The sequence below is a fragment of the Photorhabdus noenieputensis genome, assembly GCF_018448935.1.
Classification (GTDB): Bacteria; Pseudomonadota; Gammaproteobacteria; order Enterobacterales; family Enterobacteriaceae; genus Photorhabdus; species Photorhabdus noenieputensis.
Map to the genome: position 1 here is coordinate 1 of NZ_RCWC01000009.1, position 115,343 is coordinate 115,343.

The following is a 115,343-nucleotide window of genomic DNA, read 5'->3' on the forward strand; positions in this document are numbered from 1 at the left end:
TAAAGAATCAAATACCAGAAAAGGAAAAATGAGAAAACATTATATTTACAACAACTACTCAATGAAAGTCATTCATTTCAATGAGTTTTTAACTTGCATTCGTATAATAACAATCCCTTTATCAAAACATTGATTATTTATATTCCCGCTAATCTTGGATATTCAGATCGAAAAAATTGGACTGAATTCCTTCCAGATGATCTATTATTTTTAAATGTTATTTATAAAGCCTTGTCAGGAAAAGGAAATCCAATTTCTACAACTATTTTGAAAATAGTAAAAGCACTTGGATTAAGATTTAAGTTACAATCGGCTAATGTTAATATTTAAATCTAAGCTTTGGTATACTGGTTACAGTTAAATTTTCAATGATAATCATGGCGTGGTTTTTTCTGATTGTCATGACGACTTTATACAAATCGTCGCAGCAAATATTAGCAACGTTTTAGACAGAAAACTGCGCCTTATAACCTTCCCTTGAAAGAGAAGGTTTTAAGGCGCATCTGATAATATTAAAGTAATAAACTTTTCCCCAGTAGCCAAAACAAAATCGAAAAAACACAGCGTTATTACGACTGATTAATCCGCAGTAACCAGTTCCAGTATTTGCTGCCTAACATGCTCGAAAATAAGTTCGCCTATCTCCGCACTCGAACCGGATGTTTTAGAAAGAACGCCTCTTGTTGAAAATTCTTTTTTAATCGGTACTTGATAGATCCCGGCACGTGGAGGTTTATCGTGATCAGGTCGCTCCGCTCTCACTAAATCCGGGCGCAAATGCAACATTAAACTCGTTTCTGTTAACCCTGCATGCTCAGCATGCCAACCGGGAAAATCAACTAAATGTTCACGAGTCCAATCATCAGATACCAAACTCCACCAGCTAAATACGATAACGGAACGATCGTTAAAATGCCCTTCCGCCCGTAATGCGTCTATTGCTTCGAAAATAAAACCTTCATTTTCAAAATGACCATTAATGATCACCAGTTGCTTAAAGGGTAATGAACACAAGCTTTTAATGGTTCGGCTGATATAAGCGGTAAATGTTGATCCATCCAGGTAAACCGTGCCAGGAAATTCAAGCCCTCCGCCACTCTGTGGCAATGATCTGGCAGACACCGGCTGTACCGGCAAGGTGAAGCCATTAATATCCTCCGCCAGCACGCGAGCAAAGGCTTCTGGGATCACGGAATCCACATTCAATGGCAGATGAGGCCCATGCTGCTCAATCCCGCCAATCGGCCATATCAACGTTTTATCTTCAACCGCGGTTAAAACCTGCTCACTAGTCAGTTCCGCAAATGCTCTAATTTTATTATTATTCATGATGTTATCCCTTTTTTCATACTTTTTCTGACGTCATGGCTTGCGTATATTCATGAACAATGCGCTGCAATGTTTTATACATATGCCGATGAAGCGCAGTATAAACCTGCACCGTATTCGCCCCTGCCAGTAGGTATTCATGAATATCATTACCATCCTGTACGCCTCCCGAACCAAGTATTGGAATCGTCACCCCTCGCTTACGCAGGTTATAAATAGCGGCAAGCACCATTGGTTTGATCCCCGGCCCAGAGTATCCGCAAACCCCATTAAGCAGCGCTTCTCCATTCGCTGTGTCGAATGCAATTCCTGAAATGGTATCGCTCAAAGTTATCGCATCAGCTCCTCCTTCTACCGCAGCTTGAACTCGCCCATACAAATTATCGCCAAGCGAGAGTTTGACCGCAAAAGGGGTATCCGTTCGTTCTTTCACCGCTTTGGTGTAGTTGAATACACGTTCTGGTGTATCTTCCGTGAAGTCGTCCGCATGCAAGCATGAAATGCCCAACTCCAAAGGGGCATCGGTCACTTCCGAGATACGAACAGCCAATGAAGCTAACGCCGCAGGTGATTCAGCATGGATAGAAACTATTACCGGAAGTTGTTCTTCCTTAAATTCACGCAGAAGCGTTAACCAATATTCAACGGTTTTTTTCGAATATGTCGTATTGTTCAACATCCCTGTACTGAACAAGTAGGTCTTTTCTGTATGCAATTTTTCTGAGCGCGGGTAAATCGTTTTTGTCACGACCGCCCCTGCGCCGTGAGCGATGAACTGGCGAATATTTTTAGCTTGATCAGAAAGCAAACCCGACCCAACAATAATTGGGTTTTTTATCTTCATTCCTAAAACATCATAGGTTGGTTCAATAACTTGATTTTCCATCGTAACTCCACAAATTACCCATTCAAGCAAACTTGCTATTAACCCGCCTCTTAATTCAGTAGAGAGGCGGTATATCCTTAAAAGGCGCTCAATAGCTACCTACTCAACTGCAAAATTCCTGAAAATCTCACCAATTTGCCGCGGATTATGACGAAAATCGTGAATGTCCAATTTCGACAAATTGCAAATATGTTCCAACCCCTTCAACAAATGACTACCACCACGCACAATCGGTAGTTGAGTGATCAATAAGACAGGCCGTTTCAGGGCGGAAGCCCAACCAAGTTCAATATGTGTACCATCAGTACGCAATAATTCCTCGCCTTGATGAACCGGAAGAATGGGCATGAAATAATCACACTGCTGCATCCATTGAAAATCCCGTTTCGATACCATCTCCGGCGTATAATGGGGGGTATCAATGCCGAATTTCTCAGTTAAATGTGCCGAAAATACCTTGCCATTCAGTGTCTCTACCGTCTTAACCGCCAATTGGATGGTCATTCTCAACTCTTCATGAAAACCACCATCGTAAATTGCGGATTGAATCGGCCCACCAATGAAAACGCTTTTGTTTGCCAACGGCATAACGCTCTCCTTAATTTTCTTTACCCAACAGACTATGAGCCGTCGTTTCAAAGCACCGAACTCAGCACAGCCAGAGGATAGGATGCTTAATAATTCAATAAGTTATCACTCACAATGGGCCAGTTTTATCTAGCTATATCGAGGAAGCAGGTTGTTTTCCTCAAGTTCATCCAAGCTATCCTCAAATGCCAAATAAACTTTTTCCAGATGAGCGTCATCATGTGCATCAGAGATAAACCAGCAACGCCATTCCCAGATATAAACCCCTCTCATCAACAGGTTGTAGTAAAGCAAATCCATGTTGTCACGATGAATTAATCTAAAAAATGAGGAAAATGCTCTTGCTTCGATGGGAACCCGACGATTTAAGAACAGTTGGTTCAAACGCGAAACAAACCATTCAGTACGTTGAGTCAATGCTTTGGTAAAAGATTCCCCTCTCCTTTTGATCTCCAGTAAAGTGGCTTTCGCCGCGGCCATGCAAAGCGGATGTTGAAAATAGGTTCCACCAAAGAATGTCGGCTCCGCTGCGGGGAAGCTATCATCGTTGAAATTCCAGTTTCCACCGTCAATCGAATCAAGCATATTTTTCCTGCCGGTAATGACGCCCAATGGCATTCCACCACCTATCGTTTTGCCATAGGTGACAATATCCGCCTCAATGCCGAATAACCCCTGAATACCCGCAGGATGGGTTCTGAAACCTGTCACAATTTCGTCAAATATCAGCAGAATATCTAATTCTCTGGTCACTTGACGCAAACGTCGCAAGTAATCTGGATTGCTCAGTCCTGGGTCACGAGTTGGTACCGGTTCTACCAGCACCGCGGCGATATCAGCGCTATTCGTTTTGAGAAACTCAATGGCTTCATCGGAAGCAAACTCAAACACTGAAACATCCGCAACCATATTTTCAGGTATGCCCACCGAAACGGGTTTTGTCGTATTAACTTCATCATATTCACTGGCTCTCGCCAGTACCGCATCCCAATGTCCGTGGTAACTGCTAGAAAAAAGAACAATATGGTTACGACGAGTAAGCGCCCGAGCCGCCCGCACCGTATTCATCACCGCTTCGGTTCCACTGTTGACAAAAGCAACGCGATCCATGCCAGTAATCTCTTTGATCAGTTCCGCCACTTCTAAGCCTATCTCATGCCGAGTTCCCAAACCAAAACCGTTGTCTATTTGCTGAGTAAGCGCTTTAACTACAAAGGGTGGGCTATGACCAAACAGATGCGCGCCAAACCCCATCGTCATATCAATGTAATCATTGCCATCAATATCCTGGACGATAGGCCCGGCAAACTTGGTGCAAACAATCGGGTAAAGTAGCTCTTTTATGGAGGGTTTAAAGCCAATCCCAGAACGGCTATCAGCAATATTTTTACGCACCGCTACCGAATGCGTTTTGGATTTAATCGTTCGCTGGTTATATTTAGATATGAATGAAGCCAGATATTTTTTTCTATCCTCAGATTCAATCGGTAGCGCACTTCTCGACATCCATTGAAAAAAGCGTTCTTTGTTAGCCGGTGGAATATCTGGCATATCCGATTGATCAGCCAAGACAGGTTGCGGCCGAATTACCGCATGGTTATCTTCTACAACCCTATTTTTATCCTCCATAATATTACTTTTATCCGCCAGCAAAATATATTCACTGAGTTGACGAACCGTTTGTAATTCTGCGAAAAATTGCCGTACTGAAAGTTTTATACCAAATCGTTTATGGATGGGTTCCAATGCTTCAAATAACAGCAGTGATTCCGCTCCCAATTCAACTAACGGTATTTCCAGTTTTATCTCTTCTTTCGGTAAACCAAATGTTTCTGCAAAAATAGCGATTATTTCTCTCTGAATAATTTCAATATTACTCATATCAACCTCACTTTCCTCAAAATGAAGACGATCTCTACCGGTTTTACAGCTCAGATTGCCGTTCTTTCAAATGGATAAGTTGGAAGCGGGAGCCGTTTACGATATTCGCTCTGGTAAAAAATATCCCAATTGATACTTCCCCCGGCCTGCCAAACAGAGGCAGGCGAAATATACATCTCTTGCAGTTCACTCAACGCAGGGGCTATCAGCAGAGCTTTATCTAGCAGGCCCGATATCAGTTCATGGATATCACGTGCGATAATCGCCTTGCGTATGGGTAGATGTCGTCGGCCACGCTGCAAGGTAAATGCCACATCAGCAATATTCACGGCTGAATGCTGTTCAAGGTATTTCACTAAATCCAAAATTTTTTGCGCTAACGCTGTCTCGGTACGTGCGCTCAGCGGGATCAGATGTGCTGTCGCCGAGGAAGGTGCGTCAGGCTTTGCCGCCGGTGGTTCGGCAACGATAACATGAACATTGGTGCCACCGATCCCAAACGAGCTAACACCGGCAATTCTCGCCGCCTTATCGTTATCCCAATCTCTGGATTCAGTAGGCACATAAAACGGGGACTCAGGGTCCCGCAGTTCAGCACAAGGAGATTCACAATTCATTGATGGCGGAATAATGCCTAAGTTGACAGCATAGATGGCTTTTATCAGCCCGGCGATACCTGATGCACAATCAGCATGACCAAGATTGGATTTAATCGAACCTAAAGCACACGATCTGGCCGCTACATCAGCAAATACACGCCCTAGCGCCCGTAATTCAATCCCATCACCAACAGGTGTGCCAGTCCCATGCGCTTCAATCAAACCGATCTGCTCAGCTCGGACATCAGCCGCAGCAAGCGCACGACGGATCACCTGCTCCTGACCTGAAACTCCCGGAGCGCTATAACCCGCTTTGACCGCCCCATCGTTGTTGATTGCCGATCCCTTGATAACCGCCAAAATCGGCTCGCCATTAAGTAGAGCATCCTCCAGACGGCGTAATACCACGAATGCGGTAGCATCAGAGAAAATCGTACCGTCAGCTTTCTCGTCGAACGCGCAAACTCGCCCTGTCGGGGACAATATTCCCCCTGCATGGTAAACATAGCCAACATGAGCGGGATACCTGACGCAAACACCACCCGCCAACGCCATGTCACTTTCACCTAGCAACAAGCTGTTGCAAGCCATGTGCACAGCAACCAGCGAACCTGAACAAAAAGTGCCTACACTGACAGCAGGCCCTGAGCAATTGAGCTTATACGCCACACGCGTTGCCAAAGCATCGACGGAACTTCCGCCAAATAGCAGCATGGCGTCAGCCGGAGAAGGGTTCAGCGTCGATATATCGGCCTGCCAGGTACTCCGGCGAGAACCGACAAACACTGAACAGATCCCTGCGTCTGCCCCGCTGGAATAACCACTCAGTTCAAGTGCCTCATGGCAAACCTCCAGACAAATCCGTTGCTGAGGGTCCATTTTAGAAACTTCTCTCGGCATCATTTGAAAATAGCTATAATCAAATGCCTCTGGCGCTTGAAGGTACGCACCACGCGGAACGTAATGCAATCCGGTTTCATCAGTATTAACGTCCCGATCATGAAGTTCTTGATTGGTATAACTCGAAATCAGTTCTCGTTTCCCTAAGATCGCATCCCAAAGCTCTTGACTCGAATCCGCATTAGGAAAACGTCCAGCTATGCTGGTAATCGCAATATCTGTTGAATAATGCATTTGTGTTTTTGATTCCATGCTAATTCCTTTTCCCGAACATGTTGGTCTTGCTGATCTGCGCTAGAACGCACTGCCTTGATTGCGCTTTTTTTCTATTTACATCGTTTTTTCTACTCGCATCGTTTTTTCTCGACTTGCATCGAAAGAGACGCCACGGTGCTCGATTCGAAAAGATCAACCATAGATACCGCAACATTAAAATGAGCATTAACCTGTCTCACCAACTCAGCCCCAACCAGTGAATCTCCCCCTAAATCGAAAAAGTTCGATTCATGATCAACAGGACAGCGCAGTACACCATGCCAAATGGCTGTCATATCATCGATAATGGATTTATTTGATGCCGGGGGAGACGCCGTTGCAGACTGCGTCGTATCCACTGGCAGTGAATTTTCCACCACATCATGCAATCGCTCATTCAACGGTACGGTGGAGACAGCAAACCGCGGCTCCGCATGGCTGGCTGAGAAAATAATATCCAATGCATTAACAACATCGGCATGACGTAACGGGCGAGCGCGATTGACGCTGTATTTGAAGCTATTTGATTCATCCCAACCTTCCCATCCATCCCAATCAATGGAGAAATAGGGTTTATCCACATGGTGGATTGAAGCAAATGCAGCACAAGCTTCGTTTGCCGCAGCATAAGGCGCAAGCCCCAATCCCCCCGCGAACACTGACAGAGATGAGATAAAACAACCAAACCTTAACGGGCGATCGGCAAATATTTCATGCAAAACAGCCGCCCCTTTTAACTTTGGCCGCATCAATTTTTCCCAAGCATGATGGTCAGAATTTTGCAGCCACTGGATCGCTGCCTGACCAGAAAGCCCGGCGGCATGGACAAAGCAATTAGCTGCCCCCAGTCTGGATTCCACTCGGGCAAGTTCCGCCAGCACACAAGCTTTGTCTGTCACATCAGCGGTAATCACAGCAAAGTCCGCCCCCATATTGCGCAATTGCGCGATCCGTTGGCTCTGCAACGTATCAGATAGGGTGAGATCTCTAGGTGTTTGACCAAGCAGGATAAGTTTCGCGTTACACTTGGTGACCAGATATTGTGCAATGCCAAAACCAACCGTTCCTAATCCTCCGGTCACTAAACAGATCATGTCAGATGAAAGATTTTCGCTAACTGTCGGGCTCACAACGTCAAAATAGCGTTCCCAACGCCAACCCTGACGCATGGCAACTGCGTTGTGATCGTGAGCAGTGAAAAGTTCAGCGACAATATGTTGAGCATCATTAAGAGAGCTAAGTTCTTTGGCAGGTATGTCGATCACTTTCATTATCATGCCGGGCAATTCCTGGCTAATCGCCGAAATCGATGCTAGCGCCGTAGCCCGTTCAATACTCCGTGGTTCACTGCCCATCACGTCAACAAAACCGGGGCCAATCAATGTTAACGACATGGCTTTATTTCCCATTTGGGAAAACGCTTTTACCCAATTAAATAGCGTAAAGGGGAATCGATCTTTTTCTACCGACACGTTATCCGCTGACGGGATATCACCCAAAATGAAGAGGATATGATCGGGCGTATGCACTTGTTGCTCCTGCAACCTTAGCATCAAACGCTGAATATTGATGGGATCATCAACGTTGATGCTAAACGCTGTTTTATGGAAAGCTGTTTCATCGCAAGGAGTGGCACGATCTTCATGCACTTCAAACACATTTTGCCCCAGTTCACGCAGTACATCCGCAATCGGACAAATTTCTTTATCGCTGTTATCGTAGAAAATCAGCCAGTTATGCTTAGTCGCCGATGATGATACCGGCGACAGGCGCTGTGTTCGTTTCCAGCGTTCAACATAAACGCCGACTGACGCGTCGGAAGTTTCAGCGCTTGCTATAGGCTGACCAGAGTAAGACTCTGGGTTGTACTCGGTTAATGTTGAATCTGTGTACCAGCAGCGCCGACGTTGCAAAGGTTGAACCGGTAGTGGAATACGTTGAACAACCTCTCCGCCTCGCAATATCGACCAATCTATCACCACACCACGTTGCCAAAGCTTGCCGACCAGTTTGACTAAAGCCAGATCGTGCTCTGCATGGGCAGTATCCAAACGAATGATATTTTCAGACTTTGCCACGATTTCAGCGAAACTATCCGGCGAATGGTCCAACGCGAATATCACCTCATTTGCTGATATCACTTCATTCTGTTGTAGTAAGCTCGGAGAGACTCCATTAATTAAGAGGGTCCGCACATTATTGCCATCAATCATGCCGTGATGTTTGGACCAAAAACTTCCAGGTGAAGCTATACCACGCTCAGCGAAATTGCCGCGCTCAGCAAAATGCGGTGTCGTATTTCCTGACAACTTATCAACGATTTCAGGCAGTGTCAGTATGCCCAACGAGCAAGCAACAGCAAGGTCGTAACGACTATCGGATATGATGAATATTGGCGTCGAAATCAGCTTCCGCCAGCCATTGATCGCCGCAATCATCGCCACAAGATTGGCAATTTTTCCCTTCTCGCCATCATTTGCTGTCATTTCAGTGATATCGGTTTTACCGATGTGACGGGAAACCTCTGTCGGCAATTCAGCAAGCAACTTATCCACTTCTTGCCAATAGTCGGGTATTTGCATTGATAAAGCAGATCGAATAGCAGGACCGAGTGCCATCACCAGACGTTGTGGTTCAGAGATTTGTGCTGCGACGGTGAAATCTGCATTTCTGATACCATCAATCAACATTTTTACATCTTTAGCATACAAACAGGCTCGATATGGCTGAGCTGCTCGGCCTTCCGCATAAGTAAAAGCTACTTCATCAATGTGTGTATCGGGTTCAGCCTTCAACATTTTTGCCAAATCGGTGCTCAATGTGTTCAAAGCATCGGTATTGCGTCCCCCTAACGGAATAGCTCGCCAGCCAACGCTATTTTTACCTGCCCTTCGTACAGGCGCTTGCTCCAAAATCATGTGAACATTGCTGCCACCGGCACCAAAAGAGCTCACCCCTGCCCGTCGTGGTCCTTTCACCGGCCAGTTAATGAGAGTGGTGTTGATAATGAAAGGACTTTGCTCAAGATTGATAGCAGAGCTGGCCCTGTTGAAAGTCGGATGTGGGGCAATGGTCCCGGTCTTGAGCGCCATTATCGTTTTGGCTAATCCAGCAACCCCCGCCGCCGCCGCTAAATGGCCCACGTTAGCCTTGATCGATCCCAACGCACAAAATCTCTCACGCTCCGTATTCTGACGGAAAGCCTGACAAAGCGCGGCATATTCCACCGAATCCCCAAGTGGTGTTGCAGTACCATGCGCCTCGATCATCCCTAATTCATCCGGCCCCACACCAGAGAGCGCCTGAGCATCCAAAATCAGTTTTCGTTGCCCATCCACCCCCGGTGCCGCAAAGCCAGCCCGCGCTGAGCCATCATTATTTGCCGCTGAACCGAGGATCACCGCGTGGATGGTATCCCCATTGCTAATGGCTTCATCCAATGGCCGTAACGCCACCAGCCCCGCACCATCACCAAAGAAAGTCCCTGATGCCTTCTCATCAAACGGTCTACAATAGCCATCCTCTGAGAAGATCATATCGTTTTGGTAAAAATAACCCGGTCGAGAATAGGTACACACAGAAACACCACCGGCAAAAGCAATCTCGCACTCACCAAGCAAGAGGCTCTGTATCGCCATATGAACCGCTGTCAGTGATGTCGAACAGCCGGTCAAGACAGCTACGCTCGGACCGTTAAAACCAAGTTTGTATGAAATCCGGGCCGGGAGATAATCCTTATCATTAGTCAGCATGAGCTCTGTTCCCATTATTGAAACCAGATCACACTCAGATTTAATGACATTCGGCAAATAGGTATTCATCGAACTGCCGGTAAAAACCCCGATACGCGGGCGTCGGAAAGAATTACCATAACCCGTCACTTCGGCCAGTTCCCATGCGCATTCCAGCAGCATTCGATGTTGAGGATCGAGCAATTCAGCTTCTCGCTGGCTGATCGAAAAGAAATCCGGGTCGAACAGATCAATATCCGGTAAACACGAATCGACAGGAACATAATTTTTTGCAGTGAATATATGTCGTGCTACCCCACGGCGAATCAGCTCTTCCTGACTATATCTTTTGGCAAGTATTCGGCCTGCAACAAGATTCTCCCATAGCGCATCTAAACTATTTGCCACAGGTAACCGACAAGTTACGCCAATGATGGCAATCGCATTATCAGACATCAGGTTCCCCTTTCAGCGAATGAGTTTGTTTCTCCTTCAATGCTTTTCTTGCATTCAACGTTTTCTGACGCCGCGTTTGGGTTGGTTTATCCGCAACTTCTACCGGTATCATCGATTGCAGAGGGCTTAAAAGATAATTAGCTAACTTTCGAATAGTTGGAAAACGGAATAAATCTGCAAGTACCAAAGCGCCACATCCCGGTAATTGCACGAGCTGTGCATGGACTTGCGTCAGTGCCAATGAAGTACCGCCAATATTAAAAAATGCGTCATCCAGCCCAACGGTTGATCTTCCCAACACTTCACGCCAAATTCTCGAAATTTCAGCAAAAATCGAATCAGCAGGTAACACCGGTGCCGGTCTCAATGAACTGATATCGGTCAATTGCCCCGCTTTAATCAAGCCATTTAACGCTCTTCTGTCGATTTTATTGTGAGCATTACGCGGCAATTCATCAGCCAACATAATCCTGCTAGGTAACATGTAAATGGGGAGATAAACCTTGAGATGATCACGAATCGCGGATTCTTCGGGAAGCTTATCCTTACTGACAGGGACGAATATCGCGACTAAACGATCGAGCCCTTCGTGAGATTCAATAATAACGGCAGCGTCCGCAATAGCCTGATGGCGATTGAGACAATCCTCAATCTCAGCAATCTCAATTCGATAACCCGAAACTTTTACCTGGTCATCCACGCGGCCGCAAAAATGGATTCGTTCCCCATCCCAGTAGGCTAAATCACCGGTTTTATAGATACGTCCATGATGAATATAGGGATCGGCAATGAAACAGCGATCAGTTAACAGTTCAAGACCAACATAACCACGAGCAACGCCACGACCACCAATGTAAATTTCGCCAACCTCACCTATCGGGGGTGTTTGCCCCGCAGGATTTAAAAGATAGACCGTTGCGAAGTTTAACGGTTTGCCAATGGGGATCACATTGTAGTCAGTCAGTTCTTTCGTTACTTTTTCCACGGTGGTGTAAATTGTTGCTTCCGCCGGGCCATACATATTCCACAATGTCCACCGCTCATCCAAATAAGGCCGAATCGTGGCACTGAGTAGCGCTTCCCCACAAATTACCCAATGCTTTATCGCATAAGCTCTTGGCCGAGCCTGAAACTCAGATAACAGGCTTTTCAAACTGGATGGCGTCTGGGTGATAATCGTTACCTGCTCTGCTTCAAGAAGATCCAGCAACTTGTCAGGTTGGTTGCGTATATCATCAGGCACAATGACTAAAACCCCACCAGAACACAAAGCCCCCCAAATCTCCCACACAGATAAGTCAAAACTGGCCGCATGGAACCAAGTCCACACCTCGCCTGGCGCGGGGGCCAAATATTCGTCCATTGCGTTAAAACAGGAAACAACATTGTTGTGTTCAACATCAATGCCTTTGGGAATCCCGGTGGAACCGGAAGTGAAGACACTGTATGCGATTGAAGAAGGCGTACAATGATCAAATGTCGAATGATCAACTGGCCCTGACGTCAAGGCGGATTCAGTCGCCGCAATGGTCAACAGCTTAGTTGTACACCAGTTATCTGGATCAACATCAGCGTTAACCACAACAAGCCTCATCTCTGATTGCTCGACAATCTGCGCCAGACGGTTCTGGGGCAACCTGGGATCTAACGGTACGTATCCCGCGCCCGCACGCATAATACCAAGCATGGCCACCACTGCTTCCAGTGACGGTAACAATGCAATCCCGACACGATCACCGGGTACCACCCCATGTTGTATAAGCTGAACCGCGACCTCCAGCGACCAACGCTGCAAATCCAAATAAGTTAATGTATCGGCACCATAACGAATCGCTACTGACGCCGCTTGTTGCGTTACTCGTTGATCAAAAAGCGAAACGAGAGTTTGGTTTGACACTTCCGGGAGAGCATTAGAATTAATCGGACCAAATGGCAGATTGTAATCCTCTGATTTTGGTGCCAACAAAGTATTAATCTCTTCATCAGGATCTGCTATCAGCATCTCAAGCACTTGCTCGAAGCGCTCGGCAAATATCCGAAGACCTAAATGTGAAAAAAAATGTTTATCCGCTTTAAACTCACATCTTAAGTGGGAACCGGCATCTAAAAACAGCAGTTCAATATCAAGCAAGCCTTCCTGCTGACAAACCCTGAATGGGGAAATAGTCCGTCCCGCCCATGATGCCTGAACAGAATCGTCAGCCATCTCCAGCATCATCCAACGCGATTGCCCCACCTGCCCTAACATATTCACCGCAACCTGAAACAGTGGGTTACGATCATCATATCGTTCCACAGCCAAGTGTTCGACTATTTGGCTGAGACAAAAATTTCGATTATCAAGGGCGGATAACAATCGCTCCTTCGCCGCCAATAGGAAGTGACGAAATGTCTGCTCGACGGATAAACGTATGGGCAATGTATTAAACAAACAGCCGACAATGTGCTGATGAACCGAGTGACGCATCGACACCGGCACCCCCATAACGATATCGGCAGCTTTTGTCTCTCTGGCAATGTAAGCACTCCATGCGGCTAACATGACCGTAAAAACCGATCCACCTATTCCTGAGGCAAGCCGCTTGATTCTTTGGGTTGTCTCTTCATCAATGTTAAACAGAATGGATGACTTGTCACTAGGGCCTTTGCGCCAAAAACTATCCCATTGCAATACGGCTGGCGGCTGCTTTAAACATTCACTCCAATAAACTTTCGATTCCGCCGCCGCTTCACTTTGGTAATACTCTTGTTCTTTGACGGCATAATCCTTGAAATCCTCAGCAGGCGGCAACCAGGAATCCTCATCTTCACCAAGTTCAGCCAGATAATAATGTTCAAGCTGATCCCACATCAGCCCCATAGAAGTAAAATCCGACACAATATGGTGAACACACATATGTAAAACATATTCTTCCGCACTGACGACGTAGATACCAAAACGCAAACACGACGCTTTTTCTAATTGAAAAGGGATGGAATGAAAGTTCTGAACTGCATCTTCAAGCGCCTCCCGGTTCAAGTTCGTTGCGTCGAAAACCTCCAATACCGGCGGCAAGTGTTCGTTAATGACCAACCTTGGCTCGCCATTCACATTAACGAAGGTGCTTCTCAGGGTAGCATTCTTGGAAACGAGCCGGTTGACCGCATAGCGAAAAACATCGATTTGAAATGATCCGTGAACACGGAATGCCATAGAAATATTATATTGGGAATTGCCAGGGGTATAATTGTCAATGAACCATAAAGCTTTTTGCTGCATGGACAGCAATTCTTCATCATCAGTCTGTGGATAATCTTTATACATAACGTGTCAAGCTCCATAAATACTTAAACAGTATCCCTACCCTCTGGCTAAACCAGCCTCGTTACGGAGAGGGCAAAGTTTGTGCTTGGTGTTACTCCATCAATCAACGGCCCGTCAGAAATAGCGTTTCAACTTTTCAACCAGCTCAGAAATGCTACAGTCGTCAAAAAAGACCGACATAGGGACTAATTTCCCAATGATCCCACGCAGCCGCTGAGCAATCGTAACGGCTGACATGGAGTCCATATCAATTTCACTCAACTTCGTGTCGGCAGTCACGTTTCCTCCTGCAACCAATTTTTTCAGCTCTTCTATCACGATTTCAGTCATTGCCTGACGTTGCTCTTCATGGGAAGGTTTTTCTGACGTGACCATAACATCATCACTTTGCTTAGAACCGAAAGCAGACTCTATATCATTCATCGGCTCTTGCTGGTAAATCAGCCGCTCCAGCGCAACCTGACTAAAGTTGCCGGCAATCAGCCCGGCATAATGAGCAATATCCGCTCTGATGATAGTATCCATGACATTGTTAATATCACCCTCAAGCTCCCATGCGATCGCCGTGCCTGGTACCCCAATCGCCCTCCGATATCTCATCAATGCATCCACGAATGCGTTCGCGGCAGCCTCTGCCCCCTGACCTGCAACGCCAATAATCTCTGACAGTGGGGAAAATGTAATGAATCCATCCAAGCTTAGCTCTTGAGCTGCCAGATGTAGGTTCCAGATTCCCGCTATTTTCTGGCGGAAAATTTTTTCAACCGAATGGCTGTTTAACGTGGTAAGCAGAGCGCCTTCAACAACGCTTGCCAAATGGTAGATCCCCCGTAAAGGGTGCCCTGTTCTATCGATACGTCGCAATACCGCTTTGACGTCCTCAATATCAGCTACATCACCTTGGAACAAACGAAGATTGTAACCCTGTGCTTTTCGCTGTTCAGACTCAGTAATTAAATTAACCGACGGAGCGGAGTGCCCCATCAACGTGACGTGCCTCGCCCCGGCTGCAAACAGATTCTCGGCCAAAATACGCCCGGTATCGCCAAATCCGCCGGTGATAAGATAGTGCGCATTCTGTTTTATCTCCGTCTTTTCTTGGCTAACCGCTAACGGTCCAACCTGACGCTGCCAAGTACATTGATCACGAACGAGAAACTCTCTCTGTTGATGCTGATTTGCCATGATGGCAAGCACCGATGTTATCTCTTCGTCCCCAATCGGTTTAATCGGCAAATCAATCAAGCCAACTTCAATAGAGGGGTACTCTTTAGCAATGACCCGGCCTAATCCCCATAAACCACTACCAGACAAACCTACCGTATTAAATTGCTCGCCGGGCACCTGCACACCTTGAGTAAGAACCCACAGTTGCGTTTTTGCTTCGTGATAGCGCTCGGCAATTCTGTTAGCAATAAGACGTAAACTTTCTAACTCACGTAATTCATTAGTCACAATATCCGCAGCGTTCAAGAACTCCTTGTGGCTAGCTAAATAGATCAGGGTGTCCGTGTTCCCTATTGAGCCAATTTGAGGGGCAGGATCTGCAACAAGATCAATACCAACAACATTAATTCCCTTCGCCTCAAGTAATTCCTTCACACGGTGAGTAAAATCGGCATTTCCACTAATGACAGTACATTGAGTTAATAACGGAGCATTGGGCAATACGATATTACGTTTCACCCAATCCAGATTGAATAGTTGCATGCCACTCTTCTCCAAATCACGAAACAAAACATCACACATGACGCATCAGGCTTTCGTTCCCATGCGTCAAATCTTATGCCCATAAAAGGCGAAAAAACGGTGAGATATGCTATTAATAACCAGAGAAAAATGGCTGTTCAATTCCAAGTTCCCCAATCATTTCTAACCAAAGATCCATTAAACGAGGTGGTAAAATCTGTAGATGGCAATCTGGTCTGGAAGAAATAGTGACCTCCATCGTATCAGCATAGATCTCTATATCCATGCTCAATGGTATCTCTTGCGCATCTTGCTCAGGTTTCCCAATACGTATTTTTTCAGGCGACAGTTCATAACCAATAACATTGGGAGACCGTCGTTGATCACCAACGAAATTGAAAGAAATTGCAGGAAGTTCAGGCCATCCAAAGACGGAATTAGGCACAAAGTAAGTCGCAGCATAATCCGCCGCTTTTTCCATCGCGTTATTAGATTCTTGTACCGCGTGCTGGAGAGTGCTGTCCAACGATGGCTCTGGATCAATATTAAACTTAACTGTGATTGGAAATGATACTGACCCGACCAGATGAGCCACCGAGGTTTCCCAATATCCCACAAAATGAGGACTGACCCATAACAGCATATTCAGGCTGCCCTTCCCAAAAACAGCCGCCAGCGCCTTTAACCAACCACCTAACAACAGATCCGCAACACTGACACGATGTCGCTTAGCTAAAAGTCGTATCCTATTTAAGGCTTCACCATCAAGCTGCCTGACTTCTGTGATGGCCTCAGACAATCTGCTAATAGGTAGTGATTCAACACTCCGCCCACCGAGAATATTCAAGGTAGGCTGTTCAACTTGCTGTTCATCATCAGGGATAACAGCTTTTACGATTTGCCGATGTCGATCGTACAACTCAGCACAAAATTGCTCATAATTTGTGGCATTCTCAAATGCAAGGGGCTGACCACTCACTGACATTCGGTATGCCTTGGAAAGATCTCGCCATAAGATCCTGCTGGAAATACCGTCACAAACCAGATGATTGAATATCAATACTAATCTTTGATCACGGGCGCAATTGCCATCAAACAGGCAGTAACGCAATAACGGCGAATTTGCCAAATTCATAGCAGCCCTAACCTCAGCAATGTAGTTTGATATTAAGCGTCGGCGATCACATGGATTATCGGTTTGCTCTCTGACTTCAAAAGCTTGATGCAATAATTCACGGCTAGGCGGCACGAAATCCATCTTCATATCCATCCCGCTACCGACAAACCGTGCTCTCAGAACAGAATACTTATTCAATAGATATTCAATCGCTACCTTAAGGTGTGCCGATTCCAGTCGCTCCAAAGGCATTAATACTTCACCGACACATAACTGATCAACGTTCAGCGAATATCGCAAATCATATAATTGCCCTAATTGAACACGCATAATATTCACCTTTCCATTGCAAGCCCTGCGGGCAGAAACGAAATTAAAACGTTGTGCAGACTCCATACTCTTCTGCATACCAACTAGTCGAATAACACAGCGTTTACTTTTGACTACCAGAGAAAGCGAACATGCAGAGTAAAAAAACGGGAATTGATAGCCCGGCTACCCCGCATGGAATGATAATTAGCATCAATTACTAAGGTACTAAAAACAAAGTGACAATTTTAAAAGTAGCAATAAAAAAAGAAACCTCCACGAATCAATCCAGATATTTGAGCTGGACCAAAATAATTAATCCATTATTACTATTAAATAAGTAATCTGGTTAACGTTTTGCTTTAACCATATCTTCACTTTCCGGTTTTTATGAATGCCATAGTTATTTCAAATCAACGTTATTTAAAATCAACGTGATACTTTCTACATGGCGATATTGAAAATTCATTTCCTTTAACAGGGTGATAAGTTAAAAAAATAACTTTTAATCACAGTTTAAAACCTGTTCTGGTTTTGTGGGTATTTCAATTAAGGGCTTTGGAATTTGATATTTATGGCCGTACCTTTAATCGACAAGCGCCGGTCGGGCAACCACAATTAACAAGGTGTCCCTCCAGCGCGGCAGGTACTCCTTGTATATTGAATAAGTTAGAACCTTCCGCAATCGCGCCGGTTTGTTTACAGGCAGGACAAAACACCGAGTCGCCTTTACAGGCAACCGATAGTTGTTGGTTTACCAAATCGGAACCCTTTAAAACCTCGCCTCCGGTTGTTGTGGTATCACCTTATTTTCCGGTGAATATTTTCTTAACCCTTTAAATTCATGATGGTGAAAACGCAGGTGAGTGCCGAACTCCTTCCGAAAGCGCCGGTAACAGGCCAGAATGCGCTGTTTTTCCTCCTGGGTGTGCCCCGTTTAAAAAACAGAGTGATAGAAATCCCAAGACGAGAAACAGTCAGTCCATCGCCATTGAGGAAGGCAAACACGGTCAGTTGTGATTTCAACTGGGCAAAGTAATCTACAGTTTCCATCATATTCTCCATGAACTATGAGGCAGTGGATAATCTGTTATTCCCACATACTTGCCGCTTCCCGTACCAGATGCCAGAGGGTTGTGCCCGTCTCTGCACCTTCAACATCAAAAGACATCGCACCCTGAGCAAAGAAGTACTGCTGGCCAGGCAGGCTGTCGGTTTGCCAGATCCCGCTGACCAGTGCCGGATGGTCACCTCTCAAAGGGGTCACTTGTAGCGGTCCCCGGTCATAACGGGCATACCAGGCCAGGGTGGAAATATCATCAAAATGACCTTCACCATAAAAGTGCAGGGAATGGCCTTCACGGGGAATGACCCGTATCGGACGTATCAGTTGGTTAATAGCAAAATAACTCTCCGGGACACTGCCCGGCAGTGGCGTTAAGTTCGGGTATTGACCGGCCCGGATTATCAGACCATTGGAATAAGAACTAATCACCACATCCCGGTAGGGGCGCAGCACCTGACGTATCCAGAATTCTCCACCCAGTCGGTTTACAAATCGTTTGGACAGCAGGGTGATCCAGTTAATGCCACGGATGGAGTGTTCATACTGTAATTTAGCTGTGAACACTGCGGAGTTCACTTGCAGGGAAGGGTAACGTTGCGCCAGTTGATACTCTAAAGGAAAGTAGTCATAGAAGTCGTTGGGTAAGACCAAACTGTAGCCACAGTCCCCACTGTCCGGTTCGAGTTGGTCACACAGAAAGTCCAGCCAGTCTATAAACCGGGTCATACCATCCTGTCCTTTCAAATAATCCCAAGGCAGTGTCAGGCTTAGGTAAGAGCTATCATCGTCACCATCTATTTCTCTGGAATCCAGATAACGCATCAGATAACGAGGTGCCTCATCTTCATTTTTGGCATCACTGACCACCCAACCAGAAAACTGATTTTTTTTCTGATTAAGAATGCTTTCTTCCACTTTGGCAACATTTTCCGGTGAATATTTTCTTAACCCTTTAAATTCATGACGGTGAAAACGCAGGTGAGTGCCGAACTCCTCCCGAAAGCGCCGGTAACAGGCCAGAATGCGCTGTTTTTTCTCCTGGGTGTAGCCCTGTTTAAAAAACAGGGTAATCGAGAGACCCAGACGAGAAACAGTCAGCCCATCGCCATTGAGGAAAGTAAACGCGGTCAGTTGTGATTTCAACTGGGCAAAGTAATCTACAATTTCCATCATTTTCTCCATGAACTATGAGGCAGTGGATAATCTGTTATTCCCACATACTTGCCGCTTCCCGTACCAGATGCCAGAGGGTTGTGCCCGTCTCTGCACCTTCAACATCAAAAGACATCGCCCCCTGAGCAAAGAAGTACTGCTGGCCAGGCAGGCTATCGGTTTGCCAGATCCCGCTGACCAGTGCCGGATGATCACCTCTCAAAGGGGTCACTTGTAGCGGTCCCCGGTCATAACGGGCATACCAGGCCAGGGTGGAAATATCATCAAAATGCCCTTCACCATAAAAGTGCAGGGAATGGCCTTCACGGGGAATGACCCGTATCGGACGTATCAGTTGGTTAATAGCAAAATAACTCTCCGGGACACTGCCCGGCAGTGGCGTTAAGTTCGGGTATTGACCGGCCCGGATTATCAGACCATTGGAATAAGAACTAATCACCACATCCCGGTAGGGGCGCAGCACCTGACGTATCCAGAATTCTCCACCCAGTCGGTTTACAAATCGTTTGGACAGCAGGGTGATCCAATTAATGCCACGGATGGAATGCCCATACTGTAATTTAGCTGTGAACACTGCGGAGTTAACTTGCAAGGAAGGGTAACGTTGCGCCAGTTGATACTCTAAAGGAAAGTAGTCATAGAAGTCATTGGGTAAGACCAGACAGTAGCCACAGTCACCACTGTCCGGTTCGAGTTGTTCACACAGAAACTCCAGCCAGGCCATAAAGCGAGCCATGCCCTCTTGTTCTTTTAGATAATCCCAGGGCAACACCAGACTAAGGTATGAACTACTGTTATCGCCATTAGCTTCATCGGAATCCAGATAACGCATCAGGTAATGAGGTGCCTCATCTTCATTTTTGGCATCACTGACCACCCAACCACAAGGCTGGTTTTTTTTCTGATTCAGAATACCCTCTTCCACTTTGGCAATATTTTCTGGGGAATATTTTTTTAACCCTTTAAATTCATGACGGTGAAAACGCAGGTGAGTGCCGAACTCCTCCCGAAAGCGCCGGTAACAAGCCAGAATGCGCTGTTTTTTCTCTAGGGTGTAACCCTGTTTAAAAAACAGGGTAATCGAGAGGCCCAGACGAGAAACAGTCAGTCCATCGCCATTGAGGAAGGTAAACGCGGTCAGTTGTGATTTCAACTGGGCAAAGTAATCTGAAGTATCCATATTTTCTCCGTTAATTATGAAGCGGTGGCGAATGTCACACTCGCCAATATTGCCAGGACGGCGGCTAACGCGGCGGCGCTAACTGCGGCAGCGGCAGCTAAAATTTCCACCAGTGCAATCAGCGCGGCAGCGACGGCAAGAGTGACTAGGATAACAACGGCAACACCGGCAATAATCACCACCACTTCCAGCATGCCTTCCCCCACCTCTTTTAATATCTGCATCCAGCTAATGTTTTTTAGCTCTTCCAGGGTGATATCTGAGCCTTGTTGTACAGTCTGCCACCGGGCTTTTATCTCACTCTCCGTCCAGGTCACGATTTTCCCCGTTTGTTCATTAACCCAGGAAAACGCGTAACTGATCTGATGGCTTATCGGGTCAATAATCTCTTCACACACCCACTTGCCGGTTTGATTGAGCCAGGTACCAAACTGGGCAAGAAGCTCCCGGGTACTGTCGCGGACATAATTCAGCCCATTTTCGGCCAGACCCGCCACCTCCTGCCCAAGAACAACCCAGTCTTCATAGCTGGATAAAAACGACCAGCGGGAAGTGCTGAGAAGCGGTGGATTTTTTGTCAGGGGTTGCGGAATGGTCCCCGGCACACCCTCTGCGGGAGGGGTGGGTAAAGCTTCATCATCAGGAGGCGAACCGGGCGGCAGTGGGGCCAGTGGGATCGGATTTTTATAATGTTGGGAACCGGGCTGATAATGTTTTCGCCATGCTTCATCATACTGTTTTTGTTCCTCAGTACGGTTATCAATGATACGCATCACCCCAAAACGTTTTTCTGTCGCAATCTGGATGTAATCAGCTTGTTGTGCCTGAGTTAGGTCATCCCCCGGAAATTTCACCTCAATCAGCATTTTCAGATTATCGGGATGCACAGAACCATCAAAGTAGGTGGCATTTCTGCCCGGCCAACGGATAGCTTCATCTTCAACCAGAATAATATCGGGGCGGCGAATGCGTAAAACACCAAATTTCTCCGCGTCTTCGGCAGAAGGCCGGGCAAACGGATTACTGGATTGCGGTAAATTATCACCATAACGCCGCTTAGAGTCTTGACTGGTTGCCAGCATGGGTAAGGGGACATCTTGCTCTCCTCGGATAGCAAACACCACTTCTGCTTTATAGGGCCACAGGAAGTCATGTTTAAATTCCTCAACCTTAATCAACCCACTCATAATGACTTGATTAAGAAAGCGAATAGCGCCCATTTTGGTGACGATCATTGCCGGCAAACGCAGAGCGTATTCGGCTTTTCTCGCCAGATAACAGGGATCTTCATCGGCGGGAAAGACCCCTATTTCCATCGTACAGGTGATTGATGTGACAGCCGGGCACATCTTGCCGTTGTTGGATATTGCCATACTTATTCCTCCGTAAATTCCATAATATGCTCTACCGGTGTGTTATCACTGGCCTGATATAAGGTTTGCTTCGGTTTCGGTGGGTTTTCTGGTGAACGCAGTTGCAGATTTTCTTCTGCCGCACTCTGCACAGTCACTGTTCTGCCCAGCGAATCAGTTTTACCCGGGATAACCTGACCATCGCCGGTGGTGATGGTGTAGGGGACATTCACCAGCGGCTTATCGCTGTGCTCACTGAGCAGGGTATAGCGGGCGGAGTAGTCAAACAGCGCACCGGCGGGTTTCTTGCCGGTGATATGGTCAGTCATGGTGATGCTGACCCCTTCGATGCGGATATTGCCCATCGGATCAATAACTATCTGACCGCCTGCGTTCCCAATGATGATTTGCCCGCTTTCAGAGTGCACCGTGATAGGTTTACCTACGGTAATTTGCTGGTTATCGGCGATGTTTAATTGATGGCTTTTACCAATGGAAAGGGCTTGCTGACCTTTAATAGTCACCGTTTGATTCTGACCAACTTCAAGCGTCTGGCCGCCCTGCACGGCTTCATCATCATCATTTTTAATTATCGCGGTGCGGTTATGCGCCACTTCTGTTTGCTGGTCATAGCCTATCTGCGTGGTTTTATCCCGGAGAATCTGCGTATTCATATCCCGCTGAGCATGAATAAACACTTCCTCGCTTCCTCTGGCATCCTCAAAGCGCAGTTCATTAAATCCCTGTCCTCCATGAGTCCGGGTTTTAAAAGTGGTTTGGGGCAGTGCGCCAATTCGGCAGGTGAAAACTAATCCATCCATATTTGAACCCCTACATAATTGAACCATTATCCTGAAACGGGGATAACGCAGGAGGCTATTAAGCGAGCCATTACATGCGGCTCTTTTAAATAGCGCCGGTCTGTTCCGCGGTAAAAAAATGACAGCGTAAAATAGCCATCATTTAATACGTGGCGTTAGAGAGAACAATAGACCGCTTCCAACTGAGTAGGATGGAGTGGAGACAAATAACAGAGAATTTCACTCTCTAAATATTATGACCACAAGAGCACGATATTTATCAGATGAATATGAAAAGAATGTGATTAATATCACATAAAATGGTTAATTAATCGCCATCAATGAATGGAATGAATAAAAAAAGGGTCACTGGGTTGAATACCAAGGCGAAACCCAAGCGTACCCATGAAACTAAATGAGGAAGGGAACCCGCAAAAATGCGGTTCCCTTATTCAACTATTAACTTCCGATTACGAAACGACGGGTGCAATCAATCCAGCTCACCTATTTCACTGACGATGAATCACAGCATGAGATGCATCACTCTGTGAGGCGCGGCGGAAATTGAACCACACCAACGCCGCCATCATCAGGAGAAATAGCGACGCAGCGCCCATCACAGAAAAAACAGCATCGTCGAACGCTGACTTAGCAAGGCTAACCAAAGCCTGCCCCGCATCCGGCACCATATCTTTTGCCGCAATCAACGCGCCATCAATACCATCTTTAGCCACATCGTAGATTGGGGAATCCTCTGGAATGTCAATAAAGTAGCTATAGATGAATGACATAATGCTACCCATGATCGCAATGCCCAATCCACCGCCCAATTCATAGGAAACTTCTTCAACGGACGCCGCCATACCCGCCCGATTTGGCGGTGCAGCCTGCATGATAGTACTGGATGCAGCGGTCATTGTTGCTCCAAGACACATACCGAGCACAAAAAAGCAAACTACCTGCACAGGCAGAGGCGCTGAAAAACTCGCCATGAGCGCCAGTATGGCAATGGCGTACATCAACAACGAGGTTATGAGGAATCGAGCACTGCCCAAACGAGGAAGAACCCAGCCACTCACCGGACTTGCGACAATCGCGCCCAATGAGAATGGCAGAAAATAGAGCCCGGATTGCAAAGGCGTTAATGACAATACCAGTTGCAAACGTTGGCTTAACACCAGATTAAGTCCCATCAAACAAGCGGAAGCCACCAGCCCGGCGATAACCGCGGATGAGAAAGCCGGGCTTTTGAACAGGTCAAAATCAATCAACGGATGCACACTGCGTTTTTGCCGTCGAATGAACAACGTCAGAAAACCTATCGTCAGGGTGGCAGTTATCAATATCCCGATATAGGAGGGCTGCCGTTTGGCAAATTCCTTGATGGCATAGGCGAAGCTTATCAAGACAACCATGATCTGCAATGAGCCAATCAGATCCCACGGATGAGACGAATCTGTCTTCGCCGTTGGGACAAACAACCACGACAGAATGAGTGTCAAAATCACCAAAGGAACGTTGATCAGAAACACCGATCCCCACCAAAAATATTCAAGCAATAAACCGCCAATCAGGGGACCTATTGCCGCGCCGCCAGAGGCAACCGCCGTCCAGATCCCAATGGCAAATGATTTCTCGTCTTCATCTTCGAATGTCAAAGCGATAATCGACAGTGTGGCAGGCATCATGATTGCCGCCCCAACGCCTAATAACGCCCGAGCAACAACCAACATCTCCGGCGAATAAGCGTAGGCCGCCGCCAAGGATGAGAAGCCAAAAACGATGAGACCGTAAACAAACAACCGTTTATGCCCGATGCGATCTCCCAAGGTACCCGCACCTAGCAACAACCCAGAGACGATAAGAGGATAGATATTCACTATCCATAACTTTTCCGTTGTATTCGCCCCCAAGCTGTGGGTCAGACTCGGTAACGCGGTATATAACACTGTCATATCGATAGCAACCAGCGATAACGCGACTGAAACAGCAGTGAGCACCCACCATTTCTTTATGATATTCATTTCATCCATTCTATATGTCATCTCCAGGAAATCCGGTGTCATTTATACGCAATGATTATCATACTCTTGCAATAAATCGTTAACGTTAACGCTAAGAGTGATATCACGTTTCAACTTTTTGTTTAATTCCGTTTCTGTTACCCCCTGAATAGTGCCTTGATCAACAAGCTTAGCCACTCGACTACGTGACAATGCAAGCTTTTTGGTCAAGATTGAGATCAATCTGATAGGAATGGGATATTCAAGCTGTATTGTGATCTCTGCCGCTGGAATTTGAGCGATGTCCTGAAGCTCTTTACCTTCGATGATAAAGTCAGGCGCAGCGCCGAGTTCAGCTCTATTTTTTGCCAATACGCGATAATCAAACGCATATCGCCGTATTTCATCTTGATCATTATGCAAAAACCGTTCATACAAATTGCTTTCCAATTTGTTGACATGAATCCTGGAAAAAATATCAATATTCCAAGTGTAATCACACTTTTCACATTTATAGATACTCCAAACATCTAAAACTTTTTTTTGCGCATTAACCCTAAAAGTGCCGGCTGGATAAAACTCCTTTTTTACTTCACAGCCAGGGCAACGTTTCAAAATGGCCTGATAGCCTACAGGCCTTACTAACCAGATAACATTTCTATTTGTCATGATAGATCCACGTTTAAATTGGTTAAGTTAGTTACTAGTTACGGCTAAATTGGTCAATTTCACATCTGAATTTGATGATATTCTATAACATCAGATCTTGAAACCCTTTATCAATTCGTTGCTTAGCTGGCAGAGAACAGAGAACAGAGAACAGAGAACAGAGAACAGAGAACAGAGAACAGAGAACAGAGAACAGAGAAGCTTGACGTGAATTGCTATAAGCCTGCAAGCAATATTTTTTCTGGGCGGTTTTCTGCATCAAATGCCGTTCATTTCGGGATATCAGCACCATAATAGACATAATTCGATCCGGTTAATGTTATGTGTTGATTTAACGATTGCTCAAATCGTTCAAACCGGATTGAATTCCCTCAACGGGGTAGGCTATTTTGCCGAGCTATTTAATATCGTTAGTTATTTCAATTAATACGTTCCGCTATTTTTTTCATAAAAAAACATCACGAAAGGGGAAAAAAGTGAAACCGAAAAAACTAGAAATTAAAAAATTAATATCGCACCCTCTAGAAAGAGTAAGGATTACATACAAATTCAAAACAATCCCCTAAGAGGGAAATTGTTCGTTATCTTACGGTGAACACGCCATCTTTCCAGTAACTGATTTATCCAGCACGAAGTTTTTTAGCTTGTTTATCAAGCAAGGATAAGAAAGAAAATATCCCCCAAAAGGGATATATCGACTATTAAAGAGAGGGTAAACCTGACCTACGCTACTGTAGGTCAGGCATATCACTGTGATTTTCCTTTATAGAAAAGAAAACAATCATTACTCACGCTTTGGACAATCAATCACGTCGAAATTTTTGCTGTAGCAAATGTACAATTCATCACGATTGATCTGAATGGTTTTGCCCTTCAACGATGGGTTATTTTTCTGGAGGAATTTAATTAACTGCTCATTAGATGGACGATTACTCGGCAATACCAACTCATCGAACAGTTCCTGCTGTTTACTGAAAAACTGATCTGGCGTTGCAAACGCGCAAACACCATGTTTTTCCCACTCGGCTTGCAACAGATCTGCCCCGGGAGAAGCGCACAGATAAGGTTCAATCACCTGATAATCCAGTTGTGGCAAATCCCCTTTGCAAAGACGTGGATGTTTACGAACATCAGACCAATCACGGCATTGCGCCATTGATTTACCGTTGCAGGTTTGCGCCCATAAGCCGTGAATTACCCAATTAAATTTGTTTTCGGAGAAGCATTGCAATTCAAATTTTTCATATTCACGCTGTGCCTCATCAAGTTTATTATTACTTTTCAGGCGCTCAATATTTTTTGCTTTGCTCTTACAAAATGCTGGAGAATAACTAATAGCCAATTTAAAGTAATCTGTCGATGCAGTTGCATTCTGACCATAACGGTCATTTTTGGCAACGAAATCATAATCTTTCGGCGGAGTAGCCGGTAAGATACAAGATGCCCCCTCTTCCAATGTTGTTCGAAACTCTAACGAGTCAGTCACTGCTGTTACTTCTGGTTGTTTCGCACAGCCAACAACCAGCAAAACGAATATTGCTGATAATAAATTAAAAAAACGCATCTTAATTCCTTATGGGAAATCATTTCCCTGTTGATGGTAAACAAACAAAAACCTGCCCAAAATCAGGGCAGGCGACTATTAAAATTATTTTTTTTCAGTCAGATCAATTTGATATACCGCAAAACCGATATCATCGTTTTCCAAATATTTCATCGGGTATTGAGAAAATGCGTTGATAAACTTCGCCGCTTTCTCACTTGGAGACGTTTCAAAACGGATATCCAGTTTCTTGTCAGTTTTGATTGGCATAATCGACCAGTTATTCTCGGCTTTGGTCACGACCATCCCTTTCTGTTTAGACATTTTGACAATGTAAGCAGCTAAAATAGCGCGGTTCTCATCCGGTGAAGCGAATGCGATATGTTCTTCGCCTGTGCCGGCAAATTTACCGCCATAGGCACGGTAGTTATTGGTGGCAATGAGAAATTTAGCTTGAGGATCGATCGGTTTCCCCTGATAAGTCAGTTCCTTGATACGGTTCGCCCCTTGATTGATGATCTGGCAATCAACGTCATATTTAGCCGGTTGAGTCAGATCAATCTTATAATTCACACCGCTGATCATATCGAAGTTATAAGTACGGAAGCCGTTCCAGTTCAACAGATACTGCGGTTGAGTTGAATTTGGATTAATCTGGTTATACATACCGGCCGAACACTCCAGCCATTCAATCACATCAGCGCCAGTGACCTTCACAACAGCCAGTGTATTGGAATAGAGATACAAATCTGCTGCATTACGGAAGGTTAAATCGCCTTTTTCAACTTCAACAAATTCTGCGGGTGCATTTTTACGCCCACCAACTTTGAATGGCGCGGCGGCGGCCAGAACCGGAATATCCGCTAAATCAGGATCACCTTGAATAAAACGCCGCGCGTAATCTGCTTGTGCATCATTCACGATTTGCACTGTCGGGTCACTTTGAATCAAAGCCAAATAGCTATACATATTGGCGGAAGCTTTACCAATCAATTTACCCACAAAACTCTGTGTTCCTTGATGAGCTTGATCGACAATGTGTGCCAACTCACTATCGCGCTCAACTAGTGCCTTTTTATTCACTTTGTCATAAATCGGGCGCGCTTCCGCTGTTGCCTGCGTCACTTTCCATGTGCCACCCTTGTTGTCGATAACCATATCAACAACACCTAAATGATCACCCCATTGGCCGGGCATAACGGCGGGAATGCCGTTAACCGTACCTTTGGCAACATCAACGCCTTTAATGTCTGCAAATTCTTGACTGGGGAACACCCCGTGTGAGTGACCAAACATAATCGCATCAATGCCTTGAACTTCACTCAGGTAATAAACTGAATTCTCAGCCATTGCCTTATAAGGCTCCTTGGAAAAGCCGGAGTGAGGAATAGCAATAATCAAATCCGCTCCCGCTTGTTTCATTTGAGGAACAAATTTTTTCGCGGTTTCAGTAATGTCGTTAACGGCCACTTTCCCAGCCAGATTGACCTTATCCCAGATAACAATCTGTGGCGGTACAAAGCCGATATAGCCGATCTTAATGGTATGATTTTTACCCTCCCGGTCTTTCACCGGCGTATCAACAATAATATAGGGGGTGAAATAGTTCTTACCGGTTTTCGCATCCATGATGTTGGCATTGATATAAGGGAACTTCGCACCAGCAATGGCTTTTTTTAGATAATCCAAACCAAAGTTAAACTCGTGGTTACCAAAGTTACCCACGGTATAACCCATTGTATTCATTAACTGATGTGCTGGATGAGACTCCCCTTTTTTAAGGCCCTTTGCCGCCACGTAATCCGCCAGTGGACTACCTTGAATCAAGTCACCGTTATCGACCAGAATGGTGTTGGTAGCTTCTGCTTTGGCTGCTTTAATTAAGCTCGCTGTGCGTACCAAACCAAATTGTTCTGTAGGCTTGTCCTTAAAGTAATCAAAATCAATCAAGTTACTATGAACATCAGATGTTTCCATTACCCGCAAATCAACGGTTGCAGCATGGACATTACATGCGATCAATAAGGTTAATGTGGAGACTTTCAACACATTGTTAACCATTTCACACCTCTTTTTTAGGCTAGTTTGGAGAAACTAAAATCAGCTCTCTTATCACTGTCAACTTATAAGTACAGACAAGCCCTAGTTTTCAGAACCGCCTGTTTTTTATTTTCATAAGCTGGATTGTCGCTGTGAACATCATCATATGTCGTTTCAACGAACAAACGCAGGCTATTGTACTGAGAAATTGTTAAACATTAATCTCAACCAACAAGATAAATCTGTTTTTTTATAGTTAGGGCCTCTTCATTTTTAACACGCAAAGGGTTACCCGCGTATACCACTTTGCCGGGATCTCACTCCTTCTTTTTTGTTGCTAACACGATAAAATCCACCTTAAAACAGACTTATAGATCATAAATTTAAATTAAGTAATAATAAAATATCAATAATGCCTTGTATTTAATTATTAGCTTTATTTCTGAACAAAAATCTCTCTATTCTGTCTAGTCAGGTAAAATATTCAAACTAATAAATACCTTTCATAATATTACTGTATAAAATAAAATTACTAACAAATCGCAAATATTTTTAAGCAATTAATTATTATCCATATTAGGCTTCCTTATATAAATTTTTATGGTGTTTAATTATAAAATAATCATTAATTTAGGTTAACATGATTGAATGTTTTTAGTTAAAAAAGCGTGACTTTATTAACATTTCAATGTCACGATGTAATTTTTAACCATGCAATCAATTATAAGTACATAATAATTAAAACAAAAATTATTTTCGTGAGAAAATGCACAATTACACCGTTAAACACACAAATAATTACAATTATTTGTGATAATAATCACATTGGCCAGGTAACTTTATCTTTTTAGTTGAATTCCATTAATTACCTTATTTATTAAAATAATTATTTAACAAATTAAAACTTTAACAATTAGTTTTAATACAAATTTATTTTAACAAAAAAATAACAAAATATTAAAATCATAAAAACAATGTTATTTATTTTATATTGAATTAATTTATAAATTTAATTAAGATTATTATTTATAAAACATAACCATATATTAAAGACATTATGAAAAGTAAAAATTTTTATTTTATTAATTAAAATAAAAATTTAACAAAATACAATTAAAAATAAACAACAAAATTAATAAATCAATTTAACAACAAAAAGTGAAAATTATTTATATTATTGATATAAAAGAAAAATATTATAAAATACATAATCAAGATTATAATTTTTTTAATCAACTTGACGCCACTATAATTTCTATAAATGATTTTTCCAATCAACATGACACATTTATCAATGTCCCAACTATCTCACTCAATCCAGCAATGAAGAGAAAATAAAAAAATTTATGTTAGCCACTTGACCAGAAACAACAATTACATTAATTTTATTTAATATTATAAACAGCATCATTAAACTTCATCATTTCAGCACTCTAGTAGAGCCGAAAATTTAACATAAGTTAATAGCAATAATTGATTATAGTAATTAGTAATAGTTAATTAGCTAGAGCTAGCGTTAACTATTCATTCATTTTAAATAAATTTTAAGGTTAATCGCTGACACAAAACAAAAAACATAAAACAATCTAATGCTTTAGAGCATTTTTTCTCATCAGGGCTACTGAGGATTTCCTGATAAGTTAATAACACCTCTACTGTCTTTATTCATCACCATTAACCCTAAAATAATCAAAACATTATGATGGAGGTAACTGCAAATGAAATGGTATGTCAAAGAAGCCCTCGAAATTAATCAGGCTATACCATACGAGGAATCAATCAATATCGAAGCGGGTTTTGGACCAACAGGGCTGCCACACATAGGAACCCTTTGCGAAATTCTCCGTGCCAATCTCATCAAAACCGAATTGGAGAAAGCAGGTAGAACAGTTAATTTTTATCTCATCTCAGATGATTTGGACCCTTTCAGAAAAGTACCTTTGAATATTCCAAATGCTGAAAAATTAACGCCTTATCTAGGTCAACCAATAAGCAAGGTGCCGGACCCTTTCGGAAATTTCCCATCATTCTCTGAAATGGCGGAACATCAGCTCATGAAGCTCGCCGCAGAATATGAAATAGAGTGTCAGTTAGTCCGAAACTCTTTAGCCTATCAAAACGGCGATTACAATGACGAAATCAAACTATTCCTGCAAAATTTCTCAGTGTTAAACCAAATATGCAAGGAATCGACGGGATCTTTAAGACAAAGAACCTACAGCATGATCATGCCCATTTCTGAAAAAACTGGTGCCGTACTTGAACATATTATAGTCACCGGCGTAAACCCAACATTAGGAGAAATAACCTATTACATACCTGGTGATGAAGTCATTAATAAACCCGGTTATGAATATGGAGTAGAAATTCGAGAATTCTATAAAAATGAGATATTAGATCAAGAGCAAACTATTTCGGTACTAAACGGTAAATCTAAACTTCAGTGGAAAGCAGACTGGGGTATGCGCCTCCTTGCTAAAAACATTCATTTTGAAATGCATGGTGAAGATTTGCTAGCTTCTGCCGCTGTTGTTCGCCAGATCGCGAGAGCATTAAACAAGTCAATTCCACGTTTTTACAAGTATGGGCTTTTCCTTGATGATGCAGGTAAAAAAATATCGAAGTCGAAAGGAAATAGTTTCTCTTTGGATGATATTCGCCATCTGCTGACACGAGATGCAATCCGCACTTACCTCTCAAAAGAGCCACAGAGATCGTCTAAATTTTATATAGCGCTGGCACCCCATCTCAATGATCAAGTTAATATTTCGCAAAAGGATAGAAAACGATTATCTTTTTCGAAGATCGCAAGAATATTACACGCTTCAAAACCGGCGAGTAAACTTGCTGCTGAAAATTTTCTAAATCGCTATAAAAAACCGGGGGAATCCATTTCAGATCAGGAATTGGAAATAAGTTATAATTATTATATCAGGACATGCAAAAACGAAAATCAAGGATTACAAAACATTAAAGAAGAAAAATATTTCTCAGCCATTGCCAACTTAATAAGCTCAGGAGAAATATCCACTAAAGATCAGCTTTTCCAGCGTATAATCAGTATATATGAAGACCATTTTTCAGATGATAAATCATCCCAAATATGGTCTCTGATCTATCGAGGACTATTTGGTGATACCAAAGGTCCACGAATTAAAACATGGTTAGATTTAAATTGCATGCAGCATATTTTAACCCACTTTAACAATCCACATAAAAACCAATATAAAAACTCATCCAAAAAAAATGAGGAGAATATCGCTAACAATGAAATTAACAGTTCTCAAAAAGAGAGATTAATAAACAATAACATTGAGAAGGACCAAATATATATGACTAAGTTATACAGTAAAATTAACTTCACCGAAATCAAGAAAAAATGTGACGAACTTTGCTCAGCTTTACAGAAGCATCGAGCGGCGTTAGTTGAAGCACTCTCTGGCTATCAATGTAAGAACGTCACCGAAGATGAAATTCTCCGTTCAATAGATGTCTTGAATAATATTGAGAACAACAGAGAATATTTCAAAAAGAAAATTTATGGTGTCACCTCATTCCTCCCGCTTAACCAACCTATTTACGCTTCTGTATGTTTTGGTTTTATCCCTTCACTGATGGCGGAAAACGTGTGCATACGCCCCCCGACAGCAATGCATACACATTACAAAAAACTTGAGGAGGTGATTAATTTATCCGAATTTTCTCCGACATTATCTATTTCCTATGAAGATAAAGAGTTATTTTTAAGTCAACGAGTAAAAATAACTGATGCGGTAATCTTTACCGGAACACCGGAGAATGCGCTCAAGGTACGTAAGCATTTCAGAAAAAACACCCTATTTATTCTTAATGGTGCCGGTCATAATCCACTTATTATCTCAAAAGACGCAGATATTAATCTGGCCGTTGAAAGTGCAAAACGAGTTGTTCTTTACAATCAAGGGCAGGATTGTGCTGGCCCAAACGCCATATTAGTACACAATGATATATACGATTTATTCAAGCAACGATTGATCTCTGATTTGAAGAAGATTGAAGATAGAGTTGGACCTTATAGTGACTATAAGAATATCGTCGGCCCCAATAGCGATATTGATCACAGTATAAAAATTGCCTCTGTATTTAAAGCAAATAGACCCTATTGCACCTATGGAGGAGACGTTAATCCTATTAATGGCATGATAAAACCAACGGTTTTCGAGAAAGAATTATCGTTGGGCGGCAATTATAAAGAATTTTTTGCACCTGTTTTCTTCTTACAAAGATATTATCAGGATCAAGACCTCATCCATTATTTTTCTGACCCTTTGTATTCAGCCAATGCCATGTATATATCTTTGTTTGGCACCAGTGACTATATCCATCATCAACTCAGCGAACGCCTTCACCTGCCAGATAGTATTCTTAATAATACTGACTTACATCTGGAAGAACACGGTTATCTTCCTTATGGTGGCCAAGGACCAGCGGCTTCATGCCTTTGGTATGAAGGTAATAGGATTAACGGCAGTACGTTGCCACAGCGTGATATATACCACTATTTAATTGAACCCTTTAATCTCCTTCCCACACCAAAAGGTGAAAAACGCCACTGCGTTCAAGCGGGAATTTAAACTACTCCGGTGAATCCTCACTTCAACGGATGACTCGACCGCGCCGTACTTTCCACAAATAAGCACGGCGTGTCTTAGCGCTTAATACAATCACGAAACCGTCAATCAAGATAATTGACACAATATACTAGGGCCTATCCCTGTGATTCGCTATCATGCTACCTTATGTTGGTCATGCTCACCGATTCATTGAGCAAAAATATGGGGTAATTTTATGTTGTGGTTCAAAAATTTAATGATTTACCGTTTAAACCGGGAAATTTCACTTTCTGCGGATGAACTGGAAAAACAATTAAGTCCGTTAGCATTCACCCCATGTGGTAGCCAAGATATGGCGAAAACAGGTTGGGTGCCACCAATGGGTTCACACAGTGACGCCTTCACCCATGTCGCGAATAACCAAATTCTGATTTGTGCCCGCAAAGAAGAAAAGATGTTGCCTTCACCCGTTATCAAACAAGCATTACAGGCAAAAATTGAAAAACTGGAAGGAGAACAACATCGCAAACTTAAAAAAACAGAGAAAGACTCTCTGAAAGATGAAATATTGCACACCCTGCTACCTCGGGCATTTAGCCGATTCAGCCAAACTTATATTTGGATCGATATCACCAATAATCTGATCGTTGTTGACGCGGCCAGTGCTAAACGGGCCGAAGATAATTTAGCATTATTGAGAAAAAGTCTGGGTTCTTTACCTGTTGTTCCCCTGACATTTAAAGATCCAATAGAATTAACCCTGACAGAATGGGTGCGTTCCGGTGATTTACCGACAGGTTTTGCTTTAATGGATGAAGCTGAACTAAAAGCCATTCTGGAAGAAGGCGGCGTGATACGCTGTAAAAAACAAGATTTGGTTTCTGACGAAATCGCCACACATATAGAAGCTGGCAAATGTGTCACTAAACTAGCGCTCGATTGGGAAGAGCGTATTCAATTTATGTTGTCCGATGATGGTGCTTTCAAACGTATAAAATTCAGTGATACTCTGCGTGAACAAAATGATGACATTGATCGGGAAGATTTTGCCCAACGGTTTGATGCTGACTTTATTCTAATGACCGGCGAATTAAGTGCATTGATTAAAAGCACCATTGAAGCGCTGGGTGGCGAAGCGGAAAAATAACCTCAATTTTTAATACTATTTGCCGCTTTGAACTATTTTTCAAAGCGGTATTTTATGCCTTCCTCAATTCAAGGCCAGATATTTTTTAAAAAGATCCCCTTTTCATACTACCAGCAATATCTTCTTTAATTTACTCTGAAAAAATCATTTGGAGAACAATCAATTCAAAATTGGAGAGTAAGCCATCGCACTAATCAACGAAATAAAGGAAGCACGTAACGTTATTTCAGCAAAAACCGCCATCCATCCTAGTACAATACGAAGCTACCGCAAAAGTTAACCTTTATCAGCTAAGGTCTATGTTCCCATACCAAGCGTATATCCTCCATAACTCCATATTGATTTATCCGTTTAACCACGCTTATCTCTATAAAAAATTATAGTAAACAATATTATTAAATGTAACATGTAACTAAAGTTATATTGTTCACCTATAATTTACCAAAAGTAGTTTTTTTAATTGCTATTAAAATATATACAACAATTTTAATTTTTTTATGGCAATATTGTTTTGACAATAAACAAACTTTAATATAAAAATAAATAATTACATGAAGTTACATTACTATTATATATCGAAATACAACTCTCATTTTAGTCAAAAACGTCTTAATTCTCCCTCATCTAACACAGGCAGGATATCTTGACGAAAAACTTGAGTTTATCCTCAATCTGACACAGGTAAAAACAGATGAATAAAAAATTTCATGAGGCAAACCGTTTATCGTGGAATGCCGCTACTGTTGCCCATAATAGTCATAAAGGTGATCAAGCCGCTTTTTTCAGGCAAGGCGGCAACACACTCTATCCAGAGGAACTATCACTACTAGGTGATATAAAAGATCTAAATATCTTACACCTGCAATGTAATTCTGGTCAGGATACTTTAAGTCTGGTGAAATATGGTGCCAATGTAACTGGGGTTGATATTTCTGATGAAGCAATTAATTTCGCCCGTCAGCTATCCAGCGATAGTGGCATTCCGGCCCTATTCCACCGAGCTGATATTTTTGATTGGATGGAACAAGCCATTACAGAAAATTTGAAATTTGATCGGATTTTCTGTTCTTATGGTGTATTAGTTTGGATTTCTGACCTAAAAAACTGGGCCCGACTTATTTCACAATTATTAACACCAGAGGGAAAATTTGTATTGATTGAATTTCATCCGTTCTCCCTCTATTTTAATGCGCAATGGAAGCCTCATTATGACTATTTCAGGGAAGGCGCAGTCATTGATGAAGGCGGAGTTCACGATTATGTCGCTAAATCCGTCGAAACCCTCTATCCAGATGAAGTGATAGAAGAAGGTGTTAAAGATTTCCAGAACCCTCACTATACTTATGAATTTTACTGGGGAATCAATGAAGTACTCAATGCTCTGATACAAGCAGGATTACGAATTGAACAGTTCAATGAATACCCTTACTCAAATGGATGGAGTGGATTTGAAGGCATGCGTAATATTGGTGGCGGAAAAATGGTACAGCCGGAAGGAATGCCTCGTATGCCATTAATGTATGGTGTGCTTGCAGGGAAATAATCAGACAACCCTCGTAACAATCGCCAGTCTGTTGCTCAGTATCACCTTACTGGCGATAATACCGACGCATTCCAAAACTAAATAACAGAATTAAAGCTATTTACCGTAATCCTACAAATCCAATTAGGTATTCAATGAATTCAGCGAAAAAAGGCTATCAACCTCCTTTCTCAATTACAGCTAAAATGATCCAATTAGTTGCCGAAATCAGTGAGAATATCGGGCGATTAAGCACAGAGCAGGAACAAATAAAAGCTTTGCGATTGAGACGAATCAATCGGATACGTACAATTCACGGTTCACTGGCAATTGAAGGTAACTTACTTGATGCAAGCCAAATCACAGCCATTATTGAAGGCAAGCGAGTTATTGCACCGATCAGTGAAATACAAGAAGCACGTAACGCTATCTTGGCTTACGAAAAACTCAACTATTGGCATTTCACATCAGAGCAAAACTTACTGGAAGCCCATTATGTTCTAATGAAGGGATTGCTAGATAATGCCGGCAGTTATCGACACAGCGGCGTCGGGGTGATGGATGGAGAAAAAGTCATTCATATGGCTCCACAGGCAAACCGGATTCCAAAGCTGATGGGTAATCTTTTTCACTGGTTAGGCTCTACTGATATTCACCCACTTATTGCCAGTTGCATTTTCCATTATGAATTTGAATTCATTCATCCATTTGCCGATGGAAACGGCAGAATGGGCCGGTTATGGCAAACATTAATCTTAAACCACTGGAACCCTTTATTTGAATTTATCCCCGTTGAAAGCCTGGTTTATGAACACCAAGCTCATTACTATCAGGCAATTAATCTCAGTAGCCAACTCGTTGATTGTGCCCCATTTATTGAGTTTATGCTGCACATGATCCGTGATGCAATTCTGACATCTACCCATCAGGCTACCCATCAGGCTACCCATCAGGCTACCCAACAAGTTAAACAACTGATTATGGTATTGAAAGGGGAAATGAACCGTGGGCAACTGCAATCAGCCCTTGGATTAAAAGATCGTAATTCATTCCGTCAGCGCTATTTGCAACCCGCACTGGCAGCAGGATTAATTGAAATGAGCCATCCAGAAAAACCGAGCAGCCCATTACAGCGCTATCGCTTGACGGAGAGAGGGGTAGATTTAAAAGCTCACCACAAATAATGAGAACTCATTAAGTGGATATGAATATCATAACTATAGTGCTTTAATGTCCACTTAAAATAACTATAATCAGGTGAACATCAAAACCACAAATACCTAGAGTTGTTGTCTACTCATGGATAGATCTACCGCACTTAAACGTTTTATCGACTGGGACAAAAAGGGCGATATGTCTTCACCCTTACCGATCTCAGAAAAATCTTTCCTGAAGATAACCCCAAGACACTCTAGGCGGGCTTAAATCGTCTGGTTAAAGAATCGATGCTTTCACGACCTGTACGCGGGATTTATCTGTTTAACTTTGCTCATAGCCACGATAGTTACGCCATTGAACATATTGCCAAAGCTCTACGACGTGGTGAATACAATTACATTAGCCTTGAATCAGCACTAAGTGAATATGGCGTTATTTCACAGATCCTGATCGATAGGCTCACCGTAATGACAACAGGCCGGAAAGGTCTTTATCACACGCCACTGGGTACCATCGAATTCACTCATACCAAACGCCAACAGGAAGAGAAAATAATCTATCCTAATATCTTCATTGCATATATACCCTATAGATTTCAAGATGGATCGCGGCGGCAAGGGAGCGAATCCCCGGGAACATAGATAACTATGTGACCGGGGTGAGTGAGTGCAGCCAACAAAGAGGCAACTTGAAAGATGACGGGTATAAATTAATGATGAATTAGCTCTAACAAATATAGTGTTACCGTTGAAGGTTTCGCGCCTTTATCTACCAACGTTAATTTATTATTAGCTATAGACACATTAATCTGATCAGTCACCTCTGGTGGCGTTATTTTTTCCAGCGATCCACCTTGTTGAATACGATATGCTTTAATTTTAAATTTCTTGCAGCCTATATGATCAATCACCACTGTAACGCCTTGGTCACTATGAGTATAATCACGAGTTTTAGGTCTTAAAAGAGAATCTAATGGAAGTTGTTGCACCGGCTCCTTTTGCACTACCGCATTATTAGATTGAATGGTTGTCGGATCAATACCGCCAAACCATCTATTCTTACTACAGGTATCCGTTAATTGATCTAATGTTCGGCTAGTATCCAAATAGTATTGTTGATATAAATCCGCAGGAACCGGGGCTACACTACCATCAGAAAAGCCTTTATCCACTTTATAATTTGCTGCGAGGATATTAATTTTATTACCCGATTTATTTTCGGCGGCCAAAACCGTTAAGCCGGTTGAAAAATCCTTTTGACCACTTAATATATAAGGGGTTTTTAACATCTTGGCAAAAAGACCAAAAGATTGAGCTGAATAGGTACAGAAATTTCTAACACTTGGATTTTTAGGATTAGGTTGATCGTTAAATAAACCAAAAGATAAACCATCCCCACGATAATAATGAGCCAGGTCAACTTTGGTATATTGCATATAAATCAATGAGGAGGCGATATATGCTGCATTTTTAGGGCTCTGCACTTTGGTAAATGTATTTCTCGATCCAAAAGGAGTAGAGTTCCATTCAGTACAAATACTCTCAGTCTTAGTAAAACCATAAATATGCAAACTATTTTGAATCGTATTCCCCATATCAATAATATTTTGCGGGTCTCCAGTATCAACGTATCCATGCCAAGAAAAGAAATCTAACGGTACATGATTATCCCGACAATATCGGAAAAATCCATCGATATAATGTCCTCCTGCATGATTACTAAATGAAATACCTGCACCACCGACTTTAGCACCAGGATCAACCGCCTTAATTACTCGCACTACTTTTTCATATAATTGATAATACTTTTGTGGATCATCCGTATTCCAGAAAAACAACAAATCAGGCTCATTCCAAATCTCCCAATAGCTTATTTTTCTCGGCAACCCAACACAGGCATAGTCTACACCATAACGATTCACCAGAGCTTTAACTAATGCTGCATAAACATCAAAATCCTCTGGTATTTCATAACCACCATCAAGTGAACGCCCAATACGAAAAAAGAGCTGTCGCTCAATATTATCTGGGTTCAGATCTGCTTGATTATTCAGAACATCACGCAGATAAGCATCCGTCATTTCATAATTGGCATCTTTTAATGCAAGACTCACATCATGATTTCTCATTCCGATAGCCGCATTAGGAAAAATACTTCTGACATTTGCAATATCAGCAACAAGCTTTTTAGCTGCGGGTTTCTTTTCCTCCGGCACATTGATAATCATTTGATCTTGATTATTTTTCCTATCCACCTGGAAATAATTATCGATATCCCCAATACCAAAGCCGTCATGCAGCCGGACATGTGTCACTCCCATCTGATTAAATTCATTATCTAAATCAGGGAAACCTGGCGCTATCGATTTAGGAAGACCATTGACGCCATTAACCGCTTTAAGACGCGAGTTATACCCCGCTGATAAATCTCGATGATTTTTATTAAATGAAAAAACTTTAGTCATAATACCCTCTATCTTAATTAAGAAATTGTATCCCTATAAACCAAAAACAATATCAAAGAATAAATACATTTATCTGGCAACTCAATAACAATAAATGAATGGAAGACCCAGATAATGGTTAAATATCACTTTCAACTACAACTTAAAATTATCCGCTATTACTTTGAATTTATTGAATTAAACAAACAATTAAATTAACACAATTATTACCGATAATAAAATTGACCTTATGATTTATTTAACCACAGAATCATTAAAAGAGAAAAAATACATCAATCAAGAGTGATATTAATAACAATGATAAAATAGCACATAATAAAACCATGCAGAGAGTAGATTATATTTAAAAATATCGTACAAAAGATCATTAACACATATTAAAAACATATTTTTAATCAAAAAAACAACCTTAATGAACCATCGCCAAATATAAAAAAACATATAATTCAATTAATTGATATAAAAAAGGCTCTTAATAAGAGCCTGTCAGATTAAAATAATTTACTATAATATTTTCATTGCATATAAAATTAATTATTCTCTAGCTCTAATGAATATAATGTTACTGTCGCAGGCTTTGCTCCCTTATCCACTAGCGTTAATTTATTATTAGCTATAGACACATTGATCTGGTTAGTCACCTCCGGTGGTGTCATTTGTGCCAGTGATCCACCTTCTTGAATACGGAATGCTTTGACTCTAAATTTTTTATAACCTATATGGTTAATTACCACGGTAACACCTTGGTCGCTATCAGTATAATCACGATTTTTAGCTCTCAACATATTATTACCCGGAAATGGCTTAACAGGTTCATGTTGTAATACCGCGTTATCAACGTGAATGGTTGTCGGATCAACGCCGCCAAACCATTTATTCTTACTCCAGGCATCCGTTAATTGATTCAGTGATCGGCTAGCATCAAGATAATATTGTTGATATAAATAATCAGGAGCCGCATTACCATCGGCAAGACTCTTATCAACTTTGTAATTTGCGGCAAGGATATTTATTTTATTACCTTCGGTATTCTCCGCAGCCAAAACGGTCAAACCTGTGGAAAAATCCTTATTACCACTTAAAATATAAGGTGTTTCGAACATTCTGGCAAACAGGTAAAAGGATTGAGCTGAATAGGTACAGAAGTTTTTAACACTTGGGTTTTTAGGATTTGGCTGGTTGTTAAACAAACCAAAAGATAAGCCATCTCCCCGATAATAATAAGCTTTGTCGGCTTTTATATATTGCATATAAATAAATGTGGAAGCAATATATGCCGCATTTTTAATACCTTGTACTTTTGTATATGTATTTTTTGTCCCAATAGGACAAGAAGTCCATTCAGTACAAAAACTTTCTATACCGGTAAAACCATAAGTATGCAAACTTTTTTGAACCTTATTTCCTAAATCAATAATGTTTTGCGGGTCTCCGGTTTCAACGTATCCATGCCAGGAAAAGAAATCTAATGGTACATTATTATCTCTACAATACCGTAAAAACCCATCAAGATAATCTTCTTGTGATCTATCAGCAAACGCAATACCCGCGCCACCGACTTTAACCGAAGGATCAACCGCTTTAATTATCCTTGCGATTTTTGCATATAATTCATAATATTTTTTAGGATCATCACTATTCCAGAAAAAAAACAAATCAGGCTCATTCCAAACCTGCCAATAAGTTATTTTCCTTGGCAAACCGATTCTGGCATAATTTAAAGTATAGCGATTCACTAACGTGCTGACTAATATGGCATAAATATCAAAATCATCGGGTATTTCATAACCGCCATCACCGGTACGTCCAATACGAAACATGATTTGCCGCTGAATATTATTTTGGTTAAGTTCGGATTTATTATTCATAATGTCGCGCAAATAAGCGTCAGTCATTTTATAATTAGCCTCTTTTAATGCAAGACTAATATCATTATTTCTCATCCCGGCAGCCGCATTGGGAAAAATACTTCTAATATTTGCAATGTCAGCGAGCAATTTCTTAGCGGCGGGTTTATTTTCTTCTGGTACATTAATAATTATTTGATGTTGATCACTGATTCTATCCGCCTGGAAATAATTATCCATATCGCCAATACCAAAACCATCATGAAGCCGAATATGGGTAATTCCCATTTGATTAAATTGATCATCTAAATCAGGAAAACCCGGCAACAAAGATTTAGGCACACCGTTAACACCATTAACCTCTTTAAGCCGTGAATAGTGACCTGCCAATAAATCTCGATGATTTTTATTAAATGAAAAAATTTTAGTCACAATAAACCTCTATATTCATTAAAAAATGACATTGTTATAAATCAAAAATAATATAGAAGAATAAATATATTTCTTTGACAACTCAACAACAATAAATGAACCGAATACTTAGAGAATAGTTAAATATCACTTTTAACTATATTTTAAAATTACCACCTATTAATTTTAATTTATTACATCAATCAACAATTACATAGATATAATTATTTTTGCCAATAATCCAACCTATGATTTATTTAAGAAATAAGCATAAAAGAACATATACTTCAATAAGAAATTTATATTAATAACGATAGTAAAAAAACACCCAATAAAATCATATAGTGAGTGAATTATATTAAATAATATCGCATAAAATCATTAATATATATCAGGCGGATTCAACTAAATAATTTTAGCAAACCTCTTTTGCAATAACGACATAAATACGGTTAATTTTGCTGGCGGGTGAGCAAGCGCCCGCAATAAATAAATATCTTCTTTACGTCCATCGGGATCATTAAATAAAGGCACAAGTTTTCCAGAATGAATATCTGATGATACCACCCAATTAGGCAGAAGCGCTATTCCAAATCCACTCACTGCGGCCATTCTCAATGTTTCAAAGTCATCACTGCGAAAGATCCTATTATTATCGCTGAAATTAATAATACTGCGATAGCGTGACCAGCAAATGCCCGCGGGGTCATGATGTTTATCAAGCAAATAGTGCCCACCCAGTTCAGTAAGTGTTGTCGGTATTCCATGCTTTTGAATATAGTCTGGACTGGCGCAAATAATCCAAGTTTGTGTGGCGATACGTTTGGAATAAAGTGTGCTGTCCTTTAATTCACCAATACGAATAACTACATCAAGGCGATCCCTGACCGGATCAGTCAGCCGTTCTGTTTGATCAAGTTCAACCCGAATTTTAGGATACCGCGTGAATAGTTCTGCTAGCATCGGAATAATATGTTGACGCCCAAACGTTGGCAGGCAAGCTATACGTAATACCCCTTGCGGCTCGCCATTCAACGCCGCTAATTCAGCCTGGACATCGACAAGATCATTGATAATACCTTGCGCCCTGGCAAATAAAATCTCCCCTGCATCAGTCAGCGATAAACCGCGGGTAGAACGAAAGAATAGTTTTGTCTCTAACACCTGTTCAAGGTTGTCTATCTGACGTGTGATAGAAGATGCAGCCATACCTTGCAAGCGAGCAACGGCGGAAAAACTCTGTGAACGGGCAACATGAATGAATGTTGTTAGCATATCGGTACGTAATAAATCTTTCATCACAATTTTTACCTATAAATATTCAAACACTTCATATAACACAACATCTGGTAGCGCTATCATTTTTGCGTTCTATGCAAAACAATTTCGTTCGCTCTCTTTATTCCCACGATCTCAAGATAGTGCCAGAATTATTTCATCATAAGTCCGGCCAAATGCTGAGAGTTCCCGTGTCAAATACAGTAATAAAACCAAATCCTATTTCTTCCATTTCTCTTATCTTATTATCCGCTGCTTGTGGTTTTGCTGTAGCGAATATTTATTATAATCAACCATTATTGCCAATAATTGGGACAAGTTTTAGCGTTAATGGTTCAATATCCGGCTGGATCGCGACACTAACGCAGATTGGCTATGCGGCGGGGCTTCTCTTTTTTGGGCCGCTTGGAGATACGCTAAGCCGTCGCAAACTGATTTTCTGCCTGTTAATCGGCAATATAATCAGCCTTATCTTATGTGCCACAGCACCCAATTTTACATGTCTTCTGGCAAGTAGCCTGATTGTGGGACTAACTTCTATTTCAGCACAAATCATCATTCCGGCCGTATCTGGTTGGGTAATACCAGAAAAGCGTGGCCGAGCGGTAGGAAGTCTGATGAGTGGCCTTTTCGCCGGAGCACTGCTTGCCAGGGCATTGGGTGGTGCAGTCGGAGAGTATTTCGGTTGGCGTGAAATGTTTATATTGGCCGCTTTAATCGATATATGCCTATTTTTTCTGGTCTGGTTTGTGTTGCCAGAAATAGAAACACCACACACGATGACTTACGGCCAACTTCTTATTTCACTCGGTAAGTTGATAAAGCAACAACCCCTTTTGCGTGAGGCCGCATTATCCGGTTTTTTACTGTTCGCCGCTTTTAATACGCTGTGGGGGTCGCTGGCCTTATTACTTTCCCAACCACCTTACGGATGGGGGAGTGATATCGCAGGTCTTTTTGGTTTGACGGGCATTGTGGGAATGCTAGCTTCACCCATAATAGGTTCGTTGACGGATCGCTTCGGTGGAAGGGCAATTGTTGCCACAGGCGCTTTATTAGTGGCTCTAGCCTTGGGCCTAATTAGCGGTACAGGCCACAGTATTCTATTTTTATTCGCGGGTATTATTCTGTTAGATCTTGGCAGCCGAGCGGGTTTAGTGGCAAATCAAACACAGTTATATACATTATTACCTGATGCCCGCAGCCGACTAAATACCGTATTTATGACCTGCTATTTCTCCGGTGGCGCGATAGGTTCCTCTTTAGGAGCTATCGCCGCCTGGCATTTTTCTTGGTATGGTGTCGCTTTCAGCGGCGGAGGATGCGCATTATTAGCCGCGCTATGGGCTCTGTTTAATCCAAATAGCCGCAAGCAAACTGGAAAGAAATGCCGGGAAGGACAGTATCTTAACACTTGAGCGCTATGCTGCTTGTGGAGCCAGTTTAAGTATTAGCTTTCAGTCCAATTAAAGAACAAGTAGTAGGTGACAAGTGTTCAATGGTTCTAATTTGCGGTTAGCTCGTCTGTATCACGAGCTATCTCTTGAGCAAGTGGCTGAGCGGGTTAATAAAACCCGCCAATACATTCAGCGGCTGGAATCCGGCTTTGCTGTGCCAACTAATGAACTTTCTAATGAATTAGCGACTGTATTGCAGGTTATTCCTGCGTTCTTTGAAACCCAAATACAATCTCCTGTGAACGAAGAGATTGTTCATTTCCGTAAACGCAGCGCAATTAGAGTAGCAACAAAATTAGCAGCACTTGCAAAGGCTGAATTATACAGACGATTAATCGTCGTTTTTGAAGAAAATCTAAATTTACCGTCAGTGTTATTTCCTGAATTAAAAGCAAACTCCCCGGAAGAAGTTGAACGAGCAGCAGAGAAATGTCGGATTGATTGGGGATTAGGGTTTGGGCCAATTGAAAATGTGACTCGCCTGGCTGAAAAACTAGGTGCATTTGTTACCTCGTTTGACTCAGTATCCGATGATGTTGACGCTTTATCCGTTCCATTAGATCGACCTTTCATTGTCAGAAATACAGCCAAGAAGTCACCATGCCGACAACGGTTTGATATTGCACATGAAATTGGACACCTTGTGTTACACGGCGGAATATCTACCGGTGACAGAATAACCGAATCTCAAGCCAACCAATTTGCCTCTGCCCTACTTTTACCACGAAGTGCGATGGCTAAATATTTCCCGGCCCCGATAAGCGGAAGAATCAACTGGCGAGGTCTAAGTGAGTTCAAATTAACTTGGAAAGTAAGTAAAGCAGCAATTATTTATCGGGCGCATCAGCTTTCCCTTTTAACCGATACGCAATACAAAACGGCTTTTTGGGGGCTTAAACGTAAGGGAGAAGCTATTGAGGAAAAAGAGGATTATCTTATTCCCCATGAAAAACCTGAATTATTTCATCGAGCAATAAAAGTGCTTATTAATGATGTTTGTATTGATATTGAAACATTAGCTAAGCGTCTGAAAATTACAGTGCCAATGCTGCTTGAACTCGCTAACGATCGTTCACTTTATGAGCTTCATGATCAGGCAGATTCTGTAAATGTCATTTCGATGTTTTCTTATCGCTCCAGAATAGCGTGATTATCCCCCATCCTGTTTAAATTAAGCTCTTATTAATACAAACCAATTATCATTTTATCTCAACCGCGCTTTCCAGCGCGGTTATTCAATGGAAGAATCAGTGACAATTAACCCGATGAAACCGCTTCCATCCCTACCAAGCCCACTTTCAGATAGCCCGATTTACGCAAAGAATCCATCACACTCATCAGTGTTTCATAATCCACGGTTTTATCAGCCTGAAAGAAAATGGTTGTCTCTTTATTAGATTGGGTGGTCTGATCCAATACCGCCGCCAAAGTATCATGATCGACCTGTTGATCACCAACATAAAGCTGGCGATCAGCTTTAACCGTCAAGAATACCGGTTTTTCTGGACGCTGCTGCGGTTTTGCCGACGAAGCAGGTAGATCCACTTTAATATCAACAGTTGCCAGTGGCGCTGCTACCATGAAGATAATCAACAGCACCAACATCACATCAATAAATGGTGTGACGTTGATTTCGTGTAATTCGCCACTATCGTCCAAATCTTCATTAAGACGTATTGCCATAAATCACCTTGTCCTGCTATTTGCTAAATCCAAATCACGGCCAAGCAGTAATAGTGACTGTGCCGCCATATCACCAACTTGACCACGGTAAGCAGCGATCATGCGGGCGAAGATGTTATAAATTACAACAGCCGGGATCGCCGCCACCAGCCCAAGCGCTGTTGCTAACAAGGCTTCCGCAATACCCGGTGCCACAACTGCAAGGTTAGTTGTCTGTGAGTGAGCAATACCGATAAAGCTGTTCATGATGCCCCATACCGTACCAAACAGGCCAACGAAAGGAGAAATCGCACCAATGGTTGCCAGATAACCATTGCCACGCCCCATATGACGGCTGATCGCCGCAACAGAACGTTCCAGACGGAAAGAAGCTCGTTCTTTCGTGCTATTCAGGTCAGCGCTCTCAGAAGATAACTGACGTTCTGCCTGTACTTCACTCAGCAGCAAGCGGCTAATGCTGAGTTTACTGAAACCTTCGGCAATTTCCGCCGCCTGATCAAGACTCTTAACATCCGCCAAAGCCAATTGTTCTTTACGTAAACGGCGACCAGCCGCCAACAGTTCAGTACCTTTTGAGAAGAATAGCGCCCAAGTAATCACAGAAGCAATCACCAGACCAACCATAACGGTCTTAACAACAATATCAGCGTTCTGATACATGCCCCAAATAGACAGATCAGTCGCAAAGCCACTGGAAATGCTGGTTTCATCAGCAGGAACGCTAGGTGCAACCTCATCCGTTGCAACCGGCGTCACTTGCGCAGACTCCGTCGCAGATGCCTGCGGTGCAATCTGATTTGCAGGCGGTGCAGTCGTGCCCGTCGTTGCCGGGGAGGTAGCCGGAGTAATCTGTGCGGTTTTTGCCGTGTTATTGTTATCTGTTGCCGCCGCTGGCGCTGTATCAGCCAATGCTGAACCTGTCAGCCCGAACGCTAATATTATTGAAGCAGTCAAATTTCGCATCAGTTGGCCTTTACTCCTTTTACTATAAACCTTGTTATTTAGCAGTGAATTACTTTTCGTCATCTCACTAACCTTATTTATACTGAGTCTTTACTCATCTTCACTATACCCGTCATCTTTCAAGTTGCCTCTTTGTTGGCTGCACTCACTCACCCCGGTCACATAGTTATCTATGCTCCCGGGGATTCGCTCCCTTGCCGCCGCGATGCATCTTGAAATCCATAGAGTATAAATTGAATGAAAATGCAGGCTGATAATATCAAACCTTAAGTGATTTGATAGTAATTATCATTATTGTTTAATAAAAAAGTATTACCCCTTCACAAAATAAAGTTGAAGAGCTCCCACTCACAGGTAATCAGAATGAATTTTCGTCAAGTTGTTCTAATCCCTTTGTACAAAAAGGTCTAAATCTTTTAACGTGTTAACTCTATTTTTTACACCATTTCAAAAATTGAAGTGTTCTAAGGTAGCAACGGATCATGGCAGAAAAAAAACTGGAAACTTCACTGGTCAATGCAGGTAGAAGTCAAAAATTTACTCAAGGCGCAGTCAATCCCATCATTCAGCGAACATCATCGGTGATCTTCGATTCTGTCGCCGCTAAAAGACATGCAACGCAAAACCGGGACAAAAGCGAACTGTTTTATGGCCGCCGTGGTACACAGACTCATTTCTCTTTTCAAGCAGCAATGGCTGAACTGGAAGATGGCGCAGGCTGTGTGCTTTACCCTTCTGGTGCTGCCGCGGTTAGTCACTCTATTCTCGCTTTTGCCGCCGCCGGTGATCATATTCTATTAACAGGTTCGGCTTATGATCCGACGCAAGGCTTCTGTGACAAGATATTGTCACGGATGAATATTACCCGCGATTATTTCGATCCTATGATCGGCGAGGAGATTGCTGATCTGATTAAGCCCAATACCAAAGTGGTGTTTCTTGAATCCCCTGGCTCTATCACAATGGAAGTACAGGATGTTCCCGCGATTGTCCGTGCGGTACGGAGCGTTAATCCAGATATTGTCATCATGATCGATAATACCTGGGCGGCAGGCGTGTTGTTTAAAGCTCTAGAATTCGGCATCGATATTTCGATTCAATCCGGCACCAAATATATTATTGGTCACTCAGACGCCATGTTAGGTATTGCTGTGGCAAATGAACGCTGTTGTGTACAACTGCGAGAGAGTTCCTATTTGATGGGACAAATGGCAGATGCCGATACGGTTTATATGGCCAGTCGTGGATTACGTACTTTAGCCATTCGTCTGAAACAGCATGAAAAAAGCAGTATTGAAATAGCGCGCTGGCTGCAACAACGAACCGAAGTTGCCGCAGTCTATCATCCGGCTCTGCCCTCCTGCCCCGGCCACAAAAATTTCATCCGTGATTTCAGTGGCAGTAATGGTCTGTTCTCTTTTCAATTGAAAGAGAAATTAACCCCGCAACAATTTACCGATTATCTGGATAATTTTCACCATTTTAAAATGGCATTCTCATGGGGTGGTTTTGAATCTTTGATCTTGGGTTATCAACCAGAAGAGATAAAAATAATACGCCAGTACGATATTTCACAAAGGACGGGCACTCTGTTCCGCCTGCATGTCGGGCTGGAAAATGTTCAAGATTTGATTGATGACCTCGCAGAGGGATTTGGTCGAATTTCGACTTGAGTAATCTTATTGTTATTCAATGTAATAAACTGAAAAACTTAGCACTTGGAAGTCATAATGAAGCGATAATATATACCCGTCATCTTTCAAGTTGCCTCTTTGTTGGCTGCACTCGCTCACCCCGGTCACATAGTTTGCTATGCTCCCGGGGATTCACTCCCTTGCCGCCGCGATGCATCTTGAAATCCATAGGGTATAGATATATTGCCGGTACGATGTATTTGCATTACATTTCGTTAAACAGATTCTCAAATCAGCATAACGAGGTAGAAATATGCATGTCTTACCAAGTGTTGAGTTCGAAGTTGGTGCAGAATCCAAGCTTACCAATCGCAGCCAAACAACCATCCCAACATCTGTCCGTAAAGCGCTTAGGCAAAAACCAGACCATGATAGCATCACATATAAGATTTTATCTTCGGATGATGGATTTATTAGTCATAAAAACAGCGAAGAAGAAAAAGATCCTGTCATGGAATCATTTTTGAACTTTTTAGTAAAAGACATTCAGAAACATCCTGAACAAGTACGACAACTAGATGAACAACTCATTAACCGGGCGAAGTCACTTACCGCTGGAATAGACATAGATCTGAACAATCTATTATTCGATGACGATGAGTAAAGAACTATGTATGATCGAATATGTGTAATAAACGGATAGGCTATTTTTGCTTATCCATGCTTTATCGAACAATTAAAATAAGCAATAGATAAGGTAGAACAACTTCAACAAAAATATCCAAATGACTACCTGAAAAAAAATGATACAAAACGCTTAGCTGCAATCATAAAACTCGTTACTGAAATTATTCCCAGTGACCCAACTAATATAACCTTTCGTTTAAGTGATACATTGGGTAGCAAAAGAAAACACTGGTTCAGAGCAAAATTTTTCCAACAATATTGCTTTTTTTCCGTTTTCACACTGAAAGTAAAATTATTATCTTTGGCTGGGTAAATGATGAGAGAACAAAAGGGGCGGTTATGTGTCTCAATTGATTCATCAGTATCAGCCATTAATTTTCCCTTATCAGGGATAAAGTCAAGCCATGCCAAAGCTTTTACTGTAAACTGACTTTATATATACAGATGCAATAAATTTATTTTATATACCCTATGGATTTCAAGATGCATCGCGACGGCAAGGGAGCGAATCCCTGGGAGCATAGATAACTATGTGACCAGGGTGAGTGAGTGCAGCCAACAAAGAGGCAACTTGAAAGATAACGGGTATAACAGTTACAGGATAAGCAATGGAAGTACTAAACGGGATCATGCAGGCATTATGGCAGCATGACTTTTCTAAACTTGCCAACCCCGATGTTGTCTGGATTATCTATGGCATTCTATTTGTAACACTGGTTCTGGAAAATGGTTTATTACCCGCCGCTTTTCTACCCGGTGATACTCTGTTAATCCTTGCCGGTGCATTAATTGCCAAGGGAGTCATGAGCTTTATCCCAACCGTTTTTATATTAACAGCGGCGGCAAGTATCGGTTGCTGGTTTGGCTATCTTCAAGGGCTATGGCTTGGCGATACCAAACGAGTTAAAAATTGGCTGGCACAACTTCCTATTCAGTATCGCCAACGAGCTAACGAGCTGTTTTTCAAACATGGTTTGGCCGCGTTACTGATTGGCCGTTTTTTGGCTTTTGTCCGCACTCTGTTACCAACATTGGCGGGTATATCCGGCCTTAACAGTAAACGCTTTCAAGTTTTTAACTGGTTGAGTGGCCTGCTATGGGTTGTCATCGTGGTCGGTTTTGGTTATCTCCTTAATCAGATCCCGTTTATTAAAAATCACCAAGATTTGGTGATGAACATTTTGATAATTTTACCCATAGTGCTGTTGCTAAGTGGTTTAAGCGCCTCTTTGTTGATGTACTGGCACCACAAGAAAATCTCGGCGACAAAACGTAAATAAAAGTCATCATGGTTTACAAGCGGCAGCAGGATTTTTATCCTTAACTTAATGTACCAATATTATATGGACTAAGGCTCAGCCACTAAGTGATATTCTTGGTATCGATGCATCACCAAACCGGTCAATCTATGTACTTGGCCATGTGTTGATCACAATCATGGCTTGGATCACGCCAATTGTATTACTTTCTTCAATTACTCTTAATATCAACTTAATATCAATTGCCATGATTTTAGCTGATATTTTAAGTCTGTCTTTTTATAGGAGTTAGTAATGGATAATCAACCTATTATCAAACTTGCTGATGGGAATCACATGCCACAATTGGGACTTGGATCATGGGCAGCAGATGACCAACAGATAGCAGAAACAATCCATGCTGCATTGGATATCGGTTATCGGGCAATTGATACCGCCGCTATCTACAACAATGAGAAAGGCGTAGGCAACGCGTTACAAGAAACAGATATCCCCCGTGAAGATATCTTTGTTACAACTAAATTGTGGAATGACAGACACCTTGATGCTCGTGCTGCGTTAGCAGAAAGTCTGGAAAAGTTGCAACTGGATTATGTTGATCTTTACCTCATTCACTGGCCTGCACCACCACAAGATCAATATGTTAGCGCCTGGCAACAATTGATTGAATTGCAGAAAGAGGGGCTTATTCGTAGTATCGGTGTTTCTAATTTCCAACCTGAACATATCCAGCGACTGATCAATGAAACCGGCGTTCATCCCGTTATTAATCAGATTGAGTTGCACCCGCTGTTACAGCAACGTCAGCTTCATGCCTGGAATGCTACACATAATATCGTTACCGAATCTTGGAGTCCGTTGGCACAAGGTGGTGAAAATATATTTGATAATCAACTGGTTCAACATCTGGCACAGAAGTATGGCAAAACACCCGCGCAGGTTGTTATCCGCTGGCACATTGATAACGGCATGATTGTGATCCCAAAATCAACTACGTTATCAAGAATTAAAGAGAACTTTGATGTGTTCGACTTCAAACTAGAAAAAGAAGATTTGACCGCGATGACTACGCTAGATATCGGCAAACGTCTGGGGCCAACCCCTGAAACATTCGTTGATTTCAGTGAATTCCTTGAGCTTCTTGAGCAAAGGAATACTAATGATCAGTGCTGAAAAACAGCGGATAACATTGATAAGGTGATAGTGGGCAAAACAGAATTAAAACGTGCGCGGCACCAATGCCGCGCCCCGATTTTGCTGAGCTATTTTCATTATTGATTGATCGGTATAGTCACTAATTGCCCAACAGAGCCGCGATCAGCCATTTCCAGAATCTGGCTGTAATAGAGGAATGGGAAGTGTTCATAAGAGGGCTGGTTCATATAAACCAGTAATTCCATCCGCCCATCAACCCAAACGGTATCCTTCCAACCATAATCTTGCGGTTGAGGTGTCCCTCCGTTGTGGTTAATCACCTTAAACTGCACACCTTCAATATGGAACGGTTGTGGGACAGAGGCATTTACGATCCAACGCTCCCACGTTCCTTGCTGGCTAGTAATATCTACCCGATTCATATCCCATAATGCACCGTTAATTCCCGGCATATTACCATCAAGATAAATTTCCCGGTTACGGATTGCATTGGAAACCGGCGTAACATCATCAACCAGACGAGATGGCAGATCATCTGTCACCAAAGATAATAAGCCGGTTGCTTTAATGGTCAGAACAGTACTGGAAATCAACACGGTGGAGGGTTCAAACAATCCACGTAACTTATCAAGTATCCCGGCTGATTCACCGGCAGTAATAACAACTTCATCCTCTTTGGACATATCAATCAATATTTCCCGCCGTTCTCCTGGCGCAAGGGAGAGTTGCTGAACGGCTATCGGCGCAGGTAACAGCCCCAAATCAGTGCCTATCATATAGAAAGGACGACCATCACTGATCTGTAGCTGATATCGGCGGGCATTGGATGCATTTAGTAGACGTAAACGAATCCAGCCACGAGATACTTCAATAAAAGGATTTTGTACGCCATTAACTAACAGAGTATTACCCATAAACCCACTATCAGAAGTCGGTTGATACTCAGGAACCCCAAAGTTATCCAACCGTTTATCCTGAAGAATAACCGGGAAATCATTAACACCATAATGTTTTGGCAACGGCAAATGGCGGCTGGTTTCATCTTCCACCAACCACATGCCAGCCAAACCTTTATAAACATGTGGTGCCATCCGATTAGGTGTATTGGCATGATACCAGCAAGTTGCCGCCTGCTGGCGAATAGGCAACACTGGCGACCAGTCAGACCCCGGAGATATTTGACGGGCAACTCCACCAGTCAATGTACCCGGTAATTGTAATCCGCTGACGGTCATTGAAACCGGCTCCGCTAGCCGATTGCTGTATATCAGTTTGACATCATCGTTTTTATGAACCCGGACAGTCGGACCAAGATATTGACCATTAATTCCCCATACACTGGTTTTATATTGTCCATCAAAAGTCCAATGCGCTTTTTGTAAAGTCAGAAATAACGGCTGCCCACCACGGGACTCCAGTAAAGGGGGAACCGGCAAAGCAGTCTGCTGATTTTTGCTGGCCCGAACCAATAAAGGAGCGGCTCCGATACACATTGCCAAGCCTGATACCTGAATAAACTGGCGCCGACTAAATGACATATTTTCTCCGCAACAAACCTAATTAAATTCCGGGTTTATATGGCTCAAAAATAGTTGAGACACTGCAATCATTCACCCCGGAAGCGAATAACTCAATATTGAAGTTATTAAAGCTTATTATCCTTTTGATTGCGCTTAACAAAAACATTATTTATCAAGCGCTCATCATAACGCGAATATGGAGGGAATTAAACTATCTGAATGCATTACACGAATCTCTCCCGATCGGCGATCAGTACACATCATTTCCGACAAATAATAAATTGTGGTTATGGACAACAAACAAAAATCCTCACATATACTAAATATGTGAGGATTAAAGTACACTTAAAAGCTACCGCCTTTGTCAGTCCCACACTTTATTATAAAAGCGTGGTCAAAAATAACCGATTATGAATACTTATCCTGTTTCTCCATTGCAGCCAATTCCTCATCCAGCTCCTCTATTTTAACTTTCATTATCTGGTGACAATATTCCGCCAGTTCACGCACCTGATCTTTGGTATATCCAGAAGTATCAATAGGTGGCAACATTTCAACAATGACGGAGCCATTATTCCAGCGATTCAACTTAATATTGCCGTTAGTAATGGAAGAAACACAGACCGGAACAATCGGTACTCCCGCCGAGATAGCAGCATGAAAAGCACCGGTTTTAAATGGCAGCAAACCACGGCCACGACTACGTGTCCCTTCCGGAAACATCCAAATAGAAAGACGACGAGTTTTAATCTGCTCCACAACCTGAGCAATCGTGCCATGTGCTTTAGCACGGTTAGCACGATCAATTAGGATATTACCTGCTAGCCAATAAAGCTGACCAAAAAATGGGATCAGCACCAGACTTTTTTTACCTACCGTCACAGTACCAGGCTGAACCGCATTGGACATGGTTATCATGTCATAGTTGTTTTGGTGGTTGCCAATATAGATACTCGGACCATAACGCCTGGCTTCCGCTGGAATACGTTCGATAATTCTGACGCCAAATACTTTCGACAACCGACCAAACATATTCCCAAACACCATAACATGGTCAGGGTGACGTGGCCTGAATAAACAGTAAATAGCACCAGAGACACACACTACAATTGAAAACAGAATAACAATAATGCCGCGAATAATTGCTAACATAGTCCCCTCTTATTTAACGGGCCTCTTTAGCCCGTTAATCTTATACCCGTAGGGTAGATTTAATCCCACTATTTAGTTACGTTAGTAGCAGAAGGTGGAGTCTCAACCTGTACCCGTTCAATACGCTGCAACCCACGAGGTAGAGGCGTTCCCTTACGACCACGTTCTGCCCGGAATTTCTGAAGATCTTCAGGACGCAGCGTCAATTTACGCTTTCCAAAGTAAAGTGTAATAGACGATTGTGGCGATAGTATCAATAACCAACTCAGCAGGTCATTTTCTACGGCTGACTGAACAGAAATTATCTTATTCCCTTTCCCTTTAGAGAGCTGAGGCAAATCTGCAACCGGGAACATTAACATCCGGCCTGAGCTGGTAATTGCCAGCAGCATATCATCCTGCGGGTTAGTTATTTCCAGAGGCGTCATGACACGAGCATTTTCCGGTAATGTAATCAGTGCCTTACCCGCCCGGTTTTTAGCAACCAAATCACTAAAATTACAGATAAAGCCATAACCGGCATCAGAAGCCATCAGAAACTTCTGTTCATCAAGTGCCATCAGTACATGCTCTACCGTTGCCCCGGCAGGCAAAGTCAGTTTCCCCGTCAGGGGTTCCCCCTGCCCTCTGGCAGAAGGCAAATCCCGCGTATCAAGCGAGTAACTGCGACCTGTTGTATCAATAAAAACAACCGGCTGATTACTCTTACCTCGGGCTGCACCACGGAAGCTATCGCCCGCTTTGTAATTCAACCCGGCCGGATCGATATCATGACCTTTCGCGCTACGAACCCAACCCATCTCAGACAATACGATGGTCACCGGCTCAGAAGGTGTGATGTCATGCTCACTCATCGCTTTGGCTTCATCTCGTTCTCTCATTGGAGAACAGCGCTCATCACCATAAGTGGCGGCATCAGCCATAATCTCTTTCTTCAACAGCGTGTTCAGTTTGCGCTCGGAGCCCAGAATCGCCTGTAACTTGTCTCGCTCTTTCGCCAGCTCATTCTGTTCGCCGCGGATTTTCACCTCTTCCAGTTTAGCTAAGTGGCGTAATTTCAGCTCAAGAATGGCTTCTGTTTGCATCTCACTTAAACCAAAACGCGACATTAATACCGGTTTTGGCTCATCTTCACTACGGATAATGTGAATGACTTCATCAATATTAAGAAATGCGATCAGTAAGCCTTCCAGCACATGCAAGCGCTTAAGGACTTTCTCCAGACGATGGTTCAGACGTTTACGAACGGTTTCCCGGCGGAATATCAGCCATTCGGAGAGGATCTCAACCAGCCCTTTTACGGTCGGACGGTTATCCAACCCGATCATATTCAGGTTGACGCGATAACTCTTTTCCAAATCTGTAGTGGCAAATAGATGATTCATCACCTGTTCCAAATCAACCCGGTTTGTGCGAGGGACAATAACCAGACGAGTTGGGTTTTCATGATCAGATTCATCACGCAAGTCATCAACCATAGGCAGCTTTTTAGCCCGCATTTGGTTAGCGATCTGTTCCAACACTTTGGCACCAGAAACTTGATGCGGCAGCGCAGTGATCACGACATTGCCATCTTCTTTCAACCAAACAGCTCGCATCCGTACCGAACCACGGCCATTTTTATAAATCTTACGGATATCTTCGTGAGGAGTGATGATCTCCGCTTCAGTCGGATAATCAGGGCCTTTAACGTGTTCCATCAAATCATCAAGGGAACTCTGAGGCTTATCCAACAGTGTGACCAGCGCATTCGCCACTTCGCGAGCGTTATGGGGTGGAATATCTGTCGCCATCCCCACCGCAATACCGGTGGTGCCATTCAGCAAAATATTTGGCAGACGCGCCGGCAACATTTTCGGTTCCTGCAACGTGCCGTCAAAGTTTGGCACCCAGTCAACGGTACCGTGGCCTAACTCAGTTAACAGCAACTCGGCATATTTGGACAGGCGAGACTCGGTATAACGCATCGCGGCAAAAGATTTGGGATCATCCGGCGCTCCCCAGTTTCCTTGTCCATCCACTAAAGGATAACGGTAAGAAAATGGCTGCGCCATTAGCACCATCGCTTCATAGCAAGCACCATCGCCATGTGGATGGTATTTACCCAGTACATCACCTACGGTACGGGCGGATTTCTTAAATTTGGCGGTATTGTTCAACCCCAATTCCGACATGGCATAAACAATACGGCGCTGAACCGGTTTCAAACCGTCACCGATAAAAGGCAGCGCCCTATCCATGATGACGTACATGGAGTAGTTCAGGTAGGCGGTTTCCGTAAATGAGTGGAGCGGCAATCGCTCCACACCATCGTGAGTTATCTCACTCATTCGTTAATTTCCTCAGAATCTTCTTTGACTATCCCTGTGGGTGTTACACTTCAATTTCTACACTATCACCCTTCTCTTGCAGCCAGTTACGGCGATCTTCTGAACGCTTCTTCGCCAGAAGCATATCCATCACAGAGAAGGTTTCCTGATAGTTTTCATCATCGATAGTCAATTGCACCAGACGGCGGGTATTCGGGTCTAACGTTGTTTCACGCAATTGCATTGGATTCATTTCACCCAATCCTTTAAAACGCTGTACGTTAGGCTTACCCCGTTTGCGGCTTAGGCGATCCAGCACCGCACTTTTTTCCTCTTCATCCAGTGCGTAATACACTTCTTTACCTAGATCAATACGATATAAAGGCGGCATAGCCATATAAACATGGCCATTTTTAACCAATGTTGGAAAATGGCGGACAAACAGTGCACACAACAACGTTGCAATATGCAAACCGTCTGAGTCCGCATCCGCCAGAATACAAATTTTGCCATAGCGTAACTGGCTGAGATCGTGGCTATCCGGGTCAATCCCAATCGCAACGGAGATATCATGAACTTCCTGTGATGCCAACACTTCATCCGAAGAGACTTCCCAGGTGTTCAGAATTTTTCCTTTCAGCGGCATGATCGCTTGATATTCACGGTCACGAGCCTGTTTTGCCGAGCCGCCCGCAGAATCGCCTTCCACGAGAAACAGCTCCGTGAAATTGAGATCCTGTGATGTACAATCAGCCAGTTTTCCTGGTAATGCCGGGCCACTGGTCAATTTTTTACGCACAACCTTTTTCGCGGCACGCATTCTACGTTGTGCACTGGCAATCGCCAATTCAGCCAGTTGCTCTGCCTCTTGAACGTTCTGGTTTAGCCACAAACTGAAGGCATCTTTAACAACACCAGAGACAAAAGCAGCAGATTGGCGCGAAGAGAGGCGTTCTTTAGTCTGACCAGCAAATTGCGGGTCCTGCATTTTTACCGACAGAACATAAGTACAGCGATCCCAGATATCATCGGCGGCAAGTTTCACACCACGTGGCAAGATATTGCGAAATTCGCAAAATTCACGCATTGCATCCAGTAACCCCTGACGCAGCCCGTTTACATGTGTTCCGCCCTGCATCGTCGGGATAAGGTTCACGTAACTTTCAGCCAGTAATTCTCCCCCTTCCGGCAGCCAGAGCAACGCCCAGTCAACTGCTTCGGTCGCACCACTGAACGTACCGACAAAAGGCGCTTCCGGCAATGTTATCAGGCCATTAACCGCCGCCATTAGATAGTCGGTCAGACCATCGGCATAACACCATTTCTGTTCGGTATCGTTGATCTTGTCTTTAAAAACAATTTCCACCCCCGGACATAATACCGCTTTCGCTTTCAACAAATGGGTCAAGCGAGAAACCGAGAAACGTGGGCTGTCAAAGAAACTTTCATCAGGCCAGAAGTGAACACTGGTACCGGTGTTGCGCTTACCACAGCTCCCTATCACTGCCAGTTCCTGCACTTTATCGCCATTTTCAAAAGCAATCTGATAAATCTGACTGTCACGACGAACGGTGACTTCAATCCGTCTGGACAAAGCATTCACCACCGAGATCCCCACACCGTGGAGACCACCAGAAAATTGATAGTTTTTATTCGAAAATTTACCACCGGCATGTAAGCGACTCAGGATCAATTCAACCGCTGAAACACCCTCTTCTGAATGAAGATCAACCGGCATGCCACGGCCATCATCAATGACCTCCAGTGACTGATCGCTATGAAGGATCACTTCAATATGTTTAGCGTGCCCCGCTAAAGCTTCATCCACGCTGTTATCGATCACTTCCTGTGCCAAATGGTTCGGACGAGTTGTATCAGTGTACATTCCCGGACGACGGCGAACCGGCTCCAGACCACTGAGAACTTCAATGGCATCTGCGTTGTAACTAGATTGAGTCATGTTGTAGTTCTGTTGGTTGCTTCTTGATTAAAGGGCTAATCAGTTTTGTATACTGTTGATAATACCAGTCGTTCAAACATTTTTGGCAAGTTTTTTCTCGCCATCATTAGAAAGCCCAAGAAAGTTGATGATTTGTGGGAAATAGTGTTCAAACCCGATAAAGGCATGATTACCGCCAGATTCAATAGTTTGCTTACATAATACCAGATAAGCAACCGCCTGGCGGTAATCCAGTACCTCATCTCCGGTTTGCTGCAATAACCAGATAAGATCCGGTGACTCCAGCGGTTCAATCCGCATGATTTTCAGATCATGAATATGGCGCGGTTCCAACGTATATCGTTGGTTGGTATAGGGGTTAATATTTTCCCCAAGATAATCCCGCAGTAACTCAAACGGACGCACGGCTGGATTGACAACGACAGCGGGCAAGCTGAAACATTGTGAGAGCCATATCGCCAGATAACCACCGAGAGAAGAGCCAACAATACCAAAATTATCCCCGGCCCGCTCCATCACCAAATTTTCCAGCAACTCAGCCACTTCTTCAGGATAAGGGGGTAACTGAGGTACCAGCATTTCAATGTCAGGGTGATGCTGATGCAGCCACGCTTTTAAGGCATTTGCTTTTGCAGACTGTGGAGAACTGTTAAAACCATGCAAATAGAGTAACGTTGACATCAGGCCGTGCCCCTTAATTGTGCGTAAATACCACCGGCCACTATGCTTCTGTACAACAAGCCACAAATGGTGAGGCTTGACAAATCCAATAAACAGAGAGTAACACAGCAACACCAAGAGACAAACACAACCTAATATCCATCCGAATCTAAATCAGGGCAAAACTCATTGCTTTCCAGTCGATGGACCTGAGTTGCCAAACCAAATTCGCCATTATCGGCAACAGACAATTCGAGATAACGCCACCCCGGCGCGACCGTATCAAGCATAAAATTGGTACAATGTGGTTTGAATTGCACGCTTGTTGATGGTGTCGCCATCATACGGATGCCATTCCAATCCAGATCCATCTCCTGATGTATATGCCCACAAAGCATCGCCTTAACCCGTGAGTAACCTTGCAGATACTGGGCCAAAATATGTGAATTGCGCAAACTATGCTGATCCAGCCAGGTACAACCTGATGGTAATGGATGATGATGAAGCAGGATCACCGTATAACGTTCAGGGTACTGATCCAGGCACTTTTTCATCCATTCAAGCTGATATTCCGACAACTCCCCGTGAGGAACGCCCGGTACTTGACTATCAAGCATCAAAAGTTGCCAGTACTTACCGACTAAAATTTGTTTCGACGGAGAAACACCAGCCGCCGCCAAGGCATCCACCATCGCAGGCTGGTAATCATGATTACCCGGCAACCAGACACAAGGTGCCGGTAAACGGGCAATACCATCAGCAAAATGTCGATAAGCTTCCAGCGACTGATCTTGCACCAAATCACCTGTCGCTACGATTAAATCAATATCAGCATTTTGCTTGAGTATGGCATCCAGCACCGCCTGGTAACTGCGATACGTATTGATACCCAATAAAGTATCTTCTTTGCTGGCAAAAAGATGCGTATCTGTTATTTGCAATATTTTGGCTGTGGTTCCCTCTACCACAGGCAGTTCAAACTGGCTTTCCAAATGGTTTCCTTGTCCTATAAGTCATCGGCGAGCATCATAACTCGTTTTAACGCAAGAGATCTGCTGACTGGCACACACTTCCCTTTTCTCGGTTAAAAATTAGGAATTATCTGAATTCCACTCTTTTTTTAACTTTTCATGGTGTAATGCCAGCCATTGTATCGCAATAACTGAAGCGGCATTATCAATAATTCCTTCTTCCATCCAATGATAAGCTTGTTCACGACTGACTACATGCACCCGAATATCTTCATGTTCACCAGACAATCCATGAATACCAGTCGCTGTCGTAGCATCCACTTCCCCCACCATCACCGAGATACGTTCCGTTGTTCCTCCTGGGCTGGAGAGATAACTCAACACCGGTTTGCAACGTTTAACTTCAATCCCTGCCTCTTCCATTGTTTCGCGGCGCACCACCTGCTCCACCTCTTCGCCCTCTTCAATCATACCGGCAACAATTTCCAGTAACCACGGCGTTGCTTTCGTCTCTATTGCCGGAATACGTATCTGCTCTATCAATACAACCTCATCACGATGTGGATCATAAGGCAACAATGCACCAGCATGGCCCCGCTCAAAAACTTCACGGTTAACCTCTTCACTCCAACCACCCGCAAACAAGCGATGGCGGAAGCGGTAATTTGTCAGTTTAAAGAACCCATTGTATAAACTTTTTTTCGTGATAATTTCCACATCCTGCTTATCCAACATGACTGGTGTTGACGGCTTCTTATGCATAAAATTCTCCTAAATAGTTCCTTACTTGCTAGCCACTAAGATGATATTAATCAAGCGGAGTTAAAAAATTCATCCTTTGGTGGTGTAAAGTTAAGCTAAATTAAGGCAATATGGCACAAACGGCTACCTTTGGCTGATAGCATACTCTGCTAGAATCTGTAATATTTCGTTTTTCACCAAGGCAACGTAAGAGTCTATCCCAATAGGCGTAATTGGTGCAGGCCGTTCTTATAAATGAACAGTGAACTCGGGCCGCGGGCAGCCCCCGGAGCATTCACTTTTTATCACAAAGCATGGCAAATAAAATAGCCTAATGGGATAAACAACGAGCAAAATAGCTGTGCAATCAAGGAATTACAATGAAGAAACTGCTCTCCATTTTTATCGCTATGAGCCTGACGGGATTTAGTTCGATGGGTCAGGCTGAAGATCTTTTGCAAGTTTATAAGCAAGCAAAAGAGAGTAACCCTGAACTACGTAAATCAATGGCTGAACGTAATAAAGCTTTTGAAAAAATTAATGAATCCCGTAGCCCATTATTACCCCAGTTGGAATTAAATACCGGATACTCCTATAACAGTGGTTACCGCGATCAACGTGACACAGAAAGCAATACATTGAATGCGAAGCTTGGCTTGAGTCAGACCATTTTTGATATGTCCAAATGGCGTCAATTGAATTTAGAAGAAAAAACGGCTGGTATTGCTGATGTTACCTATCAAAGCAGTGAACAAAAACTGATTCTGGATAGTGCAACAGCTTATTTCAAAGTACTGCGTACCATTGATACGCTCTCCTATATTGAATCTCAGAAAGCGGCCATTTATCGTCAGTTGGATCAAACGACTCAACGTTTTAATGTCGGTCTGGTTGCAATTACTGATGTCCAGAACGCCCGTGCTAACTACGATGATGTACTCGCTCAGGAAGTTGCCAGCCGTAATGAACTGGACAATGCACTGGAAGCTCTGCGTCAGGTAACGGGGATTTATTACCCGCGGTTAGCCTCGCTAAATATTGATCATTTCAAAACACAGAAACCAGAAGCGGTAGATATTCTGCTAAAAGAGGCGGAGAAACGTAATTTAAGTTTATTATCTGCTCGTTTAGGTCAGGATCTGGCCCGTGAACAAATCAAAGCAGCCCAAACCGGCCATATGCCAACTATTGATTTAGGCGCTTCTACCAATGTTTCAAATAGCCAGTTTCATGGTTCTAATCGTCAAGCAGGCAGCAAAGAAAGTGCCTATAGTGGCGAGAACAGCGTCGGCCTGACACTTCGTCTGCCAATTTATAGCGGCGGTGCCACCAGTTCCCGCGTTGAACAGGCACAATATGGTTTTGTCAGCGCCAGCGAACAATTAGAGAGCACCTACCGCAATGTGGTACAGACTGTCCGTTCTTCCTTTAACAACATATCTGCTTCCATCAGCAGTATCGACGCCTATAAACAGCTTGTTGTTTCGGCGCAAAGCTCACTCGACGCAATGGAAGCGGGTTATCAAGTTGGCACTCGCACCATTGTTGATGTACTGAATGCCACTACCAAGTTGTACGACGCCAAGCAAAAGCTATCCAATGCTCGCTATGATTATCTGATTAATCAACTGAATATTCAGCATGCACTGGGTACGCTCAATGAGAAAGATTTAGTTGCTCTGAATAATTCGCTAGGTAAACAGCTCTCAACGTCCGCTAACAGCATTGTTCAGGAAACAGGAACCCCAGTAACATCTGTTCGTAACTGATTCTGTTATTCACTTTCACTAATTAACGGCCCGCCATAAAGCGGGCTGTTTTATTTCCAGCCAATAACAATTTATTCCGAAAGAAAACCCGATATTTATCTTAATACAGAAAATATATAACTCAGAAAAGTCCTTCAAATGGATTCCAGCTCTTGCTATTCACTGTTTCTTTCAAATAATAAGCATAATTAGCAGTAGTACTCCATATTGCCGCAAAACTAAACTGAGCCGCCAAAATAGCAGCAACAGGAAGCTCAATCCCCAGAACGCCTTCCATAACCCCCAATATCATCATCACGACAACAGCGATTACAAGTAAAGTCAGATTTTTCCGCCATAATCCTAGAACAAAGAAGTAAATGAAACCAAAAAAGAAGGCAATAAAGTTCATGTTCAACAACATACGACGCCTAGAGGGTTCTGCTTTCATGGCAGCTTTATGCTCAGGCGTTTTGGGGGCACCATTTTTCTCAAAGAATGCAAAACGCGTCTGCCACTTTTCTGGATATTGAATTTTATCCATGCTACTTAATTCCTTAATTAAAATAGAAAATACAACACCAATAATATAATAACACCAGTTATTAATTTAAGATTATATTCCTAAGATTATTTGCTGGAGATATAAAATAGACAATATAATTAGTAGATTCACTTACATTATCATGTTACATATTCAATCACCCTTAATTTACCGGAATTCATGGAGGTTCGGATTAATACCATAAAATATCTATTACAGCACTAATTTTCTAAAAAATAGCGGTTTTTCAGCATCAAAACCAGATTAATCGGAATACCAGATAATCAATATCCAGCAACCTCTTTGTCAGACAAAGAAATCAGGCTAACAATTCGAAGGTTTATGCTTTAATTTTGTTCATATTTCCCCTATCCTTAAGACTATTTCATAAAGAATCATAGACATCTAAAATCTGGGTATACGACGATGACAATAAAGCGGACCAAAGATATTAATCACAACACATTCCGTAAGGCTTGGCGTAACTATCGCCTTGCACCTGTGGCAATGGCTGTCAGTGCGGTTTTCATGTTATCTGCCTGTGAAAAGAGTGATGAAACCGTCTCTCTTTACATGAATGCAGATGAATGTTCTCAAGCCAATCCATCACAAAGTGAGCAATGTACTACTGCTTACAACAATGCTCTGAAAGAAGCGGAAAAAACAGCGCCTAAATATGCCACCAAAGAAGACTGTATTGCTGAATTTGGTGAAGCACAATGTACTCAAACTCCGGCACAAGCTGGCCTTGGCACTACTGCTTCCAGTACCACCACCAATGGCGAAGCACAGGCACAGCAGCAGCAAAGCGGCAGCTTCTGGATGCCGCTGATGGCAGGTTATATGATGGGACGTCTAATGGGAGGCGGTTCAGCGCCGTCACAACCTCTGTTTAGCTCTAAATCGGCCACCAGCCCGGCAAACGGTCAATTCGTTGATGCGTCGGGTAAAAGCTATGGCCCGGCAACCGCAGGTGGTCGTTCCATGACAGTGCCTAAAACAGCTATGGCACCAAAACCAGCAACAACCACAACCATTACCCGTGGCGGCTTCGGTGACTCTGTTGCAAAACAGTCAGCCATGCAACGCAGCAGCGCCTCTTCGGGTTCCACATCTCGTTCAGCGGGAGGCTAACCACGGATGAAACGTATTGCTATTACTGAACGCCCGGATTGGCGTGAAAAAGCGATAGAATATGGCTTTAATTTTCACACCATGTATGACAAACCCTACTGGTGTGAAGAGGCTTATTACCAGTTTTCTCTTGCCCAAATTGAAGAAATCGAAGCTACCACCGCTGAACTGCACCAAATGTGTTTGCAGGTAGTCGAGAAAGTTGTCGATAGTGAAGAGTTGCTGACTAAATTTCAGATTCCAAAGCATTGTTGGGATTTTGTTCGTAGCTCCTGGATTACCAGTCAGCCATCACTCTATTCCCGTTTAGATTTGGTTTACGACGGTAAAAGCCCGGCAAAACTGTTGGAAAATAATGCTGATACACCAACTTCGCTGTATGAGTCCGCCTTTTTCCAATGGATCTGGTTAGAAGATCAGATGAATGCCGGGTTACTGCCAGCGCATGCCGATCAATTCAACAGCATGCAAGAGCAATTAATTGAACGCTTTGCTCAGTTGCGTGATGAACATGGCTTTGGCTTACTGCACATGGCTTGCTGTCAGGATACGGAAGAAGATCGCGGTACCGTTCAATATTTGCAAGATTGTGCGCAGGAAGCCGGTGTTCCAACCGAGTTCTTATTTATTGAAGATATCGGTTTGGGAGAGAAAGGACAGTTTACAGATCTAAAAGATCAGGTGATCAGCAATCTGTTCAAACTCTACCCTTGGGAATTGATGTTCCGTGAGATTTTCGCTACCAAATTGGAAGATGCTGGCGTTCGTTGGTTAGAACCCGCCTGGAAAAGTATTATCTCCAACAAAGCATTGCTACCAATGTTGTGGAAGATGTTTCCAAATCATCCAAACCTGCTACCCGCTTATTTTGCCGATGATAATTATCCGGCAATGGAGAGCTATGTTATTAAGCCACTGTTCTCACGGGAGGGGGCTAATATCCGTATTATTGAAAATGGCAAGGAAATTGCCAATGTTGATGGCCCTTACGGTAAAGAAGGTATGATCGTTCAGCAATTTCATACACTGCCAAAATTCGGTGACAATTATACGCTAATTGGTAGCTGGCTGGTGAATGATCAGCCTTGTGGTATTGGTTTGCGAGAAGATAGCGAACTCATAACTCAGGATTTATCTCGCTTCTATCCACATATTATTTTGGATTAATTACTAACTAGGGAGGAATTAAAGTAGGTTGCCACAACGCCAAAGATTCCTCCTTCAACAATTTGATAAAAACGTTAGCTTATAATAAAGGTAAATACTATGGCGAACACAATATATTTAACCATTACAGGTAAAAAAAACAAGGGCTTATATCCAGTGGTTGTTCTACCTATGATTCTATACCCGTCATCTTTCAAGTTGCCTCTTTGTTGGCTGCACTCACTCACCCCAGTCACATAGTTATCTATGCTCCCGGGGATTCGCTCCCTTGCCGTCGCGATGCATCTTGAAATCCATAGGGTATATAATAGACTAAGAAATAGCTTTTTTATAAGGTGAGTTATTACCTTCAGTGACCAATTGATTCCACAACATCTTAGAATCATCACCTTTCGCATGACCTAAATCAATCCATCCCAAATCTTCAGTATAGATTAACCTACCGCTATCAATGTCAACCTTATTCGTCATTTTTAAATATCTCTGTACTGTAGCTCATGATATTAAAATTTCAGCTATAACTTTCCATATTTTTAAGCTAAAATTTAGTGTTATCAATTTACAATCTTTTTTGATCTCATTCTATTAGACTGCTCACGAAATCGATTCCTTTATATATAACACAAATATAATTGAACCAATGAAACTTTTAATGACGAAACATCAATGCATTTTCACACAATGGGCAAAAAAATCCCTGTCTCACCGGTCAGCTATCAAGCCTTAAAAAATAAAGAATTCAGCCGTTATTGATGCTATAGTGTTCAATAACTATTATTGGTTTTTATTGGGAGCTCTTATGTCCATATCAGCAAAACAGACGATTACCGCACAGATACCTATCAAACTAGCTACAGCCATAAACGATTTAGCCAAAGAGTTAGACCGCTCAAAATCGTGGATCATTAAAGAGGCTCTTACCTCAATGATTGAGGAACGTGAACATCGCCACCAAATGATTTTGGCTGGCCTCGCGGATGTCGATACAGGCCGTATTGTGAATCATTCAGATGTTATTAATTTTGCATCTAAGCTGAAAAAATCATAATCATGGAGGTTTATTGGACACTTAAAGCTCAGAATGATTTGGAGCGCATCTATCATTTTGCCTGTCAATACAGTAAATCACATGCTAATAATGTGTTAGACCATCTAATTATCAGCACTACAGATCTCTGGCACTGCAACCTAAGATAGGGATTCCTCAGCCTAGATATAAGCCCCGCGAGGTACGTAAGGTACTTTTTAGTGATTACGAAGTCCATTACGAGATATCCAACGATACAATTTACATTGTAGACCTTTGGCATACCCACGAAAACCGTTAGTTAAAAACCATCCTCACAAAAGGATATGCAGTATAACAAGTTCATGATCTGGTGCTAAATTCTGAATTTGACTAGCCATTCTGACCTGTTCCAGTACGTCAACATGGGCTTTCAGCTTAACCCAACTTGAAAGCCCCAATTCACGGGCAATTACCCCCCTGAGCATCACCCAACCGGCTGTGCTGTTGAATGAATTCCTCTTGTGTCAAATGCGGATAATAACGACAAGAACGTTCAATTCAACCAACCTGCACAGACAACATACTCAGCGAACCAGTCTCAATGCCATCCACAGGAATGGAAACCGTTTCTTTTCTATCCCACGTTCCCATGATATACAGCAACGGTAAAAAGTGTTCAGGAGATGGATTCGATAATAAGCCATCTTCTCTATCCAGTGCATGAATCAAAGGATAAGGTTGCTCATAGCTGGTAAGGTTATCACGCACATAATGGTTAAATGATTCCGCCCACGGGTATGGTTCCGCATTAGGTTCTTGACGCTTCATGGTACGAAGATTGTGTACCACATTACCACTCCCCAAGATTAAAACACCTTCATCTCGTAATGCAGCCAGCTTTTTCCCTAATTCATAGTGGTACGTCGCTGGCTTGGCGTCATCTATGCTCAGTTGAATCACTGGAATATTAGCTTGAGGATACATCTTAATCAGAATACCCCAAGTCCCGTGATCCAATCCCCACTGATGATGATCGGCATAAACTTCCACTGGTTCCAGCATCTCCTGCACTAAAACCGCCAATTCAGGCGATCCCTTCGCCGGATACTGAGTTTCATACAATTCCTGAGGGAAGCCACGAAAATCATGGATAGTCTTCGGTTGAGTCATGGCTGTTACCGCAGTGCCATTGGTATACCAATGAGCAGAAATCGCTAAAATCACTCTGGGTACAGGCAGCCTTTCGCCAAGTTCACGCCACACATTGGTATAGCGATTTTCTTCCAGTACATTCATTGGACTGCCATGACCAATAAACAGTGCCGGCATTCTGGAAATATTCATAATGACCTCTCACGCCCAATATAGGTAATTTTAATACTTGCGGACAGGTTACGCCTTTCAGATAAGCAAAACAGTGGGCTAACGGTGATGGAGTTTTTCAAAAAAACTGAAAAGCCACAGCTTGCGCAAACTGTGACTTTAGAGAACGTGTAGGTTATAACTGATATTTCATCCGGCTATCGGACAATTAGGTTTCAACTTGCTTTCTGTTCTATTGCCTGACGATAAATCACCAGATCCTCAATAGTGACTACCGGCATATTATGTAGTTTCGCAAATTGCACTACCTCAGGAGTACGCGCCATTGAACCGTCATCATTGGTTAATTCGCACAATACACCTGCTGGTTTAAATCCAGCTAAACTGACTAAATCAATTGTTGCCTCAGTATGCCCCTGACGAACCAATACACCACCAGGTTGGGCACGCAGTGGAAAAACATGTCCCGGTCGGTTCAAGTCACTTGGTTTGGCATTATCTGCAATCGCTGCACGAATGGTTGTGATGCGGTCAGCCGCAGAAACCCCCGTCGTCACTCCTTGAGCGGCCTCAATGGTTACGGTGAATGCAGTCTGGAACGGGCTAGAGTTATTTTCTACCATCATGGGCAATTGTAATTGCTGACGGCGCTCTTCTGTCAGACATAAACAGACAATGCCACTGCCATGACGGATAGTCAGTGCCATTTGCTCTACGGTCATTGTTTCGGCCGCAAAGATAATATCACCTTCATTTTCACGATCTTCATTATCCAGCACCATCACCCCCCTTCCATCACGCAAAGCGTTAATGGCGTGTTCAACACGTTCTGATGATGTGCCATATTCAGAAAGTAGCGTCTGATTCATGGTAAAGAAACCTCATTAAAATTTATGGATTACCAGAATCAGGGCGGTCTTGAGGAGTTCTCGCTATGACATAATATTCATAACACAATATTAAATGCCATTTTAAATGCCATAGCCGGAACAACAGACGAGCGCAAAGCCCGACAGATGCCGTTATTCTCTCCCATCCGGACTATTACCGTCGGCTCCAGAATTACACTGGATCTGCTGACCTCCGCTTTATCATAAAGATAACCACAAACGGAGCGCTCGCGGGCTTCATCATGCCCCCCAAAAGATGGACTGATGTTTACCGCCGGTGGGGACTTTCACCCCGCCCTGAGATAAGCCAGTGAACTATAACGCTAATATTTGTCGGCGGCAATCAACAAAATCAAATGTGAAACCTGGCTCACAATGACTTGTGGTTTTACTATCTGGTATTACACTATTCAGAAATTATTTATGTCATAAAAAGGATGCATCATGCTCGATCCCAAAAAAATTGAACAAATTGCCCGCCAGATCCAGGATTCTTTACCAAAGGGGGTTAAAGAGTTCGGTGGTGATGTAGAGAAAAAATTACGGATGATTTTGCAATCCCAACTTGGCAAGCTTGATTTAGTGAATCGTGAAGAATTTGATATTCAAACTCAGGTTCTGTTACGTACTCGTGAAAAATTGACCGCGATGGAACAACGTTTAAGTGAAATAGAAGCGAAGATTGAGAATAAGAATGTTCTATCTGCTGATTACACGGCAAAAAAAGAAGAGTAATTATTACCATACATAAAAATAACCGCGATAATGAGCAGATATCATATCTGCTCATTACCATCACCACACTTAATTAGAAATTAAATGCTGTTCTTTGCCGTAATGCTCAGAACGTGGGCCATAAAGCAAACTATGACTACCACCGGCTGTCAGTAAGCGGTTACTTGTAATGCCAGCAATTTCATGACCTTTATCCATAATGGTATTAGCTATCTGTGAAATTACGGCAGATACCAACATGCCAACAAGACTATTCGAATTGTTTTGATTTTCAGTTGATGAAGCCGTTGCACGGCCATACCACAGTTGTTTGCCAGTACGCAAATCCACCAGCTTCGCTGAAGCCGTTACACGTGTATCGCTGTTGATAATCTGATATTGCGTACCATATTCCTCAATATCCAAATAGAGCGCTGAATCTGCACCAAAAATATCATGCAATTTTTTATAACTGATATTCTGAACATCCTGTGCCGCTGTCACGCCATTTTGCTGAAATGCTTCTTCCACAACAGCAACCGGAAAAACGTAATAGCCAGATTCTGCCAATGGATATGTCACATGAGAAATTAGGCTGTGCCCTGCTTTAACTTCCAAAGATTTATTTACCGCTGGCAAAACCAGAATAGATTTAGGTTTGCTTTCTCTAAATGCGGTGTAATCATAAGGGACAGATTTACTACATCCTGTCAGCACAAATGCCGCCAATAGACTTAATGCGACGAGAATACGGTTCATTGCATAGTTCCTTTATTTTTACTTAATAAAAAATCCATAAATGGCGCTGACTCAGGAAATAATTTTTTCTCTATTTCAAACTGATGGAATGCTTCTGAAACACGACCTGTTTTGCTATAAAGCAGACCAATTTGAGCATGCAACCCAGGCGGTACAGGCTTATCTTTCGCTTTCGCTCTTTCAATTACCTGCTGCAAAGCCTGTAACTGCTCTTCAAACCCCATCTTATCTTGCTGATAATATTGATAAATTGTAGGTTGATATTTATCCCACTCATAAATTGTTTTTGGCTGCGTGACGCAACCCGCTAAGGTCATAGCTGCTAGCAATAAACCCGCTTTTTTCATTAATATCATAAATATATCCCTATATTTCTTAATTAGACGGCTTCCATGCACCGGTTTCAATACTTTCAACCAGACGGTTTACCGCTTCACGAATAGCCAGATCCAGCACTTTACCATTCAGAGTGGAATCATAGCTGGCAGTGCCACCAAAGCCGATAATTTCACGGTTGGATAATTTATACTCTCCTGCTCCTGCCACAGAGAAAACCACTTCGGAAGTTTCTACATTCACCACATTCAGCATGACCTTAGAATAAGCTACCTGTGATTTACCACGCCCTAACAAGCCCCATAACTGATGATCACCCACTTCTTTGCGGCCAAATTCAGTCACATCACCGGTAATAACGTAAGTAGCACCTTTCAACTTCTGCGATTTACCTTGTAAACCCGCTTCTGTTTTCAGTTCCGCCATATTGGTACGTTCCAGCACCGTAAAACGCCCAGTTTGCTGTAAGTGCGAGATTAAAATCGTTTTAGATTGATTACCAAGGCGATCAACGCCGTCGGAGAAAATCCCATTTTGATAACTGGAACGGTTTTCAAACTTACCGATCGCAATTGGACTACGAACACCCTGATATACCGTATTATAAGAATTAACTTTTTGTACCTGAACGGTATTAGAAGATTCAGTTGTACACCCTGCTAATATTGCAGAAGCTAAACAAATTGAAGATAAAATTAACTTACCTTGCATAAAAACGTATTCCTGCGTAAAAAATTTATCCGTTTATCTACTAACCTTAAAATGTAAAAGTTATAGATAACATATTTCATTAAAAAATCATTTACATCAGAAATCATTATGAATAAGCCAGCGTTATGTGACCAGCATTTTATGCCATAAAGATAAAAAACTATCTGTTACATCACACTTTTTCAGATTAATGCCCCATCATCCCAGATAATAAAATTACATTAACTTGAATTGTTATTATAATATTTTGGTAATATTTATGTCGTTAATTAAATTACTCGCACCCAGTATTACAAATATCTATATTATTCATGATGAAATATCACTCAATTAAACACAAATTAAATAAAAAATAGCCGGGAAGATTTCATCTCTTACCCGGCTTTCATTCTAATAATATGATCAAATATACCTTATAGATTTCAAGATGCATCGCGACGGCAAGGGAGCGAATCCCCGGGAGCATAGCTAACTATGTGACCGGGGTGAGTGAGTGTAGCCAACAAAGAGGCAACTTGAAAGATGACGGGTATAAATAATCTACCGCGTTCAATGCAGTAATATCTTCCGGCTGTTTTCAATGACAAGCTAAAGCATTATTTACTGATTTTTAATCGCCTTGATGATATTGGTTGTTGAAATACCATCTTCAAAGTTCAATACTCTGACTTCTCCGCCCGCAGCCCAAACTTCTTCACTGCCAGCAATTTCTCCCGGTTGATAATCGCCCCCTTTTACCAATACATCCGGCAAAACATCCGCAATCAATCGCTGTGGTGTATCCTCTTCAAACGGCACAACCCAATCCACCGCACCCAGAGCAGATAATACAATCATGCGTTGTTCTAGTGGATTAACAGGACGGCTCTCACCTTTCAGCCGTTTAGTTGATGCATCACTGTTAACAGCAACAATTAACCGATCACCCAGTTTACGAGCATTCTCCAGATATGAGACATGGCCTGCATGCAAAATATCAAAGCAGCCATTAGTCATCACAATCCTTTCACCACGTTGACGAGCATCAGCAACAGCCTGTTTAAGCTGAAATTCAGTCATCACACCAAAACCCGTTTCAGCGCGGCCACGAATAGCATTTTCCAATTCAATCGGTGAAACGGTCGATGTTCCCAGTTTGCCAACGACAACCCCCGCAGCAGCATTCGCCAAGAAACAAGCTTCATTCAGTGGCTTTCCAGCCGCAATCGCCGTTGCTAACACACCAATGACCGTATCACCTGCACCCGTAACATCAAACACTTCCTGCGCCTGCGTAGGCAAATGTAATGGCGGTTGATCAACACTCAATAAACTCATCCCCTGTTCAGAACGGGTGATCAATAATGCTTGAAGATCCAAATCCTTAACTAGCCGAGTACCTTTCTCAACCAATTCATTGTCATCTTTGCAGTGGCCCACCACCGCTTCAAATTCAGACAGATTCGGCGTGAGTAAAGTTGCCCCACGATAACGCTCAAAATCATTACCTTTCGGATCGATTAACACCGGGACTTTAGCCGCGTTTGCTAGCTCGATCATTTTCTGAACCTGACTCAGCGCACCTTTGGCGTAGTCGGACAGAACCAATGCCCCAATATGGGGTAACGCCTGTTCAATGCGCTCAAACATCGGCTGTGCATCGACGTTATCGAAACCTTCTTCAAAATCTAAGCGAATTAACTGTTGATTACGGGAAAGTACCCTCAGTTTGGTAATTGTCGGATGTGTCGGAACAGAAACAAAATCACAACGCACCTTAACGCTACTCAGTTTCTCATTCAGCGCATGTGCTGCGTCATCAATCCCAGTCAAACCGATTAAATGCGAATTTGCTCCAAGAGCCGCAATATTCATAGCAACGTTAGCCGCGCCTCCCGGACGCTCCTCAATGGTATTGACTTTTACAACAGGCACCGGCGCTTCCGGTGAAATCCGGCTGGTCGGTCCATACCAGTAGCGATCTAACATCACATCACCGACGACTAAAACTCCTGCACAGTGAAAATCCGGGAGTGTCATTTTCATCCCTTGCTCCAAATATTAGATATTAAATTGGTACCAAATATTATCATACGACCGTGAAATCCCTACACCAAACCAGTAAAACCCGTTATTGTTCACCCAACCACTGTTGCCAACTACGAAGTACCCGTTCCTGTTGTTCACTGAAACAATGGGTTGATACTCGACTGGAAAGCGTCTGTAGCGCCAAATGGTGCAGTTCATCACGCATAGAAACGTAAGCCTGAGTTAATGCGGCTGCCTCATCTTCATCCATAATTTCATAAGCCGCCATTAATTGAAAAATTCGCACATTATCCGACCAACGCACCAAACGCTCATTTTCAGCCGCGTAACAAAGCACCAAATATTGAGCAATAAATTCGATATCTGTGATCCCCCCCGGATCAGCTTTAATATCAAATTGATCTGAATGGTGACTGCCTAAATGTTTATGCATCTTTTCCCGCATTTCCCTTACCTGCTGACGTAACAAAGCGGGTTCTCGTCGCGTACATAACGTCTGATGGCGTATCCGCTCAAAATCTCGATGCAAGTTTTCATCACCAAATACCATACGAGCACGTACCAACGCCTGATGTTCCCAAGTCCACGCTTGATTCTGCTGATAATCAGCAAACGCGCCGATGGTACTGACTAACATGCCTGATTCCCCGGAAGGACGCAGGCGGACATCCACGTCATACAACACGCCAGAGGAAGTTCGAGCACTGAATAAGTGCATAATTCGTTGGGCAAGGCGCAAATAAAATTGCCGGGCATCAATCGATCGATTGCCATCAGTCATCACATCCTCCGGGCAATCAAGCAGGAAAACTAAATCAAGATCAGAACTGTAACCTAACTCCCAACCACCCAATTTGCCATAACCAATCACCGCAAATCCCAGACCTTGCCGCTGACTCAGATGTGATGGAACACCATAACGTTTTGCCATTTGTCCCCACGCCTGTTGAACGACTGCTTCAATAATCGCTTCGGCCAAATAAGTGAGATGATCACTGACTTTCATCACCGGCAATACACCAGTGATATCCTCCGCCGCAATCCTCAGTAATTGCGCCTGCTTAAACTGGCGGAGCGCTTCTAATTGTTGCTCTTCATCATCTTCTGGTATCCGCAATAAATATTGTCGCAACTCATCTTTATAAGCATTCAGCGACAAAGGTTCATACAGAAATTGTGGATCAAGCAACTCATCCAGCAACAATGGATGGCAGGCAAGCTGAGTTGCAATCATCGGTGAAGCAGCACACAACCGGATAACATGTGTTAATACAGCTTCCGATTCAAGTATCAGTTCCAGGTAAGTTGTACGGCTGACGATACTTAACAGCAACGGAATAACCCGCTCTAGCACTATATTAATATTTCGATTATTAACATCTTGATTATTGACATCTTGCCGCAAACAAATTTTTGCCAACAAACGTGGCATCAGATGGTCAAGCACATCGCGCCCACGCGGGCCAATGGTTCTTTTGCCCACATCATGACGGAACACAGAAATAATCTGCAATATCTGCTGTGCAATCGCTTCATCCAAGTGCGGAGCCAGTATGATTAACTCTTCTTTTTCGAGATTTTCCAGCCACAGACTTTTAAATGGCACATGACCAGCTTCCTCTTCACTATTATCACTGTCATCGCCAATTAATTGCGTAAAAATAGCCCGAACAGCGCCCATCTTGTTGTTCAATTCAATTATCAGAGCATCCCAACTTTCAAACCCCATGCCCCACGCCAGTCGTGAACGATCCAGCTCATCTTCCGGCAAAGTCTGAGTTTGTTGATCGTTAATTGACTGTAAAAGATTTTCTAACCGCCGCAAAAAGAGGTAACCATCAGTAAGTTGTTTCACCTGCAATGGTCGTAAAAGCGCCAACTGCGCTATTATTTGCAGAGTGGGCAACAACGCCTGAGATTGCAAACACAGTTCACGTCCACCACGAATAAGCTGGAATACTTGGGCGATAAATTCAATTTCACGGATACCACCAGCACCCAGTTTGATATTGTCTTTCAAGCCACGGCGACGCACTTCTCGTTCAATCATACCCTTCATATTTCTCAGGGATTGAATCACACTGAAATCAATGTAACGGCGAAAAATAAACGGTCTCAGCATCCGGCGTAGCTCTTCACCATACACTTGGTTGCCAGAACCCATAATCCGCGCCTTTACCATCGCATAACGTTCCCAATCACGCCCTTGCTCTTGGTAGTAATCTTCCAATGCAACAAAACTGAACACCAATGGGCCACTATCACCGAACGGACGCAAACGCATATCCACCCGATACACAAAACCATCCACAGTTTGCTGATCGAGCACTTTGATAAGACGCTGCCCCAGACGAGTAAAAAACTGAGCGTTATCCATTTCACGACGGCCGCCTTGGGTAAAACCGTTTTCAGGATAGACAAAAATCAAATCAATATCAGAAGAGAAGTTCAACTCGCCACCGCCGAGTTTTCCCATACCGAGAATTAATAGTGGTTGCGGCTCGCCCCGCTCATTACAAGGGGTTCCCCAATCCTGACAACAGCGTTGATATAACCAATCACGCGCCGCAATAATCAACGTTTCAGCCAACATACTGAGTTGTTGCAGCGTCTCCTGAGTCGTAATGCGATACAGTGCCTGCGACCAGGCTATTCTCACCAGAATCTTGTTACGAAACTGACGTAAAACCCGCATAAGGGTATTTTCATCCTCTACCGATGCGAGTAACTGTTGCAGCCATTCAGCATATTGATGCCACTCCTGCGTTCCTGGTGGGTGTTGGCGGATCTCAGCTAACCACTCAGGATGAGCTTGCAGGTTTTCAACAACAAAATCACTCAGTGACAATACCGCCAACTCATGAGCAGAAAAAGGCTCAACATTTAACGCCAGTTGTTGAAAATGTTCAGTCACACGCTGTAGCTGAGCCAGAAGCGGGGTTGAAAGTGGCAACATAGAGAATTCCTGTTATTTAAGCGGAGAGATTTATTAACCACATAGATTTATTAACCACATAGTCAGTGCCAACTTACATTGCAAATAGAGCGAGCTATAACATAGCGTTTCAGCTTCTGTTTCCGTATCCAATAATTTCTGGCTGATAGCAACTAATTGATTATCCAACTGTTTCGGCGCACCAGGATATCCAATCGTCTGATGAATCAAAGTCAATACTTGCTTTAAACCATCCCGACCATCCGATAAACCGGCCAACCAACGTTCTTCTTGTTCTTGCCAATGGGCCAACATTGACGTGAGTACCGAAGGTAATGACTGCTGCATATCAATTTCTACCTGAGTTGAAAGCAAAGCTGCCTTTGGTTTTCCCTGAGCTAACTGATAACCACGAGCGGCTTTACTTTTATTTCCTTGCCGCAAGCCGTTTGATTTTGCCAACTCAACCGCCAATGCTAATACATCGGTTATAGTTCCTTGCTTTAACTCCAATTCAAACTCACAAATTGGCTCCTTGCGATTAGCTGCAATAATTTCTCCCTGATCGAGCACCACTTCAATCTCACTTTGTCCATAAGTTACCGCCCACTTCTCCCGCATAAAGTCAGTACTGAATAACGCATTCAAGCGGGATTGCAACGCTTCCACATCACAGTTGTCAGGCCAGATGTGCTGTGGAAACAGAGTCAATGCCAGTTCCGGTTTTGCCAATGGCACATTATATTCCGGTCGCTGATGCAACCCGCCAACCACCTTACCGGCTGTTTTGATCGTCATCTCATATTGGTCATCAAAACCACGGAGCCGCAACCCCATATCAAGACCACGCAGTTGGTTATCCGACGTTTCGAAATAGGTATTGGTCAACTTTTGGGGAGAAAAATAGTCATGAGGAAATAACAGTAACTGCTGACGAATTGCAGGAATAGCTTGTGGTTTGGCAATAAGTTTTAATTCAATTTCTACACTCATATCTGCACCATTGATGACAATCTTTGCCCTTCATCTTACCTTGATTTCGCTTTTTTCCACGATGAGTAAGAAGAAAATTAAAATTTCTCTTTCCTGCAAGTTATGATAGTAATTAACAGGAAATGTTTCGTTCAACAGACAACAAGCCATGTATTCAATCGATTAGAAAAGTGTCATTTTGGTTTACCGATTGCTCTAGCAAACTTAACTCTTTACTATCAAATTCTAAACTCACCATAGATAAAGAACAGTTGAAATCACAATGCGAAAATTACATTTACTTCTTACGGCACTATTGAGCCTAAGCTTTTCGCTGACTACCCTCGCGGAAGAAAAGCGCTATGTATCTGATGAGTTATCTACCTATACACACGCCGGGCCGGGTAACCAATACCGTATAGCCGGTACACTAAATGCCGGTGATGCAGTCACGTTGATAAGCATCAATCGGGATAGTAATTACGCTCAAGTTAAAGATGATAAAGGCCGTCTTGTCTGGCTACCAGTTAACCAGCTTAGTAATAAACCCAGCCTGCGTACCCGCCTGCCGGAGTTAGAACAAGAAGTGAAAACATTGACGGATAAGTTAGCCAATATAGATAATAACTGGAATCAGCGCACTGCCGATATGCAACTGAAAGTTGCCAATAGCAGTAACATTATTGCAGAGTTGAAAAAAGAGAATGAGAAGTTGAAAAACAAACTGACGGTAGCAGAAAAAAAGCTCGATGCTGCAAATCTGCAACTTGATGACAAACAACGCAATATCATTCTGCAATGGTTTATGTACGGCGGTGGCGTTGCAGGCGCTGGTCTAATCTTTGGGTTATTACTGCCACATATGCTCCCACGCCGTAAGCGTAATGACCGTTGGATGAGTTGATTAAGGAACATATTAGGTGAAAGTCTATCTGGTTGGCGGCGCAGTACGTGATCGCCTGCTAAATTTTCCTGTAAACGAGCGGGATTGGGTTGTTGTGGGCGGAACGCCAGAAGAACTGTTATCCCAAGGATATCAGCAAGTTGGCAAAGATTTTCCGGTGTTCCTGCATCCCAAAACCCACGAAGAGTATGCACTGGCACGCACCGAGAGAAAATCCGGCCAGGGATATACTGGTTTTACTTGCCATGCTGCGCCAGATGTCACACTGGCAGACGATTTGCAGCGCCGTGATTTGACAATTAACGCGATTGCTCAAACACCTACAGGTGAACTTGTCGATCCTTATCATGGTGTCGATGACTTAAACAATCGTATCCTACGCCATGTTTCTGATGCTTTCTTTGAAGATCCGCTAAGGGTATTACGAGTGGCTCGTTTTGCCGCTCGTTTCGCCCATTTAGGGTTTACTATCGCGCCAGAAACACAGGCATTAATGTCAAATATGGCAATTAACGGCGAACTATCAGCACTCACACCAGAACGTGTCTGGAAAGAGACCGAAAAAGCGCTTGCCACCCATTCTCCTCAAATCTTTTTTCAGGTTTTACGTGATTGTGACGCATTAGCGGTGTTGTTTCCTGAAATCGATAATTTGTTTGGCGTTCCCGCACCAGAGAAGTGGCATCCTGAGATTGATACCGGCATTCATACGTTAATGGTGCTGAAAGTAGCGACTGAATTAACAGATGAAGTCGATAGCCGTTTTGCTGCTCTATGCCATGATCTTGGTAAAGGGCTGACTCCGCCAGAACAGTGGCCTCACCATTATGGACATGGGCCAGCAGGTGTTAAGTTAGTTGATCAATTGTGCCAACGTCTGCACGTTCCTAATTTTGCCCGTGATTTGGCAAAACTAGCTGCTCAGTATCATGATTTAGTGCATACCGTCGCTCAATTGCGGCCAAAAACATTACTTAAGTTGTTTGATGCCATTGATGCATGGCGTAAACCTCAGCGAATAGAACAATTGATTATCATCAGTGAAGCCGATGCTCGGGGTCGTACCGGCTTTGAAAATACGCCATATCCACAAGGTGATTATCTGCGACAGGCTTTCAAAATTGCCAGCCAGGTTCAAGTAAAAAATATTGTAGACAGTGGGTTACTTGGTGCTGACATTGGTCATGAGTTACGACGTCAACGTCAGCACGCATTAGCGGAATGGAAACAACAAGACCATACTGTTCAAGACAATACCGTTCAAGACAATACTGTTACCTGAAACCTCCCCTGATATCAAACATTGAGCAATCTTCGAATTAAATTGATATCAGGGGAACCATTCGCTACATAAATACCCAGTAAACAGCGGCTGCCACAATAAAGCGGTAGATAGCAAATGGGATAAAAGATATACGCTTAATCAATGCCAGAAAAGTTTTAATGGCGACTAACGCGACAACAAATGCCGTAATAAAACCGACAGCAAACATTGGGATATCAGCAGCACTCAAAAAATGCAGGCTCTTATATAAATCTAATCCACTTGCCCCCATCATCATCGGTACAGCCAGAATAAACGAGAATTCTGATGCAGTATAACGATTAACCCCCATCAGCATTCCACCAGAGATTGTCGCGCCTGAACGGGAAAATCCCGGCCACAACGCCAGACACTGAAAACAGCCAATCATAAAAGCCTGACGATAAGTAATATCATCCAGCCCTTCTGCTCTCGGTGTTTTAGGTTTCAAGATTTCTGCTGTAATCAGCAACACACCACCAATAACCAAGGCGTACATCACGCTTTGTGGGTTAAACAGCGATTTAATGACATCGTGAAACAGCAGCCCAAGCGTCACCGCAGGTAGCATTGCTAAAATAATATGACTCAGTTTCAGTTTGCCATTGGTTTTACCTTCGTGGGGAACTTCACCAAAGTGGATACCAATGAGTCCAAACAAGCGACGCCAAAACACCACCACCACCGCAAGGATAGATCCAAGTTGGATAATAACTTCAAATGTTTCAGCTTTATCGCCAGTAAATCCCAACATATGGCCAACGATAATCATATGGCCGGTAGAGGAAACAGGAAGAAATTCAGTTAGCCCTTCAACAACACCAAGAATAGCTGCATGAAACAAGGTAGAAAGGTCAGTCATATAGAAAAGTCGCCCATTAATAAATATCCGAAACAAGTAGCATGGAATAAACTCAGCTACCATTATTCCCATTGTCATTAATCAATTGACATAATTATCAAGCCTGGCACCACTGCATGCCAGTCTATGTAAGAACAATGACAATAATATGGCAGCCAAATTCACTACTGATCAGATTATTTTTTTCTTTCAATAATAACACCCACTTGACGAGCCTGCGCGACAGCACCTGGTTTACTGACTTTTATCCGTACCCACGGCGAATTAAAACGTTTTAACAGCAGATCCGCTACCTCTTCAGCCACTCTTTCAACCAGAGCAAAATTCTGATTTTCTACATGATTGATGATTGCTTCGCTAACTTTGGCATAATCCAGACAATATTCGACATCATCACTGGATGATGCACGTTTATTATCCCATCCCATTTCGATATCGAACACTAACTTCTGTTTAATGGTCTGTTCCCAGTCGTAAACACCAATTGTGGTAATAACGACTAACTCCTCAATAAATACGATATCCATCACGTCATTTTCCTGTTTTTCAATTTGTCGGATACCACTTCCGACTAAATATGCGTATTATCCATGACTAGACTAAGAAAACGATCATTATTATTGGGGAGACATTATGAGTGCTATCGCGCTTGGCATGATCATCTTCGCGTATCTCTGCGGTTCAATCTCCAGCGCAATACTTATTTGTCGTCTGGCTGGGTTACCTGATCCTCGTCAACATGGCTCAGGCAACCCAGGCGCGACAAATGTACTGCGAATTGGTGGCCGCAGTACCGCGGCAATAGTACTAATTTGTGATGTTCTGAAAGGGATGATCCCCGTCTGGTTGGCTTATCAACTCTATGTTCCCCCGTTCTATCTAGGAATTACAGCAATAGCGGCTTGTCTCGGTCATATTTACCCGATCTTTTTCCAATTTAAAGGCGGTAAAGGTGTCGCAACCGCTTTTGGCGCTATCGCAGTAATCGGTTGGGATCTAACAGGTTTGATGATGGGTACCTGGCTGCTAACTATATTACTAAGCGGCTATTCCTCTTTAGGGGCAATTATTAGTGCCTTGATAGCACCGTTCTATGTCTGGTGGTTTAAACCTGAATTTACTTTCCCCGTCGCCATGCTCTGCTGTCTGGTGTTACTGCGTCACCATGATAATATCCAGCGTCTGTGGCGCGGCCAAGAAAGTCGTATTTGGAACAAGCTCAAAAAGAAAAAAGAGATGACCGAAAAAGAAAAAAACCAAACAGAAAAAGAGCAAAGATAAAAGAAGATCAACAACAGAATCGGATAAAAACCAGCAACTCATTGAGTTACTGGTCTTTTATTTGAAGACTTATAATGCGGGTAATTCCGACAATGGCCAGCGGGCTTTGACTGTCACACCAAGTGAATCACTCACCTCTCCTTTTAGACGGATCATACCGGCAAGCGCAATCATGGCACCGTTATCTGTACAGAATTCAGGACGCGCATAAAATACTTCGCCACCCAATTTTGCCATGACCTCTTCCATCTTGGTGCGCAATGTACGATTGGCGCTGACACCACCTGCCATTACCAGTCGTTTGAATCCGGTCTGCTCAAGCGCTCTTTTACATTTAATCGCTAATGTATCAACAACCGCATCTTCAAAAGCTCGGGCAATATCCGCTCTAGTCTGCTCATCATTGCTATTGCTATGAATAGTATTAGCAGCAAAAGTTTTCAATCCTGAAAAACTAAAATCCAGCCCAGGACGATCTGTCATCGGGCGAGGAAACACAAAACGCCCAGCTTCTCCTTTTTGAGCCATCCTAGAGAGTATCGGCCCTCCAGGATAATCCAACCCCAGTAGCTTAGCTGTTTTATCAAATGCTTCACCGGCGGCATCATCTATTGATTCACCAAGCAGCTCATACTCACCAATACCCGTTACACTAATGAGCTGTGTATGACCACCAGATACCAACAACGCCACAAATGGGAATTCAGGGCTGTTATCTTCCAACATCGGAGCCAGTAAATGCCCTTCCATATGATGAACAGGAATCGCAGGAACATCCCAAGCAAACGCCAGAGAACGGCCAATCGTCGCCCCCACCAACAATGCCCCAACCAGACCAGGGCCTGCCGTATAAGCCACCGCATCAATATCTTTACGGGTTAATCCTGCCTCTTTCAAAGCAGCTTGAATCAAGGGTACTGTTTTGCGGATATGGTCACGTGAAGCCAATTCAGGCACGACACCACCGTAATCAGCATGCAGTTTAATCTGACTGTATAATTGATTTGCCAATAAACCGGCTTTGTCGTCATAAATTGCGATCCCGGTTTCATCGCAGGACGTTTCTATACCTAAAACTCGCATTACACTACCTATATTCCACAGAAGAGAGCCAGTTTATCATTAATAAGATAATTTGCGCGGCTTACATGCTGACTATTTTTGCTGCTTAGTCTATAATCAGCCCTCTACGTAAAACTCCTGTGTGGTTATCGTCAATATTACGGAACTGATTTGCAAATCACCGCCGTGATGTTGTTGTTTCAATTTGCGGCGGTGCTTTACAAAGCCGTGTTCATTGAAGTAAAATTCCGCACCATTTTAAGATGGCTGGCATCCCACGCCAGCAAGACCGATTTCTATTGAGGTGAGAGGCACATGCCGGTAATTAAAGTACGTGAAAACGAGCCATTCGACGTAGCATTGCGTCGCTTTAAGCGTTCCTGCGAAAAAGCAGGTGTATTAGCAGAAGTTCGCCGTCGTGAATTCTATGAAAAACCAACGACTGAACGTAAACGCGCTAAAGCTTCTGCTGTAAAACGTCACGCTAAGAAGCTGGCTCGTGAAAACGCACGCCGCACTCGTCTGTACTAATCCTTGCGGTTGATCCGCATAGTGATTGAATTTGCAGACAACAGTAGTTGCAGATAAAGGCCGTGCTTTCCGAAAGGGAGCGCGGCTTATTGTCGTTCATCAACAGGCGTAAAAGGGCTTATGGCTGGACGAATTCCGCGCGCATTTATCAATGATTTATTAGCTCGTACCGATATCATCGATCTGATCGATGTTCGTGTGCCACTTAAAAAACAGGGTAAAAATCACCACGCGTGCTGTCCATTTCATAATGAAAAGACACCCTCGTTTACTGTTAATGGCGATAAACAGTTTTATCATTGCTTTGGTTGCGGAGCTCACGGCAACGCCATCGATTTTCTGATGAATTACGACAGACTTGAGTTTGTCGAATCCATTGAAGAATTAGCTGCCATGCATGGTCTGGAAGTCCCTTATGAAGCGGGTTCCAGTAGCAGTCAGATAGAACGTCACCAAAGACAAAACCTTTATCAACTGATGGATAAGCTTAACAGCTTCTATCAAAATGTATTAAACACCCCCGCTGCACAACAAGCCCGGCAATATCTGGCTCAGCGTGGGCTTAGTGAAGAAATTATCCACCGTTTCTCGATTGGTTTCGCTCCCGCTGGTTGGGGTAACACCTTGGAACGGTTTGCTCATAATGCGGAAGAACATCGACAATTAAATGACGCCGGAATGCTGGTCGCGAACGACAATGGCTACACGTATGACCGCTTCCGCGAACGAATAATGTTTCCAATCCGTGATCGTAGAGGGCGCGTGATTGCATTTGGTGGACGTGTTTTGGGAAATGCACTCCCAAAATACCTCAACTCACCAGAGACCGAAATTTTCCATAAAGGCCGTCAGCTATACGGCCTCTATGAAGCGCAACAAAATTACAGTGACCTTTCACGGTTATTAGTGGTTGAAGGTTATATGGACGTGGTAGCACTGGCGCAGTTTGGTATTGGTTATGCTGTTGCCTCGCTAGGTACTTCCACAACATCGGAACATATTCAATTACTTTTCCGCACTACTGATAACGTCATCTGCTGTTACGATGGCGACAGAGCCGGGCGTGATGCGGCATGGCGAGCATTAGAAACCGCGCTACCTTATCTGAATGATGGTAGGCAGTTACGTTTTATGTTTTTGCCTGATGGAGAAGATCCTGATTCACTAGTCCGTAAGGAAGGCCGAGAAGCATTTGAACAAAGAATGGAACAATCTCATACATTGTCTGAATTTCTGTTTGAATCATTACTGCCACAAGTCGACCTGAGTAATCCTGAAGGAAAAACAAAACTCAGTTCGCTTTCTGTACCATTGATTAACCAGATCCCTGGGGAAACTTTGCGTCTCTATATGAGACAAGAACTTGGCAATATGATAGGCATTCCTGATGCAGTACAGTTGGAACGTTTATTACCGCAGCGTCTGGAAAGTGGGAATAATTATCAGATGCCGCAGCTAAAACCGACAACTATGCGTATACTTATAGGACTGTTGGTACAAAACCCACACTTAGCCGCTTTAGTTCCCCCCCTACAGGGAATTATGCAGGCCAAAATCGCAGGCTTACCATTATTTATGGAGCTTGTGGAGGTTTGTCTTACTCAGCCAGGGCTGACAACTGGACAACTGCTAGAACAATATCGTGATAATAAATTTAGTAAACAACTTGAAAAATTAGCTGCATGGAACGATATACAAGTAGAAGAAATAGCAGAAAATACATTTCGTGACGCATTGGATCATCTCGTTGATTCAGCGTTAGAAGAACGTTTAGACATTCTTATCGCCAGGGCAAGAACTGAAGGCCTGACACCGGAAGAGCGCGAAGAAGTTCGCTTGATTAATGAATCCCGTGCCAGAAAGTAAACACTGAATTCACGGCTTAAGTGCCGCATTAGGTAGGGAAATAACCCTACATTTTGCCGCTATAAGTGGGCAGCGGCAATATAACGAAAACGCCCTTAAAAGTTATTGTTGGCAGATTAGTTTCGCCGACCGACACCAACCCAAATACTCTGAAGTGTGGATACCGTCTTATGGAGCAAAACCCGCAGTCACAGCTAAAGCTACTTGTCACCCGTGGTAAGGAGCAAGGCTATCTGACCTATGCTGAGGTCAATGACCATCTGCCGGAAGATATCGTCGATTCCGATCAGATCGAAGATATCATCCAGATGATCAATGACATGGGCATTCAGGTAATGGAAGAAGCACCTGATGCCGATGATCTGATGCTAGCAGAAACCGCTAACGACACAGATGAAGACGCTGTGGAAGCTGCTGCGCAAGTCCTGTCTAGTGTTGAATCTGAAATCGGTCGCACCACCGACCCGGTACGTATGTACATGCGTGAAATGGGAACCGTTGAGTTATTGACCCGGGAAGGTGAAATTGACATTGCTAAACGCATTGAAGATGGCATCAATCAGGTACAGTGCTCCGTTGCTGAATACCCTGAAGCAATCACCTATTTACTGGAACAATATGACCGAGTGGAAGCAGGTGAGGCTCGCCTGTCAGATCTCATCACCGGTTTCGTTGACCCAAACGCAGAAGAAGAGCTTGCGCCTACTGCCACTCACGTTGGTTCTGAGCTTCCACAGGAAGAACTTGATGATGATGAAGACGACGATGATGAAGACAGTGATGACGATAGTGATGATGACAACAGCATCGATCCAGAATTAGCGCGCCAGAAATTCCAAGAACTGCGACAACAGTATGACATCACCCGTCAGGAAATTAAGGAAAACGGTCGCAGCCATCCAAGTACTGCGGCTGAGATTTTAAAACTTTCAGAAGTTTTCAAACAGTTCCGTCTGGTACCAAAGCAGTTTGACTATCTGGTCAATAACATGCGTTCTATGATGGATCGCGTTCGTCTTCAAGAACGCCAGATCATGAAAATGTGTGTTGAGCAGTGCAAAATGCCGAAGAAGAACTTCATCACTTTGTTCTCCGGTAATGAAACCAGCGACATTTGGTTTACTGCTGCAAAAGCAATGAACAAACCGTGGTCTGAAAAACTACTTGAGGTGGAAGAAGAAGTACAGCGCAGCCTGCAAAAACTTCGTCAGATTGAGGAAGAAACTGGTTTAACCATTGAACAGGTAAAAGATATCAACCGTCGTATGTCCATCGGTGAAGCAAAAGCCCGCCGAGCGAAAAAAGAGATGGTTGAAGCCAACTTACGTTTGGTTATTTCAATTGCCAAAAAATATACCAACCGTGGCCTGCAATTCTTGGATCTGATTCAAGAAGGCAACATTGGCCTGATGAAAGCGGTTGATAAATTTGAATATCGCCGTGGTTATAAGTTCTCAACTTACGCCACATGGTGGATACGTCAGGCAATTACACGTTCAATTGCCGACCAAGCTCGTACCATTCGTATACCCGTTCATATGATTGAGACAATCAACAAACTCAATCGAATTTCCCGTCAAATGTTGCAGGAAATGGGACGTGAACCAACGCCGGAAGAGCTGGCAGAACGTATGTTGATGCCGGAAGATAAAATCCGTAAGGTACTGAAAATTGCCAAAGAACCTATCTCAATGGAAACGCCAATCGGTGATGATGAAGATTCACATTTAGGTGATTTCATTGAAGATACAACGCTGGAACTACCGCTGGATTCTGCAACCTCAGAGAGCCTGCGTTCAGCAACCCACGATGTTTTAGCGGGCCTGACCGCGCGTGAAGCAAAAGTACTGCGTATGCGTTTTGGTATTGATATGAATACTGATCATACGTTGGAAGAAGTCGGTAAACAGTTTGACGTTACCCGTGAACGTATTCGCCAGATCGAGGCGAAAGCACTACGTAAACTGCGTCACCCAAGCCGTTCTGAAGTTCTACGTAGCTTCCTTGATGAATAATCAGAAATTTTATTCATTCTGACTAAAAAGCGTCTGCTTCGGTAGACGCTTTTGTCTTTTATATCGAAGATACTCTAACCCCTCTGACAATATGGTATTTATGCAGAAATATCATCACAGACTACCCTGATATCACTCAATTAACATTCTCTCCAGCCGATAGATAAAAAAATCGATTTCCATTTGGTGATTAAAGAGGAATGTAAGGGATATAGTTGTCATTCAAATAATCGCTCATAAGATAGATTTTCATCAGAATAATAATATGACCAGATAACGCAAAATCGCTTCTGAAAAATTAATGCAGTGATAGATAAAAACGTTAAATAGGCCATAAAAACAACTAATATATATCACTCCCCATTTTCACGACTTATTAAAAACACGATTTTGCACATAAAATGATCATACGAATTTACAAAGCTAGACCGCGAGCAAAACTGTACGTATAATCCCTTCCATCCAACGGCCCCTTAGCTCAGTTGGTCAGAGCAGGCGACTCATAATCGCTTGGTCACTGGTTCAAGTCCAGTAGGGGCCACCAGATTTTAGCTGTTAAATCAGTACATTAGGCCACTCAAACAAGAGTGGCTTTTTTGTTTCTGGTAGTCAGTGGCGACAAAGATTTTTTCATAAAACCATTGCCTAGATGAAAACATACTAGCCAGCTTCAATTTCTGAGCAGGAGTTAGGCTATTTATCAACCTTGTTAACATTATCACTTTTTCCACCCTTATCCCTGCTTCCTCTTAAAGATAATGCGAGAAGCATAAATCAACTTTAAAAGCTTATTCTGGACACCGAATAGAGTTGCAATTGAGGTTTTAACACTTCGTGCGACAAGCTGTAATGAATTGCCTTAATAAGATCAACTACAATTTTCTATGTGCATTAAGATCTAGTCTCCAGTACGATTTGATCTTGACTATCGTACCATGTACGAATATCATGTTTCCATATATAGGCACGGATGTTTTTTATGGAATATCTGGTTTTTATCGAAACTCCCGTATTTAGTAGAGAACGAGCAGAACTGTTAACCGATGATGAATTTAGGCTATTACAGGAGCACTTACTAAAGAATCACGAGCAGGGTAGTACCATCAGCGCTACTGGAGGATGTAAAAAGATTCGTTGGCAGCGAGAAAGGATAGGAAAACGTGGCGGAGTAAGAATTATCTACTATGCCATAACCAAAACTGGGAGGCTCTATCCCCTTTTGATTTATCCTAAAAATAAAAAAGATGACTTAACTCCAAAAGAAAAAGAGATACTTAAAGCCATCAGTAACAAATTACAGTAATTAACACCGCGCAGATACGCGGCAATGTTCATACAACAGGAGAGACTATGGACAAAAAACTTTTTAACGATCTGGTTGAAAGCATGAATCAGATGGTAGCAATTGAAAAAGGCGAACTTTCTGTTTCTGATGAAAATATCCATTACCATCGCCTGCCTGATGTAAAAAACTTACGTGAAACCTTTGGCTTAAAACAAAGTGAATTTGCCGAAGCTGTTGGCGTTTCTGCATCTCTGATTCAAAGCTGGGAACAGCACCGCCGCATTCCTTCTGGTTCATCACTGAAACTACTTAAGATGCTTGAACGTAATCCTGCGCTTATTAATGAATTAAGCACACTTTAATACTTTCACTTTCTCCTTGTCGTAATGCAAAAGGATAAAATAATTTCAGTTCTGTATATCCTGTAAAGCCGCGCTCTATCTGATTTCTATGATAAAGCACGGCTTCCTTTCGTGATCTTCTTTTTCACGTAAAATAGAATTTTTCCTTTAATATCATTGTATTGTAATTATCTTTGTGATCCTCTTTTGATCCAAAAACTGAAATTTCCTGAAAATCTTTTCAATCATTTCAGTTTGTGATTTCTCCCACTCCGCCAATGCTGGCACGGTTTGGCTGTTTACCTTATAGGATTTTAAAACTGAAAAAATTTTTTGATCCAAAACGTGCAGGCGGGTGCGGTGTAGTGCCGTTTTCATCATAAGTTCATTTATTTCGTCATAAGTGCAACGAGACAAGCCGTCACTAAGGTATTTATTTGATTCTTGAGTCAGATGGTTCAGGCAAGGGAGGTTAACACCTTGCCTGAAATGAACGCCGGTCTGCAAACCCTGTTTGAATCGCCACCACCAAAGAGGAAAGCAGGAATATGAAAAAAGACTGGCATACCGCCGATATTATCGCTCGATACGTAAGAAGAATAAAACGCTGGCATCATTATCCAGAGAGCACGGTTTAAGCTCTTCAACATTAGCAAACGCTTTAACGCGTTCCTGGCCTAAAGGGGAATTACTGATTGCTCAGGAAATTGGTGTCACCCCTGCTGAAATATAGCCCAGCCGGTATTTTGACGAAAATAAGCAGCCTATCAAACAAACCGTCCGAAATGATTTACCAAACAATTCTGATATCACATAAGTTATTTCTATATCCGAAAAAGTAACAACAACCTTTAAACCACTAAGCTAATATAACACGCTGAATTATCAGTTTTTTATTACACTTATTGCCCATTCTTTTAATATCAGAATTGTATTCATAGCTCTATGAAGATGTAAAACAGCCCGCATATTTTGCGGGCGAGATAATTAATCAATAATGTGTTTCAAACCATCAGAACACGAACCCATAGCGTCGATTGATACCACATTTAAAAAGGAGTCAATGTTATTATGTGTATGACTCGCGGTAAACTACACTAATCTGTTGGCTATCCTCCCATACTACCGAAGCAATAACCGCTTGAACACGGGTTCAAGTCCAGTCGGGATGACCAAATTTAAGCTGTTATATCAATATATTGGGCCACTTAAACAAGAGTGGCTTGCTTGTTCAAAAGCGGTAAATGTTAAAGGCCACCGGGAGGTTACCCCAATGGCCTTAGCTACGTTTCCGTTATCTATTTCAGAAATGCACGGATCAGCTCTAAAAGCGCGATTAACACTTTGAGAACGATGATAGCAGTGTCAATAAATGCTTTCACCCGTTTGCTCCAGTTAGGAGCACGATTTAACCAACCATTGCCTTTACGCTGCCTGTCCGGCTGGCCCTCATCTGTGTTAGCAGGAGAATATCGCGCTCTGACCGAGGCACTGAATCAGCACCACCTGTACTCAGCCAGGACTTAAGAAAACTTGCGTCAGAGATACACAGGTCAGAACGCTACCCCAAACTAACAGCCGTTGATTATAGGTTTATTTTCAAATGATTCAATCAATTAAAATGATGAGTAGATAAAAATAAAAAACCAACTGGTGAAGTTGGTTTTTTATTTTAACCCTTGGATAGGGCGGTTTGTCTTTGTGCTATACGAGATTGGTAGCCTCGGTTCTAGCGCGACATTCTCCTGCTAACATAATCAGTCTACACCTTAAAAAAGGTGTTATCAACCTATGTCATAGCGTAAAGAACCTCACACAAATGGACGATATTCACCCAATCATAGGCGAATACTTCTGTTTCAATCCATCGAATTTATAAGCTATGCCCCTTATCACGCTGGCGTTCCGGCGTACCTGTGTTGTGGTAGGTATGGGCAGCGGTCTGTTCCGCTAGTGCTTTAACCACATCCAGCTTCTCTAACATCAAGGTCATGACATTGATTTGCTGGTTTCCCTCAAACCACAAATATGTAAGCCCGAAAACTGAAATTTATTGGAAACTTTTCAGTTGGCGATTTCTCTCGCGTCATCAATGCTGGTGCGATCAAATGAGGCTACTCCGTAAAAGAGATTTTATTTTTAACGGTTAATAACAACAAAACGGCGACAAAAATTTTCTTAGCAACCCCACCCTTCAACTAAGAAAACAAAGCTACTTGCTATGGCTTTTGTGCGATAACACTATAGACTGAAACATAATTTTTCACCAAGGCAATCGATAAACTTTCAGTTACTGTGCGCAGCTCTTCAAAGGAGTCACTAACACCTTCAGGAAAATTTCGTTCGATGTTAGCCTTAATATCTAGCAGCCAATGTACAACATCAATATTAGATGGCAATACCCTCATATCTTTGATAATAAAGCCACTTTCCTCCAACACTTGTCTGAAATAAGCGGGCGTTTTGCGATTACCACAAGCGAGACGATCAATGGTGTCAGAAATATCCGATTGATAGCTATTCAAAGCCACATTATAGAGGCTGTCAGAAACTACCACCTGACCACCCGTGCTCATGCGTTTGAACAATGCACACATGGCTTTCTCATATAACGAGTTAGGAAAATGTGTAATAGCACCGCGGATAATCGCCAGATCATAAGGCTCCTGCGGGTCAGGTAAGTAATCAATATCCTGTGCATTACACAGATACAAATTAATACGTTCAGAAAGTCCATATTGTGCGTGAAACTTAGCACAATATCGCAACTGCTGCTCGCTGATATTTATGCCATCCAAACGTTTACATTCAGAAAAACGCTCAGCCAGATATTTCAGGATATAACCCCAACCGCACCCCATATCCAAAATACGCCGAATTGGTGGCCTTTCGATCTTTGTTTCCAAACCAGCCAATAGCAACTGACGATCAAAATAACGAATACCTGACTCATCCAATGAAATTGGTGGCTTTGAAGCCGGATCATCGTAAACACCAAACTGGAATAACAGCGTATCACCAATCACCTTACGCCAGAGTTCTGGATCTTCGCAATAAGTTTGAACTACTTTACTTTCGTAGTCGTTGGTAGTTTCCCCCCGGATGATGTGATAGGGCAGGACAGGCTCAACATCAGTGAAAAACACATTATTAAAGCTACTCATGAGCTTTCCTTATTAAAGGTTTTTAAAAGCGTCGCACCCTTAATTTGCCAGGATTTGCGGCGTATTGGTAAATATCAATGAAATATTCATATCTAATTAATTCAATGTCGTGGCTGCCAATAAACTACATTATTATCAGATCAGCCTTTGCCACTCCTCAATATCTTGATACGAAAGACCATCAATGACTTTTTTGAACCAAACCGTATACACATCAGGAACATTATTAATTAGCTCCCTCAATTTCAGTAGATTAACCCATTTATAATCGGACACCTCATCAGGGTTAATTATCGGTTCTTTATTAAAGCGCCCGATAAAAACATGATCATATTCATATTCAATCAAATCATTAGGCAGTATCGCGTGATAAATAAATGACGAAACCTTTTTCAATGGACAGTCAAAACCCATCTCTTCGCCAAGACGCCGATGTGCCGCGGCTTCCAGAACTTCACCAACCCTAGGATGACCACAACAGCTATTAGTCCAAAGTCCGGCTGAATGATATTTGGTTGCAGCTCGTTTCTGTAGGAGTAAGTTTCCTTTATTATCAAAAATAAAGATAGAAAAGGCCCGATGTAACATACCCTTCTGATGAATATCAGCTTTTCCGGCTGAACCAATAGGATTATCATATTTATCAACAAGAACAAGTATTTCATCCATTTATTAATAGCCTTTGTGTGTATTGAATAGCATAAAATCATAAACTTTAATTAACAATAAAACATAATCCATATTCTGCAAATACTAAATTAACTTTACAAGAATAATAAAACATTTCATAACAATATGATATAAATCACAAAATAAAAATATTTCATCCATTCTATTCTGACATTAATGCAAAAATAAAATAAATTAATAGAATAATCATTAATGTTTTAATTAAACGGATTCAAAAAATAATATATTCAATATTAATCATTTACCATCAATACTCACCTGCTAAATTTGTTACAAATCATAACTTCGGGTATCACACCAAAGTGATAGCTGTTTCTCTCACCTTGTTGAGTGTACTTTTACAACAAAAAACATCACAGAAAACTAAACGAATAATAAACAAACAAGAAAAAATCCCCTCAATAACTAAACAATCATTAAACAATTGTTGATTTTTTACCTTAAAAAAACAAAAATAAACATCCGTTGAAGTTTTGTTTAATATTAGGGAAGTATACTCGTCACTTGCAATTCATCTTTCCTCCCGTATTTTTGCTAGATAAAGAAATGGAATATATGTATCAACCTGCCAGTTCAGGAATCCGACTGTTCACAGATTTAGTCGGAAAAAAAATCAGCCCGAGTCCCCATTGGTATTCTGCACAGAATCGCACTAAATTTGCTTTACGCAGCGCTCTGATGCCAATATCGACGTTAAAACTGTTAAACCAGATAGTTAATACACCGTTTTATCTGGATATTTTGAAGAAACAACCTTGTTTACCTTCTAAACTACATCGCCCCTATCTAAGCATAAACTTCAACAGAGGGCAGACGTTACGTGCAATAAATGAACATTACCAGCTACTGTTTGCTGGTTTGAATCAATCTATTGTTAATAAAATATTTCGTTCCAATGCATATCCATTAGCGGTTATCAATGGTAAGAGTGGAACATATACTATTGCTTTAGATTCTATGGACTGTTTTAATAAAGAAGGTGAGCTTACTCTATTTATTGCAACAGAAGATAATAAAACTTTGGCAAGATGTGCTTTCACATTACTCACTATTGCCGGTAAAAAAACACTGTTCATCGGTGGGCTGCAAGGCTCCAAAGGCGACGCAACCCTTGAAATTATCCGCGATGCAACAAAAGATTGTTTCGGATTATTTCCAAAACGCTTACTGCTTGAATCTATTTGCCGTTTTGCTGCCTATTTTGGATGTCAACAAATTCTGGCAGCCAGCAATGATACCCACATCTATAAAAGCCTACGCTATTGGCATAAAAAGAAAGACAAATTAGTCGCTGATTACGATTCTTTCTGGGAATCATTAGGTGGATCAAAGGGAAAAAATAAAGATTTCCACCTGCCATTATCTATTGAAAGAAAACCTCTTGAAGATATAGCCAGTAAGAAGCGGGCAGAATATCGTCGCCGTTATCAATTACTAGATGAACTGGATAATGGCATGCGGCATTCTCTACCTTCAAATTAAATCAGATATCAGGCCGCTACCTTTCACAGAGGACGGCCTAATTTCGAGATAACTCTTACCTCGGTTTAACCATCTGCCATTCAAGATGCATTTTAACCGCAGGCCATTCACAACTGATAATGCTGTAAACACAAGTATCCCTGATACTGCCCTCTTTAGATACAGCATGACTCCGCAGAATCCCATCAAGTTTTGCGCCCAGTCGCTCTATCGCTTTCCGACTTTGGTGATTAAAAAAATGAGTGCGAAACTCCACTGCGATACATCCCAATTCTTCAAAAGCGTATTTCAATAAGAGATATTTTGCTTCCGTATTAATATGTGTCCGCTGAACAGAGCGCGCATACCAGGTATGACCGATTTCCAACCGGCAGGCACCAGAATCAATATTCATATACGTGGTCATTCCAACCGCTTTACCTGTTCGATGATCAACAATAGCAAAAGGCAGCATAGTACCTTTTTCATGTAGCAATAAATGGCGTTCAATCTCGTTACCTAGCTCAGCCGGCGAAGGAACACTGGTGTACCACAATTTATGCAGCTCACCCTCTTCAATTGCCTGTAAAAACTCATCATGCCGTTGGTGTGTCAGAGGCTCTAAAGTCACCCCTTTTCCTGCCAAAGTTACCCATTCAGTCATCCGTTTTTTCATAATAACCTCTGAGTTATAAATTAAGTCAGAATAGAAGAACTCCCCCTATTCCAGAATCAAGTTAATAAATAACTTATATGAAAAATCAATCCCCTATTAAAGCAAACTTCACACTTTTAACATCTTAAATGACTACCACATCATTCAGAAAAAAATACTAAATACACGTACTATCGTACAAACCCAATCGTAGCTTGGCACATCCAACGGTAACCATATTCATACTGTACACATTTCCATCATGGTATAACATGAAAAACTGAATGAGCTGATTAAACCTCCAACTAGCAGTGGGGAAACTTCTTATTTCTCCTTCTATCACGGGGCCATTCACGACACATTATCATTCACCATGCGGATGCTACTTGTATAATTCGTTGATGAGGTTAGCGCTGTTAATCATTTTTATACTGACGATAAAATTCATCTACAACTTATCTAAGTGCTCAACAATCTTTAATGACATTATCCTATCGCCAATGTATAACAAATCATCAACAATGCCATAACTTAACACAGGTAAGATATTATGATGAAAAAAGTCGGCTTAATTGGTTGGCGGGGAATGGTGGGCTCTGTTTTGTTGCAACGTATGCTAGAAGAAAACGATTTTCAAGGCATCGTCCCTCACTTTTATAGTACATCGAGTGCAGGCTCCTCTGGTCCTACCATTGATGGCATTACTTATCAACTCAAAGACGCCAACGCAGTCAGCGCATTGACGGAAATGGACATAATTATTACCTGTCAAGGCGGCGATTATACTAAGGCAATTTACCCTATTCTCAAGGCCAGTGGCTGGCAAGGCTATTGGATTGATGCCGCGTCGGCACTACGCATGGATAAGGACTCCTGCATCATTCTTGATCCGGTCAACCGTAACCAGATTGATTATGAAGTTAGCAAAGGCACCAAACTTTTCGTCGGCGGAAACTGTTCTATTACGCTGAGCCTTATAGGACTGGCCGGCCTCGTGAAAGCTGACCTAATTGAATGGATGAGCTTGATGACCTACCAATCCGCTTCTGGCGCGGGGGCCAAGTATGTGCGTGAACTGATAGCACAAAACTCATACATTAGCCAATACTTGAGCACGGACGATCTAGCCGACAAAGGCTCAATATTGCCTTTGGTAAAAAAAGTTACCAATCTGATTAGCAGCCCGGAATTGCCGACACAGGCCTTCGGTGTGCCTCTGATAGGTAGCATCATTCCTTGGATTGACAGCGATCTCGGTGACGGCAATAGCCGTGAAGAATGGAAAGGCGAAGTAGAGACCAACAAGATTCTAGGCCTCCAGCCCGGCACTATCAAGGTCAACGGCCTGTGTATTCGCGTCGGTGTAATTCGTTGTCACAGCGCGGCGATCACTATGAAGTTGAAACGCGACGTCAGCGAAACCGAATTTGTTGAACTAGTGCAAAATGCGCATCCGTGGGTAAGCTATGTGCCCAACAACAAAGAAGAGAGCATTAGCAAGTTGACTCCAGCCGCTATTAGCGATTCTTTACGCATAGGTGTCGGGCGCTATAAGAAAATGTCACTTAACGATGAACCGATTTATTCTGTCTTCACTGTCGGCGATCAACTACTGTGGGGTGCTGCCGAACCGTTGCGCCGTATGTTAAATATTCTACTCAACCGAGTATAATCAATAGATAAAAAATCAGAGCAATGAACTAACGTTTAAACCATTTCATCGTCTGTTTTTTTACTTTCTCTTTTGCTACTAGTGCTTTCCTGATTTACAACGCGTTCTGTCCTGGCGCGTTATAAGGCCAAGCCCGAGAAAAACGGGTGATAGAACCGATTTTAAGCATTAACGTTAGAAGGTTCACCAGCGTAAAACAAGCCCCGATAATCATCTGCCTGATTTGCTCCGACTTCCCCTAAGTCCCAACGGTTCGCGTTCCATTTTATTGGTGCAATCAGTAGATCATGTTTTTCTGTGCCCATTATTTTTCTAGAGATTGCTCAAATTTAAATCGCTACCACATCATTCAGAAAAAATACTAAAACTGAGTCAATAAATCGCCTGACTGAATTAGTCCCATTCTCTCTATCTAAACACACAAAGATATGCTACGGACTATCAGGGAAAGTGAACGACTGAAATCGATTATGGCCCATATTGTGATTTGGTTAACCTTTCTAGCCCCAATCAACAAAGAGTACATCAACAACTTTTGCATTCAGATTCTTCTCACTAACTCTATGAAATAGCCTGATTTCATGACCTTCATCACATTCATTTAACATTTTTTTCCCAATTAACCTTATTCCATCTAAATTTGAACCATCACTCATCCGACCACTTAGAGCTTTGACTGGTGGTTTAGGACACAATAATAATCTGGTTATGATTGACAAACACCCGATGGAGATTGCAATGAGCCATTATCCTCACCTGTTCACCCCTCTAGATTTGGGGTTCACCACATTGAAAAACCGCATTTTGATGGGATCAATGCACACTGGACTAGAGGAACATCCCGATCGTGCCCAGAGGCTCGCTCGCTTTTACGCTGAACGGGCAGCCGGAGGCGTGGCATTGATTGTCACAGGAGGAATTTCACCAAATAAACAAGGTGTTATAGGAAAAGGCACTGCATTTCTGGTAGATGAAAAAGACCTTATTCACCATAAAGTTATTACAGATGCAGTTCACCAGGCTGGTGGAAAAATTGCAATGCAAATCTTACATACCGGCCGTTACAGCTATCAACCTCACCTTGTCGCCCCCACTGCCATTCAAGCACCAATTAATCCATTCATGCCTCGTGAAATGACAGAAGAGGACATCCAGCAAACCATTGCTGACTTCGCTCATTGTGCACAACTGGCACAACAAGCGGGTTATGATGGCGTAGAAATCATGGGTTCTGAAGGTTATCTGATTAACCAGTTCCTGACTGCTCGTACCAACCATCGCCAAGATAAATGGGGCGGAAGTTTTGAAAATCGAATGCGCTTTGCCGTGGAAGTTGTTAAAGCTGTCCGTCAAGCAACTGGACGAGAATTTATTCTAATCTACCGGCTTTCAATGCTGGATTTAGTAGAAGAGGGATCTAATTGGCAGGAAATCGAGCAACTCGCTGTTGCCGTTGAACAATCGGGGACATCTATTATCAATACCGGTATCGGCTGGCATGAGGCTCGGATTCCAACAATTGCCACTATGGTTCCTCGTGCTGGATTCAGTTGGGTAACGCAAAAGTTAATGGGAAAAGTTTCTATTCCATTGATCACAACAAACAGAATTAATGATCCCAACATTGCAGAGCAAGTGCTAGCACAAGGTTGTGCCGATATGGTTTCTATGGCACGACCTTTTCTAGCTGATGCTGAATTTGTTATGAAAGCCCAACAAGGACGGGCCGATGAGATTAACACTTGTATTGGCTGTAATCAGGCATGTCTGGATCAAATTTTTGTCGGTGAAATAGCCTCTTGTTTAGTTAATCCCCGCGCCTGCCACGAAACAGAAATGGCCGCCGAACCTGTTACCATCCCTAAAAAGCTGGCGGTTGTCGGTGCCGGACCTGCCGGATTGTCATTCGCGGTGACCGCTGCCAGTCGTGGTCATCATGTCACTCTGTTTGAACGTGACGGACAAATTGGCGGACAATTTAATATTGCTAAACAGATCCCTGGTAAAGAAGAATTTCATGAAACATTACGTTATTTTCAGCGTCAGTTAGCAATCCATCATGTTGATGTACGGTTGAACCAGACTGCCACAACAGAAACACTCTCTGATTTTGATGAGGTGATTATCGCCAGCGGCATTGCGCCTCGCCAACTCACGATCGATGGTATCCATCACGAAAAGGTACTGAGTTACTTAGATGTATTAAGGGATAAGAAAAATGTCGGTCAACGTATAGCTATCATTGGCGCAGGAGGCATCGGCTTTGATACCGCAGAATATCTGAGTCAACCTGGAAAAAGTTCTAGCCTTGATAGTACCGCTTTCAGTGAAGAATGGGGCATTGACCATAACCTGATACATCGTGGTGGTTTATCCCCTCAAGGCCCTAAACCAGAATCTTCTCCTCGGAAAATTTATTTATTGCAACGTAAGCCGACAAAGGTTGGTGAAGGACTCGGTAAAACAACAGGTTGGATACACAGAACTAATCTACACCTACGTGGTGTAAAAATGCTAAACAACATGCAATATTTAAAAATAGATGATCAAGGATTACATATTAGTTGCAATGGGGAACAGAGCTGTCTTGCCGTAGATAACATCATTATCTGTGCAGGACAAGAGCCACTGAGAGAATTGTATCAACCGTTACAGCAAGCGGGAAAAACTGTGCATCTTATTGGTGGGGCAGATGTTGCTGCCGAATTGGATGCTCGACGGGCTATCGATCAAGGTACTCGGTTAGGTCTTAAAATTTGATGATAAATAATGGCGGTCACAGACAAGTCGTAAAAACAGAGTAAATCCTCAAGCCGCGCCATTCCTGGCGCGGACATTTTACTCTTTTTTACCTAAGTTTTTTAAACCTGAATACTTCAATTAATTACGTTAAGTTAGCTGATCCGATGACAGACGGTCATCCTCAGCCTGACAAACAGCGGCAGTGAACAGTACATCGGTAGAAGAGTTCAGACTCGTTTCCGCAGAATCCTGTAATACACCAATAATCAAACCAACTGCCACAACCTGCATAGCCATCTCATTGGAAATCCCAAACATGCTACATGCCAGAGGGATCAACAATAACGATCCCCCTGCCACACCAGAAGCACCACAGGCACAAATTGCAGCAACCACACTCAGTAACAATGCTGTAGGCAGATCAACCGATATACCTAACGTACTGACCGCAGCCAGAGTCAATACCGTAATAGTTACCGCAGCGCCCTCCATATTGATGGTTGCTCCTAGCGGGATAGAAACTGAATAAGTATCTTCATGCAGATTCATACGGCGGCACATCGCCATATTCACTGGAATATTTGCAGCCGAACTGCGAGTGAAAAATGCAGTTACGCCACTTTCACGCAGGCAAGCAAATACCAGTGGATAAGGATTACGACGAATTTTCCAGTAAACAATCAATGGGTTTACAATGAGTGCCATAACCAACATACAACTCAGTAATACAACCAGCAATTGGACATATCCCAGTAAAGCACCAAATCCCATTTCTGCAATTGTTGAAGACACCAGACCAAAAATACCAATCGGTGCAAAACGAATGACCACCCGAACAATCTTAGTAACCGCTTCAGACATATCATGAATCAGGGACTTAGTTGAATCCGTTGCATGACGCAGTGCGATACCAAGGCCAATAGCCCAAGCAAGAATGCCAATATAGTTACCATTCAGTAACGCGCTTACCGGATTAGCGACGACACTAACCAATACCCCTTTAATCACCTCCATAATGTTTTCAGGTGGAGACATCTGAGCATCATTGGTAGCTAGTACCAATTGTAACGGGAACATAAAGCTACCGGCCACGGCAACCAGCGCAGCAAAAAAAGTACCCAAGACATAGAGGATAAGGATCGGACGAATATTGGTTTTCTGACCTTCTTTGTGGTTAGCAATAGAAGACATAACCAGAATCCATACCAATACCGGAGCTACTGCTTTTAAGGCACCAACGAACAACGTGCCAAGCAAACTGACTGATTTGGCAACCGAAGGCGTCAACCACGCTAACAGTATCCCTGCAATTAAACCTACCAAAATTTGTTTAACCAGGCTCCCTTGTACAATGTAATGCACGAAGCCACGTTTTTGTTTTTCCATAGCTGATCCATTTTATTAACAGTTCTGTTAAACCTATACCCTAATGGATTTCAAGATGCATCGCGACGGCAAAGGAGCGAATCCCCGGGAGCATAGATAACTATGTGACCGGGGTGAGTAAGTGCAGCCAACAAAGAGGCAACTTGAAAGATAACGGGTATATATTTTTTTGTGTTTGCTTCCTCAGTATAGGGAAACCAAGAGTAGTGAAAAGCTGCGACAGTTAAAATATACAACCTCGCCAGCACTTATTAACAATGCATTCACATTTGTGTGATCAAAACGGCAATTTATACATTTACAAAACACAATTATTTGTTTTTATGTTTAACCATTTCGCAGCAATTTAAGCCAAGAAGAAACCATATCTCCCCATTCAAGAAAGATATGGTTATCTGTTAAAAAATAGTTATCTAATTACCTAGCTCTTTAGTTTTGTACTTATTTACCCAAACATTAATCATCATTGTTATTGTCAAAATACTCGCTACAGTTCCCAGAGAAACCGCCATAGGAATATGATAAAAATCCATTATTAGCATTTTGATACCGATAAATATCAGAATGATTGATAAACCATATTTCAGCATTGTAAATTTCTCTGCCACACCTGCCAGTAAAAAATACATTGCACGTAATCCTAAAATAGCGAAAAGATTAGAGGTCAAAACAATAAAAGGATCTGTAGTCACAGCAAAAATAGCAGGAATACTGTCTACAGCAAAAATAACGTCACTAATTTCAACCAAAATCAGGACCAGGATTAGTGGAGTCGCATATAACAAACCTTTTTCTTTCACAAAGAAACGTTCTCCATGAAGATTATCAGTGATACGAATATGCGCTTTTAGCCAACGGACAAAAGGTTTATCGCCTATCGGGGAATCATTCTCTTTTGCTAACGCCATTTTAACACCGGTAACCAACAGAAAGATGCCGAACAGATAGAGTATCCAACTGAATTGAGAAACCAGCCAGCTCCCTGCAAAGATCATCACAGTACGCAGCACAATGGCACCTAAGACACCGTAAATAAGCACCCGGCGTTGCAAATTTGCCGGAATAGCAAAATAGCTAAATAACATCAGCCAAACAAATACATTATCAACAGCAAGTGCTTTCTCAAGTAAATACCCGGTAAGGAAAGCCATTGCCTGACTATTAGCAACCGCTTCCCCTACGGTTTCTCTGCAATACCACCATAATCCTAATGCAAATAAGAGCGACAAACTTACCCAAATTACACTCCAGACAGCAGCTTGGCAAAACGACATTGCTTGCTCTTTCTTACGTCCCTGTAAGGATAGATCCAGCAACAACATAACCGTAATTAAAACAGCGAAACTTCCCCATAAGAGAGGGCTACCCACAGAATTCATTTTCTTTTTCTCACAAACAAAAACGGCTGAAGTCTCAGAAGACGCCAGCCGCTGCTCTATTTCTTCCCCATATCGTGGAGATGGATGTATTGCAAGCAACCCTCGCCTTCTGGCAAGGTCTCACTTACAACACAGAAAATGTACCATCAGGTATAATTTCAGGGTTGCCCGGCAACCGGATGCTGTTGCATCGTAATGACGATAAACCGGCAAGGAAGTTACTCCCCTTTGCTGTGGTGAAAAATAAATCAAAATTATACAAGAATCAATCTACCACTGAAAAAATAATAAAATGACAACAGAAACAGTAGGAACAAACAGCAACTTATCTAAATTAAAAAACCTAGCAGGCCAACCTCATAGACCCATTTCCTATCCGATTTTAATGAACGTTCAATTGATCACCAAAATTTTCTGTTTAGTCACCCTTGATTTTGTTACAGTGGCACAGGCCGCGTCATTTGCCTTTTTCAACGGAGTAAAAAGGCATTAAAACCAGCCAAATAACGTAAAACAGGACGTAATTTAATCAGTTTAGCCTCAAACTTTCAGGATGAACGAACAAAGGCATTTTAGGAACACCTGATGGAAATAGTAAAAGAACTTATATATGCACTTTGGTACCAGGATTATGAAACTCTGGCCAATCCATCCCTAATATGGGCCATTTATATCATGCTATTCTTGATCCTCTTCCTTGAAAGTGGCCTCCTTCCTGCGGCATTCTTGCCAGGAGACAGCCTACTTATACTGGTTGGCGTATTAATTGCCAAAGGTGCAATGAGTTTCCCTCTGACGATTGTAATATTAACTGCCGGAGCAAGTTTAGGTTGTTGGGTCGGTTATCTCCAGGGAAAATGGCTAGGAAATACCAAGATAGTGCAAGGCTGGCTCTCTCACCTTCCGGCCTACTACCACCAAAGAGCTTACAGTCTTTTTCACCGCCACGGCCTGTCTGCTTTACTTCTCGGCCGCTTCCTCGCATTCGTCAGAACCCTTCTACCAACACTTGCAGGCCTGACAGGTCTACAAAACAGCCGTTTCCAGTTTTTTAACTGGCTCAGTGGCTTCCTGTGGGTCATTATCCTAACCTCTTTGGGTTACGCACTTGGTAAGACCCCTATTTTCCGTCAGTATGAAGACTTGGTAATGAATTTCCTGATATTACTACCACTTGCTTTACTCATTATTGGTTTTAGCGGCAGTTTGTTAGTTGTGTGGCGTAAAAAAACCTGCCAATCCCCTCAAAAAAAGTAATTAATTCCAATAAAGCCTAATCTCCCTCCCTGCTGTAGATAGAAGTATCGTTTGCAGCAGAATAGTGAAATTACTCTAATGTTTTTTATTCACCTTTCCAAATATAAGCTATATTTAAGGATAGTCTTTTCCGGCATCAGGAAAAGCAACTAACTAAGTCAAATACACACACCTTATATGAGGAGTAATCTACATGTCACAGATCAAAACTACTGACGATCTACGCATTGAACTAAAATCACTCGCAGAAACACTGGAAGAAGTGATCCAAAGCTCTGGTGACAAATCCAAAGTTGAGTTGGAAGAACTTCGCAACAAAGTAGAGGAAGTCATCAAAGATACTCGTTTTAAACTCGGTAATGCCAGCGATATGGTTGTTAAGAAAACAAAAGATATGGCGGGCCGTGCCGATCTCTACGTTCATGATAAGCCGTGGACAAGCATCGGTATAGGTACTGCGGTTGGTGCCATATTAGGTGTATTATTAGCTAAACGCTAATATGAGTAACTCATCCAAATCTCAAGGCCCCGGTAAAGGGGTCCTTGATATTCTCCAACGTATTGCCACTGTTGCTGTCGAGATAGTAGAAACTCGTTTACAACTTATCGTTGTAGAGTTGGAAAAAGAAAAAGCCACTTTGATACAACTGATAGTCATAGCCAGCCTGACATTACTACTCACCGCTTTCGGCCTCATGTGTCTACTTGTTATGATTTTTTGGGCTATCGATCCCAACTGGCGTTTTACCGTATTAGCAAGTACCACTGGCACACTACTCGTTCTGGCGCTTATTGGCCTTATATGGACTATAAGGAAAGCGAAAAGTTCAACATTACTTAGCGCTACTCGCGAACAGCTCAAGATCGACCGAGAAATGCTGGAGGATTACAGTAATGAGTAGGCAACGTCGGGAAAAAAAGCTGAAAAAACAGCAGCTAATTAGAAATATCCAGCTACAACGACTTGAACTTTCCAACAATACACAGCTCTGGAAGAGCCTCACTGAACCTTATGACAAAAGCTGGCAAAAGCTTTTGTCATTAAAGCCCTATCTGCGGCCCGCAATCCACGCTATCTCTTTATATAGCCTCCGTCATCCTGTGAAATTTTACCATTTGTCGCGCTATATCATTCGACTATTGAAATGAAAATGGTAATAATTCTTCATAATATCCTTCGTTGATGATCACTCTGGTTGCTTATATTCAAAAACTTTGTATAAAATTGTTAATAATCCTTGCTTACAACTAAGTTCATCTCTCTTTAGTATACATTCCATCCGTTAATGATTAACAAGTTGTGCTGTTTCCACTTGGTACAAGCTAATCATCAAACAAATTATTATTATTTTTCTGTGTCTCAGGAGTTGTTAATGAAAAAATTTGAAGATAGTGCCCTGTTACTGGCTCGTATTTTGATGCCAATTCTGTTTATCGTTGCAGGTTATGGAAAATTAGGTGATTCCTATGCGGGTACTCAGCAATATATGAATGCTATGGGCGTCCCTGGCTTTCTATTACCACTGACGATCTTACTTGAATTGGGTGGTGGTCTGGCAGTTCTATTTGGTTTCTTAACTCGTACCACCGCGTTATTTACCTTCGGTTTCTGTATCTTGACTGCCATACTCTTCCACAACAATTTTGCTGAAGGCATGAATCAGACTATGTTTCTCAAAAACCTGACCATCGGTGGAGGTTATCTGTTACTGGCTATCACAGGTCCAGGTAAATTCAGTATCGACCGCCTGATGAAGAGAAATTGGTAATATCCTGCTGTGATTGTTCTGAATCTGAAAAATAACAGCTTTCAGGTAAAAGATGAAATGATCAAAATCCCGCTTTCGTTCAAGGATTTTATCAACCAGATGTCCAATATTCAGAAGGTAAATAGCAAGCCGAAAGATCTCGAAAATCTTTCGGCTCACTTTAATCAATAGGTCAAGCTTCTATTAAATCACAGTGATTCTAGTAAAATAGTTATTTTATCAAAATAAATAACCACCTCATTTCTCGGCAGGAAATAATTAACTCTATTTTCGGTAACATATTGAAAGCATCTTTAAAAATTTAATATAAAGAGCATAGGATTTGCAGTGTAAATCCTATTAACACCCACAACACCAATTTAAATAAACAACAATTAATTCAAATATATTTAAATATTATTTAATCAAATTCAACATTTAATCACAATATAATTATTTTAAATTTATTTAACTTTATCTCTTAAAATGAAACAAATTACCACATATCAATAACATTACATTCAAAAATAGGTCACAATATATTTCATTAGAAATCATAAAATTAAATTACTTTATTATTTCATAATGAACAATTGCTATTACAACGTCGAATGATTATTTATATAACGATTTAAATTAAAATTCACGCGTTTTTATTATTTAATTTTACGATTAATATATTTCCTTTACATAATTATCGATCATTATATTTCAGGAAATAAAATAATAAAAACTTAACATTATCACATTAAATTAAAAACCATTTCAACAATAGCTACACTTATTATATCACAACCACTTTTCCCGAAAAATAATATTAAGACAATCGGTCTTAAAAAAACAATCAGTTGTTTTTTAAATTACAACATAAAACTAAAAACGCCTATAACTCTTGAACAAAACAACTTGACACATAACTATATACATTAGAAAATCATTTAATCAATAGGAAAGCCATTAAAAACATTGACATTAAAAATATTGATAGTAACGCAGGCTAATAATTAGTATTTAAATTTAAATAATTGTATTTTAATTTCACCAAAATACCTGTGCCAGATAATTCACAGAACTCTTCATAAAATAAACGAATAGGGAAGACAAATGAAATATAGTTCAATTGCTTATACCATTATTTGTTTAATGCCATTTTATGCTACCGGAGCAGGAAAATTAAAGGATGTTTGCGACGGTAAATTAATTACTAATACATCTATAAGCAGTATAAATATTACCAGCAACCAAAATGGAAATGGACCTGCCATGAATGTATTAGTAGAAGGGCAATGGTATGATACATATCTAACCCCTGGTATTACCGAGGGTAACGGTGTTTATGGACTCTATGATATGAGTCATAATGCTTATCTCAATGCATTAGAAGTTAACGTTTGCGTAAGACTTGGTAATTTAAGAGGCATTGAATTAATTTATAGACTATAAAACTCTAAGCCAGAAAAAGAGAGCTAACATTAATCAATGTACTTATAATACATTGTTAAATCAACATTTAATTCCCATATACCCAATGGATTTCAAGATGCATCGCGACGGCAAGGGAGAGAATCCCCGGGAGCATAGACCGGGGTGAGCGAGTGCAGCCAACAAAGAGGCAACTTGAAAGATGACGGGTATAGAATAATAACGGAGAGTTTATGACTATTCATGGTAAAAAAATAAATGTGAAATTAAGAAAAGACACACCAGACCAACTATCCGCAAATGACTTAAAGGCACAATTGACTGCTATTGGATTAACATGTGACCTTACGGATGAAAGTTTACTCGCTGAATATATTGAGGACGTAAGAAGACAACTAATTACAGGAAGTACACAGTCATTTGCAATTGGGGAATATATTGATGACAATTTCGTACATACATCCAGAGCTAACTGGTCACCAGAGGACCAGGCCCTCGGATACAAAACGCAACTAATTTATATTGGCGTACCTGAACATTTTAAATGGCTAGGGAAAAATTGTAGTACATTTGCGGGAAATGAGGATGATCCACCAGCATCGACAGATAAATATGATAACGTAGATGCAGTAAAAAGTGCCTTTATCCAAATTGCTAAGGGATCTTCTGAGACTCTAGTACAACCTCTGGACAAAACAGATATGGAATCTGCGCTAACAAATCTCCTAAGCTCAATTAATGATGACAATATCCAAAATTATGATTCCGGCTGGAGAATAAAACTCCTCTTACTAATAGATAATTTCGATAAAGAAAAAGATACAGGCAATGGAATTGGAGTATTAGGAATACGTTGGAGACTACAAATAAAAGATTATAGAAAAAAGAGCAAAGACAATGCTAAACATAACACAACAATTAGCCTAAGTAGCTGGTCTGTCATATATGACAATACCGATGATCTTCTCAAGCAATATCATATGGTAAAAGATAATTTTGGCTAAAAATAATAGATGGAGACAGATTAAACTAATAAGTACAATTTTTCAAAAAATCAGGCGGTTGCTATAGTAGCATCTTTCTTGCCAAAGAAAAATGCACTATGGCCTAGCCTATTTGTTGCCATTGATAAACAAAAGATGCACTATAATAGCCCCGTCAAGAAAAGTTAACGAATGCTCCGGGACAAAAGAAATTAAATCCTGAGCAAGATAAACTCACTTTTCTTAAAAGTGTCATGAGATGCAGACAACAACCATATAAGAATATATTGATATCAGAACAACCATTCTGACCTGGGGAAAAACCGTTCTGGTGTTACTGATAAATCCGAAAGTCTCCCTGTTTTCATCACTGTCTGGTACCCCAAAAATAGAACCATCAATACTCATTGAATAGAGATCATAAAATTTAGGTTCAAACAAAATTTACACCTATCAATGATGTCAGCTCTGCTCAAAAAGATTAACACTGCCAACCAGACAGTCTGCTGTACTGGCTGGCGCTATTCATAAATGTTAGATTCGTTATGCCATAATTTCATATTTCACTAAGCAATCATCGAATCATGTTTTTTACAGCCTGTCTCCTAATTTGATTGTTCACATCGCTTCTACTTACCGACTAACAAATTACCGACTAACAAACAATTTAGGGATTTCCCGCAAACACCAAGACTTAGCTTCCCCCATGCTGTCTCGTCGCCATGCCATAATGACATTTGTGTCATGGCTGTATTCAGAACTAATCACCCGCAAACGACCCTCTGCAATATCTTGCTCCACCATAGGATAAGGCATAGTAGCAACACCCAGCCCAGCTAAGAGGGCGCGGCGTTTATCTTCCAGAGAACTGACCGTCAAACGCTGCTGCTTATCTAACAATTGAACCGTCAATACCGGCCGCTCCCTCGCGGTATCTGCTACAGCAATACCACGGTATTTCACCCTCGTGACATCGGACAAAGGCTCCGGCTCTTGATGTATAGGATGATCAGGACTAGCGACATAAACATTGGTAATGCTGTAAAGCTGACGTGAATTAATTTCTGCCGACGCGCGAAAATGCATATCTGGTGCAATAACAATATCCGCCCGACCCGTTTCCAGCCTCTCCCATGCGCCAGCCAAAACCTCAGTCAATAAAGAGAGCTGAGTATTCGATTTTTGAGCAAGTTTGCCCACTAATGGGAATAATGAAGAAGCTGGAACCAACGCTTCACAAACAATTATCAGGTGAGTTTCCCAACCTCGCGCTAATGCCTCTGCATCAGCGGTTAATTTATCAGCAGCTTCAAGCAATTGACGCCCACGCTCAAGCAACATACGACCAACATTGGTGAATTTAGTTCTGTGACCCGAACGGTCAAACAGTACTACATCCAGCTCTTCTTCTAATTTTTGCATCGTATAGCTAAGTGCAGAAGGAACACGGCCAAGCTCATCAGCAGCCGCAGCAAAACTTCCCCGCCGGTCAATCGCATCCATGACCCGGAGAGATTCCAGTGTAAGCGCTCGTTCTTTGCTCATATTTTTCTCAATCAGGAAATTTGAATATGGTGACCAGATTAACTGGCTAACATTTCGCCGTCCAGATAATTACTATTCTTAGTGTGTGTTTTTTTAAGGTAACTGCCATCATGATTATAAATAGAACAGCAAAACAATGTGGGAAAGCTGACTATGGTTGGCTACAGGCTCGTTATACATTTTCATTTGGGCACTATTTTGACCCACAGTTTTTAGGTTATGGCGCGCTACGTGTACTCAATCAAGAAGTTATCGCCCCCAAAGCCGCTTTCCAACCTAAATCCTATCCACATGTGGATATATTGAACATTATTCTACAAGGTGAAGCAGAATACCGTGACAGCGAAGGCAACTATATCAGAGCCAGCAAGGGAGAATGTTTACTATTTTCTACCCGTCAAGGCATCAGCTACAGTGAACATAATGCCAGTACTAACAAGCCACTGACTCGCTTGCAGCTTTGGCTGAGTGCCTTTCCTCAGCAGGAAAGCCTGCCATTGCAACGAATGGAGTTACCGGAACAACCATTAGCTATGCTAGCTTCTCCAACCGCAGAAGATGGCAGTATGCAATTACGTCAGCAAGTTTGGGTAAACCATATTTTCCTTACTAAAAATCAATCTCATCATCTGCAATTAAAAGGAAAAAATGCCTATCTGCAATCCCTAAACGGCAATATAAAAATAAAGGGCCATTCCAAGGATAATACTTTGATTAAATGCGGAGATGGCGCTTTTATTCATGAAGAAAGTCGCCTGGTTTTGAAAGCAGATACTGAATTTCAGGGGCTGTTAATTGATTTGGCTGCCTAAAAAAGTGAAAGCCCTATCAGATTCCAATCTAATAGGGCTAAATTTTTGAAGTTGACCGATAAGCCGGGTTCTGTCGTGGACAATCATTCATCTAGGCCAGCACTTACGCACTGGCTCAAGCAGCCTACCCGGGTTCGATACGGGCCGTACCTAATGAACCCCTATTTGGCCTTGCTCCGGGTGGAGTTTACCGTGCCACGGACTGTTACCAGCCGTGCGGTGCGCTCTTACCGCACCCTTTCACCCTTACCTGATCCTACATTAAGTAGGCCATCGGCGGTTTGCTCTCTGTTGCACTGGTCGTGGGCTTTCACCCCCCAGACGTTATCTGGCACCCTGCCCTGCGGAGCCCGGACTTTCCTCTCCTCTATCCATCGTCCAAAGGATTAATGATAAAGCAGCGACTGTCTAGTCAACTCCGCGGCGGATTATAAGAGGTTTACCTAACAATGTATAGGCATTTACTGACTATCTGTCCTGTTTATCAGCAATTACCATTATTCTTCACTCTGCCCCAATCCATGACGATAAAGTGCATTTTTCTTCACACCATGAATCTCTGCCGCCAATGCAGCCGCTTTTTTCAATGGCAATTCTTGTTGAAGCAGCGCCAGCGTTCTTAATGCCTCTGGAGGCAAAACATCATCATCCAGTTTTTTATAGCCTTCAACGATCAATACCATTTCACCACGGCGACGGGTTTCATCTTCCTTAACCCACGCCAAAAGCTCACCTACCGGCATCCCCTGAATGGATTCCCAAGTCTTTGTCAATTCCCGCGCCAGAACGACGTAACGTTCAGCTCCCCACACTTCAACCATATCTTCCAAACTATCGATCAGACGATGAGTGGATTCATAAAAGATTAATGTGCGCGCCTCCTTTTCCAAAGCCCGCAAAGTATCACTCCGGCTTTTACGTTTTGCGGGCAAAAATCCTTCGTAACAGAAACGATCTGATGGCAAACCCGCAGCAGACAAGGCGGTTATCGCCGCACAAGGCCCCGGAAGTGGGACAACATGAATACCGACTTCACGGCAACGGCGAACCACATGATAACCAGGATCATTAATCAGGGGCGTTCCTGCATCAGAGACTAATGCAATACTTTGCCCTTGTTGAAGTTTTGTAATTAATTGATCTGCTTTCTGCTGTTCATTATGATCGTGAAGTGCGAACATGCGCGCATTAATGGCAAAATGTTGAAGCAACAAGCCAGTATGTCGCGTATCTTCGGCAGCAATCAGATCGACATGCTCAAGAACTTCAAGCGCACGCTGAGTGATATCACCCAGGTTTCCAATGGGGGTTGGCACAACATATAGCGTGGATGTCGTAACCACTGCTCGATTAGGTTGATTCATTGTTTCATCCGAATGGCCGATTTAAAATTGAGCATCTTTGAAAAAAACATCGCTGGATACAGTATGCTTTCCTCAATTTTTGTGCGTATCAAAACTGGTTTAGTCTGTTCAGCTATGCTGGCAGTTATGATCATCGCAGGATGTACCGCGCCTGACCAACAGGGGCAACAACCTTCGCAAACTCAGGACAAAATCAGTACAGAAATCGCCCGTTATCAATCTATCATTGATGCCGCTCATGGCGAACCTTCTCTTGATGTTATCCGTGCTTATATCGCTCAGGAACCACTTCTGAAAGAGAGTGCGGCTCATCAAAAAAATATTGATGATACCTGGCAAATGCTGACCCGTCTTTCACCACAAGAACGCCGTGGGTTAGTCATCAACGCTGATGAAAATGTTCTGCAAGGCTGGCTGGACTTACTCAGTGCCTATCAGGATAACAAACCGGACTCTGACAAACTACAGGCGGCTATCCATGACTGGAAAATTCGTTATCCACAAAACCCTGCCACACTGTCACTCCCAACTCAGTTACAATCGACAGCCATCCAACAGCAAGATACGAATATCCATCTTGCTCTGTTCCTGCCATTAAGTGGTCAAGCAAAAGTATTCGGTGAAGCCATTCGCCAAGGTTTTCTTGATGCTCAGGCCGGTTTACCTAGTCCATCATTGCCAACAGAAAGCCCGGGAAATTTATCTATAGCAGACAGCGATAGTACATCAAATGGCGTGGTTTCTACCGATATCTCCCCCAGTGAAGTGGTACCCGCAGAATCAGCAGCACCAACTATTCAGACAACACCGGTCATAGCCAACGCGCCGATTAATACACAACAGGTCAAAATCTATGATACGGCAAGCCAGCCATTGGAAAATTTATTAATTCAAGCTAAACAGGACGGCATGAATTTAATTGTCGGGCCGTTACTCAAACCCGACGTGGTTAAACTCGCTCAGATAAATACTTCATTAAATATGCTAGTACTCAATGAGTTAGATAATGCTCAACCACAGCCCAATATCTGCTATTTTTCTTTATCACCAGAAGATGAAGCGAAAAATGCCGCGGAACACATTTGGCAGCAACAGAAACAGAATCCTCTGATTTTAGTCCCCAGAGGGACTTTTGGTGACCGTATTGCCAATGCCTTTGCACAGGAATGGCAAAAACAAGGGGGACATACTGTTCTGCAACAAACCTTTGGCTCTTCCGCCGAACTGAAACAATTAATTAATAGGGGTACGGGTATCCGCCTAACCGGAACAGCCGTCAATGTCACAAGCAATCAACCTACATCCATCGCCATTGGTAATCTGGAAATCCCTCAGATAAACACCGACGTCGTTCCTGCCTCTACCGGCGGCCCAGTAGATGCAGTTTATATTGTTTCTACCCTAGATGAACTGACGCTGATTAAGACAATGATTGATATGGCAATCAGTTCCCGCAATAAGCCCGCCCTTTACGCAAGTTCCCGCAGTAATCAGGCTGGCGTTGGCCCCGATTTCCGCCTGGAGATGGAAGGAATGCAATTCAGTGACATTCCCTTAATCGCCGGAGCTAACCTGCCACTGATGCAGCAAGCAGCCAGTAAATTTGCAAATGATTACTCTTTGATGCGCCTTTACGCTATGGGCATTGATGCCTGGTCATTAGCAAATCAATTCAGTCAGGTTCAACTTCAAAGTGATTTCCATCTCAATGGGGCTTCCGGGGCGCTGTCCGTTCAGGAAAACTGCACCATTTTCCGCCAGCTCTCATGGATGAAATATCATCAAGGCCAAATCACGGCTATTTAATTAAGTAATTTGCCGCTTGTCACCAAGCGGCCTTTCAATTCAAATGACGCATTTCAGAATGAAAAGAAAAAGCTGAATGAAAATAAAAAAGCTGACAAGTTATTTGCTGGGACGCAACTATGAAGCGCAGGCAAAGTTGTTTTTACAAAAACAAGGATTATCTTTTATCGCCGAAAATGTGAAAGTTCGCGGTGGTGAAATTGACCTGATTATGAAAGACAAGCAAACTTGGGTCTTTATTGAAGTCCGTTTTCGCAAATCAGGACAATATGGAGATGCATTGGTGACAGTCACCCATAGTAAGCGTAAAAAATTATTACACGCTGCCGCAATATGGTTGTTGCAACGGGATGAATGTTTTGAAACTTCTTCTTGTCGCTTTGATATTTGTGCTATTACTGGTCAACAATTTGAATGGTTGCAAAACGCCTTCAATCAAAATGAGTTCACTCGTTAAAATGATACTGAGTAGGTTATAAACGTGCTGGATAGAATTAAAGTCTGTTTTACAGAAAGTATTCAAACTCAGATCGCAGCCGCGGAAGCATTACCTGATGCTATTTCGCGAGCTGCAATGATGATGGTTCAGTCATTACTGAATGGTAACAAAATTCTTTGCTGTGGTAATGGCGGCTCAGCCGCAACCGCCCAACGGTTTGCAGCCAATATGATCAACCGGTTTGAGACTGAACGTCCAAGCTTGCCTGCGTTGTCGCTTAACGCAGACAATGTGGTTATCACTGCAATTTCAAGCAATAAACAGCATGATGAAATTTATGCTAAACAGGTACGGGCATTAGGTCAGCCTGGCGATGTGTTATTGGCGATTTCCACGCATGGTAATAGCCGTGATATTGTTAAAGCCGTTGAAGCCGCTGTAACCCGCGATATGACGATTGTCGCCCTTACAGGCTACGATGGTGGCGAGCTTGCCGGCTTACTCGGGCCACAAGATGTAGAGATTCGTATTCCATCTCATCGCAGTGCCAGAATTCAAGAAGTTCATATGCTAACAGTTAACTGCTTATGTGACTTAATCGATAATACACTCTTTCCCCATCAGGATGACTAAGGAGCCAATAATGCGATTTTTCTCCCTATTAGCCACGATTTGTACTGCTGTGATGTTGCAGGGATGTATTGGTGCCGTCGTGGTAGGCTCTGCCGCCGTAGCGACGAAAACAGCAACCGATCCCCGAACAATTGGTCAACAGGTTGATGATAGTACTCTCGAAGCCCGTGTCAGTAATGCACTTAACAAAAATAAGCAGCTCAAAGAGCAAACCCGTATTATTACCACCGCCTATCAAGGAAAAGTTTTACTGACAGGTCAAAGCCTAGACACAAACCTTTCAGACCGAGCTAAACAGATAGCATCGCGGGTTGATGGAGCACACACTGTTTACAATGAAATTCGTCAGGGGAAACCTGTTGCATTAAGCACGGCTTCTAAAGATACCTGGATTACAACTAAAGTACGCTCAAAAATCTTGGCTAGTGACTCAGTTAAATCTTCTAACATCAAAGTCGTTACGGAAAACGGCGAAGTCTTTTTACTGGGCATTCTGACCAAACAAGAAGGTAGCGCCGCAGCGAAAATCGCAAGCGAAACCAACGGTGTTAAACGGGTAACAACCGCATTCACTTATCTGAATTAACCATATTGATTGAAGATGATGACACGATAAATCTGTCAAACATCCAGGTATTAGGCCGCGTCATTTTTTGGCGTCGGCGTTTTACCTCTTTTTATCATCCAACGTCAAACCGAATAACTTCCTGCTTCCTCCCTCAATCATTTTTCATTAACCCATTTTTTTCAAGATAACTCACCCCGCCCAACAACCGCATTTGCCGCAAAATCCATTGTTGACGCTGTAAAACATAAGCCGAGGGTGCGTTAACTTTATAGCGGTGTGGATTAGGCAATACAGCAGCAAGTAAAGCCGCTTCTGATGCCGTCAATTTACTGGCTGATTTATGAAAATAGTGTCTGGATGCCTCTTCAACACCAAAAATTCCATCACCAAATTCTGCTATGTTAAGGTAAACAGTCAGAATTCTACTTTTTGACCATCCCAGTTCAATGACAAAAGT

99 protein-coding genes, 1 tRNA gene, 1 other RNA gene, 4 pseudogenes and 1 riboswitch (1 of these 106 running past the window's edge) are annotated in these 115,343 nt (G+C 42.5%); of the genes and pseudogenes, 46 read left to right on the top strand and 59 right to left on the bottom strand.

Translation table 11 applies throughout. From position 1 onward, the window contains the following. Positions 1 to 579: 579 nt before the first annotated feature. From EAE91_RS08605 to EAE91_RS08700, 20 genes and pseudogenes are all read right to left on the bottom strand, one after another. Positions 580 to 1,329, bottom strand: a complete 750-nt coding sequence (locus EAE91_RS08605) for a creatininase family protein (RefSeq protein WP_214088133.1) — start codon at positions 1,327 to 1,329, stop codon at positions 580 to 582. Between the two features lie 16 nt (positions 1,330 to 1,345). Beyond that, complete coding sequence (locus EAE91_RS08610; protein WP_214088134.1) at positions 1,346 to 2,215, bottom strand: beta/alpha barrel domain-containing protein; 870 nt, start codon at positions 2,213 to 2,215, stop codon at positions 1,346 to 1,348. A 99-nt stretch (positions 2,216 to 2,314) separates the two neighbouring features. Then, positions 2,315 to 2,803, bottom strand: coding sequence for a hypothetical protein (locus tag EAE91_RS08615; RefSeq protein ID WP_214088135.1), 489 nt, complete (start codon positions 2,801 to 2,803; stop codon positions 2,315 to 2,317). Between the two features lie 129 nt (positions 2,804 to 2,932). Beyond that, positions 2,933 to 4,684: an aminotransferase class III-fold pyridoxal phosphate-dependent enzyme gene (locus EAE91_RS08620; protein WP_214088136.1), complete on the bottom strand. Its 1,752-nt coding sequence runs from the start codon at positions 4,682 to 4,684 to the stop codon at positions 2,933 to 2,935. A 50-nt stretch (positions 4,685 to 4,734) separates the two neighbouring features. Continuing rightward, positions 4,735 to 6,435, bottom strand: a complete 1,701-nt coding sequence (locus tag EAE91_RS08625; RefSeq protein ID WP_244868742.1) for a beta-ketoacyl synthase N-terminal-like domain-containing protein — start codon at positions 6,433 to 6,435, stop codon at positions 4,735 to 4,737. Between the two features lie 92 nt (positions 6,436 to 6,527). Then, a complete protein-coding gene (locus tag EAE91_RS08630; RefSeq protein WP_214088137.1) occupies positions 6,528 to 10,625 on the bottom strand; it encodes an SDR family NAD(P)-dependent oxidoreductase in 4,098 nt (1,365 codons plus the stop codon). Next, entirely contained in the window at positions 10,618 to 13,929 is a 3,312-nt protein-coding gene (locus EAE91_RS08635; protein WP_214088138.1) for a non-ribosomal peptide synthetase, read from the bottom strand. Before EAE91_RS08635 ends, EAE91_RS08630 begins: the two co-directional genes overlap by 8 nt. A gap of 114 nt (positions 13,930 to 14,043) precedes the next feature. After that, a complete protein-coding gene (locus EAE91_RS08640; RefSeq protein WP_214088139.1) occupies positions 14,044 to 15,639 on the bottom strand; it encodes a beta-ketoacyl reductase in 1,596 nt (531 codons plus the stop codon). 112 nt (positions 15,640 to 15,751) lie between these two features. Next, positions 15,752 to 17,065, bottom strand: coding sequence for a condensation domain-containing protein (locus EAE91_RS08645; RefSeq protein WP_214088140.1), 1,314 nt, complete (start codon positions 17,063 to 17,065; stop codon positions 15,752 to 15,754). Positions 17,066 to 17,616: 551 nt separating this feature from the next. After that, a pseudogene (locus EAE91_RS08650) lies at positions 17,617 to 17,838 on the bottom strand (PAAR domain-containing protein); the annotation flags it as partial. Between the two features lie 14 nt (positions 17,839 to 17,852). Then, positions 17,853 to 18,097, bottom strand: a pseudogene (locus tag EAE91_RS08655) (hypothetical protein); the annotation flags it as partial. A gap of 37 nt (positions 18,098 to 18,134) precedes the next feature. Beyond that, positions 18,135 to 19,280, bottom strand: coding sequence for a DUF3396 domain-containing protein (locus tag EAE91_RS08660; RefSeq protein ID WP_214088141.1), 1,146 nt, complete (start codon positions 19,278 to 19,280; stop codon positions 18,135 to 18,137). 37 nt (positions 19,281 to 19,317) lie between these two features. Then, positions 19,318 to 20,463 carry a DUF3396 domain-containing protein gene (locus EAE91_RS08665; RefSeq protein WP_214088142.1) on the bottom strand — a complete coding sequence of 382 codons (1,146 nt, stop codon included), beginning with the start codon at positions 20,461 to 20,463 and terminating at the stop codon, positions 19,318 to 19,320. Positions 20,464 to 20,477: 14 nt separating this feature from the next. Beyond that, positions 20,478 to 21,836, bottom strand: a complete 1,359-nt coding sequence (locus EAE91_RS08670) for a VRR-NUC domain-containing protein (RefSeq protein ID WP_214088143.1) — start codon at positions 21,834 to 21,836, stop codon at positions 20,478 to 20,480. Positions 21,837 to 21,838: 2 nt separating this feature from the next. Next, positions 21,839 to 22,636 carry a bacteriophage T4 gp5 trimerisation domain-containing protein gene (locus tag EAE91_RS08675; RefSeq protein ID WP_244868743.1) on the bottom strand — a complete coding sequence of 266 codons (798 nt, stop codon included), beginning with the start codon at positions 22,634 to 22,636 and terminating at the stop codon, positions 21,839 to 21,841. A gap of 488 nt (positions 22,637 to 23,124) precedes the next feature. Then, a complete protein-coding gene (locus EAE91_RS08680; protein ID WP_214088222.1) occupies positions 23,125 to 24,639 on the bottom strand; it encodes an MFS transporter in 1,515 nt (504 codons plus the stop codon). A gap of 42 nt (positions 24,640 to 24,681) precedes the next feature. After that, entirely contained in the window at positions 24,682 to 25,287 is a 606-nt protein-coding gene (locus EAE91_RS08685) for a DUF1062 domain-containing protein (RefSeq protein WP_053093426.1), read from the bottom strand. Positions 25,288 to 25,369: 82 nt separating this feature from the next. Continuing rightward, complete coding sequence (locus EAE91_RS08690; RefSeq protein ID WP_214088144.1) at positions 25,370 to 25,588, bottom strand: hypothetical protein; 219 nt, start codon at positions 25,586 to 25,588, stop codon at positions 25,370 to 25,372. Between the two features lie 483 nt (positions 25,589 to 26,071). Next, entirely contained in the window at positions 26,072 to 26,851 is a 780-nt protein-coding gene (locus tag EAE91_RS08695; protein WP_214088145.1) for a ribonuclease T2 family protein, read from the bottom strand. Between the two features lie 84 nt (positions 26,852 to 26,935). Next, positions 26,936 to 28,891, bottom strand: coding sequence for a bifunctional 2',3'-cyclic-nucleotide 2'-phosphodiesterase/3'-nucleotidase (locus tag EAE91_RS08700; protein WP_214088146.1), 1,956 nt, complete (start codon positions 28,889 to 28,891; stop codon positions 26,936 to 26,938). A gap of 1,697 nt (positions 28,892 to 30,588) precedes the next feature. Between EAE91_RS08700 and EAE91_RS08705 the strand changes: the two genes are divergently transcribed. From EAE91_RS08705 to EAE91_RS08725, 5 genes are all read left to right on the top strand, one after another. After that, positions 30,589 to 33,483, top strand: coding sequence for an aldehyde dehydrogenase family protein (locus EAE91_RS08705; RefSeq protein WP_214088147.1), 2,895 nt, complete (start codon positions 30,589 to 30,591; stop codon positions 33,481 to 33,483). Positions 33,484 to 33,697: 214 nt separating this feature from the next. Beyond that, positions 33,698 to 34,609: a recombination-associated protein RdgC gene (gene rdgC, locus EAE91_RS08710; RefSeq protein ID WP_214088148.1), complete on the top strand. Its 912-nt coding sequence runs from the start codon at positions 33,698 to 33,700 to the stop codon at positions 34,607 to 34,609. A 691-nt stretch (positions 34,610 to 35,300) separates the two neighbouring features. Then, positions 35,301 to 36,152: a class I SAM-dependent methyltransferase gene (locus EAE91_RS08715; protein ID WP_036778372.1), complete on the top strand. Its 852-nt coding sequence runs from the start codon at positions 35,301 to 35,303 to the stop codon at positions 36,150 to 36,152. A 134-nt stretch (positions 36,153 to 36,286) separates the two neighbouring features. Then, entirely contained in the window at positions 36,287 to 37,315 is a 1,029-nt protein-coding gene (locus EAE91_RS08720) for a Fic family protein (protein WP_036778370.1), read from the top strand. A gap of 261 nt (positions 37,316 to 37,576) precedes the next feature. Further along, positions 37,577 to 37,930 carry a hypothetical protein gene (locus EAE91_RS08725; protein ID WP_214088149.1) on the top strand — a complete coding sequence of 118 codons (354 nt, stop codon included), beginning with the start codon at positions 37,577 to 37,579 and terminating at the stop codon, positions 37,928 to 37,930. 68 nt (positions 37,931 to 37,998) lie between these two features. On the opposite strand, the gene EAE91_RS08730 is transcribed toward EAE91_RS08725, so the two are convergent. The 3 genes from EAE91_RS08730 to EAE91_RS08740 form a co-directional block, all read right to left on the bottom strand. Further along, positions 37,999 to 39,753, bottom strand: a complete 1,755-nt coding sequence (locus tag EAE91_RS08730) for a GH39 family glycosyl hydrolase (RefSeq protein WP_214088150.1) — start codon at positions 39,751 to 39,753, stop codon at positions 37,999 to 38,001. Between the two features lie 530 nt (positions 39,754 to 40,283). Continuing rightward, on the bottom strand, positions 40,284 to 41,840 hold the full coding sequence (locus EAE91_RS08735; protein WP_244868744.1) for a GH39 family glycosyl hydrolase: 1,557 nt from the start codon (positions 41,838 to 41,840) through the stop codon (positions 40,284 to 40,286). 576 nt (positions 41,841 to 42,416) lie between these two features. Further along, complete coding sequence (locus tag EAE91_RS08740; protein ID WP_214088152.1) at positions 42,417 to 43,310, bottom strand: LysR family transcriptional regulator; 894 nt, start codon at positions 43,308 to 43,310, stop codon at positions 42,417 to 42,419. 170 nt (positions 43,311 to 43,480) lie between these two features. Between EAE91_RS08740 and EAE91_RS08745 the strand changes: the two genes are divergently transcribed. Both EAE91_RS08745 and EAE91_RS08750 read left to right on the top strand, forming a co-directional pair. Then, positions 43,481 to 44,707: an MFS transporter gene (locus tag EAE91_RS08745; protein WP_247982999.1), complete on the top strand. Its 1,227-nt coding sequence runs from the start codon at positions 43,481 to 43,483 to the stop codon at positions 44,705 to 44,707. A 73-nt stretch (positions 44,708 to 44,780) separates the two neighbouring features. After that, entirely contained in the window at positions 44,781 to 45,896 is a 1,116-nt protein-coding gene (locus tag EAE91_RS08750) for a helix-turn-helix domain-containing protein (protein WP_214088153.1), read from the top strand. A 107-nt stretch (positions 45,897 to 46,003) separates the two neighbouring features. On the opposite strand, the gene exbD is transcribed toward EAE91_RS08750, so the two are convergent. Beyond that, positions 46,004 to 46,429 carry a TonB system transport protein ExbD gene (gene exbD / locus EAE91_RS08755; protein WP_214088154.1) on the bottom strand — a complete coding sequence of 142 codons (426 nt, stop codon included), beginning with the start codon at positions 46,427 to 46,429 and terminating at the stop codon, positions 46,004 to 46,006. Positions 46,430 to 46,432: 3 nt separating this feature from the next. Next, complete coding sequence (gene exbB / locus EAE91_RS08760; RefSeq protein WP_214088224.1) at positions 46,433 to 47,392, bottom strand: tonB-system energizer ExbB; 960 nt, start codon at positions 47,390 to 47,392, stop codon at positions 46,433 to 46,435. 482 nt (positions 47,393 to 47,874) lie between these two features. Here exbB and metC point away from each other — a divergent pair, with 482 nt between their 5' ends. From metC to dkgA, 5 genes are all read left to right on the top strand, one after another. Next, entirely contained in the window at positions 47,875 to 49,065 is a 1,191-nt protein-coding gene (gene metC, locus EAE91_RS08765) for a cystathionine beta-lyase (RefSeq protein ID WP_214088155.1), read from the top strand. A gap of 274 nt (positions 49,066 to 49,339) precedes the next feature. Next, positions 49,340 to 49,690, top strand: a complete 351-nt coding sequence (locus EAE91_RS08770; RefSeq protein WP_214088156.1) for a type II toxin-antitoxin system PrlF family antitoxin — start codon at positions 49,340 to 49,342, stop codon at positions 49,688 to 49,690. 129 nt (positions 49,691 to 49,819) lie between these two features. Then, the gene (locus tag EAE91_RS24955) at positions 49,820 to 50,026 is read left to right on the top strand and encodes a type II toxin-antitoxin system YhaV family toxin (RefSeq protein ID WP_244868749.1); all 207 of its coding nucleotides are present in this window, start codon (positions 49,820 to 49,822) and stop codon (positions 50,024 to 50,026) included. A gap of 295 nt (positions 50,027 to 50,321) precedes the next feature. Beyond that, positions 50,322 to 50,993, top strand: coding sequence for a DedA family protein (locus EAE91_RS08780; protein WP_214088157.1), 672 nt, complete (start codon positions 50,322 to 50,324; stop codon positions 50,991 to 50,993). A gap of 273 nt (positions 50,994 to 51,266) precedes the next feature. After that, on the top strand, positions 51,267 to 52,145 hold the full coding sequence (dkgA, locus tag EAE91_RS08785) for a 2,5-didehydrogluconate reductase DkgA (protein ID WP_214088158.1): 879 nt from the start codon (positions 51,267 to 51,269) through the stop codon (positions 52,143 to 52,145). Between the two features lie 98 nt (positions 52,146 to 52,243). On the opposite strand, the gene ftsP is transcribed toward dkgA, so the two are convergent. The 7 genes from ftsP to nudF all read right to left on the bottom strand — a co-directional run bounded on the left by ftsP (position 52,244) and on the right by nudF (position 61,461). Further along, positions 52,244 to 53,665, bottom strand: coding sequence for a cell division protein FtsP (ftsP, locus tag EAE91_RS08790; RefSeq protein ID WP_214088159.1), 1,422 nt, complete (start codon positions 53,663 to 53,665; stop codon positions 52,244 to 52,246). A 390-nt stretch (positions 53,666 to 54,055) separates the two neighbouring features. Further along, positions 54,056 to 54,799 carry a 1-acylglycerol-3-phosphate O-acyltransferase gene (locus EAE91_RS08795; RefSeq protein ID WP_214088160.1) on the bottom strand — a complete coding sequence of 248 codons (744 nt, stop codon included), beginning with the start codon at positions 54,797 to 54,799 and terminating at the stop codon, positions 54,056 to 54,058. A gap of 68 nt (positions 54,800 to 54,867) precedes the next feature. Continuing rightward, the gene (parC, locus tag EAE91_RS08800) at positions 54,868 to 57,129 is read right to left on the bottom strand and encodes a DNA topoisomerase IV subunit A (RefSeq protein WP_214088161.1); all 2,262 of its coding nucleotides are present in this window, start codon (positions 57,127 to 57,129) and stop codon (positions 54,868 to 54,870) included. Between the two features lie 43 nt (positions 57,130 to 57,172). Further along, positions 57,173 to 59,068, bottom strand: a complete 1,896-nt coding sequence (gene parE / locus EAE91_RS08805) for a DNA topoisomerase IV subunit B (protein WP_214088162.1) — start codon at positions 59,066 to 59,068, stop codon at positions 57,173 to 57,175. Between the two features lie 72 nt (positions 59,069 to 59,140). Continuing rightward, complete coding sequence (gene yqiA / locus EAE91_RS08810; RefSeq protein ID WP_214088163.1) at positions 59,141 to 59,749, bottom strand: esterase YqiA; 609 nt, start codon at positions 59,747 to 59,749, stop codon at positions 59,141 to 59,143. 131 nt (positions 59,750 to 59,880) lie between these two features. Beyond that, positions 59,881 to 60,720: a 3',5'-cyclic-AMP phosphodiesterase gene (gene cpdA / locus EAE91_RS08815; protein ID WP_214088164.1), complete on the bottom strand. Its 840-nt coding sequence runs from the start codon at positions 60,718 to 60,720 to the stop codon at positions 59,881 to 59,883. A gap of 99 nt (positions 60,721 to 60,819) precedes the next feature. Further along, on the bottom strand, positions 60,820 to 61,461 hold the full coding sequence (nudF, locus tag EAE91_RS08820; RefSeq protein ID WP_214088165.1) for an ADP-ribose diphosphatase: 642 nt from the start codon (positions 61,459 to 61,461) through the stop codon (positions 60,820 to 60,822). Positions 61,462 to 61,820: 359 nt separating this feature from the next. Here nudF and tolC point away from each other — a divergent pair, with 359 nt between their 5' ends. Further along, positions 61,821 to 63,209, top strand: coding sequence for an outer membrane channel protein TolC (gene tolC, locus EAE91_RS08825; RefSeq protein ID WP_214088166.1), 1,389 nt, complete (start codon positions 61,821 to 61,823; stop codon positions 63,207 to 63,209). Positions 63,210 to 63,330: 121 nt separating this feature from the next. On the opposite strand, the gene EAE91_RS08830 is transcribed toward tolC, so the two are convergent. Next, entirely contained in the window at positions 63,331 to 63,732 is a 402-nt protein-coding gene (locus tag EAE91_RS08830; protein ID WP_214088167.1) for a DUF2628 domain-containing protein, read from the bottom strand. 426 nt (positions 63,733 to 64,158) lie between these two features. Between EAE91_RS08830 and EAE91_RS08835 the strand changes: the two genes are divergently transcribed. Together EAE91_RS08835 and EAE91_RS08840 are read left to right on the top strand one after the other, a co-directional pair. Continuing rightward, positions 64,159 to 64,866 carry a DUF1190 family protein gene (locus EAE91_RS08835; RefSeq protein ID WP_214088168.1) on the top strand — a complete coding sequence of 236 codons (708 nt, stop codon included), beginning with the start codon at positions 64,159 to 64,161 and terminating at the stop codon, positions 64,864 to 64,866. Between the two features lie 6 nt (positions 64,867 to 64,872). Beyond that, positions 64,873 to 66,033 (top strand): glutathionylspermidine synthase family protein, encoded by a 1,161-nt coding sequence (locus tag EAE91_RS08840; protein WP_214088169.1) that lies wholly within the window; start codon positions 64,873 to 64,875, stop codon positions 66,031 to 66,033. Between the two features lie 312 nt (positions 66,034 to 66,345). Here EAE91_RS08840 and EAE91_RS08845 read toward each other — a convergent pair whose 3' ends face one another. Further along, entirely contained in the window at positions 66,346 to 66,504 is a 159-nt protein-coding gene (locus tag EAE91_RS08845; protein ID WP_214088170.1) for a hypothetical protein, read from the bottom strand. Positions 66,505 to 66,832: 328 nt separating this feature from the next. Between EAE91_RS08845 and EAE91_RS08850 the strand changes: the two genes are divergently transcribed. After that, a complete protein-coding gene (locus EAE91_RS08850) occupies positions 66,833 to 67,081 on the top strand; it encodes a CopG family ribbon-helix-helix protein (RefSeq protein WP_036778328.1) in 249 nt (82 codons plus the stop codon). Between the two features lie 2 nt (positions 67,082 to 67,083). Then, a pseudogene (locus tag EAE91_RS24740) lies at positions 67,084 to 67,361 on the top strand (type II toxin-antitoxin system RelE/ParE family toxin). A 13-nt stretch (positions 67,362 to 67,374) separates the two neighbouring features. Here EAE91_RS24740 and EAE91_RS08860 read toward each other — a convergent pair. The 3 genes from EAE91_RS08860 to ribB all read right to left on the bottom strand — a co-directional run bounded on the left by EAE91_RS08860 (position 67,375) and on the right by ribB (position 69,234). Beyond that, positions 67,375 to 67,527 carry a hypothetical protein gene (locus EAE91_RS08860; protein WP_214088171.1) on the bottom strand — a complete coding sequence of 51 codons (153 nt, stop codon included), beginning with the start codon at positions 67,525 to 67,527 and terminating at the stop codon, positions 67,375 to 67,377. 73 nt (positions 67,528 to 67,600) lie between these two features. Beyond that, on the bottom strand, positions 67,601 to 68,386 hold the full coding sequence (gene ygiD, locus EAE91_RS08865) for a 4,5-DOPA-extradiol-dioxygenase (RefSeq protein WP_214088172.1): 786 nt from the start codon (positions 68,384 to 68,386) through the stop codon (positions 67,601 to 67,603). Between the two features lie 194 nt (positions 68,387 to 68,580). Continuing rightward, positions 68,581 to 69,234, bottom strand: a complete 654-nt coding sequence (ribB, locus tag EAE91_RS08870; protein WP_214088173.1) for a 3,4-dihydroxy-2-butanone-4-phosphate synthase — start codon at positions 69,232 to 69,234, stop codon at positions 68,581 to 68,583. Between the two features lie 151 nt (positions 69,235 to 69,385). After that, positions 69,386 to 69,563: riboswitch (FMN riboswitch) on the bottom strand. Positions 69,564 to 69,699: 136 nt separating this feature from the next. Here ribB and ubiK point away from each other — a divergent pair. Beyond that, on the top strand, positions 69,700 to 69,990 hold the full coding sequence (ubiK, locus tag EAE91_RS08875) for a ubiquinone biosynthesis accessory factor UbiK (protein WP_214088174.1): 291 nt from the start codon (positions 69,700 to 69,702) through the stop codon (positions 69,988 to 69,990). 69 nt (positions 69,991 to 70,059) lie between these two features. Here ubiK and EAE91_RS08880 read toward each other — a convergent pair whose 3' ends face one another. The 6 genes from EAE91_RS08880 to EAE91_RS08905 form a co-directional block, all read right to left on the bottom strand. Next, positions 70,060 to 70,728, bottom strand: a complete 669-nt coding sequence (locus EAE91_RS08880; RefSeq protein WP_214088175.1) for a DUF799 domain-containing protein — start codon at positions 70,726 to 70,728, stop codon at positions 70,060 to 70,062. Next, complete coding sequence (locus tag EAE91_RS08885; RefSeq protein WP_214088176.1) at positions 70,725 to 71,084, bottom strand: DUF4810 domain-containing protein; 360 nt, start codon at positions 71,082 to 71,084, stop codon at positions 70,725 to 70,727. Before EAE91_RS08885 ends, EAE91_RS08880 begins: the two co-directional genes overlap by 4 nt. A 19-nt stretch (positions 71,085 to 71,103) precedes the next feature. Further along, positions 71,104 to 71,775 (bottom strand): CsgG/HfaB family protein, encoded by a 672-nt coding sequence (locus EAE91_RS08890; RefSeq protein ID WP_214088177.1) that lies wholly within the window; start codon positions 71,773 to 71,775, stop codon positions 71,104 to 71,106. Between the two features lie 600 nt (positions 71,776 to 72,375). Next, positions 72,376 to 73,800 (bottom strand): bifunctional D-glycero-beta-D-manno-heptose-7-phosphate kinase/D-glycero-beta-D-manno-heptose 1-phosphate adenylyltransferase HldE, encoded by a 1,425-nt coding sequence (gene hldE, locus EAE91_RS08895; protein WP_214088178.1) that lies wholly within the window; start codon positions 73,798 to 73,800, stop codon positions 72,376 to 72,378. Between the two features lie 85 nt (positions 73,801 to 73,885). Beyond that, entirely contained in the window at positions 73,886 to 76,759 is a 2,874-nt protein-coding gene (gene glnE, locus EAE91_RS08900) for a bifunctional [glutamate--ammonia ligase]-adenylyl-L-tyrosine phosphorylase/[glutamate--ammonia-ligase] adenylyltransferase (RefSeq protein ID WP_214088179.1), read from the bottom strand. Positions 76,760 to 76,792: 33 nt separating this feature from the next. After that, positions 76,793 to 77,731 carry a CYTH domain-containing protein gene (locus tag EAE91_RS08905; RefSeq protein WP_214088180.1) on the bottom strand — a complete coding sequence of 313 codons (939 nt, stop codon included), beginning with the start codon at positions 77,729 to 77,731 and terminating at the stop codon, positions 76,793 to 76,795. 262 nt (positions 77,732 to 77,993) lie between these two features. Here EAE91_RS08905 and EAE91_RS08910 point away from each other — a divergent pair, with 262 nt between their 5' ends. After that, entirely contained in the window at positions 77,994 to 78,614 is a 621-nt protein-coding gene (locus EAE91_RS08910) for a TIGR04211 family SH3 domain-containing protein (RefSeq protein WP_214088181.1), read from the top strand. A 16-nt stretch (positions 78,615 to 78,630) separates the two neighbouring features. After that, positions 78,631 to 79,896: a multifunctional CCA addition/repair protein gene (locus tag EAE91_RS08915; RefSeq protein WP_214088182.1), complete on the top strand. Its 1,266-nt coding sequence runs from the start codon at positions 78,631 to 78,633 to the stop codon at positions 79,894 to 79,896. Between the two features lie 64 nt (positions 79,897 to 79,960). Here the strand turns inward: EAE91_RS08915 and bacA are convergent, their stop codons facing one another. Together bacA and folB are read right to left on the bottom strand one after the other, a co-directional pair. Further along, a complete protein-coding gene (bacA, locus tag EAE91_RS08920; RefSeq protein ID WP_214053630.1) occupies positions 79,961 to 80,779 on the bottom strand; it encodes an undecaprenyl-diphosphate phosphatase in 819 nt (272 codons plus the stop codon). A gap of 176 nt (positions 80,780 to 80,955) precedes the next feature. Then, a complete protein-coding gene (folB, locus tag EAE91_RS08925) occupies positions 80,956 to 81,306 on the bottom strand; it encodes a bifunctional dihydroneopterin aldolase/7,8-dihydroneopterin epimerase (protein ID WP_214088225.1) in 351 nt (116 codons plus the stop codon). Positions 81,307 to 81,412: 106 nt separating this feature from the next. On the opposite strand from folB, the gene plsY reads away from it, so the two are divergent. Beyond that, complete coding sequence (gene plsY / locus EAE91_RS08930; RefSeq protein ID WP_214088183.1) at positions 81,413 to 82,060, top strand: glycerol-3-phosphate 1-O-acyltransferase PlsY; 648 nt, start codon at positions 81,413 to 81,415, stop codon at positions 82,058 to 82,060. A gap of 69 nt (positions 82,061 to 82,129) precedes the next feature. Here plsY and tsaD read toward each other — a convergent pair whose 3' ends face one another. Next, positions 82,130 to 83,143 carry a tRNA (adenosine(37)-N6)-threonylcarbamoyltransferase complex transferase subunit TsaD gene (tsaD, locus tag EAE91_RS08935; RefSeq protein ID WP_214088184.1) on the bottom strand — a complete coding sequence of 338 codons (1,014 nt, stop codon included), beginning with the start codon at positions 83,141 to 83,143 and terminating at the stop codon, positions 82,130 to 82,132. A 150-nt stretch (positions 83,144 to 83,293) separates the two neighbouring features. On the opposite strand from tsaD, the gene EAE91_RS24570 reads away from it, so the two are divergent. The 7 genes from EAE91_RS24570 (at position 83,294) to nadS (ending at position 89,181) form a co-directional block, all read left to right on the top strand. Next, positions 83,294 to 83,425: a hypothetical protein gene (locus EAE91_RS24570; protein WP_280520275.1), complete on the top strand. Its 132-nt coding sequence runs from the start codon at positions 83,294 to 83,296 to the stop codon at positions 83,423 to 83,425. Positions 83,426 to 83,437: 12 nt separating this feature from the next. Next, the gene (gene rpsU, locus EAE91_RS08940; protein ID WP_001144069.1) at positions 83,438 to 83,653 is read left to right on the top strand and encodes a 30S ribosomal protein S21; all 216 of its coding nucleotides are present in this window, start codon (positions 83,438 to 83,440) and stop codon (positions 83,651 to 83,653) included. A gap of 120 nt (positions 83,654 to 83,773) precedes the next feature. Next, positions 83,774 to 85,519, top strand: coding sequence for a DNA primase (dnaG, locus tag EAE91_RS08945; RefSeq protein ID WP_214088185.1), 1,746 nt, complete (start codon positions 83,774 to 83,776; stop codon positions 85,517 to 85,519). Positions 85,520 to 85,689: 170 nt separating this feature from the next. Continuing rightward, positions 85,690 to 87,534, top strand: a complete 1,845-nt coding sequence (gene rpoD / locus EAE91_RS08950) for an RNA polymerase sigma factor RpoD (protein WP_214088186.1) — start codon at positions 85,690 to 85,692, stop codon at positions 87,532 to 87,534. A gap of 467 nt (positions 87,535 to 88,001) precedes the next feature. Further along, positions 88,002 to 88,078: transfer RNA gene (locus tag EAE91_RS08955), tRNA-Ile, on the top strand. A gap of 435 nt (positions 88,079 to 88,513) precedes the next feature. Beyond that, positions 88,514 to 88,837 (top strand): type II toxin-antitoxin system RelE/ParE family toxin, encoded by a 324-nt coding sequence (locus EAE91_RS08960; protein WP_214088187.1) that lies wholly within the window; start codon positions 88,514 to 88,516, stop codon positions 88,835 to 88,837. Positions 88,838 to 88,884: 47 nt separating this feature from the next. After that, positions 88,885 to 89,181: a NadS family protein gene (gene nadS, locus EAE91_RS08965; protein ID WP_113044380.1), complete on the top strand. Its 297-nt coding sequence runs from the start codon at positions 88,885 to 88,887 to the stop codon at positions 89,179 to 89,181. Between the two features lie 153 nt (positions 89,182 to 89,334). Here the strand turns inward: nadS and EAE91_RS08970 are convergent, their stop codons facing one another. After that, positions 89,335 to 89,538: a hypothetical protein gene (locus EAE91_RS08970; protein WP_244868745.1), complete on the bottom strand. Its 204-nt coding sequence runs from the start codon at positions 89,536 to 89,538 to the stop codon at positions 89,335 to 89,337. Positions 89,539 to 89,708: 170 nt separating this feature from the next. Between EAE91_RS08970 and EAE91_RS08975 the strand changes: the two are divergent. Then, positions 89,709 to 89,893: pseudogene (locus EAE91_RS08975) on the top strand (helix-turn-helix domain-containing protein). A gap of 565 nt (positions 89,894 to 90,458) precedes the next feature. Here EAE91_RS08975 and dinQ read toward each other — a convergent pair. Then, positions 90,459 to 90,530, bottom strand: a complete 72-nt coding sequence (gene dinQ / locus EAE91_RS24960) for a damage-inducible type I toxin DinQ (protein ID WP_376744746.1) — start codon at positions 90,528 to 90,530, stop codon at positions 90,459 to 90,461. Here dinQ and EAE91_RS08980 point away from each other — a divergent pair. Further along, positions 90,514 to 90,687, top strand: a complete 174-nt coding sequence (locus EAE91_RS08980) for a hypothetical protein (RefSeq protein WP_214088188.1) — start codon at positions 90,514 to 90,516, stop codon at positions 90,685 to 90,687. The genes dinQ and EAE91_RS08980 overlap by 17 nt on opposite strands. A gap of 692 nt (positions 90,688 to 91,379) precedes the next feature. On the opposite strand, the gene EAE91_RS08985 is transcribed toward EAE91_RS08980, so the two are convergent. After that, positions 91,380 to 92,324: an SAM-dependent methyltransferase gene (locus EAE91_RS08985; RefSeq protein WP_214088189.1), complete on the bottom strand. Its 945-nt coding sequence runs from the start codon at positions 92,322 to 92,324 to the stop codon at positions 91,380 to 91,382. A gap of 135 nt (positions 92,325 to 92,459) precedes the next feature. After that, entirely contained in the window at positions 92,460 to 92,993 is a 534-nt protein-coding gene (idi, locus tag EAE91_RS08990) for an isopentenyl-diphosphate Delta-isomerase (RefSeq protein ID WP_214088190.1), read from the bottom strand. 567 nt (positions 92,994 to 93,560) lie between these two features. Here idi and EAE91_RS08995 point away from each other — a divergent pair. After that, a complete protein-coding gene (locus EAE91_RS08995; RefSeq protein ID WP_214088191.1) occupies positions 93,561 to 94,496 on the top strand; it encodes a VirK/YbjX family protein in 936 nt (311 codons plus the stop codon). 55 nt (positions 94,497 to 94,551) lie between these two features. Here EAE91_RS08995 and EAE91_RS09000 read toward each other — a convergent pair whose 3' ends face one another. After that, positions 94,552 to 95,151 (bottom strand): GNAT family N-acetyltransferase, encoded by a 600-nt coding sequence (locus EAE91_RS09000; protein ID WP_214088192.1) that lies wholly within the window; start codon positions 95,149 to 95,151, stop codon positions 94,552 to 94,554. 532 nt (positions 95,152 to 95,683) lie between these two features. On the opposite strand from EAE91_RS09000, the gene asd reads away from it, so the two are divergent. Beyond that, on the top strand, positions 95,684 to 96,802 hold the full coding sequence (asd, locus tag EAE91_RS09005) for an aspartate-semialdehyde dehydrogenase (protein ID WP_214088227.1): 1,119 nt from the start codon (positions 95,684 to 95,686) through the stop codon (positions 96,800 to 96,802). 161 nt (positions 96,803 to 96,963) lie between these two features. Here asd and EAE91_RS09010 read toward each other — a convergent pair whose 3' ends face one another. Both EAE91_RS09010 and EAE91_RS09015 read right to left on the bottom strand, forming a co-directional pair. Next, complete coding sequence (locus EAE91_RS09010; RefSeq protein ID WP_214088193.1) at positions 96,964 to 97,107, bottom strand: hypothetical protein; 144 nt, start codon at positions 97,105 to 97,107, stop codon at positions 96,964 to 96,966. 195 nt (positions 97,108 to 97,302) lie between these two features. Next, positions 97,303 to 97,458, bottom strand: coding sequence for a hypothetical protein (locus tag EAE91_RS09015; RefSeq protein WP_214088194.1), 156 nt, complete (start codon positions 97,456 to 97,458; stop codon positions 97,303 to 97,305). Between the two features lie 82 nt (positions 97,459 to 97,540). Here EAE91_RS09015 and EAE91_RS09020 point away from each other — a divergent pair, with 82 nt between their 5' ends. Next, a complete protein-coding gene (locus EAE91_RS09020) occupies positions 97,541 to 99,562 on the top strand; it encodes an NADPH-dependent 2,4-dienoyl-CoA reductase (RefSeq protein ID WP_214088195.1) in 2,022 nt (673 codons plus the stop codon). 129 nt (positions 99,563 to 99,691) lie between these two features. On the opposite strand, the gene sstT is transcribed toward EAE91_RS09020, so the two are convergent. Both sstT and EAE91_RS09030 read right to left on the bottom strand, forming a co-directional pair. After that, a complete protein-coding gene (gene sstT / locus EAE91_RS09025) occupies positions 99,692 to 100,930 on the bottom strand; it encodes a serine/threonine transporter SstT (protein ID WP_214088196.1) in 1,239 nt (412 codons plus the stop codon). 413 nt (positions 100,931 to 101,343) lie between these two features. Continuing rightward, a complete protein-coding gene (locus tag EAE91_RS09030) occupies positions 101,344 to 102,309 on the bottom strand; it encodes a TerC family protein (protein ID WP_214088228.1) in 966 nt (321 codons plus the stop codon). Between the two features lie 89 nt (positions 102,310 to 102,398). On the opposite strand from EAE91_RS09030, the gene EAE91_RS09035 reads away from it, so the two are divergent. From EAE91_RS09035 to EAE91_RS09070, 8 genes are all read left to right on the top strand, one after another. Then, positions 102,399 to 102,605 carry a hypothetical protein gene (locus tag EAE91_RS09035; protein WP_214088197.1) on the top strand — a complete coding sequence of 69 codons (207 nt, stop codon included), beginning with the start codon at positions 102,399 to 102,401 and terminating at the stop codon, positions 102,603 to 102,605. Between the two features lie 289 nt (positions 102,606 to 102,894). Next, a complete protein-coding gene (locus EAE91_RS09040; RefSeq protein WP_214088198.1) occupies positions 102,895 to 103,566 on the top strand; it encodes a DedA family protein in 672 nt (223 codons plus the stop codon). A gap of 193 nt (positions 103,567 to 103,759) precedes the next feature. Beyond that, positions 103,760 to 104,065 carry an ElaB/YgaM/YqjD family protein gene (locus tag EAE91_RS09045; protein WP_214088199.1) on the top strand — a complete coding sequence of 102 codons (306 nt, stop codon included), beginning with the start codon at positions 103,760 to 103,762 and terminating at the stop codon, positions 104,063 to 104,065. A gap of 1 nt (position 104,066) precedes the next feature. Continuing rightward, a complete protein-coding gene (locus EAE91_RS09050; RefSeq protein WP_046396984.1) occupies positions 104,067 to 104,468 on the top strand; it encodes a phage holin family protein in 402 nt (133 codons plus the stop codon). Further along, positions 104,461 to 104,715 (top strand): YqjK-like family protein, encoded by a 255-nt coding sequence (locus tag EAE91_RS09055; protein WP_214088200.1) that lies wholly within the window; start codon positions 104,461 to 104,463, stop codon positions 104,713 to 104,715. The genes EAE91_RS09050 and EAE91_RS09055 overlap by 8 nt, the downstream gene beginning before the upstream one ends. 224 nt (positions 104,716 to 104,939) lie before the next feature. After that, positions 104,940 to 105,335 carry a DoxX family protein gene (locus EAE91_RS09060; RefSeq protein WP_214088201.1) on the top strand — a complete coding sequence of 132 codons (396 nt, stop codon included), beginning with the start codon at positions 104,940 to 104,942 and terminating at the stop codon, positions 105,333 to 105,335. 1,083 nt (positions 105,336 to 106,418) lie between these two features. Beyond that, complete coding sequence (locus EAE91_RS09065; RefSeq protein WP_214088202.1) at positions 106,419 to 106,757, top strand: hypothetical protein; 339 nt, start codon at positions 106,419 to 106,421, stop codon at positions 106,755 to 106,757. A gap of 212 nt (positions 106,758 to 106,969) precedes the next feature. Continuing rightward, positions 106,970 to 107,740, top strand: coding sequence for a hypothetical protein (locus tag EAE91_RS09070; RefSeq protein WP_214088203.1), 771 nt, complete (start codon positions 106,970 to 106,972; stop codon positions 107,738 to 107,740). A 627-nt stretch (positions 107,741 to 108,367) separates the two neighbouring features. Here EAE91_RS09070 and EAE91_RS09075 read toward each other — a convergent pair. Next, a complete protein-coding gene (locus EAE91_RS09075; RefSeq protein WP_040148844.1) occupies positions 108,368 to 109,264 on the bottom strand; it encodes a LysR family transcriptional regulator in 897 nt (298 codons plus the stop codon). Positions 109,265 to 109,374: 110 nt separating this feature from the next. Here EAE91_RS09075 and EAE91_RS09080 point away from each other — a divergent pair, with 110 nt between their 5' ends. Continuing rightward, positions 109,375 to 110,076, top strand: coding sequence for a pirin family protein (locus EAE91_RS09080; RefSeq protein WP_214088204.1), 702 nt, complete (start codon positions 109,375 to 109,377; stop codon positions 110,074 to 110,076). Between the two features lie 43 nt (positions 110,077 to 110,119). Here EAE91_RS09080 and rnpB read toward each other — a convergent pair. Further along, an RNA gene (gene rnpB, locus EAE91_RS09085) (RNase P RNA component class A) lies at positions 110,120 to 110,496 on the bottom strand. A gap of 77 nt (positions 110,497 to 110,573) precedes the next feature. Beyond that, positions 110,574 to 111,440, bottom strand: coding sequence for a 16S rRNA (cytidine(1402)-2'-O)-methyltransferase (rsmI, locus tag EAE91_RS09090; protein ID WP_214088205.1), 867 nt, complete (start codon positions 111,438 to 111,440; stop codon positions 110,574 to 110,576). A 63-nt stretch (positions 111,441 to 111,503) separates the two neighbouring features. Here rsmI and EAE91_RS09095 point away from each other — a divergent pair, with 63 nt between their 5' ends. From EAE91_RS09095 to dolP, 4 genes are all read left to right on the top strand, one after another. Further along, a complete protein-coding gene (locus tag EAE91_RS09095; protein ID WP_214088206.1) occupies positions 111,504 to 113,246 on the top strand; it encodes a penicillin-binding protein activator in 1,743 nt (580 codons plus the stop codon). 76 nt (positions 113,247 to 113,322) lie between these two features. Then, positions 113,323 to 113,703 carry a YraN family protein gene (locus EAE91_RS09100; RefSeq protein WP_214088207.1) on the top strand — a complete coding sequence of 127 codons (381 nt, stop codon included), beginning with the start codon at positions 113,323 to 113,325 and terminating at the stop codon, positions 113,701 to 113,703. A 24-nt stretch (positions 113,704 to 113,727) separates the two neighbouring features. After that, positions 113,728 to 114,318 carry a DnaA initiator-associating protein DiaA gene (gene diaA / locus EAE91_RS09105; protein WP_036780324.1) on the top strand — a complete coding sequence of 197 codons (591 nt, stop codon included), beginning with the start codon at positions 113,728 to 113,730 and terminating at the stop codon, positions 114,316 to 114,318. A 10-nt stretch (positions 114,319 to 114,328) separates the two neighbouring features. Further along, the gene (gene dolP, locus EAE91_RS09110) at positions 114,329 to 114,904 is read left to right on the top strand and encodes a division/outer membrane stress-associated lipid-binding lipoprotein (protein WP_214088208.1); all 576 of its coding nucleotides are present in this window, start codon (positions 114,329 to 114,331) and stop codon (positions 114,902 to 114,904) included. A 133-nt stretch (positions 114,905 to 115,037) separates the two neighbouring features. On the opposite strand, the gene mtgA is transcribed toward dolP, so the two are convergent. Further along, positions 115,038 to 115,343, bottom strand: partial view of a monofunctional biosynthetic peptidoglycan transglycosylase gene (mtgA, locus tag EAE91_RS09115; RefSeq protein WP_214088209.1) — the 3' end only. 420 nt of this gene lie beyond the right edge of the window; the window shows 306 of its 726 coding nt (coding positions 421–726); the start codon falls outside the window, past its right edge — the gene reads right to left on this strand; its stop codon occupies positions 115,038 to 115,040.

Bases quoted from the DNA above. Each gene is read 5' to 3' on its own strand.
- EAE91_RS08610 (WP_214088134.1), bottom strand. From the start codon at position 2,215: ATGGAAAATCAAGTTATTGAACCAACCTATGATGTTTTAGGAATGAAG.
- dkgA (WP_214088158.1), top strand. From the start codon at position 51,267: ATGGATAATCAACCTATTATCAAACTTGCTGATGGGAATCACATGCCA.
- EAE91_RS09000 (WP_214088192.1), bottom strand. From the start codon at position 95,151: ATGAAAAAACGGATGACTGAATGGGTAACTTTGGCAGGAAAAGGGGTG.
- EAE91_RS08660 (WP_214088141.1), bottom strand. From the start codon at position 19,280: ATGGAAATTGTAGATTACTTTGCCCAGTTGAAATCACAACTGACCGCG.
- EAE91_RS08795 (WP_214088160.1), bottom strand. From the start codon at position 54,799: ATGTTAGCAATTATTCGCGGCATTATTGTTATTCTGTTTTCAATTGTA.
- yqiA (WP_214088163.1), bottom strand. From the start codon at position 59,749: ATGTCAACGTTACTCTATTTGCATGGTTTTAACAGTTCTCCACAGTCT.
- EAE91_RS09020 (WP_214088195.1), top strand. From the start codon at position 97,541: ATGAGCCATTATCCTCACCTGTTCACCCCTCTAGATTTGGGGTTCACC.
- EAE91_RS09050 (WP_046396984.1), top strand. From the start codon at position 104,067: ATGAGTAACTCATCCAAATCTCAAGGCCCCGGTAAAGGGGTCCTTGAT.
- dnaG (WP_214088185.1), top strand. From the start codon at position 83,774: ATGGCTGGACGAATTCCGCGCGCATTTATCAATGATTTATTAGCTCGT.
- EAE91_RS08680 (WP_214088222.1), bottom strand. From the start codon at position 24,639: ATGAATATCATAAAGAAATGGTGGGTGCTCACTGCTGTTTCAGTCGCG.
- EAE91_RS08960 (WP_214088187.1), top strand. From the start codon at position 88,514: ATGGAATATCTGGTTTTTATCGAAACTCCCGTATTTAGTAGAGAACGA.
- EAE91_RS09070 (WP_214088203.1), top strand. From the start codon at position 106,970: ATGACTATTCATGGTAAAAAAATAAATGTGAAATTAAGAAAAGACACA.
- EAE91_RS08695 (WP_214088145.1), bottom strand. From the start codon at position 26,851: ATGCGTTTTTTTAATTTATTATCAGCAATATTCGTTTTGCTGGTTGTT.
- rpsU (WP_001144069.1), top strand. From the start codon at position 83,438: ATGCCGGTAATTAAAGTACGTGAAAACGAGCCATTCGACGTAGCATTG.
- EAE91_RS09055 (WP_214088200.1), top strand. From the start codon at position 104,461: ATGAGTAGGCAACGTCGGGAAAAAAAGCTGAAAAAACAGCAGCTAATT.
- EAE91_RS08725 (WP_214088149.1), top strand. From the start codon at position 37,577: ATGCTTTCACGACCTGTACGCGGGATTTATCTGTTTAACTTTGCTCAT.
- EAE91_RS08735 (WP_244868744.1), bottom strand. From the start codon at position 41,840: ATGGATAATTATTTCCAGGCGGATAGAATCAGTGATCAACATCAAATA.
- EAE91_RS08845 (WP_214088170.1), bottom strand. From the start codon at position 66,504: ATGACGAATAAGGTTGACATTGATAGCGGTAGGTTAATCTATACTGAA.
- rsmI (WP_214088205.1), bottom strand. From the start codon at position 111,440: ATGAATCAACCTAATCGAGCAGTGGTTACGACATCCACGCTATATGTT.
- EAE91_RS08720 (WP_036778370.1), top strand. From the start codon at position 36,287: ATGAATTCAGCGAAAAAAGGCTATCAACCTCCTTTCTCAATTACAGCT.
- EAE91_RS09015 (WP_214088194.1), bottom strand. From the start codon at position 97,458: ATGAGTGATGGTTCAAATTTAGATGGAATAAGGTTAATTGGGAAAAAA.
- nudF (WP_214088165.1), bottom strand. From the start codon at position 61,461: ATGCATAAGAAGCCGTCAACACCAGTCATGTTGGATAAGCAGGATGTG.
- tolC (WP_214088166.1), top strand. From the start codon at position 61,821: ATGAAGAAACTGCTCTCCATTTTTATCGCTATGAGCCTGACGGGATTT.
- tsaD (WP_214088184.1), bottom strand. From the start codon at position 83,143: ATGCGAGTTTTAGGTATAGAAACGTCCTGCGATGAAACCGGGATCGCA.
- EAE91_RS08770 (WP_214088156.1), top strand. From the start codon at position 49,340: ATGCATGTCTTACCAAGTGTTGAGTTCGAAGTTGGTGCAGAATCCAAG.
- EAE91_RS08630 (WP_214088137.1), bottom strand. From the start codon at position 10,625: ATGTCTGATAATGCGATTGCCATCATTGGCGTAACTTGTCGGTTACCT.
- EAE91_RS08615 (WP_214088135.1), bottom strand. From the start codon at position 2,803: ATGCCGTTGGCAAACAAAAGCGTTTTCATTGGTGGGCCGATTCAATCC.
- EAE91_RS08780 (WP_214088157.1), top strand. From the start codon at position 50,322: ATGGAAGTACTAAACGGGATCATGCAGGCATTATGGCAGCATGACTTT.
- EAE91_RS09040 (WP_214088198.1), top strand. From the start codon at position 102,895: ATGGAAATAGTAAAAGAACTTATATATGCACTTTGGTACCAGGATTAT.
- EAE91_RS08640 (WP_214088139.1), bottom strand. From the start codon at position 15,639: ATGCAACTATTCAATCTGGATTGGGTGAAACGTAATATCGTATTGCCC.
- EAE91_RS08840 (WP_214088169.1), top strand. From the start codon at position 64,873: ATGAAACGTATTGCTATTACTGAACGCCCGGATTGGCGTGAAAAAGCG.
- EAE91_RS09075 (WP_040148844.1), bottom strand. From the start codon at position 109,264: ATGAGCAAAGAACGAGCGCTTACACTGGAATCTCTCCGGGTCATGGAT.
- EAE91_RS08645 (WP_214088140.1), bottom strand. From the start codon at position 17,065: ATGCGTGTTCAATTAGGGCAATTATATGATTTGCGATATTCGCTGAAC.
- metC (WP_214088155.1), top strand. From the start codon at position 47,875: ATGGCAGAAAAAAAACTGGAAACTTCACTGGTCAATGCAGGTAGAAGT.
- exbD (WP_214088154.1), bottom strand. From the start codon at position 46,429: ATGGCAATACGTCTTAATGAAGATTTGGACGATAGTGGCGAATTACAC.
- ribB (WP_214088173.1), bottom strand. From the start codon at position 69,234: ATGAATCAGACGCTACTTTCTGAATATGGCACATCATCAGAACGTGTT.
- EAE91_RS08730 (WP_214088150.1), bottom strand. From the start codon at position 39,753: ATGACTAAAGTTTTTTCATTTAATAAAAATCATCGAGATTTATCAGCG.
- EAE91_RS08985 (WP_214088189.1), bottom strand. From the start codon at position 92,324: ATGAGTAGCTTTAATAATGTGTTTTTCACTGATGTTGAGCCTGTCCTG.
- glnE (WP_214088179.1), bottom strand. From the start codon at position 76,759: ATGTTGCCACTTTCAACCCCGCTTCTGGCTCAGCTACAGCGTGTGACT.
- EAE91_RS08890 (WP_214088177.1), bottom strand. From the start codon at position 71,775: ATGCAAGGTAAGTTAATTTTATCTTCAATTTGTTTAGCTTCTGCAATA.
- ubiK (WP_214088174.1), top strand. From the start codon at position 69,700: ATGCTCGATCCCAAAAAAATTGAACAAATTGCCCGCCAGATCCAGGAT.
- ygiD (WP_214088172.1), bottom strand. From the start codon at position 68,386: ATGAATATTTCCAGAATGCCGGCACTGTTTATTGGTCATGGCAGTCCA.
- parC (WP_214088161.1), bottom strand. From the start codon at position 57,129: ATGAGTGAGATAACTCACGATGGTGTGGAGCGATTGCCGCTCCACTCA.
- EAE91_RS08970 (WP_244868745.1), bottom strand. From the start codon at position 89,538: ATGAAAACGGCACTACACCGCACCCGCCTGCACGTTTTGGATCAAAAA.
- EAE91_RS08635 (WP_214088138.1), bottom strand. From the start codon at position 13,929: ATGTATAAAGATTATCCACAGACTGATGATGAAGAATTGCTGTCCATG.
- EAE91_RS09010 (WP_214088193.1), bottom strand. From the start codon at position 97,107: ATGGGCACAGAAAAACATGATCTACTGATTGCACCAATAAAATGGAAC.
- EAE91_RS08885 (WP_214088176.1), bottom strand. From the start codon at position 71,084: ATGATATTAATGAAAAAAGCGGGTTTATTGCTAGCAGCTATGACCTTA.
- ftsP (WP_214088159.1), bottom strand. From the start codon at position 53,665: ATGTCATTTAGTCGGCGCCAGTTTATTCAGGTATCAGGCTTGGCAATG.
- nadS (WP_113044380.1), top strand. From the start codon at position 88,885: ATGGACAAAAAACTTTTTAACGATCTGGTTGAAAGCATGAATCAGATG.
- EAE91_RS08705 (WP_214088147.1), top strand. From the start codon at position 30,589: ATGAAATGGTATGTCAAAGAAGCCCTCGAAATTAATCAGGCTATACCA.
- rdgC (WP_214088148.1), top strand. From the start codon at position 33,698: ATGTTGTGGTTCAAAAATTTAATGATTTACCGTTTAAACCGGGAAATT.
- EAE91_RS08850 (WP_036778328.1), top strand. From the start codon at position 66,833: ATGTCCATATCAGCAAAACAGACGATTACCGCACAGATACCTATCAAA.
- hldE (WP_214088178.1), bottom strand. From the start codon at position 73,800: ATGAAAATGACACTCCCGGATTTTCACTGTGCAGGAGTTTTAGTCGTC.
- EAE91_RS08910 (WP_214088181.1), top strand. From the start codon at position 77,994: ATGCGAAAATTACATTTACTTCTTACGGCACTATTGAGCCTAAGCTTT.
- EAE91_RS08835 (WP_214088168.1), top strand. From the start codon at position 64,159: ATGACAATAAAGCGGACCAAAGATATTAATCACAACACATTCCGTAAG.
- bacA (WP_214053630.1), bottom strand. From the start codon at position 80,779: ATGACTGACCTTTCTACCTTGTTTCATGCAGCTATTCTTGGTGTTGTT.
- parE (WP_214088162.1), bottom strand. From the start codon at position 59,068: ATGACTCAATCTAGTTACAACGCAGATGCCATTGAAGTTCTCAGTGGT.
- folB (WP_214088225.1), bottom strand. From the start codon at position 81,306: ATGGATATCGTATTTATTGAGGAGTTAGTCGTTATTACCACAATTGGT.
- rpoD (WP_214088186.1), top strand. From the start codon at position 85,690: ATGGAGCAAAACCCGCAGTCACAGCTAAAGCTACTTGTCACCCGTGGT.
- EAE91_RS08860 (WP_214088171.1), bottom strand. From the start codon at position 67,527: ATGCTCAGGGGGGTAATTGCCCGTGAATTGGGGCTTTCAAGTTGGGTT.
- EAE91_RS08605 (WP_214088133.1), bottom strand. From the start codon at position 1,329: ATGAATAATAATAAAATTAGAGCATTTGCGGAACTGACTAGTGAGCAG.
- asd (WP_214088227.1), top strand. From the start codon at position 95,684: ATGAAAAAAGTCGGCTTAATTGGTTGGCGGGGAATGGTGGGCTCTGTT.
- EAE91_RS08700 (WP_214088146.1), bottom strand. From the start codon at position 28,891: ATGGTTAACAATGTGTTGAAAGTCTCCACATTAACCTTATTGATCGCA.
- plsY (WP_214088183.1), top strand. From the start codon at position 81,413: ATGAGTGCTATCGCGCTTGGCATGATCATCTTCGCGTATCTCTGCGGT.
- idi (WP_214088190.1), bottom strand. From the start codon at position 92,993: ATGGATGAAATACTTGTTCTTGTTGATAAATATGATAATCCTATTGGT.
- EAE91_RS08715 (WP_036778372.1), top strand. From the start codon at position 35,301: ATGAATAAAAAATTTCATGAGGCAAACCGTTTATCGTGGAATGCCGCT.
- EAE91_RS08685 (WP_053093426.1), bottom strand. From the start codon at position 25,287: ATGACAAATAGAAATGTTATCTGGTTAGTAAGGCCTGTAGGCTATCAG.
- EAE91_RS09095 (WP_214088206.1), top strand. From the start codon at position 111,504: ATGCTTTCCTCAATTTTTGTGCGTATCAAAACTGGTTTAGTCTGTTCA.
- EAE91_RS08905 (WP_214088180.1), bottom strand. From the start codon at position 77,731: ATGAGTGTAGAAATTGAATTAAAACTTATTGCCAAACCACAAGCTATT.
- EAE91_RS08665 (WP_214088142.1), bottom strand. From the start codon at position 20,463: ATGGATACTTCAGATTACTTTGCCCAGTTGAAATCACAACTGACCGCG.
- EAE91_RS08880 (WP_214088175.1), bottom strand. From the start codon at position 70,728: ATGAACCGTATTCTCGTCGCATTAAGTCTATTGGCGGCATTTGTGCTG.
- EAE91_RS08620 (WP_214088136.1), bottom strand. From the start codon at position 4,684: ATGAGTAATATTGAAATTATTCAGAGAGAAATAATCGCTATTTTTGCA.
- EAE91_RS09065 (WP_214088202.1), top strand. From the start codon at position 106,419: ATGAAATATAGTTCAATTGCTTATACCATTATTTGTTTAATGCCATTT.
- EAE91_RS08980 (WP_214088188.1), top strand. From the start codon at position 90,514: ATGATAGCAGTGTCAATAAATGCTTTCACCCGTTTGCTCCAGTTAGGA.
- EAE91_RS08740 (WP_214088152.1), bottom strand. From the start codon at position 43,310: ATGAAAGATTTATTACGTACCGATATGCTAACAACATTCATTCATGTT.
- EAE91_RS08830 (WP_214088167.1), bottom strand. From the start codon at position 63,732: ATGGATAAAATTCAATATCCAGAAAAGTGGCAGACGCGTTTTGCATTC.
- EAE91_RS08625 (WP_244868742.1), bottom strand. From the start codon at position 6,435: ATGGAATCAAAAACACAAATGCATTATTCAACAGATATTGCGATTACC.
- exbB (WP_214088224.1), bottom strand. From the start codon at position 47,392: ATGCGAAATTTGACTGCTTCAATAATATTAGCGTTCGGGCTGACAGGT.
- dolP (WP_214088208.1), top strand. From the start codon at position 114,329: ATGCGATTTTTCTCCCTATTAGCCACGATTTGTACTGCTGTGATGTTG.
- EAE91_RS08670 (WP_214088143.1), bottom strand. From the start codon at position 21,836: ATGGCAATATCCAACAACGGCAAGATGTGCCCGGCTGTCACATCAATC.
- EAE91_RS08995 (WP_214088191.1), top strand. From the start codon at position 93,561: ATGGAATATATGTATCAACCTGCCAGTTCAGGAATCCGACTGTTCACA.
- EAE91_RS08675 (WP_244868743.1), bottom strand. From the start codon at position 22,636: ATGGATGGATTAGTTTTCACCTGCCGAATTGGCGCACTGCCCCAAACC.
- EAE91_RS09060 (WP_214088201.1), top strand. From the start codon at position 104,940: ATGAAAAAATTTGAAGATAGTGCCCTGTTACTGGCTCGTATTTTGATG.
- sstT (WP_214088196.1), bottom strand. From the start codon at position 100,930: ATGGAAAAACAAAAACGTGGCTTCGTGCATTACATTGTACAAGGGAGC.
- EAE91_RS09100 (WP_214088207.1), top strand. From the start codon at position 113,323: ATGAAAATAAAAAAGCTGACAAGTTATTTGCTGGGACGCAACTATGAA.
- EAE91_RS09080 (WP_214088204.1), top strand. From the start codon at position 109,375: ATGATTATAAATAGAACAGCAAAACAATGTGGGAAAGCTGACTATGGT.
- EAE91_RS09045 (WP_214088199.1), top strand. From the start codon at position 103,760: ATGTCACAGATCAAAACTACTGACGATCTACGCATTGAACTAAAATCA.
- EAE91_RS08690 (WP_214088144.1), bottom strand. From the start codon at position 25,588: ATGTCTATTATGGTGCTGATATCCCGAAATGAACGGCATTTGATGCAG.
- EAE91_RS09030 (WP_214088228.1), bottom strand. From the start codon at position 102,309: ATGAATTCTGTGGGTAGCCCTCTCTTATGGGGAAGTTTCGCTGTTTTA.